This is a genomic window from Mesorhizobium sp. P3_A10 (assembly GCF_056403175.1).
The window spans coordinates 56,415-171,757 of the sequence record NZ_JBFUFZ010000005.1 but is presented as its reverse complement, the minus strand read 5'-3'; the positions used below and the strand labels follow the sequence as shown (position 1 = coordinate 171,757).

Sequence of the window (115,343 nt, the reverse complement as noted above, 5' to 3'; positions counted from 1 at the left end):
GGCCTTGAGGAATTCCTCTTCGGCATTGTCAAAGCCCAAGTCCGCAAACACGTTGCCGCTGCTCATTTCGGCGGTAATTTCTTCATTCATAGCTTTGGTCCTTGCCATTGTTCTCTCGGCCCTTCAATCCCGCCGTCACTAGTTTATGCACGAACACGCCGTGGGTCGCTTCGGCAAATGTCGGCACGGGGATAGGATAGGCCCGCCGAGCGCAGAGGGCCATTAGGACCGCGAAGGGCTTGGCGGCGAGACATGCCGGGGTTATCGCATGGTCACGTGAGGACAACCCCTCGCTTGGCGAATATGCGGAACCCACGACGCTCTTTGTGGGTGGCGACGTGTCAGACTTAGAGTGAGGCGGCCCCTGGCGAGCTTTCAAACCTTCGCCTTGCGCCAGCCTGCCCACCAAGCCTCCCACTGCGAGCAGAACCATCGCTCCCCACGAGCAGGGTTTATGCGGGTCGCCAAATAATACGCTTGGCCGGGCATATGGTAGATGTGCTCACCCCACTCGTTGATGTTGCCTTTGATATCGCAGCCCGGCTTGTGGAACGCGACTTGGCTGGAGGATGCACCGGGCGAGTGAACTGTTGGAAGGCGGGCCTGGCCACCAACTGTGAGGTAGGCGGCGGAAGCAGCCGCTAGCAGCGCCAGGGCTATGGGAAGGCGAGCCGCAAGAAGCAAGCGCCACAGTGGCCTTCGCCGCCTTGCCCAGTTGGGATGAACTGTTTTGCCCATCGCCTCTCCCCAGCGATAGAATGCGTCCGTTGTCACGGGGAGTCCAGAAGACGCCGGCATGCCTCTCGCGCTGGGGGTTGGTGTCTCGCCGCCGGAAGGATGAGGTTAGCGTCCGGCGGGTCGAGGAGGGTGGCATCCGCTAAGCTCAGACCACAGGGCGCTTGAGGTCGATGATGAAATTGTTACCCGCCTCTGCGCCATAGTTCATCGCGGCAACCCCCGTGACTGTGAAGATGATCCCAAGAGGGAACACCACTGCGAGTAGCACGAAGGCAATGCCGATCAGCAGCCAGCCGTGGCGCACCAGGTAGGGCATGAGGCCGATAGCTATCAGCAGCCGCATCTCTAGGTTCCAGACGGAGCCGAGGATACGCCCGACAATGGGCATCATCTCACTCAAGGAATCCTCGACCCGCTGATAATCGCTGCGCGGAGCCTCAGGCTGCTCAACGGTATCTTGGGTTGCCTCGACCTCAACCACCGCCGGGTCCACCACCAAGCTCGGCTCCGCTCCGGTGCCCAACCATCTCGTCGGCATCAACCACCCGATGACAAACCCGATGGGGCCGAAGACCACCGCTCCATTGACGCCGCCGCCCAATGCCACGACACCCGTGCTAATACCAATGAAGCAGCCGAGCCCACCGCAGAGCAAGCTGCGTGTGAGCCGACTTTGCAAGTATTGCGAAGGACCGTTCATCCGAATGAAAACGTGAAGGGTTTACCGCCTAGAGTGCCCGTGCCAGTTCCGCGCATGCCCGTCGAGACGAAGGTGAACGGCCCGCTTGAGCCGTCGCTGCACGTAAATGTCCCGCTTCCCTGGCGATTGTTCACGTAGACAAAGTCACCGTTGCACTTGCGCCCTTTGTTGCTGGTGATGGTGAGATTGCCGGCACCGTCCGCGTAGCCTGTGGCGCTACCAGTGAAGGTTTCGGCGCCATCGCCAGACTGTCCCCGCACGGGCAGCGTCATGGCGCACCCCCCAAGCATCAAGCACGCGGCGAGCACCGCAAGACTGTTCTTTTGCATTTCAAGACCCCCTTTGAGCTTCGCGGCCGCATACAGCCACAGTATCAGTCGGGCCTCAAGCGTCCTTTTTGACTGTCCACTGGACACGCTGGCTGTGGCCCATACTATGTGCCCGGCTTGGAGGACTCAGTATGATTTGGGACTTTTTGGTGGGCGTGTGGGAGACATTGCGAACGGACGCGCAAACGTGGTCCATGGTGGTCACAGCCGCCGCAACCATCGCTCTTGGATTTTTCACATGGGTGCTGGCGCGAGAGACGATGAGGCTCTCAAGGGCAACGGCACAGGCTCACGTGGTGGCAACCCTAGAGCCGAACCACTGGTCCCTCATGCACGTTGACCTAATCGTCACGAACACAGGGAACGCCGCCGCGCATGACGTGGCAGTGAGCTTTAGTCCGGAGTTTGGGAAGGAAGGCCATAAGGACCAGGGGCGGCCGTTGAGACACATCAGCGTGTTGAAGCCGGGCCAATCGTTGTCGAGCTACGTGGGCGACTACGAGCAATTTCACGAGAAGATTTTTGAAGTCGCGACCAGTTGGAAGCACCACCCAGAGGAGCGCAAGCGCCAGTCTCTTAGCTATGAGTTGGCCATGGGAGACTATGAGGGTTACGGCCACTTGGGTGCCCGCTCCCCGCTTATTCAAATGGCGGAGCAACTCAAAAAGCTGCGGGAGGACTGGGAGTGGGTTGCCCGGGGATCGCACAAAATCAAAACGGACAACTATTCCAGCGATGACCGTGAGAAGGAGCGGAGGCGAATAGAGGCGTTGCCCAAGAGCCGGACAAAGCCTGCCGCCAAACCCCGGACACCTAAAGGGGAGGGTGGGAACCAAGGCTGAATTTTGGGCACCGCTGGCCGCCCATTAGATATTGAAGATGTTGTGGTCAACTGTTATGGGACTAGATGCGCTAGTCCTGAAAAGCTCTTTGTTTTCAATGCTGGGGTGCTACCTCTGAGGGACTTCAATCCTCTCTCGCAGCACCATCCTATCCCATTGAAATCATTGAAGCCATTGACTTGTAAGGCATTGCGACCATTGTCTTGTTACAAAATTCGTAACAAAATGGTTTGCAAGCGTCATGGCCGGAGCCAATCGGTATCTCTTATTCCGCGACGGCCGCTACTACGCTCGGCTGGTCATTCCAAAGGACCTTCGCCCTGCCATGGGAGGAAAGACGGAACTTCGGACGCCACTTGGCGCTGACCGCCGCGCCGCTCTCAAAAGACTTGCCGGTGAAGTCGCTGCTATCCAGCACGCGCTAGCTGTTGCCGAACGCAATGTCGCCCAAGCGGCCGGCCATCGCGTTGAACTTGGCCGCTATCCGTTGTCGGCCCCTCAAATCGCCAGCCGGGACTACCAGATGCTGCTCGCTTTCGACGAAGAAATCCGAGCGACCCATCATCAATATGCAGGCTTCGAGGTGGACTACGATAAGGGTCGGCGCCTTCGTGATGGATTCTCCGGAAAGCTGTCAGACGATGCACTCGAACAGCTGGTTGGCGACCGGATCGAGCGCTTTGAATTTCTTGGCAATCACACGGCTGTCAAGGGGACATCAGAATGGCGTGCGATAGCGCGGGCTCTTTGCGTGTCCGCCTATGAAGCTATGTCTCGGCAACACGAACGAAACGACGGTGACTTCAAGGGCGCGCCCTCGCACCCGTTGCTAATAGCCACACAGCCGGTCGAGGATGACCGCCAGCCGGTTTCCCTCACGGGTCTGCTTGGTCACTACCTGGACGAGCGTGCCGCCGACGGCAAGGGCAGGGAGGCACGCAAACGCTGGACGCCTGTTTTCGCTAACCTGTCCACGTTCATCCGCCACAACGACGCCCGCAAGCTCACTAAGCAGAACCTTCTCGATTGGAAAGATGCGAGCCTGAAAACTCTCGCCAGCAAGACCGTCGCTGACGTGTATCTGGCCTCCGTGCGGACGGTCCTGAAATGGGCTGTGAACAATGATCGGCTCGAAACCAACGTCGCGGAAAACGTTCGTATCAAGGTTTCGAAAAAGCAGCACTCGCGGGAACAAGGCTTTACCCTTGACGAGGCAGTCGCCGTTTTGAAAGTAGCTCGCGACTATCAGCCGGAACATTCTGACAATCCCCAGACGCGTGAAGCACCGCAGACAACCGCCGCTAAGCGTTGGTCACCGATCTTGTGTGCCCACACCGGAGCGCGAATCGCTGAGATTACTCAGCTTCGGAAGCAGGACTTTCGCTACGTTAAGGATGTGCCGGTAGTTCGGATCGCGCCCGACGCTGGTTCCGTAAAGGCTGGCAACTATCGCGATGTTCCGTTGCATCAGCAACTAATTGACCTGGGGATAATGGATTTCGTGAACGGTTCTGTCGATGGCCCGCTCTTCTATCCAGCGTCGAAAAAGAAGGACGGGGCGCGTCCGGCGCGAACCGTAGGTGGCCGTGTAAGTGAGTGGTTGCAGGCAACGAAGGTAATCCCCGAAGGCGTGAGCCCTAGCCATGGTTGGCGCCACCGATTCAAGACGGTAGGTCGTGAGATGGAAATTGCAGATCGGACGCTTGATTCAATCCAAGGCCATGCCGGACGAACCGCCGGCGACGACTATGGGGATGTGACGATCGCAGCGAAGGCGTCCGCAATTGCTCGGTTGCCCCGGTATGAATTTTGACGATTGGAATAGTTCCGCACCTAGATGACCATCTCCAGAGGCGGAACTTCAGTTGCCGGATTGCTCCGACTGCCGGTGGCGTGCCGGTGCGATGGTCACTAAACACACGCTTCAATAAAATAAACTGCCCACCTTCCTACGATCCCTTCGACAGACCGCTATAGGCGTTTTTAGACGGCTCTGCCTGGGCCGTCAGACGCGCAGGTATTTCGCCTGTCTAGAAGGAGATCGATCTTGGACCCAATGAAGCTAGCGGAACGGCTGCAGGAGCTTGCCATCGCCAGGAGTTTGATCAAGCCGGAACTGCTGGCGCGCGAGCCCGAACTTCTCACCAAAAAGTGGTTCGATTATCGTTTCCTCTCTCCACTGCAAGCCACACTTGTATTCGGTGCTGCCTATCAAACGGGAATTCGACGATACGTTCACAAAAATCTCGATCGCGACCTCGCCGAACGCGTAGATGGGGTTAGCGTCAATTTGCCATCGGCACCTACCAGCATGTTTACCCAACTCTGGACCGCTAGGCAGCGAGCAGACGAGTTCTGTATCCCCTATGAGGAGTTCATGGAGTTCTCGTTTGATTTTGCGGCGCGGAGGCAAAGGCAGATGGGTCCCACGCCCATGCAGCTACATGCCAATCCAAGAGCCGCATATGCTTGGCATACTGAGTTTGAGAAGTTCAAAGCGAAACGAGCACCACCGGCTATGCAACCGGGGACTGATTTGCCTCAGTATCGCATGGAGCATGACCGCAGCCTGCCGGCGCAAACCGATTTTCGCGAATCCTTGACGTCAGCGGTATGCGCCAATCCACGTCGTTGGTCGGATGTCATCGGCCGCTACCATCTCGTCGAATCGCAGCTTTCAAAGACAACGGTGTCGGATCTTGTGCCTGAGGACATTCGTCAGCAGGAATTTGAGAAGGCTGAGTTCGACTGTGCCGCCGGGATGTTTGGGAGCAGCCCTGCCGTCGCCCTAGACGAAACTGATTTTTTCCAAAGCTGTTTCGGGATACAGGGCGCCCAGGCCGGAGCGGATGATCAATGCGCAATCTGTCCGCACCGGGAAGAATGCCAGTTTCATACGACAATGGTCGATGTCGTCACGAACCGGGACTATGGATCAATCTCACCCGTGATTGTGGCTCGCCGTGCAAGAGGTGCCGCTAGGGTGGCGAAACATCGTGCCAAGATGTCAGCAGTCTCACGGACCGGAGGGTGTATATAGCAAAATCAATCACTTAGCCGGAATACTCGGATGTAACGCCTGCCTAATTCTTTCTTTCTTTCTTCTCTTATTCTTCTTAGGGAAGCGTTACATTCCATCAGCCRCTTCTGATCTTGGTAACCTCCGGTCCGATGAATGGCAGTATCGATTTGCAACTGCTAAGCTCCGGCTTGGTAGGCGCGAGACCGGTGGAAGGCGAATGCCTCCACGACTTCTAGCGACCCAGAGCTTGTCCATCGTCACCTTGGTCGGACAAGCCCTTCTCCCCGATCTCAACTTCGGTGGCCCCGGAGCGAAGCCAAGCGCCAAGTCGATCTGCTGCGGCTTCAACTTGCTCCTGTTTCCGCAGGGCACACTCCCAGATCACGGCGATGCGCCAGTCTGATTCGGTGAGACCGACGCGCACGGCATGGTCTCTGACGACGTTAGCAGCGAATTTGGCCTGCCAAAACTCCGGCCGCGTGGAAGGAGTCGTGGTGAAGCGGCACTCGGAATGGCGATGCCAGAAGCAACCGTGCACGAAGATGACCGCTTTGAATCGAGGAAAAACAAGATCCGGCTTCCCCTGTAGCCCTTTACCGTGAAGCCGGTAGCGTAAACCACGAGTATGCAAGGCGCGGCGCAGCACCAACTCGGGCTTCGTGTCCTTGCCTCCGATCCCGGCCATCATTCGGGAACGAGTCTGCGTGTCGACGATGTCTATCATATGCCTCCTGGCCTTAGCGGCTGCAATCGGTATACATCTTCCCAATACAATTCGTCAGGAGCGAGATTTGCCTGCCACTTTCGGTGTCGTCGATCTGTTTGCCGGTCCGGGCGGGCTGGGCGAGGGATTTGCTTCTCTCGTCAATAATGCACATCGCCCTTTCCGTATCGGCATCTCGGTCGAGAAGGAGGCATCGGCGCATCGCACCCTGACCCTGCGCGCCTTCCTCAATGAATATCGCACTCGGCATGGCTTGTTGCCGCAACGGTTCATCGACTTTCATGCTGGTCTGACTACCGAACCTGACTGGGGGGAGGTGGACACGAAAGCCTGGCGGATGGCGACCGAAGAGGCTCGCTGTCTAGAACTCGGCACGGATGCAGCCAAAATTGCCATAGATGACGCGATCACTCGGCTGCGCCGTAATTTCGACGACACAATATTGATCGGCGGTCCGCCCTGTCAGGCATATTCCCTTGTTGGCCGGGCCAGGGCCAAAGGCAAGCGCAACTATGTGCCGGAGGAAGATGCTCGGCACTACCTGTTTCGCGAATACATCAGTGTGTTGGACCGGCTGCGTCCAGCCGCTTTCGTGATGGAGAACGTCAAGGGCATGCTCTCGTCGACAATCGAGAGCCGCCTTGTGTTCGAGATGTTGATGGAGGACCTGTCATCGCTCGGGACCGGGCGCGGCCATCTATATGAACTGCACGCGATCCGGGTCGGGAACGGCAAGGCCACCCTCAGCGAAGTGAGGCAGCCATCGGATTTTGTTGTGCGGGCCGAGCAATTCGGCGTCCCGCAGCGGCGGCATCGGGTAATCATCGTCGGTATCCGGTCGGATCTTGGAACTCGGGCATCTGGTGCATTCATCAACGTTCCCGGCGTAGCTCGGACTGTAGAGGATGTAATCGGGAAACTTCCCCCACTGCGCAGTGGTCTCAGTCATGGCAATGATCACGCTGAGGCATGGCGCGACACCGTGATCGATGCCGCCTTGGTGCTGAGCAGGATAGATCGAAGCGAGGAGGTTGGCACAATCGGGGACTCGTTCCTCGAGATCGCCCGACGCTTAGCGAGCGAGGCTCCGCGCCAGCGCAATTCAGCAATCCTGCCAGACGTCTACGGCACGGCGAACGACAGTCTCCTCAGCTGGCTCGAACGCCCGGAGCTTGGCGCGATTGCTCAGCACGAGACACGCGGACACATGGCCTCGGACCTCGGGCGTTACCTTTTCGCGGCAGTGTTCGGAAAAGTTCATGGATACAGCCCGAAAGCATCAGACTTCCCACTCATGCTCAGCCCTGACCACCGAAACTGGCACAGCGGCGTGTTCGCCGATCGCTTTCGGGTGCAACTCGCGCGTGAGCCCTCGACCACCGTCACCAGCCATATCTCAAAGGATGGCCACTACTTCATCCACCCTGATCCGGCGCAGTGCCGCAGCCTTACCGTCCGCGAGGCTGCACGCCTTCAGACCTTTCCCGATGACTATCTGTTCCTTGGAAACAGGACCCAGCAGTATGTCCAAGTGGGAAACGCGGTGCCGCCCTACCTTGCGCGCCAGATCGCCCACCTGCTCCTGTGCGGCCTTGGATCATCAGCCGCGTCGACGGTGCCCAATCGCTCCGAAATTGCTGTTCTGACCTGATCAATTTCACCGCTAAGAACCGATGAGCCCGAAATACGCGTGAGGAGGTATTCCAGCGCTTTGTGCTCTTTTGTCTGCAGCTCTGGGGATCCTCGCTTCAAGTCGGCGAGAGCCGCGCGCGATTTCGGAGAGAGCCAACCCCGCAGTTCGGCCTCAATACTGATCCTGTCTACCGCCTTTCCGAGCGAAATGGCGCTATCGCCGGACTGAACCACGCGGATGCCAACCTGCTCGCTTTCCAGGTCGCGACTCTTTCGAGCCGCTTGCGCTGAATTCGATAGAGCGGCCGAAGTCTCTAAAGCCTCAGATCCGAAAACAGGAGTTCCAAACGCCTGATCGAGCAGCCGAACCAGATCGACGGCCGGAAGTTCCGCAAGTGATCTGATCTCGTTTCTAATACGGATCCGAAGCACCGCCCGCCGCATCACAGGCTCCATGGCGGACTTCCCGTGATGCCTTGCCGCCCTTAACCATGCCTCGCCAATGGCGAGGGCTAGGATTGGATCGCCGCCAATGCTCGGACGTTCGGTGATTTGGACGAGCGCGTCTTCGGTCAGTTCATCGAGCAGCTGCCAGCGCTGCGGATGATCCGCCCCGCGATCGAGTGCCCTGTGACGCATCAAGAGCCGCTGGAACGTGTTCCTGACACCCCCAAGATATCGCTCCAGTGCAGAACCAAACCGCCAGTGCACTATGTCCGGGGCAAGAACAGCGCCGACGAAGTTCCACACGTCGTCCCGTAACGCCTCGCCACTACCGAAGACATCTTCCTGCGCAAGCCACGCGGCGGCTTCGGCGTCAAAGTTAGCGAGCACACTACGTCCCGATGATTCGGTGCCAGAACGATGCATCGTTGAAAGTGACGCGAGCCCGTCACGCACTCTTTGCAGTTGATGCTCCGTGATGCGGTTTCCTCCTGTCGCCGCAAAGCGAACGGCCGCAGGCAATTCGCGTGCATCGAAGCCGGGCCAGTTTTCGGGACCCGCGTTCAGAAACCGCAGCACGATAGCTTCGGCGGCAGGCCCTGGAAGTCGGGGCAACAGGACAACCATCTTATGCCTCCCCCAGTTCTGACAGTGCTAAAATAGCCGAACGGAAGAGGCCTGGGCGGCTTTCAAGAACAGATTTGATGAAGACGGCATCTTTGCCTGGCCACGTCTTTCGGAGCCAGGTGGCTGCTTGTGCACCGAGTGAGCCGGGCTCCACATTTTTCATCATTTCGGCGGCTTCGGGATCCAGAATGAAGCGTTCGCAGATTTGACCCATGACGTCTGCAAGTAGAGTTTGGAGAGTCGGTCGATCCTCGTTCTCTACCCGTTGAAGAAATTCAGTCGTCCTGTTGTTCAAATAGAGACGCACAGCGCCATGAAAATCGCGATCCCACTGTGACGCCGACCAGTGAAGGTGCCATGGCGCGGATGCAGCCATGGTGTCCCCAAGGAGCATAGCAAAATCCGCCGTCTCAATCGGAAAGCGCGGTTCCTCGCCCTCGAGGCGCGCCCGTGTGCTCTCCGACCATAGGCGATCCCCGCCAGACTTCGGACTTAGCGGCGTAGGAGAAATCGGAGGAACCGCAAGCGTGATTTCGGTCAGCAGATCCAGCACGACGGAAAGACTTCGACCGGAAAGCTCAACATCGAAATGCCAATCCCAAGAGTGTCGGCCGAGCACATTTCGATGTCGATCAATGATAATCCTCGGTAACCGTCCCTGTCCGGTTCCGATCCTGATGCCCATTGCGAGCTGGAGCTGATCCTGCGGAATAAATAGATCCACCGCGGCTACTTCCGGTTCAATGCGGATCGTCCTCCGGAGCCGCAATTTGCTGGAAGGATCCCAGTCAGGAATATGTTCGCCCATAGGCGACCAGTCAGCCCCATCGAGAGTAACCTCCCACGGCGTTCTGGCCACCGCAGAATCAGAAAGAGTCAAGAACGGAAACGCTACGCGATCGTTCATTCACCTGGCTCCGACAGGATCTCGGCATCAACGGTCACCGCGCAGTCATCGGGGACGAAAACCCGCAATTCGAAACTTCCTTCGTGCCCGTGAAGGGGAATCCTTGCGCCCTCAGCAGCCGCATGGCCGTCGGCTGCCACTATTGATACAACAACTGGTTGTTCGATGTCCTCGTCGATGCGCCCAGCAGCAGTGCCGTCGATTGCGATGGAAACGGAGGCAGAAAGCGTCGTTCCGCTACGCTGCTTGTCCTGCGTCACCTCGGTCTTGAAGACCGCGATACGACCGGCATCGCCAAGCTCTAGCCGATCGAAGATAGGTCGCGACGCGCGTGCTCGCCCCGATCTCGAACCTCCACCGCCATTGCCTTTTGGACGGCGACTTCCTGCACCATCTCCGCCGACATCTTCGAGAATTGCTCCCAGTCGCCCAGCGAGGCGAGCAAGTGGTGGTCCCGAGGAGGACCCGATTGGCCTTCCGGGCGCAACAATCCCCATTTCTGAGGCGATGCTACGCAACCGCTTCATCGCGAATTTCACGTAGCGCCTGGCATACCCCGCAGGGAGGTTATCGGGGATCCAGTCGTCATGCGCCGGAGGCTCGGAATCTGCGAAGGCGCGTTCGACTTCACCCTCGCCGCTGGTAAGGAATACCCCCGCCCATTCCAGCTTCTCGTCGGGTAGGGGGGTCCCTTCGAGATACTTCACGACAAGCTCGACCGGGCGCATCAGAGCAATGTGGTGAACCACCGCAGGCACTTCCGTTCCATCTCCAACCAGCGGTCGTCGTGGGGATCTCAAGCCTCTTTCGATGGCAAGGGTGCCGAGCAGCTTCTGCCGCCATTGTGACTCGATAGGCCGGACGTCGTGCCCTGATCGACTGCGCGCGGCCCGCATCGCCTTGCAGAAGAGATCGAACGGCGCGATGTCCTCCGGTGCCGGCACGGGAACGTCTGCTCCCTCGACCTCGACCTTGCAGACAAATCTCCGATCGTCAGGAACATCGCGCATCAGGCGCGGCCAGAAGTTCCATAGCAGCGCTTCCACGATCCGGTTTCCGCTTGCATGAAGGTCTTCATCTTCGGTCTCAAAGTCTATGATCATGATCGATGTGCCAGTTCTGCCGTCACCTCGATCTGGAAAGCCCAAGGCTGCCGCCAATTCGGTTGCCTGATCTCCCGTCACGGGATCAACTACCCCATCCTGAGCATCTGCGACCCCCCACCAGTGCCGGCCAGTATATTTCCGGAGCATCCCGTTCTCCGGGATTCCGAACGAATGGCCGACATGACAGCCAATCAGCCGCCTGTCTTTCGAGCCTGTTGCATGAGGGAGCGTGTCGACAAGAATGGTGGCGCAACGGCTGGCGCGATAAAGAGCCACTTTGCCGAAACCATAGGTTCCGCCACCGTGTTCGGTATCTCTAGGCGTGCCAATGTTGCGAAGGAAATCGATGAAGTCGGTCCGTTCTGTTCCAATAGGGATGCGATCCGAACGGGTGGGACCTCCAAGGCCGGTCGTTCGGAAATCGCAGATTTCCAAAACTGTCAGATTGTTCCGGGAAACCGCCAGCTTCAACAGGTCACACGATTTCTGTTCGCGCGGCTCTTCGCGCAAGATGACTTCCCCGAGAATTTCCATTTGTTCGCGAGAAAGCGTCCTGAGCCTTATCAATATTTCCGGGCCGTGCCCGAGTTTGGCGGCGTCCGCAATGTTTTGCACCGCCTCACGGATCAAGGTCTGCAATGGACCTAGCGCCGGCGCACCCAGCAAACGGCGGAAGTTTTCTCCGATGTTGCCTGTCGAGCCATACGGTTCGGAATACAGATCCAGCTTGTTCATGATGATCGGGCAAGAGTCCGGAGAAGGGTCTCGATTTCGTCAGTTCGGCACCTGCAGGTAGAAGCAAGTGTCAGGTCGATCCGATATGTCACTTCGTCGACACCAGCAGGCGATTGGCCGCCCTCAAACGCTGAGGAAACAATACGTGGGAACTTGGTTTCAACTCGGTAGAGGCTTTCCGATTCGATCCTGAAGGCGTCCCGGTTCCATGCATCGGCATCGACGGCGGGACACCCTACGCCGACAAGGAGATCGCGAAGACCAGATGGATCGTCTGCTTTGGCCAAGGCTCGCGCTCCGAGGCTTGCGATCGTCAGCAAGCCGCCCGAGACAGGCTCGAGTGCGAAATGAGCGAGATGCAGCGTGCCCCCGGTGGGTGGCGCCAACTGCTCGAGGCCGTTGATCGTGATTCTCGTAGAACCGGCACGGAGCGATGCCTTGACCTCAAGCGAAGTATCGGCGCGGCGGAAGTCGTGCCGATCACCCGCTGGTCCCCTCCAAGCTCGCCATGCAGAAGGCGCCAGGTCGAGTAGTCGATTCAGAATGACCAGTTCCGCAACAAGACCGGCCACGCGAGTGCGGTCAACCAAGTCTGGTGGGCTTTCGGCCAGCAGGCTGCGGAAATCGTAAAGCGTAGTGCGGGCGGCTTCCAAGCAGCCAAGGCCTTTTCCAACTCGAGTTACGATCTCGTCGACAACTTCACCGAAGACCGGTTCCAATTCGAGCGAAAGGCACATGAGATCGAGGAACCTATACGCCCGCCCTCCCTGCATGAACGAGGATGCGGTTACGGCAAGCGCGCCAGCGGCCTCGACTCCGACAAGTTTCTCATGGACCGCAAGCGGGAGAAGCAGTCTCGCTTCGCCATTTGGACCGATAGCAAGGCGAATCGGGCCGGTAGGGGTCCCGACACCCAGTGGCATGGAAGGTATCTCGAGTCCTCCCGTGTTCCGCGAATCTGTGCGCAGAACCGCCCATTGACCCGCAACCGATGCAGAGCTCAAGCTAGCGGACACCAGCCGCCTCCGCCTGTGCTGCCTCTTCTGCCTCGATCTCTGCGATATCTTCAGCGGAAATTGGTCGCAACTCGACTGAAATGAAGTTGCCCCCTTCAGTCACCGAACCGGGGAAGATAAGACCGATGCCCAAGACATCGTAAGCCGCGTCCAAAGCTTCGCGCACAGCAACTCGTCCCGGCCTGGGAGGTTCTGGTGTCGATTGCCGTTCGATGGGATAGAGCAAAAGCAGGGGCAACGGTCCAACGCTACCACTCCGAATTGACTTCAGCTGTTCCCAGTCACCGTCAATCTTGGCGCCGTCGTAGTCGAAAAGCAGATCGCCTTTTGACATCAGGGCCTTGATGTCCGCCACAGCTCCGCCGTCCTTCAGTTTCGCGCGACGGACCATCTTGACGAGCCCGGCCGCACCAAATGCTTCTTCTGAGAGCTTGCCGCGTCCGGATTCGACAATGCCGACGTTCCAATTTTCGAGACGCGGATCGCCGCCTTCGAGGAACGGGATCAGCATATTGGGGAGCAGATCCGTATGGGTTCGCTCTATCCGGTAGCTCTCGAGAAACCGGCGAATCGATGACTTTGGAACGCCACGCCAGAGCTTGCGGTGCACAGCCTCGGTATCTCGCAGCCCTAGTGCTTCGGCGCGGCTGACAAGCTCGGCACCTGCGGCCCAGTTGCGTTCGAGAAGCGCGCCATCTCTGTGCGCAAAGCGGAAGGTCTGGCGATGTGTGCCCCAGTAGCTGACGGCGGATTGCCGAGCTGAACGCATCTTGTTGGCGGCCGTTATAGCCATGCCTGGGATCGCGCGGATGCGAACGGCGATGTCCATGGGGGTCAAGTCTCTAAGGCGATACTGGTCGATGTCGTCGCGGATCTCCTGTTCGATAGCTGCAAGAGCACGGAAGCGAAGCTTCAGTTCCTCGGGCATCCATATGCGAGGGAGATCTTCATAGCGCGGACGATATCCGAACCAGCGCCCCATCTGCAGCAGCGTGTCATACTGGTTCGCTGTCCGCAGGAAATAGCTGACCATCAATCCTTCGAGCGTCAGGCCCCGTGCGAGGATCGAACCGCCCACCACGATATAGGTGCGAGGAGGCCCCGAATAGTCGATCCTGTCTTCGCTGGCGCCGTTCTCCACCGGGAATTCGAGCCGCGTCAGGACACCCGGAAGATGATTGAACAACTCGTCGATGGAGACGCGTGGAGCATCTGTAATCTCGGGTGGCAACCTATTCGACTCGTCCTTCCAGATTTCTGCAATCCTGCGCCCTAGAGCCGAGTTGCGCTCGACAAGATCTGCGCGGTTCACGTCCACCCAGCCTTGGATCAGGGCCGCCACCCTCTCATGAGCCGTCACGTAGGCAGACGTGTGGACCAGCATAGACATATGCTGTCCAGAGTCGCCGCGCGCACAACGTGCGGAACAGCACAAGAGAAAGTAGAGAATCGCCGACGCCAGGCTGGGTGTCACGCTGGGCTGGAATCCGTCCCGCTCTCGGCGACTTGCCGGCTGCAGCAGGGCCTCGTCTTCCGGCGGCACATCCCGGATCATGTCGAGGCCCTCTTCCTCGGGCTGGAGGTTCTCGGGATCTGCCGGCGTTCGTCCGAAAAGCTTCTCAGTTCCGAAGTAACGCTCAGGTTTCGGGAGCGCGGTGATGAAATCCCTGGGATAGAGATCGTCGAGGGACTGCCCGCCCGCTCGATAGGGGTTGATCAGCACGTTGGCAAAGGGGGTAGCAGTGTAGCCCACATAGGTAACGGCTGGCAGGATCGACAGGATCTCTCGGATCCTCTGATTGATGGCGGTCATGTCAAGTTCGCCTTGGGCGGCGTTCACGCTAGCTTGGTCACATTCGTCGTCAATCACTAGAATCCGGAGCCGCTCCAGGACGGCCGGGAGTGTCCGCTCGATCGCCAACTTCAGTTCGTGCAGGGGCGAAACGTTCTTCTTGATGACCGCAAGTTGTGCCTTGTCTGAATGGGAGAGAAAACCGCCCTGTGGTGGGGCACGGAAATCCCGATTCATCTCGTTGGGGGTCAGAACTTGCCAGTTCATGGGGTTCCTAACGACGAGGTCCTTGAACAGGCGGTCCTGCGTCTGCATTCGGAGCTTGTTCGTGAGGCCGGCGAGAATGATGACCGTATCGTAACCTGCATCCAGCGCCTTGGCGATCACCGCCGTCATGTTCGCTGTTTTGCCCGATTGCACATATCCGACGACAAGTCCGCGGCAAGAAAATTGGGACCTGTCCGGATCGGCCGGGTTCTCGAGCAGGGAAACGACCTCGTTCGAGGCGGCGTCTATTCCGTCGATGTCGTCCTTCGGCCATTTCTTCTCATTGAGAAGAAAACCACGCACTGCCGGCCAGTGCAGGTCGGTCGGCACAGGGCCAAAATACCACTGGACCTTTCTGCGAATGACCGAATGGGTGTGAAGAATTTCGATTTTTTCGAACTGCCGAGCGACAATCTCACGTGCCTCAGTGATTTCGGCGTCAAGCTGGTTTGAAAGTCCCGCGACGAGAACGTCAAGCCCGTTCCGGACATTGTCGACCGCTGCATCCAAGCTTCCGACCCGTGGTAGGGCCTGGAGTATTCGTTCAACCAAAGAATCTACTTGCGGTCCCGGCACGAAAGTTCCCCCCAAAGAATGCAAAAGGCGAATAGCGCCTAGCGAATCCGACGCTGCTCAAGCAATCACGCTATCATTCAAGTATCAAGTCCGAGTTGAACATCCTGAACGCAGTGGCCGCTCGCAAGGATCGTGAAGAGATGATGGCGATTGTAGGCCTAGACTCTCAGTGAGTCATAGGTCGCCTGTGTATATATTCGGTAAAATTTGCTATTTAGAGCGACAAAGGAAGAGTAATCGGATTGTAAGTTGAATTAATAAGGGAAGTTATCTTGCAGAAATTTCTGGGAAGTTACGATCCCTATCGATTTCTGATATATATAAAGCAAGATGATATACTTATAGAAAGAGAACGAGCATGAGAGACGATAGCAGGGATGCATCCCGCAAATCCGAGATTGCGAAATTCTTGGACAAGCGCATCTATGAGCTGAGTCACCGAAAGAGCCAGAGGGACATAGCCAGAGAGATCGGTTTTGTGAACGACAACGTCATAGCGATGCTAAAGAGCGGGAGAACCAAGGTGCCGCTTGATCGCGTTATGAGCATCGCTAAGGCGCTAGAAACCGATCCTCGTGAGCTATTCGTTCTGGCGCTCACGCAGACCGGCAATGAAAAAGACCGTGCGGCTTTTCAGCAAATAGTGGGTGAGTTCTCGGAAAACGAGCAGGAGATCATCGGCGTGATCCGCAAGTTCTCAAACGGAGCGGATCCGAAGCTATCGGTCGTGTTTAAAAAGATACTACGCGCCCTGTTTGGTGGCGCAGGCGCCAAAAAGAAGGAGGGCGAATGACGCTGAATAACGACAGGGTCGAAACCCGATCGCTGCGGAAGTAGGTCAATTCCCGCCAATAGCAGCAATTCAGGTAGTTTGAATCGCTAGGCGCGCTAACTGTCCAGCATTCGAAAAAAAACTGGGCATGCCCGGTTGCACCCTTCCACAGCTTACCGGGAATTCGCTGAATCGGCACGGCCGTTAATAAATCTCACGAATAAGCTCAGCGACTCGGCCCATTTTTGCGTAACTATGCGCTTTAGAAGTTAGCGCGGGCTTCTCCTCGCGCAACCGCATCCTTCGCCCTTGCCGGCCAGGCTTCGTAGGCTGCATGCCAAACACGACGAAAGGATAACGCTTGATGAGCGAAATGATATGGAGCTTCGAAACCAGGGACTTCAAGGTCGTCTGCGAAGCGTCAGAGCCCAGCTTCATCGATCCTTTGGTGCACAGCCAAGAAGTCATCGACGCGATCAATCGCGACGACGCTATGCTTACGCACCTAAATGCACGCGTCTATTGGCGCGGCGAGGAAGTTGGGCGCGCTCGTAAGACCGACTGCATCCATTGGAGCGCTCCCCTCCCGGATGATTCCGAGTATCGACATGCATTTGATAGCACCATCGTCATAGACCATGAGCATCGCCACAAAGTGGCGCGATGGGCGATCAGCGACGCGCGAAAGTGTCTAGAGGAGGTTCGGAGCGGTCTGCCCGACTTGTATCTTCGGAAAACCACTTGACCACTGCCTTGCGACAAGCGGCACCCGCCGGCGACGGTGTCAGCGGCGCTACAGGTTACTGGCATCCCGGTCGGTTGCGCTGCGGCTTGCCTGCTTCTGCTGCGCCTGCGCCAGCCGTCGCCCCTGGCTGCGCCCCGTCATTGACGGGCTTGAAGCCGATAGGAAATCCGCATCCGACCTGGCGCGCCGTGTGGGATTCGAACGTCTGTGTCGAATGGTGAGTCCCGCTAGTCCAGCGGGATTGGCGATGTAACGGGGCGTCAGCGCGTGCACTCGCTTCGCCAATCGGATGCCGGTTCTGGATGCCATGAGAGAAAGCACATGAGGTGCACCTGGGTTCCTAGGAACCAATCGACTTCATTCGCTTGAGGGGATGCCCCATAGAGCGAAGTCCTAGGATTGCCTTGGACAGCGGTGGGGATGCCTCCTGTTGCGGCGGACAAAATTCCGACCATGCTCCACTTTCAGTGGGAGGGCAGTCCGTGAGGTCGGGTGCTAAACCGCATTTCCTGGCGATGATCGTTGAGGTCCAGTCTCTCTTTTAGGTGACGGTTCTGAAGGAGCGGGAGGTTGACAATGTCAACTTGGCGACTCGATATCGACGGTTCGGGACCTAATTCTGTCACCAGAATGTAATGCGTTCTCTTAAGCCGTAAGAGCGCGCTTGACGCTAAGTTTACACTAAGTTGACAACTAGACCGCAAAACCCACTTTTCGAGCTTTTGGTTGACAAACGCAACCTGAGACAGCTGCCAAGGCTCGAACACCAAAAACAGACAGGGAAGCTCACTAGGCACGACAGCACCGTCAGCGGAGCGATGAGCGAGATACATCACGGAAGCTATCTGGCGCCCACCCCCGGTCGAACAGACATACGAACGGCAACAGCTTGACCAGCATCAGATTAATAGCATCGGCGCAGAGAGCGAATTGGCTAAAGAGACCGGCGACGGACGTAGAGACCACGAAGCTGCCGAGACGTAGATTGTAGGAGCGTGAATGCAGAGGCGTGGTGTGATGGCGAGTGTTGAGATTTCTGGCTTTTCGCTTTCAACGATCGTTTATTCGCGGCCGACCTTCTCTGAGAGACCGCGGAGAGAAATCCAACTATCCGATGTCTTTGGAATTGGCGAATTTGGAAGAGGCCTATTTTCTCGCCTGTGTCGTGCCCGACGTAGGCTTCAAGCGCACACGGGGGTGGCCTGTCTCTGACTGGCTCACATCCAATGTCTCAATCTTGCGGACAAGATCACTGAGCTTTTTGGAACCGTAAGTTCGTGGGTCAAAATCAGGAGCGAGATTGGCGAGTAGGTTTCCAAGCCGTCCGAGGCCGATCCACCCGTCCTCTCCTTCATTCTCGGACATGATCCGCTTAAGGATGCGCGAAGCATGTGCCAGCGTCTCCAAGGGCTTCGTGGCCCCAGCCCTGGCGCCCGCAGGGGTCGTCTCCGGAAGGAGGTTCTCTGTATAGATGAACCGCCGGCAAGCCTGCCGGAAACTCTCTGGTGTTTTCTGTTCGCCGAATCCGAAGACGTCCACGCCATGTTCGCGAATTCGTGCTGCGAGGCGCGTGAAGTCGCTGTCGGACGACACCAGGCAGAAGCCATCAAACCGGCCACTATGCAGCAGATCCATCGCGTCGATGACGAGCGTGATGTCCGACGCATTCTTCCCGGTCGTGTATGCGAACTGCTGCTGAGGGATGATGGCATGCTTGGATAGTATGTCGGCCCACGCTTTGGAGCGCGGACTCGAGAAGTCGCCGTATATCCGCCGGACGCTCGCCTCGCCGATCTCCTCAAACAGTCCATCGGCGATTTTTGCCGAAGCATTGTCTGCATCGATCAAGACAGCCAGCCGAGCGGAGCGCTGTTCTGTCGGCATAGGGGCCTCCAATCCAGATGTTGCCAATGACGTCCCCCGAGGGGCGGGCTAGCGCCCATGATGATCGGGAAATAGACACGACTAGGCAACCTGCGTGAGCCGCGCTCGTAGAATGGCAAGGGCCCAGGAAGCTGGACAATCCTGAGCCCTTTAAAGTCCGTAGTCCTGAAGGTGAAGCTATGTGGTTGTCACGGATGGATATTAGAATGTTTCAACCACTAGTCAATTGCAGAATTGAGCGAATCCATTCAAAAATAGCAACGTTGCTAATAGGAGAGTGCGACGATCGATGATGAACCTGATAGAGTTAGCGAGTCAACGGTAGCCGATATGAGTTTCAAGATGGAGAAGGCATGGCACCGCGATTTTAAGCTTAGAGCTCTTGAAGAGAGAATTTCAATGACAAAGTTACTAAAGAAATCAGTGGCCTACTACATAAAAAATAACCCGCTAAAGGGCTGATATCACATAGAAACGTCATGCCTAGCGACTCGCACGGCGCTAGATGAATTATAAGTAACCTATTACTTATTTTCTATCTTTGTAAAACGTGTAGCCTGTTCTTGGCGAAAATTCCTAACCCGATCGTCGACGGTTCGCTGCGAGGCATTAGTCAGGTCACTCGCCCCCGGCTTTCGATCGGAGAGATCTGCAAATCTATCGCGCGCCCCCAAGCCGTCGGCGCCCCTCCTGGAAAACTTCATTCGAGGCTGATGATCGACGCAGGGGCAAAACTCGTCATCTGAGGCGTCTATCCCGCTCCGGTCAGGGCGCACGCAATCTTGGTCGCTTTACGCGTTTTATCTTCCACCTGCTGTGTGTGGCAAACCCGTCGGCGTTGGATCGCTCCGGAACACAAAATGAATCGGGCGCTTCGGAAAAGTCCAGGGCAAGGAAAAGTGGAGCTCCACCGTTGCCATTCCCAAAAGTTGGCCACTCCAAATCGTCCAGCTTCTCCGGCTTGTTGGGTGACGCGAAGACCACAATGATGCGCAATGGATCGGGGGATCTGGTTTTGTCGGTCTGGAGCCGTTGTGAATGGTGATGCCATTCACAGAGCCTCTTGTGCTTACTTTTTACCTGGGCATTTCCCCAACTTGTCACACCCTTCGCTTCAATCAGAATGATTGTCCGATCGAACGCAATGATCAGGTCGAAGTCCTCATGAGTTCCGCGAATAAGACGAAGGGTCGGCTCGCCCGTATCGGAGACGATCGGATTCTCTAGCGGAGCAGTCCAATCAATGTCAGCCGTGCTGTCCAACACCAGCGCACCAAACAGCCAGTCGATATGATAGTCGATCGCCCACCAAGCAGATGGGGGGACATCTAAGCCTATGGCATCACTAAGCCGTTGCCGAAAGAAGCCCGAGAGCACGAGTTCCTCGCCGCTTTGGCCAAGCGCGTTCCGAATGAGCCAATAACGTTCTTTCCGATTAAAAAGCTTGAGGCATTCCACTAAAGTTCGCGACACGAAAATCCCCCGGTTGGCCGGTTTGGCGAGTCCACAAGGCCCCCTGGCTTTTTTGCGAATTGGTTTCGGCCATACCCTCAGAAAAAGCGATTATGAGACAACAGGCCAGTCGAGCTTGTCGAGTTCGTCCTGCGGAACCTTGCCGTGCCGGTCGAATGCGGCTTGCAACCGCTCGCTTAGCCAAGACATCCCCTCGACCGACAGCTCGACCGCAGCTTGTTGTCGATAGGCCTTTCGGGGGTCAGTGTTCTTCCCGTCGCCATCTTCCGCGTTGCGCATTGTCGGTGCGAAAGAGCTGGCACCAAGGGCTGTCATCAGCTCGTTGAGCGAGACTCCATTCGTCAACGTTCCCGCGACGAACTCCGGGTGGTGAACGCGTATATAGCGGGGCCATTTCGCTTTCCATTCGCGGTGCGCAATTTCCTGCATCGTAGCGTCGTCGCGCCCGGCAACATATCGCATGCCAATCGCCCGGCCGAATACGCGTATATCATTTGGTTCATTCGTCAGCCGACCGATGAAAATCAGAGCGTCATCTCTAACTGCTCTCGGCCGCTTCTTCGTCGGATATGCGACAGCCCAGTGGCAACCGGTTCGGTCGATCTCTTGAACTGTTGGAAATGATAGTGGGACGCGATATTTTCCTTCGCCGAGGAACTTAACGAAGGCTTGAGTAGCATCAGCAACCCTTGTCGGAACCAGGCTTGGCGGCGATGCAACGATACCGGCGTCAGCTCCGAAATCTCCAAGGCTTGGGCGCTGAATAGGCCTTCCTCCGTTCACTTGATGGCGCATCACAATTTCGTCCCACTCATTGAGCTGCCCCACCGTTAATTCGACACCGCTTCGGGCCCACAGGTGATCAAAGTAGTGGCGGCATGCAGATACGATGGCCGTGTCCTGGGAGATCATGCCGAACTCGTGGTTCCGCGCTAGAGCGGCCTCGGTCAGATTGGCGGACGTCACAATCGCCCTACTAGACCCGAATAGATACATCTTGGCATGAAGGTTTTTCAGGCCGCGGACTTTGGCGCCGTCCGCCAACAGGCGGCGCAAAGCAGAGATATCGCTGACGCCGTCGGCGAAATCCGACAGATTGAAACGGGTAATGACCCGGATTGATTTCGGGCCCATGGAAAGGAAACGTTGCAATGCGCCCCTCTTGATGAATGGAGAAATAATCGCCAATTCGCTTGCATCAGCGCGAACTGCTTTTGCAATTTCCAGTGCCCAACCGGAATCGACGAACCTAGTGGTCATTGGTCAGCTCCAAGCGTGTGCCACTTTCATCATCGAAGCCGAGCCGGTCTGTGCCCGAAGGATTGCGTCAGCGCGGAGCTAAGGGCTCAATTGCCGACGCGACGGGGGAGCGTGCTAACCCCCGAGCCCGCACGAGTGTGGGACGTTGACCGGAATCGATCCTAGGCGTTTGCCATCGTAGCCCTTCGCGACGGTCGCTATCACCGCCGGGTTCCAGCCGTAACCGCAGTGGGCGGTGTCCGGGCGCTCCAACAGCCCGAAATATGTCTGATCGTTTGAGACAATCACGTTGGTAATCTTCATGTCCTCCGGCAGATACGCTTTGGGGAACAGCCGATAGCTCAACAGGTCATTCGGATCCGTGAAAGCGACAAAGCGGATCGGGCCGGAGGGCTCGGCGACAAGGGTCCTGATCTTCGGAGCTCTGGCGCTGGCGAAGACCTCAAGGAGGGACCCGTTAGCCACCTCTGTAGATTTGTCGGCTGCAATCTTGGCTGTGCCTTGAGAGTATGTTGCGGCATTCAAGAGAGGTATCTGGTTTGCTAGCAGGAAAACCATCTGAACATCGCCAAGGCGCTGGGCAATCCGCGACTGTTGCGATGCAGGCGCGGTTTGCCATATCGAGACGATCGCATCTGAAAGCATCTTGCTTCCCAAGCTTTCGGCGACTAGGACGGTCTTCCGACGCGGCTTGCTATCATCGATTAGACAGCGACTCGCGCCTGAGATATTGCCGCCCAGAGCGTCACAAACTTCGGAACGTATCCAGGACCTAGTCGGGTCGCCAGCCATGCCCGTGTAAATCACCGCGTCGGAAAAGCAGTCGTCGATCAGGCCTTCCTTGAGGGTCTTGTTCAGGCTGGCACGCTTCAGTTCATCGTTGTGGTCGAGCTGAATGGCTTTCTTTGCATCGGCGGCGAGCGGTGACCAGACGAGGAAACGGAGTTCGAGGGAATGTCCGTTCACACTGTGGTCAAAAGTGACACGCGCGGCGCGCTTCGGCCCATACACGACGTTGTGGCTAGACGACCCAATTGCGATCGCCTGTTGGAGAAGGGCATGACGATTATCTGCCCAGTCTTCCTTGTGAGTGCACATGCCGTGCACCCAGACGACCCGTAGGTCTTCTTGCGTGGCAAAGCTCATGATGCCACCAAAGCTGGACGCGTTGTCCTGGCCTGGCTCTTGGATGTCCGGAGGAATGTAAGGGGTAGCACACCCCGCAATCAACAATGCAGCGCCGAAGACTAGTGTGGAAAATAGGCTGCACAAAGAGCGCTGTATTATTGTTGCCATCACTCTTCCCTCAAGTCCTCTTCAGTGAAGCTGAGAAAGGGAGAAAAAGCGAGTCGTTTCGGGTGGCCCGAGAACTATCTTATGGACGACACGCTGAGGCCGCTCTCATGATGGCAGAATGCGCAACCCTAAGATCCATTAAAGCGCTATGTCTGGTGTCACATTTATGTTTCATGGTGGCTCCCGGCGATCTTTGCCTGAACCTTCGCAGGAATCCGAGCCCGTCAAAAATTCCGCGTGTCGCGCTACCACAACGCTCCGCTAGGGGGGTGGGCTCCATAGTTCTTTATTTGCCGATTGAGCAAGTTGAGGACAGCCGTAGCGACTATTTGTTCGTCGCGGGCTTGTGGCATCCTCCTCCAATAGCCGGGGTGACGGGTCGTAATGGCGCTTGTGCCATTCGCTGAACGAAAAATTGTGGTGTGGCCGTCGCCTAACGTTCGGGACTTCAAAAAGCCGTGCTCAGCCAGGAGGTTTTTGATCTCTGCACGGAATCTCGAGGTTGCAAACAGGATCAGCGCTGGGGCTAGGCAATGTATTTCTTCGGAGAGGGCCTGTAGGCATGGACCCGCTATCACGGGCCATTGTTTCGGAGAGGGCGGGCCGGCGTCACCGTTGCTGACCTCAAGCCGGTCCATCTTGCTCACATTCGTCCAGGCGATATCCATACGATCCGGGGAAATTCGCTCAATGAATTGCCAGAACGGGGAACGTCGATTTTCCCTCCTAATCATCCAGTCTCGAGACGCCTTTGAGCTATCCAACTGCGTTAGGCCCGAGCCAACGGATTCTGCTTTTGGACCGGCGCTCATTCCAACATAAAGGACGCTTGCGGGTGCCCCAGGTCGATATCGCCGACCTATGCCGGTAGCGAATACTCCGGGTTGAGCCCACCCTGCAGCAACGGCTTCCTAATTGGCCTTCACCAAAGCGTTCCACGTTAGACGGGTGATCGGCAGCGACATTTGTTCCCCCTCGTCAGGTGTTTGTGGTCGGCAACGCGTCAAGAGACGCGAACCGAATTTCCGGTTGCCGGGATGGGGCTCATGGGCCGCTCACTTTCCGAATGCCATTTGCGATGTCCCCCGCGAAGGACGTGACCGCATTCCAGAGCGGCTCGGACATGAGCTCATCTAGCTTCACCGAAGGCCAGCCAGTGAGCTTGTCGGTGACTTTCAACGTCGATGATGGCCATTCTCGGATCGCGGACAGCAGTGCCTTCCTGGTATCGTCCGGAGCGTAAGCTGGCGTTGAGCCGAGATTGGCGAGGGACGTTTCCAATCGGCCCGATGTCTTACGCATGAAGAACACATAGGTGCGCTTTCCGTCCGGGCGCAGAAGCCCAGCTGCGAGCGCGTCCTGGCTGTTCGTCACCACGACGTCATAGCCGGTCGATCGCAGCCAGTCCGCAGCCCGCTCAGCGCCAGCACGGGACTTCGCGCCATGCAGACTTGCGAGGTTTTCCAGCCATTCCGTTTCGGACAGGCGCTCAGCAACTTCGGTCACGGCCTTGGTCGTCTGTGCCCGTTCTGTCTGCCCAACCAGTCGCGGGACCAGCGTGCGAATGCCATTGGCGCTGGTGAACTGTTCGACCTCTATCGCCAGAACTTCGGCCGGGCGCATCTGTTCGTTCAGGAACTCAACAATGCGCGCCAGTTCCTTGGGGATGCGATCAGCGACGAAAAGCATGCGGACTCGGCCGGACCTCAGATTGGCTTCCACAGCCCTCCAGAACGATTCTGCATCGGCGTTGTCTAGGAAGCTGGCGAGGTGAGTGTCCGGCTCCAGTCCTGCGCCCGTTGCCGTATCGCGGTATGCCTGCACAATCCGATCGATAGGCCAATAGGCGACGCCGTTCGCGGCATAGTCCAGCATCTGGGCCACGACCTCCCGGCGAGCCCTTGTGTCGGATGCCTGCTTCACCTCGACAAGCACGGGCACACCTTGGCGATCTAGAAATAGATGATCAAGGGACCAACGATCAGAGCCGTTCACGGCGTCGGGAACGGGTTGTTCGCGTCGAATGAGAAGCAGCTTGCCTTCGGGTCCCCCTGCTAGCCTCAGCATGGCGGGATGATCGCCTAGCAGCCGCTGAAACAGGTCTTCGGATTCGTAGTCTGTCCGGTTCAGTTCGGTCAGCTGGTTATCTTGTCCGACAAGGAAAATGCTGCTCATGTTCGCCCCGCTTGTTTGATGATTTCTTACGAGCTGCTGCGCGTGTCAGCAGAACATGGGTCTACGTCTCAACGACCGGGTAGAATGGCCGTCCCCAGTCCTCGGTTGAGTTGTCCATCATGATGTCGATCATGATGGGGATGAGAAACCCGATGACATCGGCCCCGTCACGAAGTTGGTTGCGGTTAGTGCTCGAGTTCCAAGTTGCGCCGCCGTGAACAAGTTGGTTACGGAGCACATAGAGGCGGTCGAATAGCATCGACAAGATGTTGGCGGTATCGCGAGTCATCAGCGCGCCGTGGAAGGCACGCCTGGCGGCATTGAATCGTTGCTCCCAGTCGTCGTAACCATCGATCCCATTTTGGTGGGACCAAAAAGGACCAAAGACGAAGCGATTCTCCAGAAAGAGCCGGATGGGGCCGGGAAAGCGTGTCCAGACCGCGTCATAGATGCGGCTGTTCTTGTCGAGGTCTCGCAGCATTCCGAAGAACCATGCGAATGCTTCACGCTCACCTCGCACGTCGCGCTCGTCCGCATAGGCCGCGTTAAACGCGATCCAGAGGAAGAGGAACGCTGCAGCGGGATCGTTGGCTTCTGCTTCAGCCCGTCCGATCCAACTGATCGACCGATGGACGCGAAGGCCGAAATTCTCGGGGAAACCCGCCCGAAGTTGACGCTGCTTTTCCTTGAGCGCCTCAAACCTAAGCCGAGCTGCCGCGTTGTCCTTCATCGGTTCATTCCGTCCGTTCATCCTATCCCGTAGGCATGTCGGGAAGTGCGCAGAGCGTGTTCACGAGACGAATTTGCTCGACCGTCGAGCACCCCGCCTGCAGCAGTCGAGGCGAAAAAAATACGAGGCTCAGGGCCTTGCCGCGACTAACGGCGACATTGAGCCGCTCACGGGAAAAAAGGAACTCGATGCCCCGTGATGTCTCTTCCGCTGAAGACGCAGTCATTGAGACAATGGCAACTGGAGCTTCCTGTCCCTGAAATTTATCGACGGTTCCTACTCTGAAGTCGGGCAAAGCTTCGACCAGAGCGTTCACCTGCGCGTTGTAAGGAGCGACAACGATGATATCGTCCTTCTGTAGCGGGCGCACCAAGCCGTCACTGTTGGTCCATTTTCCGGCAAGCAGAAGGTCAATCTTCTCAAGGATTGCAATGACCTCTTCAGGACACTCCTGCGCGCGCCCTTGGTGGGTTACCGGAATCCGCCATGCGCCGGCAATGGGCAGTCCCGGTGAGTGGATTGCTTGCCGCGACGTCGTTTCGTGTGGATGCAGCCGTCCTTCGTAGAACTGTGATGAAATGAAGCTGCAGACTTCGGGATGCATGCGACGCGTGACGGGAAGAAAAATTCCCCGGTCCGGCGCAACGTTCTGCCCTTGGCCGAGAACCCAGTCGAGGCAAGAGAGGTTTGCCGGATCAGGGTGCGCTCCCTGAATTACCTGGGGGAGTTGGCGGGGGTCGCCAACAAGGACAAGATTCTTCGCCGCATTCGACATTCCGATCGCATTTGCGAGAGAAACCTGCCCAGCCTCATCGACGAAAAGGTATTCGAACGCGCCCTCGAGTTGATCTCTCGAAAACAGCCACGCTGTCCCGCCAACTACCTGGGCCGTTTCAAGTGCAGCATCGTCATTGTTCCGCACACTCGCGATGGCCTCGTAGCCGATCGGGGCCTCGCCGGTGTCGGATCCAATCTTGTGCGCGAGCTGGACCTCCGCAAGGGTCAGTCCGACGTCGGCGTCATCGCGAAGCGCATCTACACAGGCCATCAGGACGTTGCGGATGGCTTCGTGGCTATTGGATGAAACAGCGACGCGGTGGCCGTCTTTGACGAGTGCCAGGATGGCGCGCGCGGCGACATACGTTTTGCCCGTGCCGGGCGGGCCCTGGACTGGCAGGACTGTCGCATCCATCGCCCGAATGGCCGCTATAGTTCCTCCGAGGGGATCTGCCGCCTCATCCAGGGGAAGCGGTGAAGCACCTCTGAAGCATGGCGGATTGCGTGAGAGGAGATCCTCTGCCGCCTTGTTCTCGCGGTCCCCACACTGGTCCTTGATAACTTTGTGGACAGCGGAGGGAATGGGTTTGGCATCTATTGCGAAGGTAGGGATAAGATCGAGCCGGTCCGGGAGCGTATCGCCGGAGCCCGGCCCCATTTTCAGCGTTACCCGCCGAGCACTGCGGTCGAGCGCTGTGATGTCGACCTGTCCGAAACCGCCCTCGACAGCAAACTGCGAGGATTTGCCCGCCCTTAGCTTAGTCTCTTGCGGCGGATATCGGTAATCTCGCTCGTTCGACCTCTTCACCGGCCGTTTCGGCCCGTCAGCGACCAGGCCGCCAAGGCATTCCATATCATCGCAGAGCTCTTCGAAATCCTTCGCAGCGGCGTCGAAGACAGCCCACGCAGCAGGTTTGCGCTCGCGCCAATGGAAAACGCCGAGGTCATACAAGAGGCGTCGACGATCTTCGGGTAGGCTGGATTCGAGTAGCAACTTGGCGAGATCATCGACCTCGGCTTCGGCCTTCATGGACTTCGCGGTGTAGCCCTCGCCGAGTTCCAGCCAGCGCCCGTCCGGCCGGATTTCGAGTAGCCAATCGCGCAGCCGTTCCGTAGAGACGCAGTCGATGCGATTGTAGTCTTCGATCTCTTCCAAGATGGCGGCGTCACGGCTTTCACGCCACTTCTCGTAAGCGACAACGGATCCGCCTGCAGTGGTCACCTCGCCTGTGCGCGAAAGATCGTAGAAAGCCTCCATATCCTTGATCGAATAGGATGGCTCCGATGCGTAGACGCCTCCTCGAACAACCGAATAGAGGTCGATGAAACGGCGCTCCCTCAGCCACCGGTCGAGTTGCGCTTCGCCGACGCCGTGCCGAGTGGTGAGCTTGCGAAGCGCGCTGATTTCGTATGATGCGTAGTGGTAGATATGAGCTTGCGGGTTCTGCATTATGCTCTGCTCGAAGAGTGCAAAAAGGGCGACTATCGCCTCCTTCTCCTCCGCAAAGTCATGAGCCCAGAACGCTTTGAAAGCCTTCCCATCCCAGACCCCGTGTAGGTATTCGAGGCCTTCGGTGCTGGTTTCAGCATAGAACGGGTCACCTTCGATGTCATAGTAGAGATCGCCAGGATGGGGTCGGGGCATCAGGTCGAAGCCCTTGCCGGGAAGGGGAGGGCGCAGCGCATAGGACGGTTCGCCACTCTTCCGCTCTTGCTGTAGCGCTGCCTGGGTCCTGAGCTTTTCGAGTGTCGCCTCGGCCATCCTGGGCACACGGCCGCGTTGTTGTGCGAGAGTGGCCATCGTTGAGATGCCAGTTGCTTCAAGCTTTTCCACCTGGACTCTCGTCATGCCGGCAACGCGGAAAAGGCTGTCCTCTTGCTCCCATTCTCCAGCGCAATGTTCGCGCCAGCGGCAGAGACTACAAGTTGCGCAAGGCATGGGCCGAGTTTTCGTTGGTTCGACAACGAAAGACTCGAGCCTCTCTCGCGCTGCGCGAGCATACGCCGCATATTCCGCGAGACGGAAACTGAAACGCCTGCCGTCACCAAGCTCCACGTGTGCCCGCTCTGGACTACGGCCCTGGGTAGTTGCTAGCAGGTCGGAATAGAGGACGAGTTGCAAGACATGAGCCGGGGCAGGTTTGCGCTTCAGCTTGGTATCTGTAACCTCGTAAGAAAATCCGCCGAGTTTCGAGGGCAAATCAACCCGCTCGAGGAAATCGGAGTATCCGCCCCACATGTCTCCTTCGAGCGCTCCCTGGAAAACAATATCCGGGCCACTTCGAAGGGCCTCGAGGGTCGCTTTGACAGCCACGTCGAAGGCGATCCCATCCTTTTCAATCTTGGAGATACGCTTTCCGCTTGTCTCGAGCCGCGCCAGATGGGCCGCTTCGTGCGCATCGCCATATCTTTGAAGTAGGGCCGCGTCTTCACTGTCATCCGCCGGCTTCGGCCCCACTCCTGCAAGATGTGCGAGGTCCAAGCGTGCTGCGTGCGAGCAGGCCATGAATCGCATCAAGTCCGAGGCCGACAGGCGAAGCCCATTGCCGTCGCGTCTCATCACGCGGCATCCAATACAGGTTCCTGGCCGATAATTGCGAGGCTCCGACCTCCAAGATCTCGGAAGGCTCTCTGTCGGCATGAAAATACAATGATCTGCAGATCTTGTGCCTGTCGCGTCAAGGCGTCGAAGATACGCTCGATGCGGTCGTCGTCGGTGTAAACGATCGCATCGTCGAGAATCACTGGCGCGGGGTTACCTGCCTTCGCCAGCATTCGAGCAAAGGCTAGCCGCACGAGAAGTGCGATCTGTTCCTTGGTGCCGCCCGACAGGATGTCAAAGTCTTCCTCCGTCCCGGCTCGAACCAGAGCCGTTGGCAGGACCTTCTCAGCATCGAAGCGAAGCTCAGCCTCGGGCCAGAGCAGCCGGATGAGTGGGGTAAGCTCCCTCAGGACGGGCTCAACGTAGCGGTCACGTGCGGCAGTTCGGGCGGATTCAAGTGCGTCGTCCACTGTCTGTAGGACTGAGACCTCGAACATGATCTCTTCAAGTCTCAGCCTCGCTGCTTTCAGTCGGATCTCGACGTCGGCCAGCTCTTCCTCGACGGCCTCCGCAGCATGCATTTCGATCGCCGTATCCAACTTTCCGAGATCAACGCAAATGCGTTGGCGGTCCTGTTCGACGCGTGTGATGACCGATCGTGCACGTTGTAATACAGCCTTCGCCGCTTCAAGATCAGGCGCCACGGCCAAGATTGCTTGGCGCTGTCCAATCGCCTCGCCCAACGCGGCCCGATGCCCAACAAGCCCGTTCATAAGGCAAATCTTTTCGGCCTCGGCATCTTGGAAACTGCTGAGCGCGGAGAGTGCCCTGGAGACCCTCTCCGCTCCGCTTTCTGTGGCTGCTGAAGCACGGGCCGCAGCCGTCTGCGCTAGTTCGAACGCAGAACGGGCTTTCTCAAGTGTGCTGGTTGCGTCTGCAAGTGCATGTTTTGCTGCTACCTCTGCCTCCTGAGCCTCTCGTGCGCTCGGAAGTTCGGGTTCCGCTTCCAAGGGTTCAGGCAGGCGGGCGATACTTTCCCGCAGGGCTTCGATTCCATTCGGCGCCGCTCCGTTTAACTGTTGTTCGGCACTCCGGCATCGAGCTTCGGCCTCAAGCCGGAGATGCGCGGCTGCGCGAGCGGTCTCGATGGTCTCGTAGCCAGACGCTTCAAGTGCGTCGGCAAGAGCTTTCTCGGCTACCGCAAGTGTATCGGCGGCAGACTGTGCACCGGGATGGACCGCTAGGTATCCAATGCCGTCAATCTCCAGCGTGGCGCCGTCGGGTATTGCCACACGACTTCCATCGAGCATCGGCTTACCGTTGAGCGCGACACCATCTTTTCGTCCAACGGTATAAGTCATCGTGAGAGCAACAGCCGCGATCTCGCGTGCCTTTCGTAGAACCCGGAGCTCTCCAGCCCGGTCCTCCAACTGACGCAGCACCTTTTCTGTGAGGCCAACCTTGGCGTCCGCTACGGCTTTCTCGAGCTCGGTCCGCAAGCCTTCGGCTTGAGCCACTCGAACCGTAAGCTCCGCTCGCCGCTCTGCTGTAGCGGCGCATGTCTGAGCACGTAGGGCCCTTCGAAGGATTTCAGAGGCAGTTTCTGCCGATGAGGACGCCTTATCGAAACTCCTTCTCGCCTTGATGAATACACCCTCGGCTTGACAATGCCGCTCGTCCTTGATTGCGGCATCAGCCTTGGCCAACTCAAGGGCGGCCCCGGCACTCCTTTCTTCGGCAAGCGACGCCTCGATTGTCGCAAGCCTCTCTTGGGCTCGTTCCATCTCAAGGCGTTTCGATCTTTCTGCTTCGATTGCTCGCTCAAGCGCTTCTGCATGACGGGATGCCTCGTCATGGGCGGCCTGAGCCTCTGCAAGACGCGTCATCCTTTCCGAATCTTGCTCGCCGTCTTCAAGACTGGCGAGTTCGCGCCTTAGAGTGCGCCGGCTATCAAGTTCCGCCCATAGAGACGCCGCCTTGGCTGCAAGCCCATCGCGTCGGAGACCGAGAGCCGAGACCTCGTCTTCCGTGGACTTTAGTGGGCCGCCAACTTTCGCTTTTCCGCTGCTGGTCAAGTAGCGGTCAAGTTCCCTCCGACAACGGTCCCGCGTCGCGTCCATGCGACGCCCGCCGGTCATTGCTTCGACCTCGCCGGTGACTGAAGAGAGTAAGTCGCGCCGTGCTGAGTGGGCGGATTCGCCTTCGTCGAGACTGGTCAAACCCTGTCGCACCCAGAGGAGACCGGCCGGCCCCCCTTCCTTGGGCGCTTTGAGCACCTCAGCGAGCCATGTCTCGGCATCGTCCGCCTGCTTGATTAGGTGCCCGCCGCGGAAGACCTTGGCCTCGCCCTTGCGCGTCTTGCTCCAACGCTTCTCGACTTTGAAGCGGTTTTCGTTGATTTCAATTTCGACCGCCACTTGAGGATCGCCGCCGGAATGCGGCGCAAGACTCGCGACCTCTTTGTCCCAAGACCTGTAGCCTTTGAAAAAGAGCGCGTGGAGCGCATCAACGATGGTCGACTTGCCGCTCTCATTCGGGGCCGAGAGGACGTTCAGCCCGGTGCCGATACCCGTGATCTCAACGGGGTCAGTGAACCGTCGGACATTATCGAGGCGTATCGCGAGGAGCTTCATTGCGTCTCTCCCTGCACATAGTTGTAAAGGCGTCTAAGTGCCGCCGCGGCGATCGCCCGATCCGTGGGGAGCGTTGAAGCGTCTTCAGACCTCTGATGGAGGCCTTCAGCTGCCAACCGAAGTGCGCCGCTCAACGCTATTCCATCGAGATCTTCCAGGCTGCAGTCGGTGGCGAGATCTGCATCGTCGAATTCGAAATGCCAGAACTCGGGCTCTGCAAGCTCTGCTGCACGCGTCAGAGCCATGCGCGCTGGCAGGCCCAGCCTACCGGTGGCTCGAATTTTGAGAAGCATGTCGCGCCCCCCTTGCCTTCGACCGGCAACAGCATCTCTAGCGCAGCTACAGCGTCTTGTGCAGGTATGAGTGGAAGTGGTGCTTCCCGCCAGTCGAACTGACCGGTCTTAATGGTGTTGACCTCGGGCACCGCGCCCGGAGCCAGGAGAGTGACAGCGAGGCAAGTGCCGGGGCCGCTGTGCTTGAATCGGTCGCGCTCGGGGGTGCCACAGTAGAAAGTGCGATCGCCGAACTGCTTCAGTCCGTGCCAATCACCAAGCGCAAGATAGTCGAGCCGAGCGGACTTGGCGCGATCGGGCGGTATGATGTCGGCACCGCCGTCCTCGGACCCAAATGTAAGGACCCCGCCATGTGCAAGCCCAATCCGGAAGTGGTCCGCAGGAGTAGCGCAAAGGGGCATCCACTCTGTCAGGTCGCGGCCAGGAAAGCGGCGAGGCACCGGAGCGGGCAGGAGAACCACCCGCGGCGCGATCTCGACTGGTTCCGGCGCATCAAGAAGATGAACGTTCGCTGGAGCGTGGGCTCGGAGGCGAGCCCAAAGTGCCTCAGCCGCCAGGCTGTCGTGATTTCCGGGGAGAATCCACCATTGAAGGCCTTGCGCTGAGCTCATCGCAGCCAAGGCGTGACGCCAAACGGCGTCGGAAGGCGTTTCCGTGTCAAAAACGTCTCCAGCAAGGAGCACGTGGCTTGCGCCGTGATCTTGTGCGGAAGCGGCCAGACGTCCGATCGCCGCGTGCCGCGCCTCCACCAGGCGACCGCGCGCGTCTTCCGGAAGGTTGCCGAACCTGCGACCGAGGTGCAGATCGGACGAATGAATGAAACAAAACATGTGAAGATCACCAGAGCCAGATTGAGGCGGACCCAAATGTGCGATCCGTATTCACATGAGCTATCACGTGAGGGTGTCAGAAGCTGTCATGGAGAGGAATGGTCGCGAACGTCGAAGGTTGAATTTTCGAACAAAGTGTGAACATCAATCAGGGAAGCGCATCAAAATCTGCTCTTCGTGCCGCGTGAACGATAGCTGCAAGCTCTTTGGGTTTGATGACCTGGACATTATCCCCCCATTGGTAAAGGTGCCAGGCCATCTCGAGCCACCCAGAAGCCTTGAACCGCACTTCAAGTGCGCCATCTTCAGTTGCACGCACTCGTTGATTGGGATGAAAGCGCCATTCCGAAGCGCGATCGGCCGCTTCTGGAGCGAAGCGCCACACGACCTCACCGAACTGGCTGTCGTCTTGGAATGATCCGAACGCTCGCGCCGCATGCGCTGCAAGATCAAAATCGAGGTCTCGCGCAAACCACTCGTCCGTCACTTCGACCCCACTAATTCGGTCAAAGCGGAAATGCCGAAGCTTCAGACCTTTGTCGGGCTGCCTACCGACGAGGTAGCGCCGCGCTCCGAGAAGAACGCCGTAAGGTTCGACAAGACGTAGACTGTCATTGTAACTGAAGCGAAGCCTATATGGTCCGCGAAGCGCTGCGGTCACTGCGTCGGTTACGGCCGGTGCCACGGCAACGAATGGCCCAGGCCTTGCTGCAACTCCATGAACTTCAAGCATCGCTTCCGCATCAGCTTCCGCGCGCCGTGCTTCTTTGACCGGCAGCGCGGCCAGAAGACGGTCACGAAGGCTCGCCAAAGCGCGGGCCTGCCTTGAATCGCCGCTTTCGCGAAGGCGAGAAATCGCGAATTCGAGCCCTTCAAGCTCCTCATCCCCGGAGAGCCGCAATCTAGCAAGTGGGACCTCGCGAACAATCCAGCGCCGTTCCCTGGTTTGATCTTCGGCGATCTCTACAGCGTGTGGAAATGCCTCGGAGAGCGCTGAGGTCATGCGCTGCGCAGTTCGATGGCTTACCTCGAAATGCTCACAAATATCCGCGAGCGTGACGCCCCGGAATCGTGAGCAGGCGAAATCAGCCAGTCTGAGAAGTTCTTTTGCCTTGGAATAGGACATGGTGTTTCCGGTAACGGGCACAATGGGAGAGACAGGAATAGCCGCCGCTCTACAAATATACAGGCTACTCAAATCTCAAAGAGAAGTGCTTCGCGCGTTTGGATAATATCCGAGATTGGCGGACAAGACCGCCGGATCGAGCTTGCACATATCCCAAGTTTACGAGCCAGTTTCATGGCCGTGGGTTTTCACCGTCGTAAGCACCGCTTACGACCCAAATAAAGCTTTGGATGTCGATGTTGTCGCGGGGATTTAGATCTGCGATCTCCGCTCCAGTCTTAGCTGCAAGATTTAGCAGGCTGACATAGACAGAGAAATCGAGGGCAGGGTCGTAGATTTCCTTGAACGCTTGGCCAGTGCGCTCCGCAAAATCCTTGGTTGCCTCAGGCTTGAGGAACATATGCCTGTCGGGACGCCAGAAAAAAGGAAGATAGGTTACGATCGTCCATTTGGCCGCTTCATGTTTGTGAAGCGCGCGGTCCATGTCTCTCAAAGCCTGGCGCGGATTGTCATCGAGCGTGAAGCGCGCGGCCGCCTGGATGAACGGGTCAGAATTTGATCCCCGGAGCACATCCTGCGCGCGTGATTTCTCGATCGGGTGGAGTAGATCTGTGTCACGGAACGCGGACAGGACGGACTCTCCGAAGCCCGTGCCAACGGCCGCATCTTCGACAGGCACCGCCTGCCTGAGCTTCGAACTGGCTCTTGCCTTGTAACCACGTTCGCTGAAGCTGTCCGTGTGGAAGCCGTTGGGATAGTAATGAAGGAAGAGTTTTTTCGCGCCATCGAAGCCAACATATCGTGGTGCAGAGGGACCTCTGCCATCCAACAGGAGGCGCCACACTTCGTCAGGCTCATCGCCTTCGACTTCAATCTTACCGTCGATGAGCCCGTAGAAACGATCACCTTTTTGCGCGAGACGAAGCTCCATTCTGCCAACAACTAACGTCCGCATCGTCACAGCCTTACTGGATCGTCCGGCCACCTCAGTCATCTTGCTCTTCCTCAACGTTGCCAAAATGCGCAAAGCGACCAACAAGCATGCTATCGCTCAGAAGGCTGTGGACTTCCGTCTAACCCGACCGCCCCGATCGCTACTGGTGCAGAATAACGCCTCTCGTGAGCTGAAAGTGCACCCCTTTCATATCGCTAACCAGCGTCGCCGATAGCCGGCGTTATTTTGCAGGCCTGAATCATATCCGACACTAGCACGTCTGTTTAAATTAACCTCAACATCGCCGATTGCATGGGACCCGTGGTAGTGGATAAAGTCATGTAGCAGTAGAAACTCGACGGCGAATGTTGGAGTTTCGCTGGCTGGGGCGGTAAATGCTGGAGGCGCCTCCAGCGGAGGGGCAAAATAGCAGGTATGTTTAGTTCAGTTCTTGGGCTGGGGACCTTGGTAAAGGACCTGGTTCTTTCCGCTGCGTCATTCCTGACCGGTGACGCTGCGCCGGGCATCGTGGTGATCGTGCTGCTGATTGCGCTCGCGGTCATTCTAGCGTCTGCGTGGCTCACCTTCCAGAAGCGGATCAGCTCGATCAAACGGTTGCGTCGCGAACTCGGCAGTGGCGACTCCCCGCTGCTTCAAGGCCGCGAGAAAATCAGTGCGTGGTTTAACGGCCAGAAGTTGGGCAAGGAGCAGGACGCCCTCCATGAAGCGTGGGATGAGTTCGACGAGACGCTGTTCATCGACGAATCGAGCGGCCAACCGGTGCTTCGCAATTCCGCGCGTCCGTCGGTGTTCTTCAACATCGATGACCTGCATTTCGGTATGGGTTTCTATCGGATCTGGCCAGGGCTGTTCGTCTCGATCGGGCTCGCGCTCACCTTTCTGGGCCTCATCGCGGCGCTGAACGCACTATCTGGAGAGCGGATCGACGAGACGGCCATGGCCAATCTGCTCCGAATCGCGTCGGCCAAATTCATCATGTCTTTGACGGGCCTGGTATGTTCGATCGTGCTAACGATTGGGCTTCGAGTCTTAGTCGGCAGCCTTGATGAACAGTTGCATCGGCTTTGCAGGACGGTTGAAGGCCGGATTAACTTCGCCAGCCTGGAGCAAATTGCTGTCGATCAGCTCCGAGCCACGATCGAAAGTCGCGAGCACCAGCGACAACTCACTTTGCAGATGATCGCGGAGATCGGCGGGCCTTTAAAAACCGAGCTTCCGCAGGCTATTTCGTCCTCGATCACGACAGCCATGCAGCCGCTCCTGGACAAGGTGAGCCAACAGGGGACGGAGAGCATTTCGACCATGGCGACGGACCTGTCGCAGCAGGTGACGCAAGGGGTCGCCGGTGCTCTTGGGCAGGCAAGTGAACACCTGGCGCGCGCCGGCGATAAGATCAGCCAGTTGGCCGAACGCATGGACCAGTCCTCCGGCCGCATGGGAAGCGAGATGGAGACAGTGGTTGCCCGCGTCGCTCAGGCCGTGGACGAGTTGCGCGGTGCGATGTCGGCTTCCGCGGAATCCGCATCCGGCGTGTTCAGCCAGGGCGCCGAGCAACTCCTTGGTGTTATGAACCGGACGCTGGAAAGCATTCGCGACAACACCGGCGAGGGTGCGCGTGCGATTTCGGCCGCGGCGGCAGATATGCGTGATGCTGCTGGCACCATGCGCAGCGAAATGGAGACAGCAGCGCGCAATGGTGCCGATGCGGCGAAGGCTCGCCTGGAGCTTGCGGGCGAAGATGCGGGCAAGGCGATTGGTGCAGCTGGGCAGTCAATGCTGGAGGCATTCAGCAAGGCGGGTGCCGAAATAACTGGAATGACCCAAGCGCTTTCCTCGAGGGCGGGCGATGATCTGATAGCTCCGATCGGGGCAATCGCGCGCCAACTCGACGGCATGGTGGGTTCGCTCACCGGCGGTGTTGACCAGATGCGAAGGCTTGCGGATGCCGTGCGCGACGGCGCGTCAGCCAGCGCTGAAGCCGCGGGCACCTTCCGTGGGGCATCCCAGGAACTCGTCGCAGCTGCGGCGCCGGTGCGAGCGACCTCTGAGCGCATCGAGGGCACGCTGCGCCAGTTTGCGGACGGCACGCGCGATGCCGTTGCAACCGTCAGAGAAAGCTCACGCGCCACCGCGGAGGCGGCCGCCCAGACATTGGAGGCAGCGCGCGCGACGATTGCCGCGGAGCGCCAAGGTGTCGAAAGTTCGCTCGCTGCGGTGACGACGATGCTTGAGCGGTTGCGCGGTCAAGGTGATCGCCTTGATACGATCGACGAGAAGCTTGGCCATGCGTTCGACCTCTACGCCAGCCAGACCGAACAGGCGATGCAGGCCGTTCGCAGCCATGTTCAGTCTATGGCGGGTCAGTTGAACACGGCGTTGTCGACACTTCAAACGATCCTCGATGGACTGCAAGAGTTCCAGCCCCAGCAAGGGCGTAGCTGATGCGTGCTGCCTCCATGCGTCGTCGGCGGCACGAGGAGGAAGAAGAGTCCGCGTTTGTGTCCATGACGGACATGACGGTGGGTTTTCTCTTCATAGTCATCCTGCTGCTCGCTTTTTTTGCGAGTCAATACAATCCGTCAGAGATGGTGCCTCGTCCCGAATACGAGAAAGTCTTGACAGAACGCGACGCACTGGCTGAAGAGGTCAAAGGCTTGGAGCAACGCATCGCGCAATTGCTAAAGGAGCGTGACGCGGCCATCGCAGCCCGTGAGCGGGCGGACAAAGAAATCGTCGAGCTGAAGTCCCGGATAGCGAAGCTCGAGGCTGAACTTGAAAGGCTAAGAAAGCCAAATCCTCTCGAAGCCTACATCAACAGCAGCATGGAGGCTCGGCGGCGCATCCTTCAGCAGTTGCGCGACCGTATCGCGCTCGATTTTCCGGGTATCCAGTTGATGCTGAGTGAAGAGTCGCTTCGCTTCCAGGGCGAAGGGCTTTTCAAGCGCGGGGAGTATACGCTCCTTCCCGACAGGCTGCGCCTTGTGCAGGTTTTGGCAAATCGCCTGCACGAAATATTGCCTTGCTACACACTGGGTGGTGACGCCAGATTCGACGCGAATTGCAATTCAGGTTTCGCTCTTATCGAAGCCGTTCAGATCGAAGGCCACACAGACTCCGACGGCGACGATATGGCAAATCTCGTGCTATCCACCAATCGTGCTACGACCACGTTCCGTGCGATGACCACGCACCAAGAGAGACTGCTGAATTTCCTCAACTTCCAGCGGCAACCGGTCTTATCTGTGGCTGGGTATGGTCGGATGCGTCCAATCGCTTCCAATGACACTGTCGAAGACAAAGCAACGAACCGGCGCATTGATCTGCGAATCATCATGTATGTCCCCCATGACACCGATGAGGTCGACAAGGTCCGCGATGCGCTGCTCATCGGATCTCGAATGAGTAGCCCGTGACCATCGACGCACACCAACCGACCCTGTCCAGCCGACTTGGCGTTCTAGCACCGCTCGCGACACCGTCCCCGCCGTCGTTTGAGTTGATCGAGCGGAACATTCGTCGGGTTCTCGACAGATATGACGCACCCGAAAAGCTTCCAGAGCGGGATGCTGAACGGCTCTTCGCCGAGATGCAGCGCAGAATAAGAGAAAGCGATTGGCACAAGGTGCCAATGAGTTTCGTGACGCGCATAGCTTCTCTCGTCTACGCCGCAGGACACCGGTTTCGTGATGATCTGGCCGAAATTCGCCGCTTCCTTTGTGCTGAGATTCGCGCAACGACAAGGCATGGTTTTCTCAATCCCATGGTGCGGATCTATATCGAGAGCTTCGAGACAGGCAGGGCTCATTCGGTGCAGTTGGCTGAAGCGCTCCAACACTCTCGCTCCAGCATCGGAGCTCGCTGGCAGCCCCTCCTAGAGAACGTCCCGGAATTGCTCGACGCGCAGAGTGCACCCTCAGCGCTTGCCGCCATCATGGAACGCATGCCGGATCCTTGGCATGGCCTTCGGGCGTTGGGGCTGCATCAGCCACATGCGCCGGGTCTAATGGACGCGGCTCACCTAGAGTTTCTCAACACCATCGGACCGAAACTCACAACTCTCAATGAAATTGAGCGATTGCTGGGCTGGCTTAAACCGGATGATCGTGCGCTGAGACAGGTTGGAGCGGGTGCGGCCATCGAAGTTCTGCTGGGGCATTGGCGAACACGTAACCCTTCGGCGGAGATTCAGAGCCTGCTGGTCGATCGATTGACACAGCTCTACAGTCATCCTCGTGTTAATCCTCATCCTGCATGGAGTGAGGTGGATCCAGCTTTGGTTCAGGTATTCCTGCGCTGGCTGATGGGTGCGGATATCCGGTTCTTGTTCCGGGTTCTAACCGAGGTTGAACGCGGTCACATGTGGGCCGACCGGGAAAAGTTCTGGTGGACACTCCATGAGCAGGGACGCATCGATGAAGTCTGGATCGCTTTCAATGATGAAGGCCATCGCGCGGCTCTGTCGAAGTTGCCGGCGGATATCCGTCAAAGCGGACGGCGCTTCGGCCGCCAAGTGGGCGATCGCGACAAGTCACTCCTCGTCATGCGAATCCGCAACAAAGTCGTCATTGAAGGAACGTTCAACTTTAGAGTCCATTTCTTCAAGGCCGATCAGCCACGCACCCCTGAGCTTTATAGACCGCGTTACGACGTGGCAGATATCCGCAACCTCTCGAACCTCGATGCCATCGCTCATCAGGGCGACTGGCAATCCCGTGTTCTGATGGCCTTGTCCCGATGACATTTGATCTCAGCTACGACGCTTCCAAAATCACACTACGCCTCCTGCCCGACCGCTCTGGCCTGCTGGGGCGTTTTATGCCCGGCAGAAAGATTGATCTTGAAACTCTTTCAGGCGCCGATCGTCGGCTGGTCTTGGCTCTTGCAGATCTCAAATCCACGGCCGACCTACTCGACGAATCTACTCAGATTTCGTCCGATCGCATCACACTCGGACATCCCTTGGCCGCAGCACTTGACAACTCCACCGCTGTTGAGCTGGGCTTACCTGCGCTCACGGACCTGACCTTGCGCACTGATGCAGAGGGGGTGCTCGGGACCGAAGGTTTTCGACTTAAAGTCCAATGGCTGCGGTCGGGTCAACAACGAACTCCGAAGAGAACTGGAGCCATACTCGAAACGGACCGAGGCTTGCAGCGACTGCCCATATGGATGCTAGAGGCGATTCAGATTGCAGAAGGGCTTCGCAAGTCCAAGGACGACGCCGAGCACTGGGAGGCCTTGGCGCGCTTTCGAAAGACACTTGAGCCAGGGGTCGATATGTCCGCAGATAGTGCCATGGCGCGGCTTTCGATGACGGATTTCCTCTCCGGACTTGAGGTCTCGCTGGCGGACGGATTCTCAATCAGCCCGACACACGATGGTGACGACTTCGAGGTGTTACCCTTCGCTAATGAGAGGCTCGATCCTGAAGCCGTCACAAGTGAGGCGATGGCCGAGCTGGGCGGTGCCGATCTCGTCCAATTTCAGCGACGATTGCGTGAGCGCGGTGCGCTCAATGCATTTCGACTTGCACCGGGGAAGTTCCTAGTCGTTGATCGCAGCGCGAGGGCAGCGCTCAAAGTCATGGCCGACATGCAGCGCGCGACCCCCGAGGAGCGTAGATCATTCGTGCGTAACCCTCGTGCACGAATAGCCGAGGCGGTTGAAGCGCATCTACGACAGCAGAGTGGTTTCCAGGAATTGTCTTCGGCAGCTCAGGAGGAAGCTGTCGAGACTGCGGCTGGACCACTGTTAATCGAGACGGAGGAATATTCCCGGTTCTCAGATCGCGTGACTGGCATCGAAGTCTACGCCGGCAACCCGGTGACCGAATTCGCATCAAGTGGCACGACTTGGTTGCCCGAGGCGTTCGCGGAGGCGGTGCTCAAGCGCCTAGACAACCTCTCAACCTCCAAACTTGAGGACCTGCGTGATCGCGTCCGAATGGCTATTGATCGTGAGGAGGCAGCTCTGCCATTCGATGACATTGAACTTCCTGCGAACAACCAGACGCTGCAAATTCTCGAGGGACGGCTCCAATCGCGGAAAGCTGCAGAAGAGGAACCGGATGACGTTGAGGTGGCGCGGAACGGCCCCGTAGTCCTGAAGACCGAGGTCAACTTCGAAGACGTTACTTGGCGACCGACCCGGGGACCCCGACAGTCAAATCACAGCGGCGGTGTTCCTCACGCGATCAAGACCAGGCTCAAAGACCACCAGGTCGAGAGCTTGGTCCGGCAGATTGAGTCCTGGAAGGCTGGAATGCCAGGGGTCCTCAATGCCGATGAACAAGGCTTGGGTAAAACGCTACAGACAATCGCATTCCTGACGTGGCTCAACGAGCACATGAAGCGTGACGAAACGGCGGGCCGCGGTCCAGTGTTGATTGTGGCTCCGACCTCATTGCTCGAGAACTGGGAATTGGAGGTCACTCAACACGTCGAGTCGCCAGGGCTCGGTCATCTCATACGACTCTATGGATCCGCTACGGGGGCGAGGAAGCTTGCAGGGGCGAATGGGCGCGATATCGAGAACGGCGAATCTCGGTTGGACTTCTCTGATATCCGTGGTGCGCTCAGCGCTGGGGCGGGGCACCTTACCTGGATCCTCACCACCTACACGACGCTCACAAACTATCAGCATTCGCTTGGCAAGATTCCCTTCGCGGCCGCCGTCTTCGATGAGATCCAGAATATCAAGAACCCTGGCACCCTCGCAGCAAACGCAGCCAGGGCAATGAATGCCGATTTCCGTATAGGTCTCACAGGAACGCCGATCGAGAATTCGACAGTCGATCTTTGGGCTATCATGGATCAGCTCGCTCCCGGCGCGCTAGGGTCTTTGCGGGAATTCCGCGATCGATACGGAACTCCGGACGAAGCCAACATGTTGGAACTTAACTCCCGCGTGTTCCAGATGCAGAATGGCTTGCCAGCACTGGCCTTTAGACGCTTGAAGGAAACTGTCGCTCGCGACCTCCCGACAAAGTCACGTTTCATGCATCCTCGTGCCATGCCACCACTTCAGGCAGACCGCTATGAGGAAGCTCGTGTCAAGCTCGCCAGTGGCGGGCCTGGCGCTGCGCTGAAGATGCTGCATCATATTCGCTCCGTTTCGGTGCATCCAGCAATTGACGCGCAAGATGACGCGCAGGAGTTTATTGATGCGTCAGGACGACTGGCAGCAACTTTCGACATATTACGGCGCATTAGATCGGCGCGCGAGCGAGCGCTGGTCTTTATTGAGAGCCGACAGATGCAGTTCCGCTTCATGGAACTGGTGCGTGCCGAATTCGGCTTAGCGCGACTTGATCTCATCAATGGCGACACGCCCATCCAGAAGCGTCAGGCGATCGTGAATCGCTTCCAAGAGCATCTCACCAACGATGGCGGTTTTGACCTGCTGGTTCTCGGTCCAAAAGCAGCGGGAACCGGTCTTACCCTAACGGCCGCCACCCATGTGATCCACTTGTCTCGCTGGTGGAATCCAGCCGTTGAGGAACAGTGCAACGACCGCGTCCATCGCCTTGGTCAAACCAGGCCGGTATCAGTTCACGTGCCGATGGCAGTCCATCCAGGATACCGTGAACACTCTTTCGACTTGCTGCTTCAAAGTCTGATGCAAAGGAAACGCAAGCTTGCCAGCTCCGCGCTTTGGCCGATGGGTGATTCTGCGGACGACGCAGCACATCTGCAGCATATGTTGCAGGAGGAAGGCGAACCCACATCCGGTCACACAATCGACGATGCCATGGCGGCGATGATGAGACGCGATGGTATTAGTTCGGCCGGACCGAACGCCGCGGGTGCTTGGGAGTTTAAATGATGTCGGAAGGGCTATCTGACAGCGGCAATTTCGTCACCCCAAGAAGTCCAAAATTGTAGGTAACTAGCAAAATCGATCGATGATCCTTCAATACCAACGCCGGGACGAATTCCGGAGGCATTTCTCCGACCATGCAAGAATTTTGTTCATTTTTCCGGTCGTCACAATGTTACAAAATGTCCAGTAAGTTATTGATTTCATTCAAGTAGCCAAGAGTTCAATCCTCTCTCGCAGCACCAGCCTATCCCCTTGAGATAACGATGCCGCCTCACCGACCAAGCGGCTGTCGTGACAAGGCGAGAAGTTCGGCCTCGTCGGTGATTCCGGCCATATAGTTGGCGATGATACGGGAGGCCAGCGCTTCCCGGCTAGCTTCAGAATCACCTTCGCGCTTTGCCTGCTCGAAGACGCGTCCAAGAAGACCCACCTCGGACGGCGTGAAGTTGCTCGCCTCTGTGATCTTTCGACGGATGGGCATGCCCGCCTCCTTTGCAGGAAAGTATACCCCCATATCGTGCAAAAAGTGATGGGTGACGGAATGAGCTCAATTTCCGTCTCTTTGAATTGCGAGAAGCGTATCCCTGTCCGCCCTACGCCACCGACCACCCGCCATCGACCAGTATGTTGGCGCCCGTAATCATCGACGCCGCCGGCGAGGGCAGGAACACCACGGTTCCCGCGACATCGATCGGGTCGCCGATGCGGCCAAGCGGAATGTGGCCCAGCACATGCGCGTGAAAGTCTGGATCGGCGAGCGAGGGCCGGGTGCCGTCGGTCCAGATGAAGGTCGGCGCCACGCTGTTGACGGTGATATTGTGCTGCGCCCATTCGGCCGCCAGGCAGCGCGTCAAATGGTTGATCGCCGCCTTGGACATGCAGTAGATCGCTTCGCCCCTCAGCGTCACCGTGCCGGCCTGCGAACTGATGTTGATGATGCGCCCGGACTTTTGCGCGATCATCAGCTTCGCCACCGCCTGGGTGGTGAAGAACGTGCCTTTGAGGTTGACGTTGACGGTGAGGTCGAAATCCGCCTCGGTCACGTTTTCCGCCAGGTTTTCCGGCCCGAGCCCGACATTGTTGACCAGAACGTCGATACGGCCGAAGGCGGCGTGCGCCTCGGCGACAGCCTCTCGCACGGTCGCCAGATCGGTGAGGTCCATCTGCACGGCAAGCGCCCGCCGGCCGATGCGTTCGATCTCGGCGGTCAGTTCCGCGCCGTCGGCCTTGCTGCGCACGCCGACGATCATGTCGGCGCCGGAGCCGGCGCAGGCGAGTGCGCAGGCGCGGCCGATGCCGCGCGTGGCGCCGGTGACCAGCACCACCTTGCCGGCCAGATCGAATTTCGGCGTGAAGTCCGTTGTCATTGAAACCTCCCTCAAAGCCCTCGCCGGGCCGCAACGGTCGCGACAAGGTCGAGCCAAACACTAACCGGTCTCGGCGTGAAAGCCAGCCGCGCGCCGGCCCGACAAGGCTCCATCATAGGAACACCGCTTGCGCGAAGACTTGCCACGCGCCGGCCATCATGATGCCAGGACGCGCTCGTCATCTTCCGGGATCGCAACATGGACGACCTCGCCGCCGGCTCGGAAAAGAACCTTGCCGAGGCGCAGGCTTTGCTGGCCGCGTTGCAGTAAGCCGCGAGAAATTGCCGCCGTCGGCCGGTTTCGTTGGCAAACGGGGGCGGTTCCCTGCTATTCCCGCTTCAAACCAAAAAGCAGTGGACGTTTGCGCATGACCAATGTCGCCCTGACCGGGCTTGCCCGCGATCTCGCCAAGCGCGCCGCCGAAGGCCGCCCTGTGCGCATCGGCGTCATCGGCTCGGGCGAAATGGGCACCGATCTGGTGACGCAAGGCATGCTGATGCCGGGCATTGCTGTGTGCGCCGTCTCGACACGGCGTCCGCATACCGCGCGCGACGCCATCCGCATCGCCTATGGCGACGAGGCGATGGCGGTGGAGGCCGACAGCGCGGCGAAAGTCACCGGCGCGATCGAGAGCGGCAAGATCGCCATCACCTCGAACGAGATGCTGGTCACCAACCCGCTGATCGACGTCGTCATCGACGCCACCGGAAAACCCGGCGTCGCCGCCGATTTCGACTTGAAGGCGATGGAGCATGGCAAACACTTGGTGATGATGAATGTCGAGGCCGACGTCACCATCGGCTGCTATCTGAAGCAGCAGGCCGACCGGCTCGGCGTCGTCTATTCGGTCGGCGCCGGCGACGAGCCATCGAGCTGCATGGAGCTGATCGAGTTCGCTTCGGCGCTCGGCTACACCATCGTCTCGGCCGGCAAGGGCAAGAACAACCCGCTCAACCACGATGCCGTTCCCGACGACTATCGCGCGGAAGCGCTCCGCCGCAACATGAACCCGCGCATGCTGGTCGAGTTCGTCGACGGTTCCAAGACCATGGTCGAGATGTGCGCCATCGCCAACGCCACCGGGCTGGTGCCGGATGTTCCCGGCATGCACGGCCCCAAGGCCGACCGTGATGACCTGGCCAAGGTGCTGATCCCGCGCGCCGATGGCGGCATCCTGTCGAAGAAGGGCGTCGTCGACTACACGATCGGCAAGGGCGTGGCGCCCGGCGTTTTCGTCATCGTCGAGGCGACGCATCCGCGCATCATCGAGCGCATGGACGATTTGCATATCGGCCACGGCCCCTATTACAGCTTCTTCCGGCCCTATCATTTGACCTCGCTGGAAGTGCCGCTGACCGCCGCCCGCATTGTGCTTTACGGAAGGCCCGACATGGTGCCGTTGCCGCGGCCGGTCGCCGAAGTCTGCGCCGTCGCCAAGCGCGATCTCGCCGCCGGTGAAACCTTCGATGCCATCGGCGAGACCTGCTACCGCTCCTGGACCATGACCGTCGACGACGCCCGCACCAACCAAGCCGTGCCGGTCGGCCTGCTCGAAGGCGGCAAGGTGCTGAAGCCGGTCAGGAAGGGCGAATTGCTGACCACCGGCAACGCCGCACCCGACCAGACGACCAGGCTGTACGCCTTGCGCAAGCTGCAAGATGAGATGCTGTACGGAGCAGGCTGAGCGCCTACTTTCCCAATTCTACCGACCGCAATCGCGCAGCTTCCACCGCTTCGGTCAACAGATGCGCCAGCCGGTCCTCGCCCATCAGCACGGCCAAAGCGGCGGCCGTGGTGCCGTTGGGGCTGGTCACTTGCTGGCGCAGCACGCCCGGCTCCTCGCCACTTTCGGCGGCGAGCGACGCCGCGCCATAGACGGTCTGCATGGCCAGCAGTTTGGCAGTCGTCGTCGGCAGGCCGGCCTTTTCGGCGGCCACGGTCAGCGCTTCGATGAAGTGGAAGATATAGGCCGGCCCCGACCCGGACACTGCCGTCACCGCGTCCATCAGGCCTTCGTCGTCGATGGTTGCGACCTCGCCGCTCGCCGAAAGCAGATCGGCGATGAAACGCTTGCTGTCGTCGGACACCAGCCGGTTGGAAAACACCACCATCATGCCCTTGCCGATGGCCGCCGGCGTGTTGGGCATGCAGCGCGCGATCGGTGCGCGATTTCCCAGGATGGCCTCGAAGGTAGCAACCGGTGTTCCCGCGGCGATGCTGACGAAGGTGGTGCGGCCGTCGCCGAAGCGCTTGTAGGCTGAGGTCACGTCGCGGATCACCTGCGGCTTGACGGCGATAACAACAAGGGCCGGCACGGCTTCAGCCGGAATGCCGCCCGCATCCGCCGCCACACCGCAGCCCAGCGCTTCGGCGCGCTGGCGCAAATCGGCATTGGGCTCGACCACGAAAACCGTCGCCGGGGCGAGCTTGCCGGATTTCAGCCAGCCCGAGAGCATGGCGTAACCCATATTGCCGCAGCCGGCGAGAACAAGCCTGATCGTCATCGAGAGCCCTCCGAAGGATGCTCTCCTGTAGACGCTAGCGGCGCAACGGGAAAGCCCTGTCAGGGCCGATGGCGATCGCGCACCGCGATCGGCCGCAGCGACACTTGCCTGAGGCCAAGCACGCCCAATACGAAAAACATCCAGACCGGATCGGCACGGTGGAAGAAGAAGCTTTCGAGAAAAGCGTTCAACCCGGTGAACAGCACCACCATCATGAAGAAATCGCCGAGATAGATGTTTTCCTTGCGCGCCGGTATGCGCATGTAGTCGCGCAATGGCGCAATGAGGAAGGTGTAGACCGCCACGCACAGCGCCGGAATGCCCATCAGCACGGCAATGTCGAGATAGCCGTCATGGCCATGCACGATGGTTCTGATGTCCCAGGCCCGGTCAAAGGGCTGATCCTGGTTGAGCAGCAGCGGCGTGCCCCAGAAGCTCTCATAGCCGTAACCGGTCCATGGTCGTTTCGCCAGCATGCTGCCGGAGAACTCCCACAGTGTGGTGCGCCCGGTATAGGTCATATCGGGGAAATAGATCGCCGCCAGGTGCTTTACCGGCGGCAGGAAGACGATGCCCAGCGTGCCGACCGCGGTCGCCATGATCGCCAGCGCAAACAGGATCGGCGTGCCGAGCCGCATGCCGATCAGGCTTGGCAAAACCACGATCAGGATCGAAAACGGCACCAGCCCGGCGGTGGTTTTCGAACCGGTGTGGAACATGAAGATCATCGCCGCGCAGAAGATGCCGGCGCCCCACAGCCGCTGCCCGCGCCGGTAGAGATAGAGGCCGGCGAAGCTGAAGCAGGCCATGATCGGGCCGGCGATGTTCTTGTGGGTGAAGACGCCGCGCCACAGGCCGGCATGTTCCGGCTCCTGCGAGTCTGCCGTGTGCAGGGCCTCATGCGGAAAGACGATCAGTCCGATATAGGAAAGGGCCATGACGACAACGATGGTGAAGATGATGACCTTTGCGAATGCGTCGGCGTCGCGCGGCAGTGCCAGGATCGTCGCCATCGTCAAAATGCCGATCAGCGTGAACGAGGCGGCGCGCGCCGCCGACGGCGGGTCGCTCGCCATCACCACCGACAGCATGAAGAAACCCAGCATCAGCAGCCAGGACGGGCTCAGCAGCGAGCGCACCACTTTGGGATTGGCGAAAGCCATCAGCGAGAAGATCGAGATGGCGCCGAGCGAGCCGAAGCCGAGCTGGTTGACGATGTCGCCGCCATCGCCGATCACTTCGGCGCCGGCCGGCTGGAACGGCCGGAAAGATATCAGGATGGCGGTGAACAGCAGCGCCGCAATGGCGGTCGCAACCCCGTCGCGCGTGAACGCGGCGCTGAGCGGCGCCTGCTCAGTTCTTCTCAGGCTGTCGATACTGCTCATTGGCATATCCGAATTCGGCAAGCACGCGGCCGAGGGCGACGTGGATGGGATACAAGGCGGTTGCCGATGATCCTGTTTGCGCCAGCCTGATTGCACCGCGAAACGGCGAGGCGGCAAGCAACGCCAGGCTTTTCAGGAAGACCTTAGCGCCGGCAAAGGGTGTTCCGGCGCGCTTTTTCTTTTCGACCAGCGTCGAGATGACGCCGTTGCGCAGGCTGCGGGCGCGGATCCAGTCGGCCTCGATGCGGCGGGCCGGAACCGTTTCATGGACTTGTCCCTCGGCACACCAGCCGAGCACAAAGCCCCGCTGCGCCGATCGGCTGAGAAAGTCGGAATCGCCGCCGCCCATGAAGTTGAATTTGAGATCGAGGAAGGGCGGACCCATGGTGGTCAGCACGTTTCGTCCCACCAGCAGATTGCCGGACGAGTAGAGCGCCGGCACGCGCCCGGTTTCGCGGTAGGGCGGCGCAAAGACCGGGTGTTGCGCCCATTTCGCATGCGCCGGATCGGCAAAGACCGGCACTTGCGGGCCGCCGACAATGTCGGCGCCGAGCGTTTCGGCCGCTTTGCACATGCGCTCGAGCCAATCCGGGTCGGCGATCTCGTCATCGTCGATGACCAGCAGATGTCTAAAGTTGGGGAAATGCAGGATCGCCGTTTGCCAGCCGGCATTGTAGGCGCTGCAATTGCCGCGCTCATGGGCGACGATGACCATGCCTGATATCTCGCCGCGCTCGAACAGGGGCAGCGCCGCTTTGGCGCCGGCGCGCGCCTCGGCCTCGTTTTCCATGACGATGACGGCGAAGCGTCTGCCGGTCTTCTGCGCCTTGAGCGATGCCAGCGTTTCCAGCACCTGTTCAGGTCGTTTGAAGGTCGGCAGTGTGACGACCGCCTCGACGGTCTCGGCGGCAAGTCCTGCCGACCGTCCCGCGATCGATACCGAACCGTCCGATGGCAAAGGGATCATCCGTGTCCAGCCGCAGGGTGAGTTTGACTTCTCGGATAGCACCGCGGTGATAACGTTTCGTTAATCACCTTTCGCGGACAAACCCCTCGATGCACGGCTTTCAACCGCCGATTGCCGCCACTTAATCAAGGGTTCACCCCGCTTTGCTATCCGGTTGGCCACAGGGATAGGTGAGATGCATCTGCTGTTCGCCACATCGATCGTGCCCGACGGCGCTCTCGCTTCGGGCTACGAGATTGCCAACGCGGCCGTCATCGACGCCTTGCGGCGCGCTGGCGCGCGCGTCACCGTGGCCGGCTTCATCTGGCCCGGCAAGGCGGCCAGCGACCCTGAAAACACCATCGTGCTTGGCGCCATCGATGTGCGCACGGAAAATGCCTCGCCGCTGCGCAAACTTGCCTGGGTCGCCAAGGCGATGCTGTCCGGCCTTACCTTCGCCTCGGTCAAACTGCGCGTGCTTTCCGACAGCGACGTCCGCGCCGCCATCGAACGCGCCGGCCCCTTCGACGGCTATGTCCTGAACTCGGTGCAGTTCGCCGGCGCCTTCGAAAGGCTCTTCGACGATCGGCCATCGATCTTCGTCGCTCACAATGTCGAGCATCGCTCGGCGCAGGAAAACGCCGCCGCTGCCGGCGGCCTCTTCCAGCGTCTGTTGTTTGCCCGCGAGGCCAGGCTGCTCAAGACCATGGAAGAGCGGCTCTGCCGCCGGGCACGCTTCGTCTTCACGCTCGCCGAGGAAGACCGCGCAGCGCTCGGCGTTGCCTCCAACGACCGCTCGGCGGTGCTGCCATTGGTGACCCGCACCTCAGCCCCGACGACCAAGAGCCCGCGCCGCATCGATTGCGACGCAGCACTGATCGGCACCTGGACCTGGCAGCCGAACCGCATCGGCCTCGACTGGTTCCTGGAAAAAGTCGTGCCGCATCTCAGGCGGAATTTTCGCATCAGGATCGCCGGCAGCATGCCGTCGGGCGTCACCTCGACGCATCCGGGCGTCGAATTCGTCGGCCGCGTGCCGGACGCGCAGGCCTTCGTGCGCGGCGGCGCCGTCATCCCGCTGATCAGCACTGCCGGCAGCGGCGTGCAGCTGAAAACCATCGAAACCTTCGAACTAGGCCTTCCCTCGGTTGCCACGAGCCGATCGCTGCGCGGCATCGACCATCGCCCGGCCAACTGTGTGGTGACTGACGATGCGGCCGAATTCGCCGGCGCGCTCGAGGCGGCGGCGGCCGACGTCAGGGACGTCGATGGTAGCGCCTTCCACCGCCGGCAGGTCAAGGCGCTCGATGCTGCGATCCGGCTTGGCCTGGAAAGGCTCGGCCCGGTCAGGCAGGATGTGGCTGCATGAACATGCATTCCGCCCGTGCCGCATTCGGTCTCGACACGTTGAAGATGATCCTCGGCATTTCGGTGCTGGCCATCGGCTGGGACGATGCGATCGCCCTTCTGGCCCGGCTGGTTGCCGAGCGCCGCTTCACCAAGGTCAGCTTCCTCAACGCCCACAATGCCAACATCGCCTATTCGGACCCGGTCTTCGCCAAGGCGCTCGACGATTTTCTCGTCCTGCCGGATGGGGTCGGTGTCGATGTCGCGGCGAAACTGCTCTATGGCGCGCCGTTCCCCGACAATCTCAACGGCACCGATTTCGTCCCTGCCTTCCTGCAGGCATCGACCCGGCCGCTGACCGTGGGGCTGCTGGGAGCGACGCGCGTCAACGCCGAAGCCGCGTCGGTCAAACTGGCGGCATTGGCCGTCCAGCACAGTTTCGTCGTCATCCATGACGGCTATTTCTCGGTCGCCGAGGAACAGGGCATCGTCGACCGCATCGAAAAGCTGCGACCCGATGTGCTGCTTGTCGCCATGGGCGTGCCGCGCCAGGAACTTTGGATTGCGCGCCATATCGATGCGCGCCACTGCACGCTGCCCATCGCGGTTGGCGCGCTGCTCGATTTCCTCAGCGGTACGGTGCCGCGGGCGCCTGTGTGGATGCGCCAGTTGCGGCTCGAATGGCTGTTTCGCCTGTGGGTGGAACCCGGCCGCCTCTGGCGCCGCTACGTCGTCGGCAACCCGCTGTTCCTGCTGCGTGTCATCAGGCAGAAACTGTCGCACAAGCCTCAACCTAGCGGAGAGATCCGGTGAACAACCGGTTCGTACCGAGCCCCGCTTCCGAGCCCACCGCCCTTCGGCAGACGCCGACGGCAGCGATTGTGACCGCAAGCTATGCACCGGATTTCGAGCGCTGCCGCCTGTTGTGCGAAACCCTTGATCGCCACGTCTCCGGTGTGGCGCATCACTACATCCTCGTCGAGCATCGCGATATCGGGCTGTTTCGCCAGCTGGAAAACAGCCGCCGCAGCGTCGTCGACGAACGCGATCTGCTGCCGCGCTGGCTGCATGTGTTTGACGATCCGGCGAGCCTGTTTCGCCGCCGCATCTGGCTCAGCCTGAAGACCATGCCGTTGCGCGGCTGGCATGTGCAGCAGCTGCGCCGCATCGCCATATCGGCGCATGCGCAAGAGGACGTGCTGATCTTTTGCGATTCCGATGTCGCCTTCCTCAAGCCGTTCAACGCAAACGCTTTTTGGCGCGACGGCAAGGTGCGGCTGTTCCGGCGTGACGGCGTGCTCGCCAATGACGGTCATGACGAGCATCGCATCTGGTCGCGCAATGCGGGCTCGGCGCTTGGCATCGATGCATCCAGGGTCTCGACCCACGACTATATTTCGACACTGATTGGCTGGCGCCGCCAAACCGTGACGGCGATGTGCGCCGAGATCGAGAAGGTGCATGGCCGCAACTGGGTTCAGGTCATCGGCTCGGCGCGCAAATTCTCCGAGTGCATGATCTATGGCCGCTATGTCGACGACGTGCTGGAGGGTGCCGGCCATTTCCACGGTGGGGAAGAATTTTGCCGCGTCCACTGGACCGGCGAAGCGCTGTCGGACGACGAGTTCCGCAGCTTCGTTGCCGCCATGGCGCCCGAGCAGGTGGCGATCGGCATGCAGTCCTTCATCGGCACGGATATCGGCCGCATTCGCCGCCTGATTGGCCTGGACGCTTAGAGCAATTCCAGGAAAAGTGCGAAGCGGTTTTCCGTCCGGAATTGCGTTGAATCAAAGAGATAGAGCGGTTTGCCATTTCCGTGAAATGGTGAAACGCTCTAGAGGCTCTAGAGGCTCTAGAGGCTCTAGACCGGCTTTGCCGGTTGGCGCATTGCCGAATAGGTGAGCAGCGCCGAGGCGAGGTACAGCAGCAGGAAGACGACGTTGAGCGACAGCACCAGATTGGGCGTGTCGCTGATGGTGGTCAGCACATAGGTCAGCAGCACCGCCTTCAGCCCGGCCAGCAGGCCGAGATTGAGCGCCCGCACCAGCGTCTGGCCGCGCGCGAACAGAAGCTCGGCCTGGTACTCGACCAGATTGCGCAGTCCCGGCACGCAGATCGCCAGCGCCACCAAAGGGGCGGCCTCGGCGACATTCTTGCCCAGCGCGTTGGGGAAGAAATGCAGCACGACGCCAAGCGTCGCCAGTGCCAGTGTCGAGACCAGGAAGACGCCGCCCTCGATGCCGCTCTTGACCACCAGGCGCGACAGGAGTTCCGGCGCCCGCATCATCCGCTGCACCAGCATCATCGAGAAGGTGCGGATCGGGATCGCCGTCAGGTCGACCAGCCGCATGATGATGGCGTAGATACCGGCCAGATGCGGCCCGCCGATCGCCAGCACCAAGAGCTTGTCGAATTCCGACTGCAGATAGAACAGCACTTCGGCGCCGGCGACATAGATCGAATCGGCGAGGCGCCTGAGATAGAGTTCGGTGCGCAGCCTGAGCCGCTGGCGTGGATAGTAGAAGCCGAAGGCAAGCAGCAGCGAGGCGGCGTTGGCGCCGATGTAGAACCACGACCAGACCGAGACGCTGTGCTGTCCTGAAAGCATGAACAGCACCGCGCCGAGTGCGCGGAAGGCCGTGGTCACGATTGCCAGCACGGCGGCGCGGCCGAATTTGCCGAGCCCATTGTTGACGATCAGCACCACCTCGACCGGCCGCCACAAGAGTGTTTCGGCAAAGACGATCGCGGCGAAGACCGCCAGCGGCACATTGCTGGCAAAGAAGATCAGGTAGACGCCGTAGGAGGCAGCGGCCAGCAGCGGCAAGGACACAACGCCAAGCAGCAGGAAGCCGGCGGTGAAGGTGCCGATCAAATTGGGGCGGATGGTGGCCGTGCGATAAAGTGCTGAGATGAAGCCAAAAGCGAGGATGCGCGACAGCATGACACCGGCCGCCGACGCGGTGGCGAACATGCCGAACTCGGCGATGGACAGCGTGTTGGCCAGCGCGATGAAATAGGCGAGCGAAAACACCAGTCGCCCGCCGGCGCCGCTGATCGCCGAGAGATAGTCGCGAACCAGCCCCCGTCGTTCGGCCAGAAAGGTGCCGATCCGGGCGAGGGGCCGCCTTTGCGGTATGTGATTGGCCTGCGTCATATCTCGCGTAATGCCTAGCGCGGAAAGCTTAACGTGCGGTTTTGAGCCCCTTTATTAGCCTCCGCAAACATACAACCAAAGAGAGAAACTGCGTCCTCAAATCGCCGAAATTAACCTTTTGTTTCCTATGCCTGTTTAGCGTGGCTTAACGATTGGCTGACTGCCGCTTCCAAGCCGCCAGAGAGTAAGCTCCAAGACAATGGTCGACAGGCAAAACCGTGAAGACTGGAAGCGTGAGCGCTCCTTGCTTGCACTTGGCCAGGCTGTGCGCGGCGAGGAAGAGGCCGACGCTTCGCTGGTTTCGCTCGGCGACCGCGCCGACTCGTCATGGCGCGAGGATGCCGCCACGCGCCATCGCGTCGCCCGCTCGCAACGCGAGGCGCGCGCGACTCCATCGCCTGCTGTGGCCCCCGAGACATCCCAATTTCAGGCTGGTTCGGAGGCTGAGGTACGGCTGGAAGCGGACAGGGTTCGAGGCGGCTACCCGCAAGCCAGGCTGCGCGACCAGCCTGCCGGCGTCTCCGAGGGCTACCGTCCCAGCGCTGCCGCCTATGAGCCCCGATACGCCGGTAGCGAGCACCGGTCTTCCCGCGACGATGCCGACAGCCAGGAATGGAAACCGCTGATCGATCCGATGAAGGTGATCGGCGGCATTGCCAGGTCGAAGATGCTGATCGTCACCACGACGATACTGGGCGCGGCACTCGGCGTTGCGATCGCTTTGTCGACGCCGAAGAAATACGAGTCCTCCACCGAAATTGTCGTCGATCCGCGCGACCTCAAGCTCACCGAGCGCGATCTCACCCAGTCGGTCGTTGCCTCCGATGCCACGCTGGCACTCATCGAAAACAAGGCGCGTCTGCTGACTTCCGGCAACGTTCTGAGCAAGGTCGTCGACGACCCCAAACTCGATCTGGTCAACGATCCCGAATTCAATGGCCAGGGCTCGGGCGGGCTCTCGATCCGCTCGCTGATCCACTCTTTGTTCTCGCACGACAAGAACGGCGCGGTCGACCTGGCGCGCCGCAAGTCGCTCGCCATCAGCAATCTGGCCGAAAGCCTGTCTGTCGAGCGTGGCGGCAAGACCTTTGTCTTGACCGTTGGCGCGATCACACAGAGTCCCCAGAAGTCCGCCGATATCGTAACCACGGTAACGAGGGTCTTCATCGAGGCTTCCCGCGCCATGCAGTCCGAAACTGCCGGCCGCGCAACCAACGAATTGACAGCCAGGCTCGATGAATTGCGCAAGGGCGTCGAGACGTCCGAACGCAAGGTCGAGGATTTCAGGGCAACGCATGACCTCGTCGACGCGCAGGGCCATTTGATCAGCGACGACGAGATGCTCAAGCTCAACGAACAGCTCGCCATCGCCCGCGCCCGCACGCTGGAACTCAACGCCCGGGCTGCGTCGGCGCGCTCGCTCGATGTCAATTCGGTTCTCAACGGCACTTTGCCGGAAGAGATCAACTCCAACACGATGAGCGAATTGCGCTCGCAATATGCGGCGCTGAAGCAGGAGGCCGACCGCGCCGCGGTGCGGCTCGGGCCGCGTCACCCCGAACTGCAGGCGCTCGGTGCCCAGCTTGCCGGTTCGCGCCAGCGCATCGCCGGCGAGCTCGCCCGCATTGCCTCGTCGCTGCAGGTCGACCTGAAGCGCGCGGTCCAGCTCGAACAGAGCCTTGCTTCCCGGTTGGCGCAGCTGAAGGTGCGCAGCGGCGATGTCAACGACGACCTCGTCACCTTGCGCGAACTGGAGCGCGAGGCCACCGCCAAGCGTTCCGTCTACGAACAATATCTTCTGCGCGCCAAGGAGACCGCCGAGCAGAAGGACATCGACACCGCCAACATCAGCGTTATGTCGCCGGCCTACATACCGCTTGAGGCGAAAGGCCCTTCGCGTGCTGTTACCGCGCTTGCCGGGCTGCTGCTGGGCATGGCCGCGGGCATTGGCCTCGGCGCCATGCGCGGCGCCTATCAGAGCCTGCGCGAGACCGCCAATTCCCGCTCGCGCCGCAGCCCGGACGAGCGGCGCATAGCTGTCGAAGACAAGGCATATCAGGCACCGCAGCCGCCTGCCCCTCCGGTCGAGAGCGTTCGCGCTGAACGTTCTGGTCTGTTCGGGTTGTTCTCGGCTGTGGGCAAGATCATGCCTGGCAAGGCATCGACACAAAAGTCCTCCGATACCCGCGCCGCTGAACCCGTCTCACCCGCGACGGTCGAAAGTGGCTATCCGAGGCAGGGGGCTGCTTTCTATCCGGCGCCCGATTTCCGGCAAGACGCCTATGCTGCCCACCCGCAACAGCCGCCATTGCCCGCTCACATGATGCCACAGCCGCCGATGTATCCGGCCCCGCATGACCAGGCCTACCCCTATGGGACGCAGCCTGGCTACCCGCCGGTGCAAGCCTTGCAGATGCAGCCACCGACCGGCACCCCCTATCCGCAGCCGATGCCGCCCTATGCGGGACAGACACACTATCGGCAGCCCCCGGCTGCCGCGGCACCACCGGTCGCCAATCCCGCCGAGCAGACCCAGGTCGAGGAAATCCGCAACAGCCTGCGCGAATTCCGCGAAGCGGTCCGCGAACTCACCGAAAACCGCTCGCGCCGCCGCTATTTCTAAAACGTCCAGCAGCGAATAAAACATGCCGGTTTCGGGTTTACGGCATCTGACGGCGCTCTGACGGGATTGCCCGGTCGAATTTTCGTGAAAATGCCGCACAAATTGCATGTCGCCCAAAAGTGCCGAGCGTTTTTGGGGCAACGGCATGCGTGAACAAGTGCCAAAGCGCCCAGTACTGCGCTTTGGGTGGAACGGTGTCGAAGGATAGTTCATGGCCGAGTTGATTGACGGAAAAAGCGTCGCCGAAGACGTGGTGCGCACGGTCAAGGCGTACACCGCCGAATTGACGGCCAAGGGCGCCAGGCAACCCGGTCTTGCCGTGGTCATCGTCGGCGAAGACCCCGCGAGCCAGGTCTACGTCGCCTCCAAATCCCGCACCGCCAAGGAATGCGGGTTCCATTCGGTCCAGCACACATTGTCGGCGCAGACCTCCGAACAGGAACTGCTCGGCATCATCGGCGCCCTCAACGCCGATCCGGCCATCAACGGCATCCTGGTACAGCTTCCGCTTCCGGCCCATATCGACGCCGGCAAGGTCATCCAGACCATCGCGCCGGAGAAGGATGTCGACGGCTTCCATTTCATCAATGTCGGCAAGCTCGGCACCGGCGAGCTCGAAACCGCCTTCGTTCCCTGCACGCCTGCCGGTTCGATGCTTTTGATCGAACGCGTGCGCGGCAAGGACCTGTCCGGTCTCAATGCCGTTGTCGTCGGCCGCTCCAACATTGTCGGCAAGCCGATGGCCAACCTTCTGCTCGCTGCCAACTGCACCGTCACCATCGCCCACAGCCGCACCAAGGATCTGCCGGCGCTCGCCCGCACTGCCGACATCCTGGTCGCCGCCGTCGGCCGACCTGAAATGGTCAAGGGCGATTGGGTGAAGCCAGGCGCCACCGTCATCGACGTCGGCATCAATCGCATTGCCGCGCCCGAGAAGGGCGAAGGCAAGACCCGTCTCGTCGGCGACGTCGCCTATGCCGAGGCGGCGAAGGCGGCCGGTGCCATTACCCCGGTGCCGGGCGGCGTCGGGCCGATGACCATTGCCATGCTGATGGCCAACACAGTAGCCTCCGCCTATCTTGCGGCCGGATTGAAACGGCCGTCCTTCTGACCAGAAAGCCGCCAGCCTTGCCGAACCTCACTATTCCCCCGGAACGGCCGGTCATAACTGATCCCGTTCAAGGCGGTGGCCGGCAGTTCGCGTTCCTGCTGGTCGACAAGTTTTCGATGTTTTCGCTGGCGGCGGCAATCGATACGTTCCGCTCGGCGAACCGGTTGCTCGGCCGCGATTTCTATGGCTGGACGACGGTATCGGCCGACGGCGATTCCGTCATGGCCTCCAACGGCCTGCCGCTCAAGATCGACTACGCCGTTGCCGATCTGCCGCCGGTCGACATCCTGTTCGTCTCGGTCGGGCTGACCACCGAATTCCCCGGCAAGAGCAAGGTGCTGGCGGCGCTGCGCAGCTGGGGCCGGCGTGGCAACGCGCTCGGCGCGCTGTCGGTCGGTTCCTATCTGCTCGCTGAAGCCGGCCAGCTCGACGGCTATCGCTGCACCATCCACTGGGAAAACCGCGCCGGCTTCGTCGAGCGCTTTCCCGACATCAACTGCACTGGCAACGTCTTCGAGATCGACCGCAAGCGCTACACCTGCGCCGGCGGCACCACCTCGATCGACCTGATGCTGGAGATCGTGCGCGGCGATTTCGGCTCCAACCTCGCCAACGGCGTCGCCAACCAGTTCCAGCACGAACGCATCCGCTCCGCCGGCGATCGCCAGCGTGTCGGACCGGAACGCGACTTGACCGGCAAATCGGAAAAGCTGCGGCGCATCGTCGAATTGATGGCCGACCACCTCGACGAGCCGCTGTCGGCGGTACAGCTGGCGAAGTCGGCGGGGCTGTCGGTGCGCCAGGTCGAGCGCCTGTTCTTGCGCCACCTCACTGTCACTCCCGGCCGCTACTATATGCGGCTGCGGCTCGAGCGGGCGCGCGAATTGTTGCGCCAGACCAATATGCCGATCCTCGACGTGGCGATCGCCACCGGCTTTACCTCGCACTCCTATTTTGCCCAGAGCTACCGGCTGCAGTTCGGCCGGCCGCCTTCGGAAGAGCGGCGCACGACCTACTGAGCGGATTCGCTTGCTCGAAAGTTCGGCATTCGGCCCCGTAGCAGCCGCGTTCGGGCTTGTGTCCTGACGCCGCGTCAAATAGCTTTCCGGCCCGGATCAGGGCGGACTTGAGGAGACTTTCATGGCGGGACTTGCACGGAGCGTCGCTGCGGCGATTCTCCTTTTGTCGATGACGACGTTCGGCTTCGCGGCAAACAAGGTCATCATCATTCTCGACGCCTCCGGTTCCATGTGGGCGCAGATCGACGGCAAGCCCAAGCTCGAAATCGCCCGCGAATCGCTCAGGACCGTGCTGCAGTCGGTTCCCGCCGACGATGAGATCGGCTTCATGGCCTATGGCCATCGCGAGAAGGGCAGTTGCGACGACATCGAGCTGATCGTGCCTCCGCAGGCCGGTTCCGCCAGCGCGATCTCGGCCGCCGCCGACAGTCTGAAATTCCTCGGCAAGACGCCGCTGACATCAGCCGTCAAGCAGGCGGCCGAGGCACTGAAATACACCGAGGACAAGGCCACCGTCGTTCTCATCACCGACGGACTTGAAACCTGCGGCGGCGACCCTTGCGCGCTCGGCAAGGAACTGGAAGCGTCTGGCATCGACTTTACCGCCGATGTCGTCGGCTTTGGCCTGACCGCCGACGAAGGCAAGCAGATCGCCTGTCTCGCTGAAAACACCGGCGGCAAATACATCCAGGCGTCTGACGAGAAAGCGCTGCAGGAAGCGCTGGTCGAAACCGTCGCGGCACCCGCGCCTGCGCCCGAACCGGCGCCGGCTCCGGCACCCGCGCCCGAGCCAGAAAAGCCGGAATTCAATCTGCTGCCGACCTTGGTGCTTGCCGAAGGCGGCGATCCGGTCACCGACGGCAATGCCTGGGAAATCTACAAGGCAAAGTCCGATGGCACGCGCGGCGACAACGTCACCACCGAATACGGCGCCTACAAGGGCAATCTGGAGCCGGGCGACTACATCATCGTCGCGCGCGACGGCGAGGCCAGGACCGAACAGAAGCTCAAGATCGAGGCAGGCCAGGTCTACAAGCCGTTGTTCACCCTGAATGCCGGCACGCTCATCATTCATCCGCGGCCAAGCGCGGGGGCGGATGTCGTCGATGGGGCGGCAGTCGTGATCGACTATCCGGGCGCCGACAATCCCGCGACCTACTATGGCACCACCAAGACCGTGTTGCCGGCCGGCGACGAGAAGGTGACTGTCACGATCGGCCAGGGCGTGGCCACGGAGACGATCCCGCTCGCTGCCGGCAAGACGGTCGAAAAGGACATCATCGTCGGCGTCGGCCATGTCGTTGCCAACGCCTACTATACCGCCGGCGGCGACAAGGCCGACGGTTCGGGCATCGGCTTCAAGGTGTTCAAGGCGAAAAAGAAGATCGACGGCACCAGGGAAGAGGTGACTTATGCCTATGGTCCCGACAGCAAGTTCGATCTGCCGCCGGACGATTATGTATTGATCGCGACCGTCGATCTCGCCGTCGTCGAACAGCCATTCACCGTCAAGACCGGTGAATTCCAGGATGTGAAAGTCGCCATGAACGCTGGTGTTCTGGCAATCACCGCGCCCGGCGCCTCGAAGATCGAGATTTTCGAAGCGAAGAAGGACATCAACGGCAATCGCAAGTCGCTTGGCTACGCCTACGACCAGAAGTATCAGGCGGCGATAATGGCCGGTGACTATGTGGTCGTCTCGGAGAAGTCGGACAACAGCTCGAAGGAAGGCGCCGTAACGGTCAAGGCCGGCGAGCGGGCCGAGCTAACGGTGCAATAGCACCGTATGATCCAACGCAAGAAGGGCGGCCATGAGCCGCCCTTTTTCATGAACGGGACAGCAATCCGCTCAGGCCGTTCCGAAGGCGCTGGCGCCATGGTCGGCGCGGCCCACCAATTGCCTGAAGCCGGCAAACAGTTCGCGGCCGAAACCGAACTCATTGCCGATCAGGTCGGCGTCCGCCGTCCGGCGTAGGGCAAAATCTCCGGCCGGCACCAGCACTTCCAGCGTGCCGGCGTCGGCGTCGAGCCTGATGATGTCGCCCTCGTGGATCCTGGCGATCGGCCCGTCCTCGACCGCTTCCGGCGTCACATGGATCGCCGCCGGCACCTTGCCGGATGCGCCCGACATGCGCCCGTCGGTCACCAGCGCCACATGCTGGCCGCGATCCTGCAGGATGCCGAGCACGGTGGTCAGCTTGTGCAGTTCCGGCATGCCGTTGGCCTTCGGCCCCTGGAAGCGGATGACGGCGATAAAGTCGCCGGTCAGTGTGCCTGCCTTGAACGCCTCGTTCAGCCCCTGCTGGCTGTCGAAAACCTTGGCCGGCGCTTCGACAATGCGCCGCTCCGGCTTCACCGCCGAGGTCTTGATGACGGCGTGGCCGAGATTGCCTGACAGCACTTTCAACCCGCCGGTCGGCTGGAACGCCTTGCTGAACGGCGCCAGCACCTTTTCGTCGCCACTCACGCTGGGCGAAGCTTCGCGCACCACGGCGCCATCGGCGCCGAGCTTGGCCTCGACCGCGTAGGGCCGCAGGCCTTCGCCCCACACCGTCTGCACGTCCTCATGCAGGATGCCCTCGTCAAGCAGTTCGCGGATCAGGAAGCCGAGCCCGCCGGCGGCGTTGAAATGGTTCACGTCGGCAAGGCCGTTCGGATAGACCCGCGCCAGCAGCGGCACGGCTTCCGACAGGTCTGAAATATCCTGCCAGGTGATGGCGATGCCGGCCGCGGCCGCCATGGCGATCAGGTGGATGGTGTGGTTGGTCGAGCCGCCGGTGGCATGCAGGCCGACGACGCCGTTGACGATCGAGCGTTCGTCGATCATCCGGCCGGCCGGCGTGTAGGCGTTGCCGAGCGCGGTGATCGCCAGCGCCCGCTTCGTCGCCTCCCGGGTCAGCGCTTCGCGCAGCGGCGTGCCGGGGTTGACGAAGGAGCCACCCGGCGTGTGCAGGCCCATGATCTCCATCAGCATCTGGTTGGAGTTCGCTGTGCCGTAGAAGGTGCAGGTGCCCGGCCCGTGATAGGACTTGGACTCGGCCTCGAGCAGTTCCACCCGTCCCGCCTTGCCCTCGGCATAGAGCTGGCGGACCTTGGCCTTCTCGTCATTGGGCAGGCCTGTCGTCATCGGCCCGGCCGGGATGAACACCGCCGGCAGGTGGCCGAAGGTCAGTGCTGCGATCACCAGCCCCGGCACGATCTTGTCGCAGACGCCGAGATAGACGGCGGCGTCGAACATGTTGTGCGACAGGCCGATCGCGGCCGCCATGGCGATGACGTCGCGCGAAAACAGCGACAGCTCCATGCCGGGCTGGCCTTGCGTGACGCCGTCGCACATTGCCGGCACGCCGCCGGCCACCTGGGCGATGCCGCCGGCCTCACGCGCCGCCTCCTTGATCAGCGCCGGATAAGTCTCGAACGGCTGATGCGCCGACAGCATGTCATTGTAGGAGGTGATGATGCCGAGGTTCGGCACCCGGTCGCCGCCGAGTGCAACCTTCTCCGACGGGCTGCAGACGGCAAAACCATGGGCGAGGTTACCGCAGGACAGCACGGCCCGGTTGGCGGTGCGGTTAGATGCCTCGGCGATGCGGCTCAGATAGCGCTCGCGGCCCGGTTTGGAGCGCTGGCGGATGCGCTCGGTGATGGCTTCGATGTCGCGTCTGGCGGTCATGTTACAGGTCCTTTCAGGCGAGGTCCCGGAAACACCCTCCGGCTATTCGCCGGGACCCTCAGCAAGTTGAAATCAGGGTGCCCAGAAGACCTCTACGGGCCTTTCAGCTGCGTCGAGCACGGCGCGAATGGGTTTTTGCGTTCCCGGTCCCATCGCGCTCTCGAATGCGGTACGCTTGTCCTCGCTTTCGATGTGCAGTGCGATGAAGCCGGCACTGACGATCCGCGCCAGCGACAATGTCAGCCGCGGTTCGCCGGCACTCCTTGCGTGAACCGGCAGCACGATCCTTTCCGAAGACGGGTCGAGCAGCTTTTCCAGCTCGTCGGCGTCGGGAAAGAACGAAGCGGTGTGGCCATCGGCTCCCATGCCGAGCACGACGGCATCGAGCGGCCAGGGCAGCGCGCGCAACACCCTTGTGTCGGACACCGCCGCATCCTCGATGCTTGCGGCCTCGTGATAGAGCGGCACGAAACGTGCGGCGGCAGCCGCGTTCTGCAACAGATTGGCGGCAACCAGTCCGGCGTTCGAGCGCGGCGAGGAGGCCGGCACGAAACGCTCGTCGACCAGCGTCACCGTGACCTTGCTCCAGGCGATCGGGATGTTCGAAAGTGCTGCGAAAAACTTCGCCGGTGTCGTGCCGCCGGAAACGGCAAGCAGCGCCGTGCCGCGCTCTTCGATAGCCTCGCTCAGGCGGCCTGCAACGCGGCCGGCAAGGGCTGCCGCCAGGTCCGGGCGTGCCGAAAAGGCGTGCCAGTTGTAGGGCGCGCCGTTTAGTTGCTCTCGTGCCATGTCCGCCCGTCGCGTTCGATTAGCGCAATGGAAGCCGAAGGGCCCCATGTGCCGGCGGTATAGCCTTGCGCCTCCTGCCTGGCGCTCTCCCAGGCGTTCTGGATCGGATCGATCCATTTCCATGCCGCCTCGACCTCGTCGCGGCGCATGAACAGCGTCTGGTTGCCACGGATGACATCCATGATCAGCCGCTCATAGGCATCGGGCGCGCGGCCGTCGAAGGATTGCGCGAAGCTCATGTCGAGCGGAATCTGGCGCAGCCGCATGCCGCCCGGTCCCGGATCCTTGATCATGATGAACTGCTTGACGCCCTCGTCGGGCTGCAGCCGGATGACCAGCTGGTTGGCGAAAATAGGCCCGGCGCTGTCGCCGAAGATCGAATGCGGGATCGGCCTGAACTCGATGACGATTTCCGACACGCGGGTCGCCAGTCGCTTGCCGGTCCTTAGGTAGAACGGCACGCCCGACCAGCGCCAGTTGCCGATCTCGGCCTTGATGGCGACGAAAGTCTCGGTGCTGCTCTCCTTGCCGAGTTCCTCGACATAGCCTTTCACTGGTCCGCCGGCCGAGGCTCCGGCGCGGTATTGGCCACGCACCGTTTGCTTCGGCGCCTCGTTGCCGTTGATACGCTTCAGCGCCCTCAGCACCTTCAGCTTTTCGTCGCGAACGGCATCGGCGTCCATCGACGACGGTGCCTCCATGGCGACCAGGCACAGGAGCTGCAGCATGTGGTTCTGCACCATGTCGCGCAGTGCGCCAGCCTTGTCGTAGTAGGTGACGCGATCTTCGAGGCCGACAGTCTCGGCCACGGTGATCTGCACATGGTCGACATTGGCGGAGTTCCACAGCGGCTCGTAGAGCGCGTTGGCAAAGCGCAGCGCCATCAGGTTCTGCACTGTCTCCTTGCCGAGATAGTGGTCGATGCGGAAGATCTGGCTTTCATGGAAATCATCGCCGACCAGATCGTTGAGCGCGCGTGCCGAGGCAAGGTCGCGCCCGATCGGCTTCTCCAGCACGATGCGCGAGTTCGGCGTGATCAGCTTGTGCTCTTTGAGCTTGTGCGAGATGTCGCCGAACAGCGCCGGCGCCACCGCCAGGTAGAAGGCGCGGATGCGGTCGCTGTCGCCGATCGCCTTTTTCAGTTTGTCGAAACCGGCCCCTGTGGTGGCGTCGGCCGAGACATAGGAAAGCCGGGCCAGGAACGTCTTCAATTCCTTTGGGTCGATATCGGCCGGTTTGACATGGTCGGAAATCGCCTGTTTGGCGAAAGCCTGGAATTCCTCGTCGGTCATTTTCGAGCGCGACGTGCCGATGATCCGCGTCGGCTCGGAAAACTGGTGGTCGCGCTGGCGATGGTAGAGCGATGGCAGGAGCTTGCGTTCCGACAGATCGCCGGTGCCGCCGAAAATGATGAAGTCGAAAGGATCGACGGGGATGATCTGGCTGGTCATGGTCTGTCCGCTTTGACGCCGGTCACGAGTACGCGGCTGATATAATCTAATCGATTTAAATTTTCCAGTGCCACGGTGTCACATCTAAGTGTCGGAACCTGACCCTTGACACTGGCACAACCCGGAGGCTTGTCGGCGGGCGATGGTTCCGGGAAGCCTTCGCAGATGCAGCATAGAGCGGGATCGACGCGAAAGCCAAAGGAGAAATCGAGGATGGATGCACATCTTTCGACGGTCGTGGCCTGTTTGATACGCCGGCTTGCGGGACAATGATCCTCAATCATGGGTGAGAAAAGCATGCGCCTGGAAAACAAGGTGGCCATCATCACCGGCGCGGCGTCCGGATTTGGCGAAGGCATGGCCAGGCGTTTTGCCGAGGAGGGCGCCAGGGTCGTGGTCGCCGACCTCAACGCCAAGGGCGCCGAACGGGTCGCCAATGAGATCGGCGAGGCGGCGATCTGGACCCAGACGGACGTCTCGTTGCGCTCCGAATTCGACGAGATGGTCTATGCCGCCAAGAGCGCCTTCGGCCGCATCGACATCATGGTCAACAATGCCGGCTACACCCATCGCAACGGCGACATGCTCGATGTCAGCGAGGAGACCTTCGACCTGATCACCGCCGTCAACATGAAGGCGATCTACCATGCCGCGCGCGCCGTGGTGCCGATCATGGAGCGGCAAGGCGGCGGCGTCATCCTGACCACGGCTTCCACGGCCGGCCTTCGGCCGCGGCCCGGCCTCACCTGGTACAATGCCTCGAAAGGCTGGGCGATCACCGCGACCAAGTCGATGGCGGTGGAATTGGCGCCGAAGAACATCCGCGTCAACTGCCTCTGCCCGGTCGCTGGCGAGACCGGCATGCTGGAGAAATTCATGGGCGCCGATACGCCCGAAATCCGCGACAAGTTCCGCGCCTCGATCCCGCTTGGCCGACTGTCGACACCGCTGGATATCGCCAACGCAGCGCTCTGGCTTGCTTCCGACGAGGCCGCCTTCATCACCGGCGTGGCGCTTGAGGTCGACGGCGGGCGCTGCATCTGAGATGGGACCCATCCCAGATACATGGCGATGAATAGCCTCTAAGCGCCGGTCTTGATGTAGCTCTTGTAGATCCAGCCGCGTTTGCCGTTGTAGACGACCTCGCACCATTGCTTGCAGCCCATCACCTGCACCGATGTCTTGGCGGGCACGGTGCCGATGGCGGCTGCATTCTTCTTCGGGCCGCTTCGCATGGTAACCGCCCTCAGCGTGCGTCCGTTGCCGGCGGCAGCAACCTTCTGGGGTTTCGCGTTGGCCTGGGCGGGCTGCGGCAGGTCCGGTTTCGGGGTGGGAATGGCGGCGGTTTGCGCGCCGTCTGGACCGGCGTTCATCGCCGGATCGCCGGGAGCGGCGACCTTGGCAAGCTCTGTCGTGGCGTCGGTTTGCGCTGCCGATTCGGCGAATGCCGAAGATGGCTTCTCGTCTTGCGTCGGCTGGCTCGCCGCCTGATCGGGCGGCGTTGCTTCCGGGCCGGATACGGCCTTCGAGTCGGGCGCGGTCCAGCGCGGATCGTTGGGCGCCAGCGCCGATACCGCCGCCTCATTGGCAGCCACCGTCCGTGAAACCGCGTCGCCCTTGCGCGCCGCCGCTGGCGGCACGACCGCGGCGACCTTGGCGGCCGCGGGAACGATTTTCGTTGTCTTCACAGGAATGGCCGGAACGGTCTGCTGTTGGCTCGCGCTCGCTTGCCTGTCATTCGCCGGCAAAGCCAGCCACAGCGCCACCGCCGCCACGCCGAGCAGCGCTGCGGTGCCGACCGCGGCAATCACCAGATGCGAGTTCGACCGGACTTCCTGCCAGAAAGAGGGCCGCATATCGTAACCGAACTGCATGGCAAAGCGCCGTCGTTCCGGCGCGCCGAAACTGAAGGGCTCATTCACGTTCGCCACCTCCAATATGCGGGCCGATGTTCTTTCGATCAGTGCCGGAAGGCCGGCATTCGATCGGCATCGGTCCCAAAAACAAAGCGGGCAAGCCCGCAAAAGTCCCCGTTCAATCGCCCAGAACCGGCACCTTTTACCCGCGATTGTGGCATCAGTGCGCCCTAACCCAGGATTCTGCACCCTTGTTAAGGATTCTGCAATGTGTCGCTAAACACCGAATATTTCAGACGGAATCGTTTGTTGTTGCTCTAGATTCTGTCGCGCAGTGCAAACCAGTTGAGCGCCAGGAACAGCAGCGGCGTGCGAAAGCGCCGGCCGCCGGGGAAGGCAGGGATGTTCAAATCCTCGATCAGCTTGAGCCGATCGCGGTTGCCGGCAACGGTCTCGGCATAAAGCTTGCCGAAAAAGTTCGACAGCATGACGCCGTGACCGGAATAGCCGCCGGCCGAGATCACATTGGGCATCACCTCGCGCACAAACGGTTTTCGCGGCACCGTGATGCCGACATAGCCGCCCCAGCCATGGGTGATCTCGACATCCTTCAACTCGGGATAAAGCTCGGAGATCTGCCGGCGGATATGGATGTGGATGTCTTTGGGATCGTTGACACCGTAGATCTCACGCCCGCCGAACAGCAGGCGCCCGTCTTTCGACTTGCGAAAATAGCGCACCACGAAGCGGGAATCGTCGACCGCCTCACCGCCCGGCAGCACTTTGGACTCGGCGCCCAGCGGAACTGTCGCGCCGATGAAGGAGCCGATCGGCATGATATGCGCGGCACTCACCGGCTCGAGTGTGCCGCCATAGGCGTTGACGCCGATCAGGCATTTTTCGGCAGTAATGACGCCTTTCGGCGTGGTCACCCGGACCTTGCCGCCACTGGAGGTGATGCAGGTCGACGGCGTTTGCTCGAACAGTTGCGCGCCCGCCTGCGCTGCCACTTTCGCCGTGCCGATGACCAGCTTCATCGGCTGGATATGGCCGGTGCCGGTGTCGCGGGTGCCGCCGAAATAGTGCGTCGAGCCCAACCGCTCCGCCGTCTCCCTGGCGTCCATGAAGGAGATGTGCTGATAGCCGAACCGGCTCGTCATGATCTCGGCATGCGCCTTGTAGTCGTCGACATAGCGCTGCTTGTGCGCCACCGACATCTGGCCGGGCATATAGTCGATGTCGATATTGTTGACGGCGGCGAATTCGAGCAAATGTGCCTTGGCCTCTTCGGCCAGGTCAAACAGCGCCTTGGCGCGGGAGAAGCCATATTCGGCCTCCAGCTCTTCGGCCCAGGCGCGCTGGCCGGTGCCGAGCTGGCCGCCATTGCGGCCCGACGCGCCATCGCCAAAGCGATGCGCTTCGATCAAGACGACGTTTGCACCGGCCTTCGCCAGATGCGCCGCCGCCGACAGGCCGGTGAAGCCGCCGCCAACGATGACGACGTCGCATTGTCGGTCGCCGTCGAGCGAAGGATATTCGGGTCGCGGTCCGGCAGTATCCTCGTACCAGGAACGGCCGGGGGAAATAGGGGATTGGTAGGGCATGGGAAGGCCTTGAATGGTGAATAGCGCGAATGGTGAATGGCTGCGAGAGACGAGTCGCCCGCGCTCATCCGTCCAATATGAAACTACTCACCATTCTCTGTTCACCATTCACGCGACGAAGTCGCCGCTCACACATTGAGCAGCAGATATTCCCGCTCCCACGGGCTGATCACTTCCATGAAGGTCTCGAATTCCGCCCGCTTGATTGCCGCGTAGGTCGCGGCAAACGACTTGCCGAGCAGCGCGCAGAGCTCCTCGTCGCCCTCGAACAGGTCGACGGCTTCGAGCAGGCCGCGCGGCAGGTCGATCTCGTCGGCGTTGGCTGTGGTCAGCACAGGAGGCTCGGCCTTGATCTTGTTGGTCATGCCGATCAGCCCGCAGGCCAGCGACGCGGCCAGTGCCAGATAGGGGTTGGCATCGGAGGACGGGATGCGGTTTTCGACGCGCCGTGCCGCCGGATCCGAGCGTGGCACCCGGAACGCCGTGGTGCGGTTGTCATAGCCCCATTTGTTGTTGACCGGCGCCGAGGCCGCCTGTGTCAGCCGGCGGTAGGAATTGACATAGGGCGCAAACATCACCAGCGCGTTCGGCACATGCGTCTGCATGCCGCCGATGAAGTGGAAGAATTCGTCGGTTTCCGAGCCGTCCTCGGCCGAAAAGATATTCCGCCCGGTCTTCTTGTCGATGATCGACTGATGGATGTGCATCGCCGAGCCCGGCTGGCCCTGGATCGGCTTGGCCATGAAGGTGGCGTAGATCTCGTGCTTCAGCGCCGCCTCGCGAATGGTGCGCTTGAACATGAACACCTGGTCGGCGAGTTCGATCGGGTCGCCATGGCGCAGATTGATCTCGAGCTGGCCGGCGCCCTCCTCGTGGATCAGCGTGTCGATCTCCAGGCCCTGGCTCTCGGAGAAGTGGTAGATGTCGTCGATCAGTTCGTCGAACTCGTTGACGCCGGCGATCGAATAACCGGCGCCGCCGCCTATGGCGCGCCCCGAACGCCCGACCGGCGGGGTCAGCGGATAGTCCGGATCGGGATTCTTGCGCACGAGGTAGAATTCGATCTCGGGCGCCACCACCGGCTTCAGCCCGCGCTTGTCGTAAGCCGCAACCACGCGCTTGAGCACATTGCGCGGCGTGAATTCGACCGAGCGGCCGTCCTGGTGGACGAGATCGCAGATGACGGCTGCCGTCGGATCTTCTTCCCACGGCACCACGGTCAGGGTCGAAAGGTCCGGCATCAGCTTGAGATCGCCATCGTCCTCAGGGTAGTGGAAGCCGTTGCCGTCCTCCGGATAACCGCCGGAGATCGTCGTCATGAACACCGCCGAAGGCAGCGCCAGCGAGGTGTTGGAGGTGAATTTCTTCGACGGCATCATCTTGCCGCGCGCAACGCCCGCCTGGTCCGGCGTGATGCATTCGATATCCTCGATGCCGCGCCATTCCAGCCAGGCGCTGACTTCCTTCCAGTTTTTCACGCCACGTTGATTTTTCACGAAAGCGGGCGTGCGGACGCGTCCTCCGCGGGTCGACGGACGGACTTCCTTTTTTGCAGGCGGCATCATTCACCAGATTGGGTTGCGGATTTTGGAGTATAGCCGTGCGCGGTGATGGAAGGGAAGGGCAAGCCGGCTGGCTTCGCCGCCACGGTTGAAATTCGCTCCAGCCAGCTTAGGTTCAGATTTCCACAAACGCAGTCACCGGATTGAAGGCGTCGCATGCAAGACAGCCGCAAATTGACGACCATCGGCTTCGACGCCGATGACACGCTCTGGCAGAACGAGCAGTTTTTTCGCATGACCGAGAAGCGCTTTGCAGCACTCCTCACCGATCATGCCGAGGAGGAACACATTTCAGCGCGACTGCTCGAGGCCGAGAAGCGCAACCTCGCAATCTATGGTTTCGGCATAAAGGGATTCACCCTGTCGATGATCGAGACGGCGATCGAGGTCACCGAAGGCCGCGTGCCGGCTTCAGCCATCGCTGAAATCCTTGCCGCCGGCCGCGACATGCTTGCCCATCCGATCGAGGCGTTGCCGCATGCACGGCAAACCGTGGAAAAGCTCGCCAGCGACTATCGCCTGCTGCTGATCACCAAAGGCGACCTCTTCGACCAGGAGCGCAAGCTGGCCGGGTCCGGTCTGGGCGACCTGTTCGATGCCGTCGAGATCGTCAGCGACAAGAGCGCCGCCACCTACAACAGGATCTTCAGCCGCCATGGCGACGGGCCGGAGAAAAGCATGATGGTCGGCAATTCGCTGAAGTCCGACGTGGTGCCGGCCATCGAGGCCGGCAGCTGGGGCGTCCATGTGCCGCACGAACTGACCTGGGTGCTGGAACATGTCGAGCCGCCGGTCGCAGCCCCACGTTTCCGTGAGATCGCTGATCTTGGCGAACTGCCCGCGCTGATCGAAAGCATCGGCAAAATCGGTTGAGCGCGTCCCGGCCTTGAACCGCTCGACCCGGACTACGAACAGCCGCGCCCAAGTCGGATCAGCCGATCGATAACCGGTTGCAGCCTTTCGGTGGTGATCGGCTTGGTGACCACCACGTCGACGATGCTCGACAGGCCGAGGCTCTCCGGTGTGCCAATCCTGGTTGAAAGCAGGATGACCGAGGGCAGCGATCTGCCGGACGCCCGCCGCATAGCATCGATGCCGGACATCAGCGCGTCGCAGTCCTTGTTGTCGGCTCCGCCATCGAGGACAACCGCGCCGGGAACAAGGGTTCTCAGCGTCTTCGCCGCCATTTCAGGCGTCTCCGAGATCGGCTTCAGTCCGGATTTTTCGACGATCTTCGACACCACAACCCGATTGATTGGCGATTTCCCGACAACGAGCACCTGGGAGAGATCCATGATCATCTCGGCGTTCGCCTTCCGGCCCATCAAACTCGGGAGAATTGTGGTCTCTGTCTCGCGATCTAGTGGACACATGGGCAGGGGCTGGCCGCTCGTCTCTGTTTCAATGCAGGGTTGAAATCTGAGAGCCAAATGGCGTGAGATCGCCACCCATGTCAAGCTGAAATGGCAGTCATCTGCAATATAGCCGGAAGCATTACAATTTAAGGCAAGTTTTGTTCTTCACAGTAGTGAATTGGTCGTGCAAAAGCAAAGTCACCCGCGCGCAATCCGCGCGGGTGACATCGAATTCGGCCGGGGCATGGACCTCGAGTGCGGTCAGCCGTGGCTCTGTTGGGTGACGATCACCGGGATCAGCAGGTCGCCCCAATTGCCGTCGCCGCCATGGTGGCGTGCCGAGCGCACGAGCTCCACCGAGACGCCCGCCTCGACCGCCTTCATCACCGACTGGTTGAGCCTGTGCAGATCGTTGGCCAGCATGCGGATGGTCGCCTGCTGGTCGACGCTCATCGTGGTGGACTGCTCTTCGGCCCGTTCCTTGACGCGGCTTATCGAAGCCATTGGTCTTCTCCCTTTTATGCCCTTTGGGCGTTTCCTCTGGTCGTGTTGCTGCTATTCGGCCGCCGGCTTGAACTGGGCGTGCTCGGTCGATTCATGCATGGCGGTGGTCGAAGACCGGCCGCCGGTGATGGCCATCGACACCGCATCGAAATAGCCGGTGCCGACTTCGCGCTGGTGTTTGGTCGCGGTGTAGCCGTGCGCTTCCGCCGCGAACTCGGCTTCCTGCAATTCGGAATAGGCCGTCATCTGCCGCGCCTTGTAGCCGCGGGCGAGTTCGAACATGCCGAAATTGAGCTGGTGGAAACCGGCCAGCGTGATGAACTGGAACTTGTAACCCATGGCGCCAAGCTCCCTCTGGAACTTTGCGATCGTCGCGTCGTCGAGGTTCTTCTTCCAGTTGAACGACGGCGAGCAATTGTAAGCGAGCAGCTTGCCCGGATGATGCTTGCGCACGCCCTCGGCGAATTTCTTGGCCTGCGCCAAATCGGGCTTCGAGGTCTCGCACCAGATCAGGTCGGCGTATGGCGCATAGGCGATGGCGCGAGCGATGCAGGGCTCGATGCCATTCCTGACCTGATAGAAGCCTTCCACCGTGCGGCCGGCATCATAGTCGACGAAGGGCTGGTCGCGCTCGTCAATGTCGGAGGTCAAAAGCTTTGCCGCTTCCGCGTCGGTACGCGCCACGACCAAAGTCGGCGTGCCCATCACGTCGGCCGCCAGGCGTGCCGCGTTGAGGTTGCGGATATGCGCCGCGGTCGGGATCAGCACCTTGCCGCCGAGATGGCCGCACTTCTTCTCCGATGCCAGCTGGTCCTCATAGTGAACGCCGGCCGCACCGGCCTCGATGAACGCCTTCATGATCTCGAAGGCGTTGAGCGGCCCGCCGAAGCCGGCCTCGGCATCGGCGACGATCGGCGCGAACCATGTGTCGACCGAGAGGCCGTTGCCCTCGGACGTCTCGATCTGGTCGGCGCGCTGCAAGGTGCGGTTGATCCGCTTGACCAGCTCGGGCGCCGCATTGGCGGGGTAGAGCGACTGGTCCGGATACATGGCCGACGCGGTGTTGGCGTCCGCCGCGACCTGCCATCCCGACAAATAGATCGCCTTCAGTCCGGCGCGGACCTGCTGCATGGCCTGGTTGCCCGACATGGCGCCGAGCGCGTTGACGAAATCCTCCTCGTGGATCAGCTGCCACAGCCGGTTCGCGCCCATTTCGGCCAGGCTCTGCCGGATCTGGACCGAGCCGCGCAGCCGCTTCACGTCCGCCGGCGAATAGGGCCGTTCGATGCCGTCGAAGCGGCCTTCGGGCGCCGAGGGAACGAGGTTGTAAAAATCGGTCATTGGTCACTCCAGAAAATTCGATGCCGGGTTCAAAGCGCTGCTTCCAGGAGGGTTTCGCGCCGCTTATGTGTGACATCATTTACATTGCAACGCGGAATAGGCGAGGGAAACCATGAGATTGGCCGGAAAATAAGAGAAAACCTGTGTTGTGTTTGACTGCCGAGCGCTGTAAATTTGTCACGATTGTAAAGACCGATGGTGCGCCGCTGCACCGAGATCGTGTAAATTTCTGTCAAGGATAGTCGATTGGCCGATCAGAAGATCTTCGCCGGACCGCGCATCCGCCGCATCCGCAACGCCAAGGGCCTGACCCAGACGGCGATGGCCGAAGGGCTTGGCATCTCGCCGTCCTATCTCAATCTCATCGAGCGCAACCAGCGGCCGCTGACGGTGCAGCTGATCCTGAAGCTGGCGTCCGTCTACAAGGTCGACCCGCATGAGCTGCAGGGCGAGGCAAAGGGGTCTATATCAGCCTTGAAGGAAGTGTTTGCCGATCCGCTGCTGGTCAGCGAATTGCCGGGCGACCAGGAGCTGATCGAGCTTGCCGAGGCCGCGCCGAACGCGTCGGCCGCGATGATAAAACTGTTTCGTGCCTATCGCGAGCAGGCCGAACGGCTGTCCGATCTCAACGAGCTTCTGGCGCGCGAAGGCAAGGGCACGGCACTCGCCGGTGCACGGCTGCCGATCGATGAGGTGCACGAGATTCTCGAGCGCCGGCCGAACCATTTTGCCGGGCTCGAGGAGGAGGCCGAGGCGTTCACCTCCGTGCTCGATCCTGGCGACGATCTGTTCGCCGCGCTGAAAGCCTGGCTGAAGCGCGAATACGGCATCGTCGTCAAGGTTCTGCCGGTGGCCACCATGCCGAACTGGCGCCGCCGCTATGACCGCCACTCGCAGCGTCTGTTTTTATCCGAACGCCTGTCGCCATTCGACCAGTTGCGCGAAGTGGCGATGGAAGCCTGCCTGATCCGGATGACGGTTGCGGTGGCCGGCGAGATTCAAGCGCTGAAGCTGACCACCGACGAAGCCCGCCGGCTGGCGCGCTTCGAACTCGGCCGCTATGCGGCGCACGCGCTGATGATGCCCTACCAGGCCTTTCACGCTGCCGCCATTCGCGCCCATTACGACATCGACGTGCTGCGTTCACGCTTCAACGTCTCTTTCGAGCAGGCAGCGAACCGGCTGACCATGTTGCAGCGGCCTGGCATGTTGGGCGTGCCGTTCTTCATGCTTGAGGTCGACAATGCCGGCAACCGTTTCCGCAAGGCGGGCAGCCTGGGCTTTCCGCACAGCCGCTTCGGCGGCGGCTGCCCGAAGCTGCCTGTCCATGCCGCCTTCACCCAGCCCGGTCAGATTTTTGTCGAGGCGGTGGAGATGCCCGATGGCGCCGAGTTCCTCTGTGTCGCCCGCACGCTCGAAGGCCCGCAAGGTTCGTTTTCGGAGCGCCCGCGCCGCACGGCGCTGCTGCTGGGCTGCGACATCGGCTTTCGCGACGAGATCGTCTATGGCGCGGCGCTGCCAGGGGCGACCGCAAAAGCTGGGCACGGTGCCGCTCCGGCCACGCCGGTCGGCCCCGCCTGCCGACTGTGCGAGCGCGTCGGCTGCCTGGCGCGTGCCGAACCGCCGGTGACGCGCCCGCTCGGCCTCGATGAGATGGTAACGGGCTTGAGCGCGTTCGACTTTCAGTAGAGCCAAACGCGATCCTACTTTGCCTCGATCGGCAGCACATCCAGAGCCACTTCGCCGAAAACCGGTTCGGCTTCCCGATTGACGCCCTGTTCGTCCTTTTCGACGCCGCTGACCGGGTTCAATATCACGGCCAGCAGGGTATCGCCTTTGCCTCTGACCTGCTTGAGGAGCACATCGGTCACGTCGATGCTGGTCGACACGCCCATCTCGTGGTCCTTCTTTTCCTGCATCTTCGGCGATTGCATCATCGATGCCTGCGACTCCGCATCGGCGCCGAAAGTATTGATGTTGCCGATAAAGACTGGCTTGCTGGCGGCAAACGTCTCCTTCGGTCCGACGGTCAGATAGGCTTCGAAGTAACCGTTCATCGGTACGCGCAGCCGCAAGCCGCCGAACCGGAGCATGATCCGGTTCGATTTGGCGATGTCGCGCAGTTTGCCCGCGCGCAGGAACGCCGTCACTTCGCCGCGTTGGTCGCTTTCCGACAGGTCGAGCCGGGTGGCCTTGCCTGCCAGGTCGATCTTCCAGTCCTTGCGCAAGATGTACTTCAATTTGGCCTTGATGCTTATGCGGCGAATGAGATCGCTCAGATGGGCATTGGCGACCAGCAGCGGGATGCATTCGCGCGGGTCCTCATACTGGTACTTGAGCTGCGCGGCAGTATCCAGAATATCCGAATTCACCATGGTGACGAAATTGCCGTTCTCGTCCACGAATTCGGCCGTTTCAGCCATCCAGGCGGCATCGCCGATCGGGTTGGCGTGGCCATTGCCGAGTGACAGCCATTTCTCCCACAGGCGATCGATGTTGCAGTGATGCAGCCAGAAGATCGGATCCCGGCCGGCGGTGCTGAAAGCCCCCATATTGCCGCCGATGGCGACGTGGACTGCGCCATGCGGCGTGCCTTCGAGCGACGACTGGAATTGTCCGCCGCCAAGCAGGCTCGCCTTCGACAGGGCGGTTGCGATGTTGACCGTCCCGGCCGCCAGCGGATTGCCGGCGTTGACCGAATTCGCTCGCGTGCCGTTGTAAAGTGCATTTCCGGCGCCCGTGGGGCTGCGGAAGGGAAGCGGCAGGGCGGCCTGTCCCGCCTTCGAATAGTTCCAATAGGGAAGGGCGAAGTTATTGTTGCCCGAATGCTTGCGCACGATCTTTTCGAAAAAATACAGATAGATGCGGTGCCAGGACAAGAAATAGTCGCTGCCGTGTTCGCAGGTTGCGAACGGCGCGCCCGCCGGCCATTGGGCGAACGGCAGGCTCGTGCCGTGAATGTTGGCCTGATACGCCCAGGACGTGGGATTGCTGTCGGGCAGCGCCTTCATCGCCGCGACACCTGAGCGGTACGACGCGATGATCGGATGATTGGGGTCATGGTTCATCAGCGTGTAGATGTCGCTGCGCAGGTGCACCGACGGCCGGCAGAACCGAAAGCGGATATAATCCTTCAAATTCAGCAGCTTCGTCTGAGCTGTCGCCGGGTGGGTGATGGCGACGGTGCCGGCTGCCAGAATACCCCTCAGGAAATCCCTGCGTTGCATGGCGATTACTCCGCTCAAAGGGTTTCGGAAGTTCAGGTTTGGAGATAATCCGGAAATGTCTGAGCGTATATGAAATAGTTCACACATGATTGTCGACATATTTAGTAAATTTTGTAGAATAGATAATATTCATTCGCATTGTTGTGTTGTACGCATATATACAATTGAAATTTGTGCAGTAATATGTGACATCTATTACATAACCACTCGGTGGTTGCTGGTATCGATGCTGGCCTGCGGATGAATTTTCCAATCCCGCAGCCAAGCCAAGAGGAGGCCACAGCCATGAAGTCGCCTGAAAAGCCGGCCGCACAGACGGCCGAATACGCCCCTGACAAGCGCATCATCACCGGGATCCAGGCCGAACGCTTAGCGTCGCTGGCCAAGATCGACGCCAAGGAACTGATCGGCCACAGCGTTGCCGACCTTGCCGAAAGACTGAAGTGGCGTATCGATCCCGAACTGTTCTTCTTTCGGCGTATCTGCGGACGCGTCGTCAAGAAGGATCCGGTCACCGGGGTCGAATATCCCGTTCCGTTCGCCACCGTCGAGGTCCAGGACACCGATTGCAGTTTTGTCAGCTATTTCCCCACCAACTGGCGCTGGGGATGGTTCTATCCCTTCCATTGCCGGCGCGAGGTCATCGCCACCGTCAAGACCGACGAATGCGGCCGCTTCTGCGTCTACGTCCCGCGCTTCGATATCGACTGGATCCTGCGCTGGCGCCATCGCCGGATCTGCTTTCCGTATATTTTCATCAGGCCTTCGATCAAGGATCTGGTGGCGATTCCGGAACTGGATCTGCCGGTGCCGCCGCGTCCAGGTCCGGTGGAGGAATTGCCCGGGCTGAAGCGCCATCTCGAGGCCGCACTTGGCGCCTTGTCTCATGCAGCAAGCCTGAGCCGAGAAGTGAGTTCGCCGAGCGGGCGGGAAACGCTGTCCGCCGAGCTTGAGGGAGCACGTGCTTTCCCGATGGAAATGCAGGCGCCTATTCCTCCGGAATTCCAGAAGCTGCTGAGCGGCGATGACGACATCGTCGGCAAGAAACCGGCCGACCCAGGCGAGGCCATCCGCGCCGCGGTCGCCAGGCAACTGGGCGTGCATCACGCGGAAATCGACGGCTTCGACCTCAACCGCTACATCGGCCCGTTCCACCGCTGCTTCGATATTTATCTGCCGCAGTGGCAGCGCATTGTGGATGTGCCCGATATCACCTTCCGGGTCACCCAGGACACCAATGGCGACGGCATCGAGGAAGTCATCTATTCCGAAGGCTATTTCGACGTCCGCTGGAATGCCGGCGTCATTCCTCCGGTCACGCTCGTCGCTTCCAGCCAGGCGCGTGAATCGCGTGTCTGCGAAACGCCCGTCGTGCCCTGCAAGGACGTGCCGGAAATCCTGTTCGCCGGCCTGATGCCGCTCAACAATGCGTCCTACTTCAATGCCGTCACCGGCTATGCCGTGCGTCCGAACCGTCCGGTTCCGCCCATAGGGCCTCGCCCGCTGGCGCGGACACCGTTCCACGGTACGCTGCAGCTCTACGGCTGCGTCAACGTGCCGAAGGCGCAATTCTACCGGGTGCTCGCCAGCACCGACAATGGCGTGACGTTCAACGCCATCACCGGGCTGTCCTGGAACATCTATCCGATACCATCGGGATCGCCGCACCTTGTCACGCCGGACGCCGATGGCTGGTATCCGGTGCTGCCCAATCCGACGGCGTTCCACCCGGACAACCTCGTGCTCGAATGGCCAACGCCGACACTGCAGAGAACACTGCTCAAGGTCGAGGTCGGAGGGGCGGCGAAGAACCACCTGCAATATTCCGGCGTCGTCGCCATCCAGACGGACAACACTGCGCCAACGGTGCATTTCGACACGCTGGCCTGGAAGTTCGCGTCGGAATCCGACAGCGCGTTCGCTCTGCCCGGGCGCAACCTGCTGGTGCCATGCCCGACCATCCGGCGTGGCGTCGTGCCGCAAGACATCGACGTGCGCATCGTCGTCTCGGTCAGCGCGCATCATCTGCGTAGTGCCGTGCTGACGTCGCATGGCTGCGGCAGCGGATCCTTCTCGCTGCAGACATCGCCGGCCGATACCTCTCACTGGCATGAGACGACCAGCGACAACTCATGCCTTCTGTCCGGCACTTATCGCCTGGTCGCGGCGACTTCGCTCGAGGGCTCCTACGGGCTCGGCTGCAGTGCGTTCAGCCGTGCAATGAACCCTGCCGGCGCTGACAATGGGCATCTGTTGGACTGGAACTATGACCCAATCGACATCCGGGTGGATCCCGATGTGGATATCGCCGTCATCAACGGATGAACCCTGTCTCCCGCGCGGCGGCATCTTTTCCGCCGCGCGGGAATTTCCGATGGATATCATGTCGAGCGAACTTGCTTTCGTCCTCATCAGCCTCGCCACCTGGCGGATCGCGCATTTCGTCGCCGCCGAGGACGGACCCTTCAACATCGTCGTCAAGGTCAGGGCCAGGGCCGGCGATCATGTGCTGGGGCATCTGATGGACTGTTTCTATTGCCTGAGCCTGTGGCCGTCGGCCTTGTTCGCACCGCTCGTCAGCCACGGCTGGATTGAGTTCGTGCTGGTCTGGCTCGGGGCCTCGGGTGCTGCTTGCCTGTTCGAGCAGGCGACCGGGTCGAAGACGACATAACAACAGGAGACGATGATGGGATGCTGTGGTCAAAATCGCCAGGTGTGGCAGTCGCCGCCACGCCGAACCCGGATGTCCGGGACACCGCAGCCGCCGGCGCTGACCGGCGCTGTCGCGATCGAGTATCGCGGCGACACTTCGATCGTGGTCGCCGCGCCGGCATCGGGCTTTACCTATGTCTTCCCGAAAGCCGGGGAACATCTCGACGTCGATGGCCGCGACGTCGCCTGGCTTCTTTCCCTGGGCGACTTTGTCATTGCCAGTGCACGCCCGATCTAGCGCCAACGCTTGATGCGCCGCGCCAGGCCAAAGCAAGGTGCCCTAAGCGGAACATTGCGCTGGACCACGCCCGGCCATCAACTTTGCGCTACGCGAATGAAGCACGTTTCTGTCGTCCACTGCGCATCGTGCCGCCCGGAAATCGCCGACAGTCGCACCCATGACCGATATCGCATCACCAAGTGTCGTCTCGCCGCGCGAGGAGCGCGTCGGCTACCTCCTGATATTCCTGTCGGCGCTGGTTTGGAGCTTTGGCGGCACCATCGCCCGTTTTATCGATACCGGTGACAACTGGGCGGTGATCTTCTGGCGCTCGCTCTGGGCTGTGGCCTTTCTGCTTTGCTTCATGGTCTGGCGCGACGGCTGGCGCGGCACGCTGAAATTGTTTCGTGACATGGGCTTGCCCGGCCTTGCCGTGGCCATTTGCTTTGCCACAGCCTCGACCTCGTTCGTCGTCGCGCTCTCCTACACCACCGTCGCCAACATCCTCTTGATGCAGGCCGGCGTGCCTTTGCTGGCGGCGCTGCTTGCCTGGGCGTTGTTTCGCGAACGGGTGACTGTCGCGACCTGGATGGCTATCGCTGCGGTCATCGCCGGCGTTGCCATCATGGTCTCGGAATCGCTCGATGGCGCCGTCTCTCCCATCGGCGACGGCCTGGCGCTGCTGATTGCCGTCATGTTCTCGATCGCAACTGTCGTCACCCGGCGCTTCGCTCATGTACGCATGACGCCGGCCACTTGCCTTGGCGCGATGCTCGCTGCCACATTCGCGGCGTCCCAGGCATCGGAGCTCGCCGTCACCAGTCACGACATGGGTTTTCTCTTCGTCTTCGGCGTGGTCAATCTGGGCCTCGGCCTGGCCTTCTTCACCACCGGCGCCCGGCTTGTCCCGGCGGCGGTCGCGGCGTTGATTGGCACTTTTGAACCGATCCTCGGGCCCGTCTGGGTCTGGCTCGTCCATTCCGAGGTGCCGTCGCTGCGCACCATCGTTGGCGGCGCGGTGGTGGTCACGGCGCTGCTTGTCCATATCGGGCTTGAATTCAAGCGCCAGGCCCGGCCGGCGCGACCGGGCGTCGCCGGCGTGCCGTCCCCTAATTGATGCAGTGCACGGGTTTGCCATTGACAACGTCGCTACCGGGCGGGCAGGCTGGGGCTACGGCAACAACAAGACAGGCGTATCTTGCCAAGTCTCCCCGCCGGTCCAATCGAGACCGGACCAAATCGTCGTATCCCTGCCCGCGCCATGGCGAGAGCCGCTGACGGCGCAGCAGTGCCATCCAGGCCACACCACGGTTACCAAGCTCCCGACATCAGCACATCGAACCACTCACACGGTGTCGGCAGTTCGTGCTTGTCGCATCCTGGAAAGCTCAATAGTCTGAAGCAAATGCCCGGCCGCGCTACGCCGCGACGAGCCGGCGACGGAACACTCATCAAAGGAGAATAGCATGATCCGCAAAGCGCTCTGGCTTTCGGCGACCTCAGCATTTCTGACGCTTTTCACCGTCGGCGGGCATGCCGAGGATCGCGTCGTCAACGTCTTCAACTGGTCGGACTATATCGACGCTTCGATCATCGACGACTTCACCAAGGAAACCGGCATCAAGGTCGTCTACGACACCTTTGATTCCAACGAAATCCTGGAAACCAAACTGCTTGCCGGCGGCAGCGGCTACGACGTTGTCGTGCCCAGCGGCAACTTCCTTGCACGCCAGATCCAGGCCGGTGTGTTCCAGAAGCTCGACAAATCGAAACTACCCAACATTTCCAACATGTGGGACACGGTTTCGGAGCGAACCGCCAAATACGACCCCGGCAACGAATATTCGATCAACTACATGTGGGGCACGGTCGGTATCGGCTACAACATCAAGAAGGTGCAGGCAGCACTTGGCACCGACAAGATCGACAGCTGGGACGTGTTCTTCAATCCCGACAGCCTGGCCAAGTTGAAGGACTGCGGCGTTTATGTGCTGGATTCGCCGGCCGATATCATCCCGGCGGCACTGAAATATCTCGGTCTCGACCCGAACAGCACGTCGCCAGACGATATCGCCAAGGCCGAGGAGACTCTGCTGAAGGTCCGGCCCTTTATCCGCAAGTTCCACTCTTCCGAATACATCAACGCCCTCGCCAATGGCGATATCTGCCTGGCCGTCGGCTGGTCGGGTGACGTGTTCCAGGCCCGCAACCGCGCGGTCGAGGCCAAGCAAGGCGTTGAAATCGGCTATTCGGTGCCCAAGGAAGGCGCCCAGATGTGGTTCGATCAGATGGCGATCCCAGCCGATGCGCCGCATGTCGCCGAGGCGCACGAATTCCTCAACTACATGATGAAGCCGGAAGTGATCGCCAAATCGTCGAACTACGTGCTCTACGCCAATGGCAACAAGGCTTCGCAGCAGTTCGTCGACAAGGCATTGCTGGAAGATCCTTCAGTCTATCCCGATGCCGAGACCATAAAGAAGCTCTACACAGTCGCCCCGTACGATCCCAAGACCCAGCGCGTCATCACGCGCACCTGGACCAAGATCGTCACCGGCCAATAAGCAATCTGGGACGATCCCGGCAGCAATCTGCCGGGGTCGTTTTTCTTTAGCGCAATTGCAGGAAAAGTGTGGGCGGTTTTCCCAGGGGAAGCACATAGCGCTTTCCCTGGGAATTGCGTCAAACAAAGAGATGGAGCGGTTCTGCGTTTCCGTGAAACGATGAACCGGTCCAGGGGCAAAAAAAGCAAGACGGAGTGGGACATGAAATCGCTTGGCAGCATCCGCAGGGATTTCGCGCCATGGAATGATCCGAACGCCAAGCCATATATTCAATTCGACAATGTCACCAAGAAGTTTGGCGACTTTACCGCCGTCAACAATCTGTCGCTGACCATCTTCGAGCGCGAGTTTTTCGCACTGCTCGGCGCCTCGGGTTGCGGCAAGTCGACCTTGCTGCGAATGCTGGCCGGCTTCGAGGAGCCGACCGCCGGTCGCATCTTGCTCGACGGCCAGGATCTGCGTGGCATCCCGCCCTACCGGCGGCCCGTCAACATGATGTTCCAGTCCTATGCGTTGTTCCCGCATATGACGGTCGAGAACAACATCGCCTTCGGCCTCAAGCAGGAAGGCATGCCGGCTGCCGACATCGCAAAGCGCGTCGCAGAGATGCTGAAGCTGGTCAAGCTCGAGCAGTTCGCCAAGCGCAAGCCGCACCAATTGTCCGGCGGCCAGCGCCAGCGCGTCGCGCTTGCCCGCTCGGTCGCCAAGCGGCCGAAGGTGCTGCTGCTCGACGAGCCGCTTGGCGCGCTCGACAAGAAGCTGCGCGAGGAAACCCAGTTCGAGCTGATGGACCTGCAGCAGAATCTCGGCCTCACCTTCGTCGTCGTCACCCACGACCAGGAAGAGGCGATGACCATGGCCGACCGCATCGCCATCATCGACAAGGGCGAGGTGATGCAGGTGGCGACGCCGGCCGAGGTCTATGAATCACCAAGCTCGCGCTTTGTCGCCCACTTCGTCGGCAACGTGAATATGTTCGAGGGCAAGGTTGCCGAGCAGACGGCCAAGACGGCCCGCATCGCGGGCGCTACCGGAGCCCAGATCGTCGTTGACAATGCCGTCAATACCACCGCGGGCGCCAACATCGTCTTCGCCATCCGGCCGGAGAAGATCAGGATTTCGTCGAAGAAGCCCGCCGATGCGGTCAACGCGCTTGAAGGCGAAGTCTACGACATCGCCTATCTCGGCGACATGACCGTTTATCATGTCAGGCTGGACGACGGGCAGATGGTGCGGGCCAGCACGATGAACGCGGCACGCATCACAGAGGACCCGCTGAGCTGGAACGATCGGGCCTGGGTTTCTTTCCGGCCCGACGCCGGCGTTGTGCTGACGCGGTAGGGGGCGGTCATGTCGAATGCCGCTGCTACCGTCGCAACACCCGCTTCAGACACCGCCAGCAAATCCTTCCTGGCCCGACTGGGCGCCGCCTTCGTTGGCCGCCTGGTCATCATCATCCCCTATGTCTGGCTGCTGTTTTTCTTCCTCATTCCGTTCGTCATCGTCTTCAAGATCTCGCTGTCGCAGACGGCGATCGCCATTCCGCCCTATACGCCGGCACTGGATTTCAGCGGCGGCATTTCCGGGTTTTTTGGCCAGCTGAAACAGCTCAGCGTCGACAACTACACCTGGCTGACGCAGGACGCGCTCTACTTCAACGCCTATGTGACCAGCGTCATCATCGCCGCAATCTCGACGGTCCTGACATTGGTCGTCGGCTATCCGATCGCCTATGGCATGGCGCGTGCCCCGGCAACGATCCGCCCAACCTTGCTGATGCTGGTGATCCTGCCGTTCTGGACTTCGTTCCTGATCCGCGTCTACGCTTGGATCGGCATCCTGAAGCCGGAAGGGCTGCTCAATCAGCTGCTGCTCGCTACCGGTGTCATCCACCAGCCGCTGATCATTCTCAACACCTACACGGCGATCTTCATCGGCATCGTCTATTCCTATTTGCCGTTCATGGTGCTGCCGCTCTATTCGGCGCTTGAGAAGATGGACTATTCGCTGATCGAGGCGGCAAAGGATCTCGGCTGTCCGCCGACATCAGCCTTCTGGAAAATTACCTTCCCGCTGTCGCTGCCCGGCGTTATCGCCGGTTGCCTGCTGGTGTTCATTCCCGCTGTCGGCGAGTTCGTCATTCCCGACCTGCTCGGCGGCTCGCAGACGCTGATGATCGGCAAGACGCTGTGGAACGAGTTCTTCGCCAACCGCGACTGGCCGGTGTCGTCCGCCGTCGCCGTCATTCTGCTCTTGCTGCTGATCGTGCCGATCATGCTCTTCCAGCGAGCGCAGGCGCGCGCTCAGGAAATGGATCGGTGACATCATGAACACCACCTGGAGCCGCTTCAACATCACCTCGATCGTGCTCGGTTTTGCCTTTCTTTACCTGCCGATCGTCCTGCTCATCGTCTTCTCTTTCAACGAGTCCAAACTGGTCACCGTCTGGGGTGGCTTCTCGACCAAATGGTACGTCTCGCTGTTCCACAACCAGGGCCTCATGGACGCGACCTGGGTTACGGCGCGCGTTGGCCTGATCTCGGCCACCGTGGCAACCGTGCTCGGCACGCTGGCGGCACTTACCCTGACGCGCTACACGCGCTTCAGGGGCAGGGTGCTGTTTTCCGGCATGGTGTTTGCGCCGCTGGTCATGCCGGAAGTCATCACCGGCCTGTCGCTGCTTTTGCTCTTCGTCGCCGTCGGTCTCGACCGCGGCTTCCTCACCGTGACGCTTGCCCACATCACGCTGACCATGTGCTTCGTTGCCGTTGTCGTGCAGTCGCGCCTGATCACCTTCGACCGCTCGCTGGAAGAAGCGGCGATGGATCTGGGCGCAACGCCGGTGAAGACTTTCTTCCAGATCACGCTGCCGGTCATCATGCCGGCGATCGTGTCAGGCTGGATGCTGGCCTTCACTCTGTCGCTCGACGATCTGGTCATCGCCAGCTTCACCTCCGGGCCTGGCGCCACCACCTTGCCAATGAAGATCTACAGCCAGGTCCGTCTCGGCGTGACGCCGGAGATCAACGCCGCCTGCACCATTCTGATTGCTGTTGTTGCCATTGGCGTCATCATCGCCTCGCTCGCCAACAAGCGCCGTGAGGTTCAGCGCCAGCTCGACGAGCAGGCCGCACAGCGTGGCTGATGGGCAAATCTTGAGGGGCCTACTCGCCTGAAACGCCGCGGCTGATCGGCGAGATGAACGGCGTGCTCCAGGTGCCCCCGACGAAGAACGAGGACTGGTTGGGGCCTTGTGCATTTGTCGGCGTCGCGGCCTTGTCGGCCTGGGTGATGCCGCCGGAGAGCGCCAGTCCGCGGCCGGCATAGGAGGCGATGCCGGAAAGCCAGATCTTGTACTTCGCCGAATTGGCCTCGGCCTTGTCGAGCCTGGCAACGCCCTTGGAGATGCTGGCTTTGAGCTCGGCGCCGTCGATCGGCAGCGTTCCGTCGGCGACATCGTCGAGCGCGAAGAACCCGCCTTGCTCCGAGTGTTTGAGAAAAGCCTGAAGGTTGAGGCCGCTGAGGGCACCCGGACCGAACGTCGCCGAGACCGAGCCGTCGGCGTTTTCGAAGATGGAGCTCCAGGATTTGCCCGGCCCCTTGAGAATGACCGAGACGGTTCCGGTGCTGGCCGGCACCAGCCGTGTCATCCCCGCCGCGGTGCCGAAAGCGCCGCCATCGATATCCGAAGCCAAAAGCCGGATTTCGACCTGTGTTCCCTCAGGCTTGCGGTCGAAACGAAGGCTGCTCTGGATGTTGCCGCCAAAAGCCGACGCATCGGAGATGTCGAAGACGGCAAGGCCGTTCTTGACCTGGGCGGTGGCGGCGACGTCGGCAAGCTGGATGGAACCCGCGGTGGCGTGCGCCGCAGACAGTCTGAGATCGAGATTGATCCGGTCGGCAAAGCTGCTGTCGATTTCGCCAGGACCGGTTTCGCCGGCTGGTGCCAGCGGCGTGAAGGCGGAGAGAAACGACCTGAGGTCGAGCGTGTCGAAGGCGAGCGTACCGGAGATCACCGGCAGCGCTTCACCGAACGAGAAATCCAGCGCGCCCATGCCTGGATTGTTGTCCAGCGCCACCGCGGTGTTTTCGAATTTGATGCGGCCGGCCGTCGCCGTCACCTTGCTCGAGACCGAGACGGAGCCGATAGCGGCACCCGGCGCGATGCCGGCCTGCGACCATTCCAGCACGCGCCTGAGCGACGGGGCTGAAAATTTGGCCTGGCCGTCGAAATAGGCATTTTCGGACATGCTGGCGACGCCATCGAACGAAAAGCTGACAGGTGCAGCCTTGAAGGAAAGCGTGATCGGCGCAGCGCCCCCGGCAAACAGCACCAGCGGCTTGGGTGAGGCGACATCGACGGCGACGCTTTCGCCGCGCCAGATTCCGGTTGCCGTCAGCGTCGCATTGCTGTTCATCGCCGCCCAGCTCGCCTGGCCGGTCAGGCTGCTCAGGATTTCATCGTCCTTGCCGCCAACGGAGGCGACCATGCGGCCGTCCCTGAACTCCACGATGCCGAACGGATCGGTCGGCAGCTTGCTCAGATCCGGCGTCGCCGGATCGGCGTTGACCACGCCGCGAGCGGTGTCGATTGAGCGCGTGATACGCCCGCCGGACGGTATGGCAGGCAGGAAGAACCCGTTTGCCATGCGCTGAACCCTGATCGTCGGCCGCACCAGCCGCGCCGTTGAAAACACCACGTCGCCGCGCAGTGCCGCCATGGCGGAAAGGTCGACTTCGACCCGCTCGGCCTCGATCACCGGCGGCGCGTCGGTCTCCGTCCATTGCGACAGCGTCACGTCGGTCAGGATGGCGCGGAATTTCGGCCACACTTCGATGCGCGGCGCGCCATCGATGGTGACCCTGAACCCGCTCCACGCGCTCATCTCCCAGGCGATGCGGTCGCGCACGATACGGGTCGAGGCAATGAGCGGCAGGGCGGCGACGACCAGCGCGATGACGAGCACGGCAACGCCGATCGCCCATACCCCGCGCCGGATCAAAGGTGTTGGCATATCGCCCCGTATGCTTCCATTCCGACAAAAATCGCCCGACGGGTGTAACCCACGGCTGACGCATTTCAAGTCTTTATGGCCCGGCGATGGCATTTGCGCACTTCCAGTACAGCCAACTGAACAAAATCTTGCTCTGCTGCACCGCAATATGCATAAGCGATACGAGCCTTGTGCCTATCGAAAGTCTTCATCCCAGACCTGATACGAGGGTGCGCGACGGTTTTGGGACAGCGATTTGCATGCGGCAGAGTTTAAAGCGCGTGGCATAAATCCCTTCAAACGCGACGTGCTTTAAGGAGGAACGATCATGGCTGCCGACGCCCCCCTCTGGGTCCCTACGCAAGACCGGATTGATGCGGCGCCGTTAACCGCCTTCATGAAGTCAGCGGCGACCAGGTCAGGCGCGGATTTCGCTTCCTACGCCGACCTCCACCGCTGGTCGGTCGAGGACCGCGAGAGTTTCTGGAGCCTGGTCTGGGATTTTTGCGGCATTGTTGGCGACAAGGGCGAGACCGTACTCGTCGACGGCGACAAGATGCCCGGCGCTTCGTTCTTTCCCGACGCCACGCTGAACTTCGCCGAGAACCTTCTGAAGAAGACCGGCTCGGGAGACGCAATCGTCTTTCATGGCGAGGACAAGGTCGAGCGCCGGCTGTCCTGGAACGAACTGCATGCACTGACGTCGCGCCTGCAGCAGCTTTTCCTGTCGCTCGGCGTCAAAAAAGGCGATCGCATCGCCGCCATGATACCCAACATGCCGGAAGCCGTCGCCGCCATGCTGGCGACAGCCTCGATCGGCGCGGTGTGGTCGTCATGCTCTCCCGATTTCGGCGAGCAGGGTGTTCTCGACCGTTTTGGCCAGATCGAGCCGGTCGTCTTCATCGCGCCGGACGGCTACTGGTACAACGGCAAAGCCATCGAAATGGCAGACAAGATCGCTGCTGTCGCGACGAAGCTCCCCACCGTCCGCAAGCTCCTGATCGTCGACTATCTCGGCACCTCTGCCGATGTGGCAGTCACCGTCGACAAGGCTGCGGCGCTCGAAGACGCGCTGTCACCTTTTGCGGCCAAGCCCGTCACCTTCGAACGATTGCCGTTTGCGCACCCGCTCTACATCCTGTTTTCGTCAGGCACGACCGGCATTCCCAAATGCATCGTTCATTCGGCCGGCGGCACGCTGATCCAGCACGTCAAGGAACACCGGCTGCACGCCGGTCTCACCGACGGCGATCGCTTCTTCTACTTCACCACTTGCGGCTGGATGATGTGGAACTGGCTGGTGTCTGGGCTGGCTTCAGGCGCGACACTGCTGCTCTATGACGGCTCGCCGTTTTACCCCGACGGCAACGTGCTGTTCGACTTCGCCGATGCTGAGAAGATGAATTTCTTCGGCACCTCGGCCAAGTTCATCGATTCCGTGCGCAAGGCCGGTCTCAAGCCGATCCGCACCCATGATCTGTCCACCGTGCGGGCGATTTCCTCCACCGGGTCACCCTTGTCGCCCGAGGATTTCCGTTTCGTCTATGACGGCATCAAGAAGGATGTCCACCTGGCCTCGGTCTCCGGCGGCACCGATATCGTCTCCTGTTTCGTGCTCGGCGTGCCGATTGAACCGGTGTGGACCGGCGAGATCCAGGGACCGGGTCTCGGCCTTGCCGTCGATGTCTGGGACGATGACGGCAAGCCGGTCAGGCAAGAGAAGGGCGAGCTGGTCTGCGCAAAGGCGTTTCCCGCGATGCCGATCGGCTTCTGGAACGACCCCGAAGGCAAGAAGTACAGCGCGGCCTATTTCGAGCGCTTCGACAATGTCTGGTGTCATGGCGACTTCGCCGAATGGACCGCCCATGGCGGCATGATCATCCATGGCCGCTCCGACGCCACGCTCAATCCGGGCGGCGTGCGCATCGGCACGGCGGAGATCTACAACCAGGTCGAGCAGATGCCCGAGATTCTGGAGGCGCTTTGCATCGGCCAGGATTTCGACAATGACGTCCGGGTCGTGCTGTTCGTGCGGCTGGCCGCCGGCGTGCAGCTGGATGCCGAACTGGAAAAACGCATCCGCGCGAAAATCCGCACCGGAGCGAGCCCCCGTCACGTGCCGGCAAAGATCGTCACTGTGTCAGACATTCCACGCACCAAATCGGGTAAGATCACCGAGCTTGCGGTGCGCGACGTCGTGCATGGCCGCGCCATCAAGAACAAAGAGGCGCTCGCCAATCCCGAAGCGCTGGAGCTGTTCAAGAACCTGCCGCAGCTTGCCGACTGAGAAGGCATCCCGAGCCGAAGTTTCTTATTTGCCCCGATCTTTCCCGACCCGAAGATCAGCGCAGCCAGGACCGGATACCGCGTTTTGCTGCCCTTACCTTCGGTTCTGGATGATGGCCAAAACCCAAGCGCGCCGACATGCCCTGGTCGGCGACGAGTTCGGCTCCACTGAACGCCGCACTTTGATCCGACAGCAGGAAAACAGCAGTCGCCGCGACCTGCGGCACGGTGTTGTATGTCCCTGTCGCTTGCCCCGCGTTGAAATGGCGTTCGGCCGCGGGATCCTTCGCCGATATCTCGGCGATGGCTTCAGTCCGGGTCAGGCCGGGACAGAGCGCATTGACGCGGATCTGGTGCGTACCAAGGCTCCAGGCCATGGCTCTCGTCATCGAAACAACGGCGCCTTTGGTAGCCGCATACATCTCATAGCCGGCAAGCGTGGCGCCTGCGTGGTTCGAGGCGATGTTGACAATCGAGCCGCCGCGCCGGGCCTTGATCATCAGCCGGGCGACGTGCTGCGAGACAAGGAAGACAGAGCGCTGGTTGACCTGCCAGAGCCGGTCCAGGTCGCCAAGCGGCATATCGAGAAACGGCGTCTGTATGGTGACGCCGGCATTGTTCACCACCCCATCCGGAGAACCGTATCGCTGCGCGATCACATCCGCCATCGCGGCGATGCTCTCCGGCGATGCGACATCGACCTGCAGGAATTCGGCGCCGGCGCGTTCGACGGCATCGCGGTGCTCGGCGAGCAGGGTCGCTCCGACCACTGTGGCGCCGGCTTCGACACAGGCCCGTGCGATGCCGAGACCGATACCGGCTCCAGCGCCGGTAACGACGATGATCTTGCTGGAAAGTGATTGCGTGGACACTTCACAGCTCCTCCGGTGATGCCATCTTTCGCTGAAACAGCAGGACCAGCACTGGCGGCGGCGGCAGGCCGAGTACAGCACGGGCATGGTTAACAAAATATGTCGGTGGAATTTACCTAGATTTCACGAGTGGTACACTTTCGTAAACTTTCCATCGCGCTGGTAAGGAGTTGTTAAGGGCCGGCGTCGATAGTCGCACGTAACTTGAGGGAGAAATCCCGTTCCTCAAAATCCCCTGAGGATCTGAATTCGCTCAAGCCCCCGTTGTGACAGCAATCCAATTACTTAAGGCGTCCACTTGGACGCCTTTTCTTTTGCCGGACCGGGCCGCGCAAGCGCAGGGCTCTAGTCCGCGAGCACGCGGGTCGAGGGAAAGCCGACTTCGACCAGGGTTCCTTCGCCAGGCGTTGAGGTGATGGTGAAGCGGGCCCGGTTCGCCTCGACCATCGCCTTGGTCAGCGGCAGTCCGAGACCCGTGCCGTCGCCGCGTCCACGCTTGAGCGCGTTGATCTGCTTGAACGGCTTCAGCGCCTGCTCGATCTCGGCCTGGCTCATGCCGATGCCGGTGTCGCGCACGCGCATGACGACATCGCCGGAGGTTTCATAGGCGGTCGAGACGATCACCTGGCCTCCGGCTTGCGTGTAGCGGATGGCGTTCGACAGGATGTTGAGGGCGATCTGGCGCACGCTGCGCAGATCGGCCACCACCTCCGGCAAGCGCGACGCGAAGCTGGAGCGGATGATGACACGCTCGCGGTTGGCCTGCGGCTGCATCATCGCCACCGTTTCGCCCAGCGTGTCGTTGAGCGACACCGCCTCGTAGTCCATCTCCTGCTGGCCGGCCTCGATCTTCGAGATGTCGAGCAGGTCGTTGACCAGGTCGAGCACATGGTTGCCCGACCGGTTGATGTCGCGCAGATAGTCGCGGTAGCGATCATTGGCCACCGGCCCGAATTTCTCGTCCACCATCAGTTCGGAAAAGCCGATGATGGCGTTGAGCGGCGTGCGAATCTCGTGGCTGATGCGCGCCAGAAAATCAGTCTTCTGCGACGAGGCGCGCTCGGCCACCGCGCGCGCCTGGGTCAAATCCTCTTCGGCTCGCTTCCACTGCGTGATGTCGCGCACCACGGCGCAGAAGCCGCTGTCGTTGGGCAGCCTGCCGATGGTCATGAACAGGGGAATGAAGCGCCCCTGCGCCTCGCGTCCGATCACCTCGCGGCCGTCATTCATGACGCTCGCCACGCCGGGCTCAGAAAGCCCGCTGAGATAGTCGCGCGCCGCGCGCTGGCTTTCGATGGCAAACAGCGAGGCGAAGGGCTTGCCGGTCACCTCGTCGCTGTCGAAGCCGAACAGCGCTTCCGCCGGGCGGCTGATCGAGCGGATCGTTCCGTCGCGGCCGATCAGCACGACGCCGTCGGTGGCGGTGTCGATAATGGTGCGCATTTCGGCAATGCGCGACTTCAGCTCCGAAATGTCGGGCTGTGTCGGCTCGTCGGTAACACCATGCGCAACCGCCGCATCGTCATCGCCGGAGCGGCGCACGACCAGCATCAGCGCCTTGCCGCCGCGCCACGGAACCGAGCGCAGGATGGCCTCGATCGGAAACTCCTGCCCGTCGCGCGTCTTCAGCCGCAGCGCGTGATCACTTCCCTCGGAAGCGCTGTCGTCGGTATAGGGATCGGCAAACAATGCGCCAAGGCCACCGGCATCGCTGAGATCCTCGAGCGTGTCGTAGTCGGTCAGGCTGAGGAATTCCTCATTCGCATAATGCAGCTCGTCGCCGGAATGGATGAGCAAGGGGACGGGCAGCTTGCCGAGGATCGACGTATCCGGGGCCTTGGTCTCGTCCCCCGCCGAAAACGCCGAGGGCATGAACCCTTCAAGCCTGAGCGGCGGCACTTTGAGGCGCGGCCGCTCGACGGGAGCAGTTTCCATAGTCCCAGCCGCAGTGCCTGAAGCGACTTCGTTGTCGGGTTGCGCCCAATCCTCGTCATCTTCGGCGTCGCGGAAGTCGGCTGAAGTCATGCTGTCGTCGTCTTCGGCAGCGCCGGCTGTTTTGCCCGCATCGGTTGTCGAGGATGTCTCCGCTGTGGGCTGCGCGTCCGCCGCGACGGGGTCGGCACTCGCTTGCGTCACCGCCGCCTGGTCGCCATCCTTGGTTGCTTCGTCTGTCCGGTCGGCGTAGTTGAGCAGGGAGCCCGAGGCCGCAGGCACAACAAGTTGCTTGGCAGGGCTCTCTTGAACAGGCTCGTCCGGCTGCTCGCCATCGAGCCGCGCCAGATCCTTCTCGTCTTCGGCATCGGTTTCAGGCGGCTCGGCTGCGGCTACTTCGCTTTCAGGGCCGGTTGCCGGCCTTTTACCGGTATCGACCTTGGCGGTGTGTTTCAACGTCGGCTCGTCGGCCTTGGCAGCCGCAGAGGCCACATCTTCGACAGCTGCTTCGGCCGGCCTTCCGGCATCGGGCTTCTCGGCAGCTGGCTGTTCAGCCACAGGCTGCTCGGCCTCGGCTGAGCTGTCTTTCTTGAGCCGCTCACCGATCTCGCGGAACGCGCTGCGCTCCAGCGTCGACAGGCCCCTCTCACTTACCGGCTGCTTGTCATTGGCCGGTTGCCGATGCTCGGCCAACCGGATCACCTTGTCGGCGAAGCGGCGTTCCTGCTTGGGCACGATGGTCAGCGCCGGCACCTCGCCCTTGAACGGGTCGGCTGGCTGGGACGCCTCAGCCACGGTCTCTTCGACCGCAGGCTCCGTCGCTGCTTTTTTCTCGCCATTGGGGACCAGCGCCATGCCGATCGCTTCCGGATCGATCACCGCGTCACTGGCGCGGGCGACGCCGAAACCGCGAAAGCCTTCAAAGGCGCGGCTGCGGCCGTAGACGGGCAGTGCCGCCAGATCGACCGGTATCTTCAGATCGCTGCCGGCAACCGGCCACAACACCGAGCGCCCGGACCAGGTGTCGCGCCGTTCGAGCAGGCCGGCGATCTCGCCGGAGGCATCGAGGCCGAAGGTCGCCGCCACATCCTTGAAGCGGCGGCCGATCACGTCGGCGGCGGGCTTGCCGACGATGTCGGCGAATTCAGGCGACAGCGTGCTGAACTTGCCTTCGGCATCGGTGCGCCAGACGAAGCGCAGCGGCGGCGCCGAACGGTCGATCGACCGGGCGGGACGTTCCGCCGGGGCGGCGGCCTGAGGGGCGTCCTGTTTCGCGCCTTCCGGCGCAACCACAGTTTCAAGAGGTCGGCTCGGTTGCTTCGCGTCGTCCTCGCCGGAGTTGAAATACCAATGATCATGTTGCGCCGGGCTGGCCACCGGGTCACTTGCCGCCGCTTGCGGTCCGGTCGAATCGGCGGTTTCCGACGATGCCGGGATCAGTTCGGCGACTTCAGGGGCAGCCTCTGTTGCCACCTCCGCCGTCGGGGCTGTCGGCTCATTGTCCTGAGCTGTTTCCGGTTGACCAACGACATCGTCTGCCACCCCACCGGTGATGGCTTCCGCCTCACTGGCAGGCTCGACAGCGCTTTCGTCATCAAGCTGGTCTTCGTCGATCACCACCAGCAGGTGCCGCGTATCGGTCAGCTTGGCGAAGCCGGCCGGATAGGAAGCAGCGCCGCCTGGAACCAGGCGCTTGACGATGCGGCCGTTCTCAGCGGTCACGTCGGCGACAAGCGCGGCCAGCGTCTGCGGCAGGATCCCGAGCGCCGCAAAACCATCCGAAGCCGCCTCGACGGCGCCCGAAGCATCGACAAAGGCGATGAAGTGTCCGTGTTCAGTAAAGCCGTTGATGGCGCGCGCGGCTGTCTCGGCCGCACTGCGTGAGCCGGTCTGCACCGCCGGCACCACCAGCATGATCGCGTTTTCGCCATCCGGCATCGTCACCGCACTGGCGAGGAAGCCGACGGCGTTGCTGGTCATGCCGGTCGCCAGCCGGACTGTGATCGAACGATCGTGGCCAATCTCCGGAAAACCGCTGGTCGCCATGATCTGGCGCCGGGCAATCAGCGGCAGCCGCGCCGAGGCGCCGATGATGGCCTCGATGTCGGGATAGCCGAACACCGCAGCGCCCGGCCCATTGGCCCAGATCACCTGTTCGAGGTCTGCCGACAATATGGCGATCGCGTCGCCGGCGGCAAAGCGCTGACGCACCGCGTCGAGCACCGCGACGTCGAGGAAAGAGTAGTTTTCGGACGGCATGCGCTTGGCGGACCCTTACAGAGCGGGCAATTTGCAGTTAACGCTTTGTTAATAAAAGCCGGCGGGGCGAAGGTCCACAAGCCATAACGTGCAGCGCTCGGAATCTGGGCGTTTGGTTAACGCCCTGAAGAATTTTATGGTGCACTGCAACAAAGATATTGCAACGCACAAAAAAACCTATATATTGCCATCATACATGAACGAGACGGCTTTCTGTCAAAGCCGCCGCTGCCGAAAGGATGGAAAATGTCCAGGACCAAGACTGCCGACACGATCGAAAACGTTGAATTCCCGAGCTTTGACGCTTCCAAGGCCACCGACCAGATGCGCGCTTTCGCCGAAAAGGGCGTCGAGCAGTCGAAGGAAGCCTACGCCAAGCTGAAGACCGGCGCCGAGGAGACCCAGAAGGCTCTGGAGTCCACCTTCGAAACCGCCAAGTCCGTTTCCAGCGACCTGTCGCTCAAGACCATTGCCGCTTTCCGCGCCAACGCCGAAGCCGGCTTCTCGCATCTCGAAGCCCTGATCGGCGCCAAGTCGCTGTCGGAAGTCGTCGAGCTGCAGACTGCCTTCCTGCGCAAGCGCGTCGAGACGACCGTCGAGCAGGCCAAGGAATTCCAGGCCGTTGCTTCCAAGGCCGCCGAGGAAGTCTCCAAGCCGGTCAAGACCGCCTTCGAGAAGGCGCTGAAGGAAATCAAGGCCGCCTAATAATTGCGCATGGTCTGATGATGCAACAAAAGGTCGCATTTCGTCAGACAAATAGATGTGCAATTAATTTGGTCAGTGAATACCCGGCGAGTGGAACCTCCTCCCTCTGCTCCCCGGGGTGACCAGCCAGCACCTCCTCCCGCTGGCTCGTAACAGGAAAAGGCCGGCACCTCCTCCCGCCGGCCTTTTTCTTTGCCTGCTGAAAAGTGGTTGATGAAAATCGCCGCCTGTCCGCAGAACCAGCTTTGCCTAATCAAAGGCCTTGAATTAGACTCTGATAGACCGTATTGGACGCATCGCCGAACGACAGAGCGGATCTCGGAGAATGAATTTTTCACCACGATCTGGCTCAGGCAAATGTGCCGTTGTAGCTCAGATGGTTAGAGCGCCGGATTGTGGATCCGGAGGTCGCTGGTTCGATCCCAGCCAACGGTACCACTATATCAAACAAACAGAACGTGCTCCTTGAACCCTTCCTTTCCTTCGGCTCTGCGGACCTCGGACAAGATCAGCTTGCCGGGCGAAGCCGACTCGGTTGGAATGGGAGCATGCATCCTTTACCGGGTGCGGACGTTTACGATTACCAACCGGCATAGCCGCCAGGGAAATGCAGTATGAGTGAACATGCGATCGAGTTCTTGCGCGGGTGGATCGGCGAAAAGGTCCAGTGCCAGCACTCGCCGGTAAAGATCGAAAAGCAGGCCGAGACCCTTGCCCGGGAGTGCGCCGCCAAGGCGGCTGAGGTTGGCATACCCCTGGAAGACATCCAGGAAGAAGTCGGCGACATTCAGGAACTGATTGCGTCGCGGCTCGAAGAGGCGGCCGAGGCCGACCAGAGCCAAGCGAATTCGGGCAAGCCTGCCGAGTGACGGATCGAGCCCGGCAAGAGGGCCGGGCGCTGCATCTCTATCCAAATCTATCTTTAAGCCATGCCTTCGGCAGTGCCGGCACAAAATTGCCGTCGCGCCCGGTCATGTCGTCATTGGCGACCAGCGCGTTGAGGATCGCTTCCTCTGTGGCCTGCACCACGGCATCGAAGAACGGGTTGATGTCGGCATCCGGAATGTAGCTGGCATTGACCATCTTGCCCGGCGCGCCCCTGGCGGCGTCGGGATTGGCGGTGCTAAAGGCCAGGAAGATATCGCCCGAGGTCGTGTATCCATAGCCGCCGGTCAGCGCCACGCCGAGCGGCACGCGCTTGGCCAGCCGCTTCATCTGATGCGCCATGAACGGCGCATCGGTGGCAATGACCGCGATGATCGAGCTCTTTTCGGCGCGCGGCGTGTTGTCCCGGATCGCTGGTTCGACAAGCTCGGCTCCGGCCCTGATGCCACGCACGACAAGGTTTCGCCGCGCCCCGAAATTCGACTGGACGAAGCAACCGACCGTGAAACGCTCACCGTTCCATTCGACACTGCGCGAAGACGAGCCGGACCCCGCCTTGAAGCCGAAGGTGATCATGCCGGTGCCGCCGCCAACGCTGCCTTCCTCGATCGGCCCGCCTTGAGCCGCGTCGAGCGCGGAAAAGACATGCTCGAAATCCAGATGATGGCCGTTAATGTCGTTGAGGAAGCCGTCATAGGTCTCGCCCGCCACCGGCAGCGCCCAGGCGCTATCGAGCGATTGCGGCAGCCTCTTCTGCATCCAGCGCAACGTTGCGTCGCGGCTGACGCCGCAGGAGTGGGTGTTGGTGATGGTGACCGGAAAATTGAACGCGCCGAGTTCGTCGATCAGATGCGAGCCGGTCAGTTCGCCATCGCCTTTGCCGCTGAACATGCCGGCGAACACCGGGATTACCAATTCGCTTCTCGGCCGCGGCAGGATTGTCGTCACGCCAGTGCGCACCGGACCCTTGCCGACAATGAGCGGCCCGTCGCCGAAGATCAGCGTCGTATAGCCGACCGCCACGCCGGGCACATCGGTGATGGCATTGAAGGCGCCCGGCGTGCCATCGAACGGGATCGCGAAAGCGCGAGCGCGCGGCTTGCCCGATGGCGTCTGTAGATGCGGGTCATATCCGGTCATGCCGTCTCTATCTCTTTGTTTTGACGCAATTCCGGACGGAAAACCGCTTCACACTTTTTCTGGAATTGCTCTAGAAAAGCGACCCTTGGCTGCCCGGCGCCTTGGCTTTGGCCGCTGGTTTGGCGGCCGGCTTTGGCCGTTCCGTGCCGCTCGTGGCAACCGCATCCGCTGTGCCGTCGGCGAACTCCAGCAAGAGTGCTGCTCCGGACATGACGTCCTCCGCTCGCTTGATCACCGCGCCGTCGGCGTCCTTGACCAACGCAAAGCCGCGCGCCAGCACCGCCTTGTGCGACAGTGTCGCCAGCAGGCGGTCGCCCTGGGTCAGGCTTCCGCGCAAGCGATCCAGCCGTCTCGAAATCGCCTGGTCCTGCCGCCGCGACAGCCCTGCCACGGCGTCTGCCTGCAATTTCTGCCGCCTCGCGATCGGCGCCGGCGACAATCGTGCTGCCGTGCGTGAAGATCGCGCCCGTCGTTCGCGCACGATGCCGAAAAAGGCTGCTTGCGCCCGGGCGAGGTCGCGGCCGGTCAGCGTACGGGCCTCGTTGATGCGGCGCGACAGTGTGGCCGGTGTCAGCCGCTGCCCGGCAAGCCTGGCCCGCTTGCGATCGATGCTGACGCTCAGCGCCCGGCCGAGCCGGCTCGTCGCTTCGTCCAGCCGCCGGCGCGGCAGCGCCAGCAACTGATCGGGCGAGGGCAGCGCACGGGCGGCCGCGCGCACCGCTTGCCGCTTGCGTTCGAAACCGCGCGAGACGGCGGCCTTGAGCCTTGCAGCGAGACTGGCAAGCGTCGCTTCAAGGTCCGCTTTCACCGGCACGGCAATTTCGGCGGCACCGGTCGGGGTCGGTGCCCGCACATCCGCCACCAGGTCGATCAGCGTCCAGTCTGTCTCGTGGCCGACGGCGGAAATCACCGGAATGCGCGAGGCGGCGACGGTGCGCGCCAGCGCCTCGTCGTTGAAGCCCCACAGATCCTCGAGGCTGCCGCCGCCGCGCGCCACGATCAACAGGTCTGGGTGCGGGATGGCGCCGTCCCATGCCAGCGCGTTGAAGCCGTTGACGGCGGCAGTGACTTCCGCGCCGGCCGTCTCGCCTTGCACCCGCACCGGCCAGACCAGCACATGCAGCGGAAAGCGGTCCTTGATGCGGTGGATGATGTCGCGAATGACCGACCCTGTCGGCGAGGTGACGACGCCGATGACGCGCGGCATGTAGGGCAACAGCTGCTTGCGGCCGGTATCGAACAGGCCTTCGGCCTGCAGCCGCCGCTTGCGTTCTTCCAAAAGCGCCATCAGCGCCCCGGCGCCGGCGGGCTCGAGATTGTCGATGACGATCTGGTAGTTGGACTTTCCGGGATAGGTGGTGAGCTTGCCGGTGGCGATCACCTCCATCCCTTCCTCGGGGCGGAATTTCAGCCGGCTCATCGTGCCTTTCCAGACCACGGCATCGAGCCGCGCCCGGTCGTCCTTCAGCGCGAAATAGGCATGACCGGAGGAGTGCGGTCCGCGATAGCCTGAAATCTCGCCGCGCACCCGCACATTGCCGAACACATCCTCGACGGTGCGCTTCAGCGCGCCGGAAATCTCGCTCACCGTGTATTCGGCGGCGTTGGTGCGTGATTCGGAAGTTGCTTCGCTCATGGAGCGATTGGTGGACGGTTGTGCGCCCGCGTCAAGGCGGCTGAAGCCCATCGCCGATTTCATAACGCGATCTTAAGCCAGATTTGATTGACTCTGCGGCATGGGAGCTAGCCAAAGACGCATGAGCACACGCGCAAACCGCAGTCCATTGACATTCCAGGTCACCCTGACGGTGCTGGCGCTTGCCGTTTTCGCGCTGGCCATGGTCGTCGGCTTCGGCCTGTACGCCACCATGCAGGCGGACCACGTCTCCCTCGAACGGCAGAAGATATTCTTCGCCAATGGCCTTCAGGATCAGATCGCCGCGGTAGAGCGCGAGCAGGAAAGTATCGCCGTCTGGGACGATGCCGTCATCAACGCTAAGGCCGGCAACGCGGACTGGATGGTCGAGAACATCAGCGTCTGGATGTATTCCTACTACGGCCACAACCGGGTCTACGTGCTGGATGCCGCCAACCGCCCGATTCATGCGATGCGTGAAGGACAGGTGGTGGCGCCGGCCAGCTATGGCGAGGACGAACCGGCCATCCTGCCCAGCGTCGAAAAGCTGCGCCTGCTGATGCGTCAGCCAGCAAATGAAAACCAGACCGGCGGTCAGGCCAAGATGGTCGCCGAAGATCTGGTATCGCTTGGCGGCAAGCCTGCCATCCTCAGCGTCATGCCGCTGGTGCCGAGTTCAGACCGCGTCACCCAGGCGCCGGGCACCGAGTATCTCCATGTCTCCGTGGAGTTCATCAATGACGTCGTTATCGGCAAGATCGCCGAAAAGTATCTGCTGGCCGGCGCGCACCTGCTGCCATTGTCGCAGCCGACAGGCTCGGCCGCTATTCCGCTGGTCGATTCGCGCGGCATCATCCTGGGCTATATCGGCTGGGATCAGGAGCGTCCCGGCCTGACCCTGGTGCGCAAGGCCGGCCCGGCCCTGATCGGCGGTCTGCTGCTTGCCGCCAGCGTCCTGGCATTCCTGTTGCGGCGCCTGCGTCGGGCTTCGTCGGCGCTGCAAGCCAGCCAGGACCAGGCGCAATATCTCGCTTTCCACGACACGCTGACGGGTCTTCCCAACCGGGCGCTGTTCGAGGACCGGCTGCGGCGCGCTTTGCTCACCGCCAGTCACGACACGGCCAGGGTGGCGCTGCTTTACCTCGACATCGACCGCTTCAAGCACGTCAACGATACGCTCGGTCATCCGGCCGGCGACGAACTTGTGCGCCAGACCGCGCGCCGGCTGCAGCAGACCATTCGTGAAGTCGATACGGTGGCGCGGCTCGGCGGTGATGAATTCGCCCTGATCGTGATCGATATCCGCGATATCAGAGCCACCGAGGATATTGCTGACAGGATCCTGCAAACACTGCAGGAGCCTTTCAAGCTGATCGACGACCAGGTCTTTGTCAGCGCCAGCATTGGCATTGCCTTGTCGACAGGCTCCGATGCCAACGCCGACGATCTGCTGCGCAAGGCCGACATCGCGCTCTACGAAGCCAAGAAGACCGGCCGCGGCCGTTATCAGGTCTTCGCCGGCGATATGGATGACCTGCTGCTGCGCAAGCGCAAGGTCGAGAGCGAGCTTCGCAAGGCCTTGAACGGCGGAACCGGCATCAAGCTGGCCTATCAGCCGATCTTCGCGGCGGACGGCAAGACGATGCTTGGCGCCGAAGCACTGATCCGCTGGGCGCACGAGGTCCACGGCGCATTGCCGCCGGCACAATTCATCGCCATCGCCGAAGAACGTGGCATGATCGGCCAACTTGGCGAATGGGTGCTGCTTGAAGCTTGCCGCTTTGCCATTGGCACCGAATTGCCTTGGGTGGCCGTCAATGTATCGCCGCTGCAATTGCGCGACGCCGGTTTCGCCGACCAGGTTGCGTCGATCCTTGCCGAGACCGGGCTGGCGCCGAGGCGGCTGCAGCTTGAAATCACCGAAAACGTGCTTTTGGAAAACAACGATACGGTGAGAACGGTTCTGGCTGCCTTGCGCCAGTCGGGCATCGGCATCGTGCTCGATGACTTCGGCACCGGCTATTCGTCGCTGAGCTATCTGCGCCGCTACGCCATCGACAAGCTCAAGATCGACCGCTCATTTGTCCGCCTTGTTGACGGCGACGGCAATTCGGCGCCGATCGTCAAGGCGCTGATAGATCTCGCCAGCGCCCTCAATGTCGCTGTCACCGCCGAAGGTGTCGAGACCGAGGGGCAGATGGCTCAGCTCGTCGGCATGGGCTGTCAGCAGTTGCAGGGTTATCTTCTGTCGCCACCGCTGGAGCCGGCCCAATTGCTGGGCCTTCCGGGCCTGTCGTCCGCCGCCGATGTCGGCGAACAGGCGGCCGCTCGCGCCTAAACCAACATATGCGATCTGTCCTACCAGCCCGGCAGGATCTGGTTCGGCTTGGTCCGCTTCATCTTGGAGAAGGCGAGCGCGGCGAAGTCGAAAGTTCCGGTTTCTTCGCCGAGCGGCACGGAAATGTTGTCGAGGCTTTCGGAGATATGGCGGGCCAGCGCGTCGACGATCTCCGGCCGTGAGGTCTGGCCGCGCATGATGCCGATGCGGCAATCGGGCAGGGCGCCGAAGCCGTCGGCTTCGCCCAGCACCCGCATACCGGGCCTGAGCGCGCATTCCGGCAGCACCGAGATCGCCAGGCCGGACAGCACGGCGGCGGTGATGACGGTTGCAGAGAAGCTGGTGAACAGGATGCGATAGTCGCGGTTCTGCCGGTCGAGCACATCAACGGCGGCGCGGCGCCAGATGCAGTTCGGCCGGCCAAAGGCCATTGGCAGGGTTTCCTGCTCATGCGTCGCGTGATTGGCCGAGGTGACCCACAGCAGCGGCTCGCGCCGCACCACTTCCGACTGGCCGCGCGCATCATTGTGCGTCACCAGCGCCAGATCGAGGTTACCGCGCTTGATGTGCTCGACCAGCCCCGGCGTCGGCTCGCAGATGACGGTCAGTTCGACACGCGGGTTGGAGCGCGCGAACCGCGCCATGATTTCGGGCAGGAAGCGGTCGGCATAGTCGTCCGGCGTGCCGATGCGGATCGTGCCTTCGAGCCGCCGGTCGTCAAAGGCAGCCAGCGTTTCGCGGTTGAGGTAGAGCAGCCGCCTTGCATAGGAAAGCAGCTTGTCGCCTTCCTCGGTCAGCCTGTTGGTGCGCCCATCCTTCTCGAACAGCGGCTTGCCGATTCGCTCCTCCAGCCGGCGCATCTGCATGGACACCGCCGACTGGGTCCGGTGCACCTCTTCGGCGGCGCGGGTGAAGCTGCCGGTGTCGGCAATCGAGATGAAGGTCTGCAACTGATCGAGATCGAGCGGTGCTTTCATCGACATGATCCATCACTAGCGTTGATGCTAAAGATTAGAAACATTCGTTGGATTAATCAATCGGCTGATGGCAAATTGGCATTGTCCACATGAAGGCATGTGAATCGAAGCCGGAACGGTCGCTGTCGCCAGCGCCGATCGTCGGGTTTTGTCCGTTCGAGTCTGAAGGAGACCGACATGACCACGTTTGATTTCGCCACCGAGACCTCGCGCATCACCTCGCGTCCGGCCGTTGCGACGCGCGTGGCCAATGCCGTCGCCAATGTCTATCGCGCCTGGAAAAATCGCCGCGCCTTCTATCGCCTTGGCGAGATGTCGGACGCCGAACTCGCCGATATCGGTCTGACGCGCGCCGACCTGCACGTCGCCATCGCTGTGCCATTCGGCCGCGATCCGACAGCCAAGTTGCGCTCGATCGCCAGCGATCGCGCCGAGACGATCGAAGACTTTGCCCGCAAGGTTGCCTGATCGCGTTGGATGGGTGCCGTTTCGGTTTGCGTTGAACCTTTTTGAGGCGTGACGCGACCTAGAGATATCGCAGGCTCCCCACTCCCTGCCGGTTCCCCGCCGGCTCGCCTGCACACTGCCCGGTCCTCTCAAGGACCGGGCTTTTCTTTTTGGGGCGCCGGGCGCTACCGGCGGTCCATACCCTTCTTGAACTGGTCGAAGATCGATTCCATGCCCTTCTGGTAGTCGTCGCGCTGCTGGGCGCCGGTCTCGAACATCTTGCCGAACAGATCGTCGAACGGGTTCTTTGGCCGGCCGCTCGGATTGGTCTGCGATTGCGGCGCCTGGCGTGGCTGCGGCGCCTGAGGCTGCGGCGCCGGCTGTCCGCCGGGCAGGGCGCCGCCGAACATGTCCTGCAGCACCTTGCCGAGCGGGTTGTCGCCATAGGGACTTTGCGTCTGCTGCGGCCGGCCCTGCGGCTGTTGTGCGCCGCCGCCGAACATGTCCTGCAGCACCTTGCCGAGCGGATTGTCGCCATAGGGATTGGGTGCCGGCTGCGGCTGGCTTTGCGGCTGTTGTGCTGCGCCACCGAACATATCCTGCAGCACTTTGCCGAGCGGATTGTCCATCGGGCTCAGGGGCTGTGGTGCCGGCGCGCCGCCGCCCGCCTGGCGCATCATTTGCTCGATGATCTCGCCGAGCGGATTGCCGCCACCGCCGAAGCCGCCTGCCGCCTGCATCTGGTTTGTGGTCTGCTTGAACAGCCCGCCCATCATCATCGAGGCCATGGCCGGCAGCATCTGCTGCAGAATCTGCTGGCTGACGCCGCTCGCTTGCGCAGCCTGGCTGGCAACGGCGCGCGAGAGATCCTTCGAACCGAACAAATGCCCCAGAATGCCATTGCCTTCGTCGATGCCTTGCGGCGAGAAGGCTCGTGTTGCGTCCTCGAAATATTTGGCGTGCTGGCCGCTCGCCATCGCCGTCATGAAGGCGCCAAGTCCGTAGGGGTCTGCGGTGTTGCGCTGCAGCCCTTGCGAAAAGGCCGGCAGCAGTGCTGCGACCGCAGCTTGCGTCTGCTGCATCGAAAGCCCGTATTGCTGGGCAAGCGCCTGCATGCCGTTGCCGTTCTGCGCCTGGGCCAGCATGTCGAACAAGGTAGGCATCGGCTTCTCCTCCGGGAAATCCTCTTGGGAGAAACCTAGTTCGTTTCCATCAGCGATTGAAGCGGCTTTTGCCGGACTGTCGATCGGACCGGTTAATAGGCATACTCCATGAACGCCGGCTCGATCGAGCCGCCCCAGCGCGTGTGGTAGGCCGAGAGCATCTCTTCGGCGCTGGTGGTGCCGCGGGCGACAACTTCGTCGAGCGTGTTGAGGAACGAGGTCTCGTCATAGCCTTCGCGGTTCTTGCGGCCGCGGTTCTTCAGCCCCATGCGCGAGATGGTGAGCACGTCGCGGGCGATATCGCGCAGCGTCGTGTTGCGGAATGGCGCCGAAATGCCCAGTTCCGGAACAGTGTTGCGCATCGCCAGTACTTCCTCGTAGGTCCAGCTCGCGGTCAATGCCTCGGCGGCGTCGAGCGCTGCCTCATCATAGAGCAACCCGACCCAGAAGGCCGGCAGCGCGCAGATGCGCCGCCACGGCCCGCCATCGGCGCCGCGCATTTCCAGGAAACGCTTCAGCCGCACGTCGGGGAACAATGTCGACAGGTGGTTCGCCCAGTCGCCCATCGTCGGCAGCCCGTCCGGAATCTCGTTTCGGGCGGCGCCCGCCATGAACTGGCGGAAGGTGACGTGCGTCATGTCGTGATAGTGGCCGTCGCGAATGACGAAATACATCGGCACGTCGAGCGCCCATTCGACATAGTCGGCGAAACCGAACTCAGGCGAGAAGCAGAATTCGAGCAGGCCCGAGCGTTGGTTGTCGGTGTCGCGCCAGATGTCGCCGCGCCAGCTCTGCAGCCCATTGGGCTGGCCCTCGGTAAAGGGCGAATTGGCAAACAGCGCCGTCGACAGCGGCTGCAGCTTCAGTGACACCTGCATCTTGCGGCGCATGTCGGCTTCGCTCTCGAAGTCGAGATTCACCTGGATGGTGCAGGTGCGATACATCATGTCGAGGCCCTTCGACCCGACCTTGGGCATGTAGCGCGTCATGATCTCGTAGCGCGACTTCGGCATTTTCGGCGTCTCTGCCAGCGACCATTTCGGGCTGCCGCCGAGGCCGAGAAACCGGATGCCCATCGGCTCGGCGATCTCGCGCACTTGCGAAAGATGCGCATTGCCCTCGCGGCAGGTCTGGTGGATCGTTTCCAGCGGCGCGCCGGACAGTTCGAACTGGCCGCCCGGCTCCAGCGAGATCGCGCCCTGGCCGGTCGGCTCGACCAGGCCGATGATGCGGCCGTCATCGATGATCGGATCCCAGCCGAGCTTTTGCTGCATGCCTTCGAGAATGGCGCGTATGCCGCGCTCGCCGCCATAGGGCACCGGCGCATTGCCATCGACATAGAACGGAAACTTCTCGTGCTCGGTGCCGATGCGCCATTTGTCGCGCGGTTTGTTGCCTTCGGCCAGATGCTCGACGAGCTCGTCGATGCCTTCGATGGGCCGGAAATCGGTTGTATCGCGCGCCATGAAAGGCCCCTCCGAAAGCGGCGGAACAACCGCCGGCGCTAAATGGACGAAATGTCAGCAGCCGATCAAGCGAAAAATCCTGAGCCACGGGTCAAGAGGAATTGATCACCAGTCTCCAACTGTCGCCTGCATCACCGCCAGTGCCGCCACCGCCGCCGTGTCGGCGCGCAGGATGCGCGGCCCGAGCGGAATGGCGGTGACGAAGGGCAGCGCCCGCAGCGTCCTGCGCTCGTCGTCGGAAAAGCCGCCTTCCGGCCCGACCAGCAGTCCGAACTTCCGTTCCCTTAATTCCTGCAGCGCGGGCAGGGGATTGTTGGTCGAGGCATCCTCGTCGCAGAAGATCAGTCGCCGCTCTTTGTCCCAGTTGCCGAGTAGGCGTTCAAATTTTTCCGCTTCGCGCACTTCCGGCACCGCCAGTATGCCGCATTGCTCGGCCGCCTCGACGACATTGGCGCGCAGGCGATCGATGCCGGGTTTTGCCACTTGCGTGTGCTGGGTGATGACTGGTTGCAGGATGCCGGCGCCCATTTCGACCGCCTTCTGCATCAGATAGTCGAGGCGCCCCTGCTTCAGCGGCGCAAAGCAATAGACGAGATCCGGCAGCGGCGGCTGCGGCCGTTGCAGCGTCAGCAGCTTCAGCCGCACCGCTTTCTTCGATTTCGCGGCGATGGCTGCCGACCACTCGCCGTCGCGGCCGTTGAACACCAGGATTTCAGCGCCTTCGCCGAGCCGCAGCACATGCATGAGATAGTGGCTCTGCTGTTGGTCGGCATCGAACTCGATGTCTGGCCCGAGAGCGTCCGGCACGAACAGTCGCTGCATCTTGTAATTGGCGCGCATTGCCGACGAATGGTCGAGCCGGGCGCTGGCGTCAAGCCTTGGCTGTCGAGGACCATACGGGTTGGTAGCCTTGGCCGAGCACGGACAAGGTGGTCGCTGGCGTAAGCACGCGGAGCGGACGGCCGGCAAGGCCATCGAACCCTGCCGGATCGCCATAGCCTTCAAACGACCAGCGCAGGGCCTTGCCGTTGCGCAAGGCATAGACGCTGCCGCCGTCGGCGACCATCGTCCCGTCCGGCAGTCCGGCCAACTCGTCCGCGGCCACGATCGGCGGCCGGCCACCCGACGCCAGCCGCTCCTTGTGCAACCGCTTGTCGACCTGCGGCGCGCGCGGTTCGGCGATGCCGAAAGCTTGGCCGAAGCGGCCGACGAAATCCTTGGCCCGCTCGCGCTGGCAAAAGAAGCAGGGCCGATGCCCGGCGGCGAGCGCCGTGACCTCGTCGAGGAAAAACAGTTCGGTCCAGCCGGGTTTGCCACCCGGTCGGTTGCGGCCCATCGGCACGCGCCGCACATTGCGGAACTTGCAGACGCAAATGATCCAGGCTGGCAAGGCCCAGCGCTTCTTCAACAGCGTCTTGGTTTCAGGATCGTGGATGATGCCGCGATTGCCGGTGAACAGCCCGCGCTCCGATACAGCGTGGATGGCGCCGAACGGATCGACCCGGTTCTGCAGTGGCATAGCTTTCTCCTGGAATGCGCATCTTGGCTGCAAGGCTGGCGTCATGATATCGCTCGCTGCATCATTTTCATGTCAGCAGGTTTTCGATGCGGGTGTTGGTCGTCCAGAACTTCGACAATGAGGGCCTTGGCCAGATTGGTGCGGCACTGGTCGAGGCGGGCGCCGACATCGATCTGCGCCGTCCCTATAAAGGCGACACACTACCGCAAGACAGCGCCGCGCATGACGCCATGGTGATGCTCGGCGGCGCCCAGAACGCACTGGACGATGAACTGTGCCCGTATTTTCCTGAACTGCTCGACCTGACGCGCGATTTCGCCGGCAACGATCGCTCGGTGCTCGGCATCTGCCTCGGCAGCCAGCTGCTGGCCCGCGCCTTTGGCGGTCAGAACCAGATCGGCGGCGCCACCGAATTCGGCTGGCACCAGGTTTCGTTGACGCCGGCGGCAAAGACCGATCCAGTGCTCGCTACGCTGCCTGAAAACTTCCCCATTTTCGAATGGCACGACGACACCTTTGCGCTGCCCGAAAATGCGGTACGGCTGGCCGGCAGCGCTGTCGCCGAGAACCAGGCGTTCCGCATCGGCCGCGCCATCTACGGCTTCCAGTTCCATTTCGAGGCAGACAGCCCGATGGTGCAGGACTGGAGCACGTCCTTCGCACCGCTCATTGCCGAGCGCCACCCCGACTGGAACGATCGGCTTGATGGCGAAATCGCCCGCAATGGACCGGATGCCGATGCCGCCGGCCTCGCCATCGCTCGCGCCTGGGTAGCAACGATCTGACGGCTCGCCCCCCGAACAAATCCCGACTTTCGGGGTTGCGTGGCATTTTTGGCACGCGGCGGTAAATCCGCCGGGGAAAACGCATTTCATCCTTGGATTGTGCTCGCCCGCTGCCCTAGAAGGCACGCGCTTTGCATCGGCAATGCAACCGCGATGAACCTTTTATGTGACCCGCGCGACACACCGCCGATACAGAATCTGCCTACAAGCCTGAAATCTTCGAAACTTTGAGACGAATTCTCCGTTTCAACCCATTGGTAACCGCCTCGTGCACAGATGCAGAAAGCTCAACAAGAGATGACCTCCGTGAAAGCAGCGCTTCTGTCCTTTGTCATGCTGTCCGCCATCGTGCTGTGCGGCCTCGGCATCTATTCCGCCGACGCTGCCAACAACCATCAGGCCGTCGACGGCTACGGCGTCACCGCCGCCCTCCACTAGACCCTTCACCCGTCACCGTCAGGATACGCTTCTCGGCGTCGTCAACGACGAGCGCGGTGAGGTTTCCCGACTGCCAGGCGAGCGTGTCGACATTGACGCGGTTGGCCGTCACTTCGGCCTCCGGCACAAACGTGTGGCCATGCACCACGATCTTCGGATAGAGGCCGGCATGGTTGTGGAAGACATCGCGGATCCAGATCAGGTCCTGCGGGTTCTGCTGCTCTAGCGGGATGCCCGGCCTGATGCCGGCATGGCAAAAGAAGAAATCTCCGAAAACCAGGGAAAACGGCAGCGAGCGCAGGAAGTCGACATGGCTGTGCGGTACCGCCTCGACCAGCGCCGCGTGTCCTCGCGTCACTGTCTCCGCCTTACCGAACCAACTGGCGTCGGCGGTCATTGACACACCATAGGACAATGCCGTTTGGACGCCGCCATAGCGCATGAAAAGCCCGTCTGGATCCGGGCTTCCCAGGAAATCGAGAAAACCGAGGTCGTGGTTGCCGGCCAGCATCAGATGGCGCGGATCGCGTTTCTGCGCGTCGATCAGGAAATCGATGACCCCCTTGGTATCAGGCCCGCGGTCGACATAGTCGCCGAGGTGGATGACGCGCCAGTCTGCCGGCTGGTCCCGTTCGATCTCGCTCTCGATGCGCCTGTGCAGGGCGGCCAGCAGGTCAAGCCGGCCGTGCACATCACCGATCGCGTAAAGCCGCACGCCTTCCGGTCCGCGCGCGTCGAGAAAATGGATGCCGGGCTCCGTCAATGCCTGCGTCGTCTCCGTGGCCGGACCGTCACCGGATCTAGCGGCGAAGCTGATCCTTGCCCATGTCGGTCACCAGACGTTTTCCGCACAGCGCCAGCGTGATGTCCATCTCCTTGCGGATGATTTCCAAGGCTTTGGTAACTCCTTCCTTGCCGAGCGCGCCAAGGCCGTAAAGGAAAGGCCGGCCGATATAGGTGCCCTTGGCGCCGAGGCACAGCGCCTTCAGCACATCCTGGCCTGAGCGGATGCCGCCATCCATATGCACCTCGATCGTGTCGCCCACCGCATCGGCGATCTCTTCCAGCACGCCGATCGACGACGATGCGCCGTCGAGCTGGCGCCCGCCATGGTTGGAAACGATGATCGCGTCGGCGCCGGTCTTGGCCGCCATCAGCGCGTCTTCCTTGTCGAGAATGCCCTTCAGGATCAGCTTGCCGCCCCAGCGTTCCTTGATCCAGGCAACATCTTTCCACGACAGTTGCGGATCGAACTGCTCTGTCGTCCAGGACGACAGCGAAGAGACATCGCCGACACCTTTGGCGTGGCCGACGATGTTGCGGAAGGTGCGGCGCTTGGTGCCGGCTATACCCAGGCACCAGCGCGGCTTGCTGGCCAGGTCGATGATGTTGGCCAGCGTCATCTTGGGGGGCGCCGAAAGCCCGTTGCGGACATCCTTATGCCGTTGGCCGAGGATCTGCAGGTCGAGCGTCAGCACCAGCGCCGAGCACTTTGCCGCCTTCGCCCTGTCGATCAGGTCGAGCACGAAATCCTTGTCGCGCAGCACATAGAGCTGGAACCAGAATGGCTTCTTCGTCACCGAGGCGACATCCTCGATCGAACAGATGCTCATCGTCGACAGGGTGAACGGCACGCCGAATTCCTCGGCCGCCTGCGCCGCCAGCATCTCGCCGTCGGCGTGCTGCATGCCGGTCAGGCCCGTCGGCGCCAGCGCTACCGGCATCGACACCTTCTGGCCGATCATGGTCGTTTCCAGCGAGCGGTTGCTCATATCGACCAGCACGCGCTGGCGGAACTTGATCTTCTGGAAGTCTTCCTCGTTGGCCCGGTAGGTGCTCTCGGTCCAAGCGCCTGAATCGGCATAGTCGAAGAACATCTTCGGCACGCGCCGGCGCGCGAGGTCCTTGAGGTCGGCGATGGTAAGGATGTCGCTCATGATCTTTCCCGCGGGTTCGCTAATTCATTGCCTATGCGCCGTCGCCGGCTTCGGAACGCTGCCTCAGCCTCAACCGTGATACGCGCTGCCAGTCGCCGCTGCGCTCGGCCTCGAGCATCGAGCGCTCGACATAGGAGATGTGGTCCATCGCCGCTTGCCGGGCGGCGGCCGGATCGCCGGCCTTGATCGCGGCGTGGATCGCCCGGTGTTGCGCAAGCAGCGCGTCGCGCGCGCCGGGCACGGTGAACACCAGAAGCCGGTTCTGGAACACGCCTTCCGACAACAGCCGATAGCAGGAGCGCAGCGTATGCAGCAGGATGATGTTGTGCGCGCATTCGCAGATGGCGTGATGAAACTCGACGTCGATCTCCGCCTCATCGTCGAAGTCGCCGGTGCGGTGCGCCGCGTCCATGCGCGCCATGATGCGGTCGAGCAGCGCCAAATCGTCCGCTGTGGCGCGCCGCGCCGCATATTCGGACGCTATCGCCTCGATCTCGCGGCGGTATTCCAGATAGTCGGTTACCGCCTTGCGATGCATCGAGATCAGGTCCGTCACCGGCTTGGTGAACAGCTGGCCGATGACGTCGGCGACATGAGTGCCGCCGCCGGGCCGTGTCGTCAAAAGGCCGCGCCCTTCCAGCGCCTTCAGCGCGTCGCGCAGGATCGGCCGCGACACCTCGAACTGGCGCGCCAGTTCACGCTCGCCGGGCAACCGGTCGCCGGTGCGCAAGACGCCTTCGAGGATCAGGCTCTCGATCTGCTGCACCACCTCGTCGGCAGTGCGGGAATGCTCGATCCTGGAGAAAATATCGCTCAAAACGTGGCGCCCGGAATTTGAATTGGTGCCGCGCAGGATAAAGCCAGCGCGGCCAACTGGTCAAATTATTTATCCAATTTGTCCGATCTGGTCGGCTTCGTCGCCGCCGCCCTATATCGTGTTCGGCTAAACTTGCAGTTTGCGTCCTCCGGCGATTGCCTCTAGAGGGACGCCATTGCACGAAGGGTTCAAAGAGCCCGGGGGACCAGCCGTGTCAGACGACCCGTCCAATCTCGAATTCCAGCCGCGCACCAAGGGCAGCGTGATGGGTTTTCCGGCGCATGAGGGGCGACCCGGTGCGCTTGGCGAAGTGCATGCCCGGCCGCACCCGCTGATCGAAAAGCCGCGCGTGCTGGTGCAACTCGCCTTCATGACCGAAGGCGGCTCCGGCGTCGACCAGGCTGTGCTTTCCGAACTGTCGCGACGTCTCGGCATTGCCGCGCCCGACCGTCAGGCTCGCCACCACGCCATGAAATGGGGCAAGGGTTCGCTGCGCTGGGAGCGGCACACCGAATTCTCGACCTATCTGTGGGAAGGCCCGCTGTCGGAAAGCGGCAGGACGCCGGAGGACTCGCCTTTCGGCAACGGGTTTTCGCCGCCGGGAACGGTGATCTCCGGCATCCGGCTCGAAATCCGCCGATGGACGCAGGCGAGCGAAAAGCTCATCGCCGGCTTCGACCCGACCAGCCTGTGCTATTCGCTGGTCGAGCGCGGCAATGCCGCAATCGTCACCGATTTTCGCCAGGACGGCGACGGCCTGACCCGCATGCTGGTGCTCGATCGCGGCCTGACGCCGGCGCGTACCGGCGCGCTGTCGCAGCGGCTGATCGACATCGAAACCTACCGCACGCTGGCCATGCTTGGCCTGCCGCTGGCGCTGACCCTGTCCGGGCGCGCCCGCCGCATCGAGGACAGGCTTGCCCAGACGACGCTGGAAATGAAGGTCGCCGAGACCCGTGACAGCCAGACTTTGCTGGCCGACCTGACCGAGCTTGCCGCGGAACTGGAGGCCGACGCCGCCTCCAGTCTCTACCGTTTCGGCGCCAGCCGCGCCTATGACGGCATCGTCGTCGAGCGGCTGGAAGCGCTCGAGGAAGAGGCCGTGCCCGGCTACGACACCTGGGGCGGCTTCCTGCAGCGCCGCGTCGCGCCGGCCATGCGCACCTGCCGTTCGGTAGAGGAGCGCCAGGCCAATCTGTCGCGCAAGCTCACCCGCGCCACCACGCTGCTGCGCACTTGGGTCGATGTCGAGGTCGAGAAGCAGAACCGCGACCTGCTGGCCTCGATGAACAACCGCGCCCGCCTGCAATTGCGCCTGCAGCAGACCGTGGAAGGCCTTTCGGTGGCTGCCGTCTCCTACTATGTCGTCGGCCTGATCAGCTATGTCGCCAAGGGCGCCTCGATCTTCGGCCATGCCTTTGCGCCGGAAGTCGTCACCGCCGCCTCGGTGCCGCTCGCCCTGTTGCTCGTCTGGTGGGCCGTGCGCCGCGTCCGCCGCATGCACTCCGAGCCCGGCAAGCAGCCGGGCGAGTAAAGCCTCTAAAGAGAACCTTGGCCGCACGGTGTTCGCGGCAGATTGCCGCTGCGGAAGGCCGCCTGGGCTCCGGTTCGCGACTTTTGACCAAAGCAGGGTTTGCAACAGACGTCTCTCGCTGGTAAAGGATTTTTACCAGTCGAGCGAAGGAGGCTGTTGATGTCCGGCCTTGCCATGCCCAAGCCAGACGATGCCACGACGCGCCGGCGCGACGAGATCGTCGCCGATATGCGCATCATCGTGCCGGGCGAAGGCGTCGTCGACGCGACCAATGAAATGCGCGCCTTCGAGAGCGACGGCCTCACCGCCTATCGGCAATTGCCGCTGGTCGTGGTGCTGCCGCAAACCGTGGCGCAGGTCTCACGCGTGCTGAAATATTGTAACGACCGCAACATCCGCGTCGTGCCACGCGGCTCCGGCACCTCTTTGTCCGGCGGCGCGCTGCCGCTTGAAGACGCCGTGCTCATCGTCATGAGCCGCTTCAACCGCATCCTCGCGATCGATTTTCCCAACCGCATCGTCGTCGCCCAGCCGGGCGTCACCAATCTCGGCATCACCACCGCCGTCGAGCAGGAGGGCTTTTACTACGCCCCCGATCCATCCTCCCAGATCGCCTGCTCGATCGGCGGCAACGTCGCGGAAAACTCCGGCGGCGTGCACTGCCTGAAATACGGCCTCACCGCCAACAATGTGCTCGGCATTGAGATGGTGCTGATGAACGGTGAGGTGATCCGCCTCGGCGGTAGTCATCTGGACTCGGAAGGCTACGACCTGCTCGGTGTCATGACCGGCTCTGAAGGCCTGCTCGGCGTCGTCACCGAAGTCACCGTGCGCATCCTGAAGAAGCCGGAGACGGCCCGCGCGCTGCTGATCGGCTTTCCCACCAGCGAGCAGGGCGGCCAGTGCGTCGCCGACATCATCGGCGCCGGCATCATTCCAGGCGGCATGGAGATGATGGACCGGCCGGCGATCCACGCCGCCGAGGATTTCGTCCATGCCGGCTATCCCCTCGATGTCGAGGCGCTGCTGATCGTCGAGCTGGATGGACCGGGCGTCGAGGTCGACCACCTGATCGGCCTCGTCGAGGCGATCGCCTATCGCAACGGCTCGACCACCTGCCGCATCTCGCAGTCGGAACAGGAGCGGCTGAGCTTCTGGGCTGGCCGCAAGGCGGCTTTCCCGGCGGTCGGCCGCATATCGCCCGACTATTACTGTATGGACGGCACCATCCCGCGCAAGGAACTGCCGCGCGTGCTCGCCGGCATGCGCGAACTCTCGGAAAAATACGGGCTCGGCGTCGCCAATGTCTTCCACGCCGGCGACGGCAATCTGCACCCGCTGATCCTCTACGATGCCAACGTGCCCGGCGAACTCGACAAGGCGGAAAGTTTCGGCGCGGACATTCTGCGGCTCTGCGTCAAGGTTGGCGGCGTACTGACTGGCGAGCACGGCGTCGGCGTCGAAAAGCGCGACCTGATGCCGGAAATGTTCAACCAGATCGACCTCGACCAACAAATGCGCGTCAAATGCGCCTTCGACCCCAACCATCTGCTCAACCCGGGCAAGGTCTTCCCGCAATTGCGTCGTTGCGCCGAACTTGGACGGATGCATGTGCACCGGGGGCAAGTGGCGTTTCCTGACATTCCGAGGTTTTGATGGGGATGACAAAGAAGCCAGCCGCGCCAGCTTTCCCATTGTCCAAGATCATTAGTGATCGCCTTGCCGATACGCGGCTGGCTGGCAATTGGAGATACGGACCTGATCCAAAGCCGATTGTCTCTCCACCGTCTTTGCGCCGCATGGGTGCTTTGCTGTGGGTATTGACGGAGCGTTACAGTGAAGTGGGGATGGTGGTCGGAAGCTCTCGCTGTCCGCCATATACGCCTGACCTGCAATCCTTGGTGCACCTCGGCTTGCTGACGTTGAAGCGTGAGTTTCCTGGGAGAAACGTGCTCAGAATCTCGGCGTCGGGTCGAACTAGATTGGGCCAATTAAAGGTGTCGGAGGCGGACAAACTTTGGGTTCTGCGTGCCATCGGCGAAGGCGCGCTACGATGAAAGCGCAGGAACAGTACGTCGCTTCGAGGTTTTGAGCAGAGATGTTGGCGCTTGAACACCCCCCTCTGTCCTGCCGGACATCTCCCCCTCAAGGGGGGAGATCGGATGTTGCCTCGGCTTTCGCCAATCTCCAGCGCTGCCAGAAAGGCGAGGCGCTGAAGCTGCCAATCTCCCCCCTCGAGGGGGAGATGTCCGGCAGGACAGAGGGGGGCGCGGAGGAACGCTGCGTTTCCGCATTTGCAAATGGCGCGTCCGCCCCATGACCACCTTCACCCCCACAACCTCAGCCGAGGTCCTCTCCACCGTCGCCTGGGCGGCGGCGGAAGAATCGCCGCTTGAAATCCTCGGCCACGGCTCCAAGCGCGGCATCGGCCGCCCGCAGCAGAGCGAACACGCGCTCGACCTGTCGAAGCTCACCGGCGTCACGCTTTACGAACCCGCCGAACTGGTGCTGTCGGCAAAAGCCGGCACGCCATTGGCCGAGATCGAAAGCCTGCTGGCGCAGAACGGCCAGCAACTCGCCTTCGAGCCGATGGATTACGGCCCGCTGCTCGGCGGTATCAAGGGAAAAGGCACCATCGGCGGCGCCCTGGCCACCAACCTGTCCGGCCCGCGCCGGCTGAAGGCGGGAGCCGCGCGGGACCATATCCTTGGCATCAATGCCGTCTCCGGCCGCGGCGAGGACTTCAAGTCCGGCGGCCGCGTCGTCAAGAACGTCACCGGCTACGATTTGTCGAAACTGATGGCCAACAGCTGGGGCACGCTGGCCGTGTTCACCGACGTCACTTTCAAGGTGCTGCCGGCAGCGGAGACCGAAGTCACGCTCGCCATCCGCGGCCTGCTCGATGATGCTGCAGCCGCCGCCATGGCCCTGGCGCTCGGCTCCAGTGCCGAAGTGTCGAGCGCCGCCCACCTGCCGGAACGTGTCGCCGCCCGGGTTGCCGGCGGCGGCCTCGGCAGCGATGCCGCGACACTGCTGCGCGTCGAGGGTTTTGGTCCGTCGGTCGCCTACCGCATCGCCGCGCTAAAGACCCTGCTGAAAAACGCCGGCCCGTTGCAGGAGATTGCGGGCGAAGCCTCGTATGCACTCTGGCGCGATATCAGGGATTGCGCACCGTTCGCCGACGGCAGCGAAAAGCCGGTCTGGCGCGTCTCCATGGCGCCGTCGCAGGCACACCAGATGGTGTTGACGCTGCGCATGCAGATTGGCGTCAGCGCCTTCTACGACTGGCAGGGCGGGTTGGTTTGGCTGCGCATGGAAGAAGGCGATCCCGAGGCGAGCCTGCTGCGCGGGTTGATCAGAAAGCATGGTGGCGGCCATGCGACGCTGGTGCGCGCCGCCCCTTCGCATCGCGCCGCCGTGCCGGTGTTCGAGCCGCAGGCGCCGCATCTGGCGGCCCTGTCGGCGCGGCTCAAGGCCGAATTCGACCCCAAGCACATCCTCAATCCCGGGCGCATGGGCTCAGGCTCTGCTACTCTCACGCCGACAACGGAGGGAAGAGCACCATGAGCAATCCAGGCCCGAATACACCGACACCGCGCCAGACCGATCGCTGGCTGGAGCCGGGCTCGACCAACGCGCTGGTCATCTACATCCTCTATCTTGCCAGCCTCGTCATCGGCGTCACCGGCATAGTCGGCCTCGTGCTGGCCTACATCAACCGCGGCAAGGCGGGCGGCATCGTCGAGAGCCACTACACATTCCTGATCCGCACCTTCTGGATCGGCCTGCTCTACGCGCTGATCGCGGTGGTGCTGATCTTCCTGGTGATCGGCTTCCTGCTGATGTTCGCGGTCGCCGTCTGGTTCATCGCCCGCTGCATCCTCGGCATCCAGGCGCTGCAGCGCGGCGAGCCGATCAAGAAACCGCAAAGCTGGCTACTCGGTTCATAAGGGGATGGGTATGTGGGAGGCAATAGCAAGTTTAGCGTGGCCGTTGCTTGCGGCCATTGTGATATACAAGCTCTGGCCAATAATAAACGATATATTGAGAAAAGACGGAACAACGATCAAAGTTGGTAGTCTTGAAATATCGGTATCAGACGCAACTCGCGCAATCGGCAAAGATGT

Annotated in this window: 92 protein-coding genes and 1 tRNA gene (2 of these 93 cut by a window edge); 42 read left to right on the top strand and 51 right to left on the bottom strand. The window is 61.1% G+C overall.

Going from position 1 to position 115,343, the window contains the following annotated elements; translation table 11 throughout:
* From AC1DXU_RS20200 to AC1DXU_RS20185, 4 genes are all read right to left on the bottom strand, one after another.
* Positions 1 to 90, bottom strand: the 5' end (the start) of a protein-coding gene (locus tag AC1DXU_RS20200) for a helix-turn-helix domain-containing protein (protein WP_477371838.1). Its footprint begins 216 nt before the window's first position; only the first 90 of its 306 coding nucleotides appear in the window; it begins with the start codon at positions 88 to 90; its stop codon lies beyond the left edge, outside the window.
* 285 nt (positions 91 to 375) lie between these two features.
* Positions 376 to 738 (bottom strand): sunset domain-containing protein, encoded by a 363-nt coding sequence (locus tag AC1DXU_RS20195; protein ID WP_477371836.1) that lies wholly within the window; start codon positions 736 to 738, stop codon positions 376 to 378.
* A gap of 145 nt (positions 739 to 883) precedes the next feature.
* Positions 884 to 1,345, bottom strand: coding sequence for a hypothetical protein (locus AC1DXU_RS20190; RefSeq protein ID WP_477371834.1), 462 nt, complete (start codon positions 1,343 to 1,345; stop codon positions 884 to 886).
* Positions 1,346 to 1,434: 89 nt separating this feature from the next.
* Complete coding sequence (locus tag AC1DXU_RS20185) at positions 1,435 to 1,767, bottom strand: hypothetical protein (protein ID WP_477371832.1); 333 nt, start codon at positions 1,765 to 1,767, stop codon at positions 1,435 to 1,437.
* A gap of 131 nt (positions 1,768 to 1,898) precedes the next feature.
* On the opposite strand from AC1DXU_RS20185, the gene AC1DXU_RS20180 reads away from it, so the two are divergent.
* The 3 genes from AC1DXU_RS20180 to AC1DXU_RS20170 all read left to right on the top strand — a co-directional run bounded on the left by AC1DXU_RS20180 (position 1,899) and on the right by AC1DXU_RS20170 (position 5,649).
* Complete coding sequence (locus tag AC1DXU_RS20180) at positions 1,899 to 2,609, top strand: hypothetical protein (protein ID WP_477371830.1); 711 nt, start codon at positions 1,899 to 1,901, stop codon at positions 2,607 to 2,609.
* A 241-nt stretch (positions 2,610 to 2,850) separates the two neighbouring features.
* Positions 2,851 to 4,422, top strand: a complete 1,572-nt coding sequence (locus AC1DXU_RS20175) for a DUF6538 domain-containing protein (RefSeq protein ID WP_477371829.1) — start codon at positions 2,851 to 2,853, stop codon at positions 4,420 to 4,422.
* Positions 4,423 to 4,656: 234 nt separating this feature from the next.
* Complete coding sequence (locus tag AC1DXU_RS20170; RefSeq protein WP_477371827.1) at positions 4,657 to 5,649, top strand: hypothetical protein; 993 nt, start codon at positions 4,657 to 4,659, stop codon at positions 5,647 to 5,649.
* Between the two features lie 214 nt (positions 5,650 to 5,863).
* On the opposite strand, the gene AC1DXU_RS20165 is transcribed toward AC1DXU_RS20170, so the two are convergent.
* The gene (locus AC1DXU_RS20165; protein WP_477371825.1) at positions 5,864 to 6,355 is read right to left on the bottom strand and encodes a very short patch repair endonuclease; all 492 of its coding nucleotides are present in this window, start codon (positions 6,353 to 6,355) and stop codon (positions 5,864 to 5,866) included.
* A 67-nt stretch (positions 6,356 to 6,422) separates the two neighbouring features.
* Between AC1DXU_RS20165 and AC1DXU_RS20160 the strand changes: the two genes are divergently transcribed.
* Positions 6,423 to 8,006, top strand: a complete 1,584-nt coding sequence (locus AC1DXU_RS20160; protein ID WP_477371823.1) for a DNA cytosine methyltransferase — start codon at positions 6,423 to 6,425, stop codon at positions 8,004 to 8,006.
* Here the strand turns inward: AC1DXU_RS20160 and AC1DXU_RS20155 are convergent.
* From AC1DXU_RS20155 to AC1DXU_RS20135, 5 genes are all read right to left on the bottom strand, one after another.
* A complete protein-coding gene (locus AC1DXU_RS20155) occupies positions 7,907 to 9,058 on the bottom strand; it encodes a DUF6339 family protein (protein ID WP_477371822.1) in 1,152 nt (383 codons plus the stop codon). The two genes, AC1DXU_RS20160 and AC1DXU_RS20155, sit on opposite strands and share 100 nt — an antisense overlap.
* A 1-nt stretch (position 9,059) precedes the next feature.
* The gene (locus tag AC1DXU_RS20150) at positions 9,060 to 9,965 is read right to left on the bottom strand and encodes a hypothetical protein (protein WP_477371820.1); all 906 of its coding nucleotides are present in this window, start codon (positions 9,963 to 9,965) and stop codon (positions 9,060 to 9,062) included.
* On the bottom strand, positions 9,962 to 11,806 hold the full coding sequence (locus AC1DXU_RS20145) for a hypothetical protein (protein ID WP_477371818.1): 1,845 nt from the start codon (positions 11,804 to 11,806) through the stop codon (positions 9,962 to 9,964). The genes AC1DXU_RS20150 and AC1DXU_RS20145 overlap by 4 nt, the downstream gene beginning before the upstream one ends.
* Positions 11,803 to 12,729: a PD-(D/E)XK motif protein gene (locus AC1DXU_RS20140; protein WP_477371817.1), complete on the bottom strand. Its 927-nt coding sequence runs from the start codon at positions 12,727 to 12,729 to the stop codon at positions 11,803 to 11,805. The genes AC1DXU_RS20145 and AC1DXU_RS20140 overlap by 4 nt, the downstream gene beginning before the upstream one ends.
* Before the next feature lie 82 nt (positions 12,730 to 12,811).
* A complete protein-coding gene (locus AC1DXU_RS20135) occupies positions 12,812 to 15,391 on the bottom strand; it encodes a Z1 domain-containing protein (protein WP_477371815.1) in 2,580 nt (859 codons plus the stop codon).
* Between the two features lie 424 nt (positions 15,392 to 15,815).
* On the opposite strand from AC1DXU_RS20135, the gene AC1DXU_RS20130 reads away from it, so the two are divergent.
* Positions 15,816 to 16,250, top strand: a complete 435-nt coding sequence (locus AC1DXU_RS20130) for a helix-turn-helix domain-containing protein (protein ID WP_477371813.1) — start codon at positions 15,816 to 15,818, stop codon at positions 16,248 to 16,250.
* A gap of 343 nt (positions 16,251 to 16,593) precedes the next feature.
* Positions 16,594 to 16,974 (top strand): hypothetical protein, encoded by a 381-nt coding sequence (locus AC1DXU_RS20125; protein ID WP_477371812.1) that lies wholly within the window; start codon positions 16,594 to 16,596, stop codon positions 16,972 to 16,974.
* A 1,146-nt stretch (positions 16,975 to 18,120) separates the two neighbouring features.
* Here the strand turns inward: AC1DXU_RS20125 and AC1DXU_RS20120 are convergent.
* The 12 genes from AC1DXU_RS20120 to AC1DXU_RS20065 form a co-directional block, all read right to left on the bottom strand.
* Positions 18,121 to 18,858, bottom strand: a complete 738-nt coding sequence (locus AC1DXU_RS20120) for an NYN domain-containing protein (RefSeq protein ID WP_477371810.1) — start codon at positions 18,856 to 18,858, stop codon at positions 18,121 to 18,123.
* 765 nt (positions 18,859 to 19,623) lie between these two features.
* Positions 19,624 to 20,331 (bottom strand): hypothetical protein, encoded by a 708-nt coding sequence (locus AC1DXU_RS20115; protein ID WP_477371809.1) that lies wholly within the window; start codon positions 20,329 to 20,331, stop codon positions 19,624 to 19,626.
* A gap of 90 nt (positions 20,332 to 20,421) precedes the next feature.
* Positions 20,422 to 21,591: a phospholipase D family protein gene (locus AC1DXU_RS20110; RefSeq protein ID WP_477371808.1), complete on the bottom strand. Its 1,170-nt coding sequence runs from the start codon at positions 21,589 to 21,591 to the stop codon at positions 20,422 to 20,424.
* 114 nt (positions 21,592 to 21,705) lie between these two features.
* A complete protein-coding gene (locus AC1DXU_RS20105) occupies positions 21,706 to 22,737 on the bottom strand; it encodes a hypothetical protein (RefSeq protein ID WP_477371807.1) in 1,032 nt (343 codons plus the stop codon).
* A 1,194-nt stretch (positions 22,738 to 23,931) separates the two neighbouring features.
* Entirely contained in the window at positions 23,932 to 25,062 is a 1,131-nt protein-coding gene (locus tag AC1DXU_RS20100; RefSeq protein ID WP_477371805.1) for a hypothetical protein, read from the bottom strand.
* Between the two features lie 61 nt (positions 25,063 to 25,123).
* Positions 25,124 to 25,792, bottom strand: a complete 669-nt coding sequence (locus AC1DXU_RS20095; protein ID WP_477371803.1) for a hypothetical protein — start codon at positions 25,790 to 25,792, stop codon at positions 25,124 to 25,126.
* Positions 25,793 to 25,814: 22 nt separating this feature from the next.
* A complete protein-coding gene (locus AC1DXU_RS20090) occupies positions 25,815 to 29,129 on the bottom strand; it encodes a TM0106 family RecB-like putative nuclease (RefSeq protein ID WP_477371802.1) in 3,315 nt (1,104 codons plus the stop codon).
* A complete protein-coding gene (locus AC1DXU_RS20085) occupies positions 29,129 to 31,744 on the bottom strand; it encodes an AAA family ATPase (RefSeq protein WP_477371800.1) in 2,616 nt (871 codons plus the stop codon). The genes AC1DXU_RS20090 and AC1DXU_RS20085 overlap by 1 nt, the downstream gene beginning before the upstream one ends.
* Entirely contained in the window at positions 31,741 to 32,037 is a 297-nt protein-coding gene (locus AC1DXU_RS20080) for a hypothetical protein (RefSeq protein WP_477372270.1), read from the bottom strand. Before AC1DXU_RS20080 ends, AC1DXU_RS20085 begins: the two co-directional genes overlap by 4 nt.
* Positions 31,980 to 32,867, bottom strand: coding sequence for a metallophosphoesterase family protein (locus tag AC1DXU_RS20075; RefSeq protein WP_477371798.1), 888 nt, complete (start codon positions 32,865 to 32,867; stop codon positions 31,980 to 31,982). The genes AC1DXU_RS20080 and AC1DXU_RS20075 overlap by 58 nt, the downstream gene beginning before the upstream one ends.
* 148 nt (positions 32,868 to 33,015) lie before the next feature.
* Positions 33,016 to 33,993: a helix-turn-helix transcriptional regulator gene (locus tag AC1DXU_RS20070; RefSeq protein ID WP_477371797.1), complete on the bottom strand. Its 978-nt coding sequence runs from the start codon at positions 33,991 to 33,993 to the stop codon at positions 33,016 to 33,018.
* 172 nt (positions 33,994 to 34,165) lie between these two features.
* Positions 34,166 to 34,987, bottom strand: a complete 822-nt coding sequence (locus tag AC1DXU_RS20065; protein WP_477371795.1) for a hypothetical protein — start codon at positions 34,985 to 34,987, stop codon at positions 34,166 to 34,168.
* A 405-nt stretch (positions 34,988 to 35,392) separates the two neighbouring features.
* Between AC1DXU_RS20065 and AC1DXU_RS20060 the strand changes: the two genes are divergently transcribed.
* Genes AC1DXU_RS20060 through AC1DXU_RS20045 form a run of 4 tightly spaced genes read left to right on the top strand, consistent with a single transcriptional unit; the run spans position 35,393 to position 42,772 of the window.
* A complete protein-coding gene (locus tag AC1DXU_RS20060) occupies positions 35,393 to 37,390 on the top strand; it encodes a hypothetical protein (protein ID WP_477371793.1) in 1,998 nt (665 codons plus the stop codon).
* Complete coding sequence (locus tag AC1DXU_RS20055) at positions 37,390 to 38,361, top strand: OmpA family protein (RefSeq protein WP_477371791.1); 972 nt, start codon at positions 37,390 to 37,392, stop codon at positions 38,359 to 38,361. Before AC1DXU_RS20060 ends, AC1DXU_RS20055 begins: the two co-directional genes overlap by 1 nt.
* On the top strand, positions 38,358 to 39,686 hold the full coding sequence (locus AC1DXU_RS20050; RefSeq protein WP_477371790.1) for an EH signature domain-containing protein: 1,329 nt from the start codon (positions 38,358 to 38,360) through the stop codon (positions 39,684 to 39,686). Before AC1DXU_RS20055 ends, AC1DXU_RS20050 begins: the two co-directional genes overlap by 4 nt.
* Entirely contained in the window at positions 39,683 to 42,772 is a 3,090-nt protein-coding gene (locus AC1DXU_RS20045; protein WP_477371788.1) for a DEAD/DEAH box helicase, read from the top strand. The genes AC1DXU_RS20050 and AC1DXU_RS20045 overlap by 4 nt, the downstream gene beginning before the upstream one ends.
* 268 nt (positions 42,773 to 43,040) lie before the next feature.
* Here the strand turns inward: AC1DXU_RS20045 and AC1DXU_RS20040 are convergent, their stop codons facing one another.
* Positions 43,041 to 43,250: a hypothetical protein gene (locus AC1DXU_RS20040; protein WP_477371786.1), complete on the bottom strand. Its 210-nt coding sequence runs from the start codon at positions 43,248 to 43,250 to the stop codon at positions 43,041 to 43,043.
* A gap of 112 nt (positions 43,251 to 43,362) precedes the next feature.
* A complete protein-coding gene (locus AC1DXU_RS20035) occupies positions 43,363 to 44,136 on the bottom strand; it encodes an SDR family NAD(P)-dependent oxidoreductase (protein WP_477371784.1) in 774 nt (257 codons plus the stop codon).
* Positions 44,137 to 44,503: 367 nt separating this feature from the next.
* Between AC1DXU_RS20035 and AC1DXU_RS20030 the strand changes: the two genes are divergently transcribed.
* Positions 44,504 to 45,820, top strand: coding sequence for an NAD(P)H-dependent oxidoreductase (locus tag AC1DXU_RS20030; protein WP_477371782.1), 1,317 nt, complete (start codon positions 44,504 to 44,506; stop codon positions 45,818 to 45,820).
* A 4-nt stretch (positions 45,821 to 45,824) separates the two neighbouring features.
* Here AC1DXU_RS20030 and proC read toward each other — a convergent pair whose 3' ends face one another.
* The 3 genes from proC to AC1DXU_RS20015 are packed head-to-tail and all read right to left on the bottom strand — an operon-like array spanning position 45,825 to position 48,992.
* Positions 45,825 to 46,640: a pyrroline-5-carboxylate reductase gene (proC, locus tag AC1DXU_RS20025; protein WP_477371780.1), complete on the bottom strand. Its 816-nt coding sequence runs from the start codon at positions 46,638 to 46,640 to the stop codon at positions 45,825 to 45,827.
* Positions 46,641 to 46,699: 59 nt separating this feature from the next.
* Positions 46,700 to 48,025, bottom strand: a complete 1,326-nt coding sequence (locus tag AC1DXU_RS20020; RefSeq protein ID WP_477371778.1) for an O-antigen ligase family protein — start codon at positions 48,023 to 48,025, stop codon at positions 46,700 to 46,702.
* Positions 47,994 to 48,992 (bottom strand): glycosyltransferase family 2 protein, encoded by a 999-nt coding sequence (locus AC1DXU_RS20015; RefSeq protein ID WP_477371776.1) that lies wholly within the window; start codon positions 48,990 to 48,992, stop codon positions 47,994 to 47,996. Before AC1DXU_RS20015 ends, AC1DXU_RS20020 begins: the two co-directional genes overlap by 32 nt.
* Positions 48,993 to 49,167: 175 nt before the next feature.
* On the opposite strand from AC1DXU_RS20015, the gene AC1DXU_RS20010 reads away from it, so the two are divergent.
* The 3 genes from AC1DXU_RS20010 to AC1DXU_RS20000 are packed head-to-tail and all read left to right on the top strand — an operon-like array spanning position 49,168 to position 52,054.
* A complete protein-coding gene (locus AC1DXU_RS20010) occupies positions 49,168 to 50,340 on the top strand; it encodes a glycosyltransferase (RefSeq protein ID WP_477371774.1) in 1,173 nt (390 codons plus the stop codon).
* Complete coding sequence (locus tag AC1DXU_RS20005) at positions 50,337 to 51,131, top strand: WecB/TagA/CpsF family glycosyltransferase (RefSeq protein ID WP_477371772.1); 795 nt, start codon at positions 50,337 to 50,339, stop codon at positions 51,129 to 51,131. Before AC1DXU_RS20010 ends, AC1DXU_RS20005 begins: the two co-directional genes overlap by 4 nt.
* The gene (locus AC1DXU_RS20000) at positions 51,128 to 52,054 is read left to right on the top strand and encodes a DUF6492 family protein (protein WP_477371770.1); all 927 of its coding nucleotides are present in this window, start codon (positions 51,128 to 51,130) and stop codon (positions 52,052 to 52,054) included. The genes AC1DXU_RS20005 and AC1DXU_RS20000 overlap by 4 nt, the downstream gene beginning before the upstream one ends.
* A gap of 125 nt (positions 52,055 to 52,179) precedes the next feature.
* Here the strand turns inward: AC1DXU_RS20000 and AC1DXU_RS19995 are convergent, their stop codons facing one another.
* Entirely contained in the window at positions 52,180 to 53,475 is a 1,296-nt protein-coding gene (locus tag AC1DXU_RS19995) for a lipopolysaccharide biosynthesis protein (protein WP_477371768.1), read from the bottom strand.
* Between the two features lie 199 nt (positions 53,476 to 53,674).
* Between AC1DXU_RS19995 and AC1DXU_RS19990 the strand changes: the two genes are divergently transcribed.
* The 4 genes from AC1DXU_RS19990 to AC1DXU_RS19975 all read left to right on the top strand — a co-directional run bounded on the left by AC1DXU_RS19990 (position 53,675) and on the right by AC1DXU_RS19975 (position 60,008).
* Positions 53,675 to 56,098, top strand: a complete 2,424-nt coding sequence (locus AC1DXU_RS19990; RefSeq protein WP_477371766.1) for a GumC family protein — start codon at positions 53,675 to 53,677, stop codon at positions 56,096 to 56,098.
* A gap of 211 nt (positions 56,099 to 56,309) precedes the next feature.
* Positions 56,310 to 57,209, top strand: a complete 900-nt coding sequence (gene folD, locus AC1DXU_RS19985; protein WP_477371764.1) for a bifunctional methylenetetrahydrofolate dehydrogenase/methenyltetrahydrofolate cyclohydrolase FolD — start codon at positions 56,310 to 56,312, stop codon at positions 57,207 to 57,209.
* A gap of 17 nt (positions 57,210 to 57,226) precedes the next feature.
* Positions 57,227 to 58,228, top strand: a complete 1,002-nt coding sequence (locus AC1DXU_RS19980) for a GlxA family transcriptional regulator (protein WP_477311739.1) — start codon at positions 57,227 to 57,229, stop codon at positions 58,226 to 58,228.
* Between the two features lie 121 nt (positions 58,229 to 58,349).
* Positions 58,350 to 60,008 (top strand): vWA domain-containing protein, encoded by a 1,659-nt coding sequence (locus AC1DXU_RS19975; RefSeq protein WP_477371762.1) that lies wholly within the window; start codon positions 58,350 to 58,352, stop codon positions 60,006 to 60,008.
* A 69-nt stretch (positions 60,009 to 60,077) separates the two neighbouring features.
* Here AC1DXU_RS19975 and edd read toward each other — a convergent pair whose 3' ends face one another.
* From edd to zwf, 3 genes are all read right to left on the bottom strand, one after another.
* A complete protein-coding gene (gene edd / locus AC1DXU_RS19970; protein WP_477371761.1) occupies positions 60,078 to 61,901 on the bottom strand; it encodes a phosphogluconate dehydratase in 1,824 nt (607 codons plus the stop codon).
* A 72-nt stretch (positions 61,902 to 61,973) separates the two neighbouring features.
* Positions 61,974 to 62,690, bottom strand: coding sequence for a 6-phosphogluconolactonase (pgl, locus tag AC1DXU_RS19965; RefSeq protein WP_477371760.1), 717 nt, complete (start codon positions 62,688 to 62,690; stop codon positions 61,974 to 61,976).
* Entirely contained in the window at positions 62,672 to 64,141 is a 1,470-nt protein-coding gene (zwf, locus tag AC1DXU_RS19960) for a glucose-6-phosphate dehydrogenase (protein ID WP_477311743.1), read from the bottom strand. Before zwf ends, pgl begins: the two co-directional genes overlap by 19 nt.
* A 297-nt stretch (positions 64,142 to 64,438) precedes the next feature.
* Here zwf and AC1DXU_RS19955 point away from each other — a divergent pair, with 297 nt between their 5' ends.
* On the top strand, positions 64,439 to 65,185 hold the full coding sequence (locus AC1DXU_RS19955; RefSeq protein ID WP_477372244.1) for an SDR family oxidoreductase: 747 nt from the start codon (positions 64,439 to 64,441) through the stop codon (positions 65,183 to 65,185).
* A gap of 38 nt (positions 65,186 to 65,223) precedes the next feature.
* Here AC1DXU_RS19955 and AC1DXU_RS19950 read toward each other — a convergent pair whose 3' ends face one another.
* The 3 genes from AC1DXU_RS19950 to AC1DXU_RS19940 all read right to left on the bottom strand — a co-directional run bounded on the left by AC1DXU_RS19950 (position 65,224) and on the right by AC1DXU_RS19940 (position 69,166).
* Positions 65,224 to 66,063: an SH3 domain-containing protein gene (locus AC1DXU_RS19950; protein WP_477371758.1), complete on the bottom strand. Its 840-nt coding sequence runs from the start codon at positions 66,061 to 66,063 to the stop codon at positions 65,224 to 65,226.
* A 251-nt stretch (positions 66,064 to 66,314) separates the two neighbouring features.
* Positions 66,315 to 67,601, bottom strand: coding sequence for an NAD(P)/FAD-dependent oxidoreductase (locus AC1DXU_RS19945; RefSeq protein WP_477371757.1), 1,287 nt, complete (start codon positions 67,599 to 67,601; stop codon positions 66,315 to 66,317).
* Between the two features lie 128 nt (positions 67,602 to 67,729).
* Positions 67,730 to 69,166 (bottom strand): glutamine synthetase family protein, encoded by a 1,437-nt coding sequence (locus AC1DXU_RS19940; protein ID WP_477274678.1) that lies wholly within the window; start codon positions 69,164 to 69,166, stop codon positions 67,730 to 67,732.
* Between the two features lie 153 nt (positions 69,167 to 69,319).
* Between AC1DXU_RS19940 and AC1DXU_RS19935 the strand changes: the two genes are divergently transcribed.
* Positions 69,320 to 70,036: an HAD family hydrolase gene (locus AC1DXU_RS19935; RefSeq protein ID WP_477311746.1), complete on the top strand. Its 717-nt coding sequence runs from the start codon at positions 69,320 to 69,322 to the stop codon at positions 70,034 to 70,036.
* Between the two features lie 32 nt (positions 70,037 to 70,068).
* Here the strand turns inward: AC1DXU_RS19935 and AC1DXU_RS19930 are convergent, their stop codons facing one another.
* The 3 genes from AC1DXU_RS19930 to aceA form a co-directional block, all read right to left on the bottom strand.
* Positions 70,069 to 70,458, bottom strand: coding sequence for a PleD family two-component system response regulator (locus tag AC1DXU_RS19930; RefSeq protein WP_477371755.1), 390 nt, complete (start codon positions 70,456 to 70,458; stop codon positions 70,069 to 70,071).
* 321 nt (positions 70,459 to 70,779) lie between these two features.
* Positions 70,780 to 71,022 carry an SMc00767 family acetate metabolism repressor gene (locus tag AC1DXU_RS19925; RefSeq protein ID WP_006202762.1) on the bottom strand — a complete coding sequence of 81 codons (243 nt, stop codon included), beginning with the start codon at positions 71,020 to 71,022 and terminating at the stop codon, positions 70,780 to 70,782.
* A 51-nt stretch (positions 71,023 to 71,073) separates the two neighbouring features.
* Positions 71,074 to 72,363, bottom strand: coding sequence for an isocitrate lyase (gene aceA / locus AC1DXU_RS19920; protein WP_477311748.1), 1,290 nt, complete (start codon positions 72,361 to 72,363; stop codon positions 71,074 to 71,076).
* 246 nt (positions 72,364 to 72,609) lie between these two features.
* On the opposite strand from aceA, the gene AC1DXU_RS19915 reads away from it, so the two are divergent.
* Positions 72,610 to 74,052, top strand: a complete 1,443-nt coding sequence (locus AC1DXU_RS19915; protein WP_477371754.1) for a helix-turn-helix domain-containing protein — start codon at positions 72,610 to 72,612, stop codon at positions 74,050 to 74,052.
* Between the two features lie 14 nt (positions 74,053 to 74,066).
* Here AC1DXU_RS19915 and AC1DXU_RS19910 read toward each other — a convergent pair whose 3' ends face one another.
* Complete coding sequence (locus AC1DXU_RS19910; RefSeq protein ID WP_477371752.1) at positions 74,067 to 75,590, bottom strand: tyrosinase family protein; 1,524 nt, start codon at positions 75,588 to 75,590, stop codon at positions 74,067 to 74,069.
* 285 nt (positions 75,591 to 75,875) lie between these two features.
* Here AC1DXU_RS19910 and AC1DXU_RS19905 point away from each other — a divergent pair, with 285 nt between their 5' ends.
* From AC1DXU_RS19905 to AC1DXU_RS19870, 8 genes are all read left to right on the top strand, one after another.
* Positions 75,876 to 77,915: a hypothetical protein gene (locus tag AC1DXU_RS19905; protein WP_477371751.1), complete on the top strand. Its 2,040-nt coding sequence runs from the start codon at positions 75,876 to 75,878 to the stop codon at positions 77,913 to 77,915.
* 49 nt (positions 77,916 to 77,964) lie between these two features.
* Positions 77,965 to 78,261 (top strand): DUF1360 domain-containing protein, encoded by a 297-nt coding sequence (locus tag AC1DXU_RS19900; RefSeq protein WP_477371749.1) that lies wholly within the window; start codon positions 77,965 to 77,967, stop codon positions 78,259 to 78,261.
* Positions 78,262 to 78,333: 72 nt separating this feature from the next.
* On the top strand, positions 78,334 to 78,540 hold the full coding sequence (locus AC1DXU_RS19895; protein WP_477311754.1) for a hypothetical protein: 207 nt from the start codon (positions 78,334 to 78,336) through the stop codon (positions 78,538 to 78,540).
* A gap of 160 nt (positions 78,541 to 78,700) precedes the next feature.
* Positions 78,701 to 79,639 (top strand): DMT family transporter, encoded by a 939-nt coding sequence (locus tag AC1DXU_RS19890; protein ID WP_477371747.1) that lies wholly within the window; start codon positions 78,701 to 78,703, stop codon positions 79,637 to 79,639.
* Between the two features lie 349 nt (positions 79,640 to 79,988).
* Positions 79,989 to 81,086, top strand: a complete 1,098-nt coding sequence (locus AC1DXU_RS19885) for a polyamine ABC transporter substrate-binding protein (RefSeq protein WP_477371745.1) — start codon at positions 79,989 to 79,991, stop codon at positions 81,084 to 81,086.
* 201 nt (positions 81,087 to 81,287) lie between these two features.
* Positions 81,288 to 82,427, top strand: coding sequence for an ABC transporter ATP-binding protein (locus AC1DXU_RS19880; protein WP_477371743.1), 1,140 nt, complete (start codon positions 81,288 to 81,290; stop codon positions 82,425 to 82,427).
* A 9-nt stretch (positions 82,428 to 82,436) separates the two neighbouring features.
* Positions 82,437 to 83,408 (top strand): ABC transporter permease subunit, encoded by a 972-nt coding sequence (locus AC1DXU_RS19875; protein ID WP_477371741.1) that lies wholly within the window; start codon positions 82,437 to 82,439, stop codon positions 83,406 to 83,408.
* A gap of 4 nt (positions 83,409 to 83,412) precedes the next feature.
* Positions 83,413 to 84,231: an ABC transporter permease gene (locus AC1DXU_RS19870; protein WP_056583301.1), complete on the top strand. Its 819-nt coding sequence runs from the start codon at positions 83,413 to 83,415 to the stop codon at positions 84,229 to 84,231.
* A gap of 19 nt (positions 84,232 to 84,250) precedes the next feature.
* Here AC1DXU_RS19870 and AC1DXU_RS19865 read toward each other — a convergent pair whose 3' ends face one another.
* A complete protein-coding gene (locus AC1DXU_RS19865; protein WP_477371739.1) occupies positions 84,251 to 86,101 on the bottom strand; it encodes an AsmA family protein in 1,851 nt (616 codons plus the stop codon).
* Between the two features lie 307 nt (positions 86,102 to 86,408).
* On the opposite strand from AC1DXU_RS19865, the gene AC1DXU_RS19860 reads away from it, so the two are divergent.
* On the top strand, positions 86,409 to 88,367 hold the full coding sequence (locus AC1DXU_RS19860; protein WP_477371737.1) for an acetoacetate--CoA ligase: 1,959 nt from the start codon (positions 86,409 to 86,411) through the stop codon (positions 88,365 to 88,367).
* Positions 88,368 to 88,422: 55 nt separating this feature from the next.
* On the opposite strand, the gene AC1DXU_RS19855 is transcribed toward AC1DXU_RS19860, so the two are convergent.
* Together AC1DXU_RS19855 and AC1DXU_RS19850 are read right to left on the bottom strand one after the other, a co-directional pair.
* Positions 88,423 to 89,238 (bottom strand): SDR family NAD(P)-dependent oxidoreductase, encoded by an 816-nt coding sequence (locus AC1DXU_RS19855; RefSeq protein WP_477371735.1) that lies wholly within the window; start codon positions 89,236 to 89,238, stop codon positions 88,423 to 88,425.
* Between the two features lie 345 nt (positions 89,239 to 89,583).
* Positions 89,584 to 93,429 carry a PAS domain S-box protein gene (locus tag AC1DXU_RS19850; protein WP_477371733.1) on the bottom strand — a complete coding sequence of 1,282 codons (3,846 nt, stop codon included), beginning with the start codon at positions 93,427 to 93,429 and terminating at the stop codon, positions 89,584 to 89,586.
* A 246-nt stretch (positions 93,430 to 93,675) separates the two neighbouring features.
* On the opposite strand from AC1DXU_RS19850, the gene AC1DXU_RS19845 reads away from it, so the two are divergent.
* From AC1DXU_RS19845 to AC1DXU_RS19835, 3 genes are all read left to right on the top strand, one after another.
* Positions 93,676 to 94,134 carry a phasin gene (locus AC1DXU_RS19845; RefSeq protein ID WP_477371731.1) on the top strand — a complete coding sequence of 153 codons (459 nt, stop codon included), beginning with the start codon at positions 93,676 to 93,678 and terminating at the stop codon, positions 94,132 to 94,134.
* Positions 94,135 to 94,495: 361 nt separating this feature from the next.
* Positions 94,496 to 94,572, top strand: a tRNA-His gene (locus AC1DXU_RS19840).
* A gap of 176 nt (positions 94,573 to 94,748) precedes the next feature.
* Positions 94,749 to 95,003, top strand: coding sequence for a hypothetical protein (locus AC1DXU_RS19835; RefSeq protein WP_477371729.1), 255 nt, complete (start codon positions 94,749 to 94,751; stop codon positions 95,001 to 95,003).
* A 37-nt stretch (positions 95,004 to 95,040) separates the two neighbouring features.
* Here AC1DXU_RS19835 and AC1DXU_RS19830 read toward each other — a convergent pair whose 3' ends face one another.
* Entirely contained in the window at positions 95,041 to 96,159 is a 1,119-nt protein-coding gene (locus tag AC1DXU_RS19830; protein ID WP_477371728.1) for a DmpA family aminopeptidase, read from the bottom strand.
* A gap of 70 nt (positions 96,160 to 96,229) precedes the next feature.
* Positions 96,230 to 97,795, bottom strand: coding sequence for an exodeoxyribonuclease VII large subunit (gene xseA, locus AC1DXU_RS19825; RefSeq protein ID WP_477371726.1), 1,566 nt, complete (start codon positions 97,793 to 97,795; stop codon positions 96,230 to 96,232).
* Positions 97,796 to 97,916: 121 nt separating this feature from the next.
* Here xseA and AC1DXU_RS19820 point away from each other — a divergent pair, with 121 nt between their 5' ends.
* Positions 97,917 to 100,133: a bifunctional diguanylate cyclase/phosphodiesterase gene (locus tag AC1DXU_RS19820; RefSeq protein ID WP_477371724.1), complete on the top strand. Its 2,217-nt coding sequence runs from the start codon at positions 97,917 to 97,919 to the stop codon at positions 100,131 to 100,133.
* 20 nt (positions 100,134 to 100,153) lie between these two features.
* On the opposite strand, the gene AC1DXU_RS19815 is transcribed toward AC1DXU_RS19820, so the two are convergent.
* Positions 100,154 to 101,110, bottom strand: coding sequence for a LysR substrate-binding domain-containing protein (locus AC1DXU_RS19815; RefSeq protein WP_477311825.1), 957 nt, complete (start codon positions 101,108 to 101,110; stop codon positions 100,154 to 100,156).
* 177 nt (positions 101,111 to 101,287) lie between these two features.
* On the opposite strand from AC1DXU_RS19815, the gene AC1DXU_RS19810 reads away from it, so the two are divergent.
* Positions 101,288 to 101,578 carry a DUF1127 domain-containing protein gene (locus AC1DXU_RS19810; protein WP_477371723.1) on the top strand — a complete coding sequence of 97 codons (291 nt, stop codon included), beginning with the start codon at positions 101,288 to 101,290 and terminating at the stop codon, positions 101,576 to 101,578.
* A gap of 164 nt (positions 101,579 to 101,742) precedes the next feature.
* On the opposite strand, the gene AC1DXU_RS19805 is transcribed toward AC1DXU_RS19810, so the two are convergent.
* From AC1DXU_RS19805 to AC1DXU_RS19790, 4 genes are all read right to left on the bottom strand, one after another.
* On the bottom strand, positions 101,743 to 102,720 hold the full coding sequence (locus tag AC1DXU_RS19805) for a DUF937 domain-containing protein (RefSeq protein ID WP_477371722.1): 978 nt from the start codon (positions 102,718 to 102,720) through the stop codon (positions 101,743 to 101,745).
* 92 nt (positions 102,721 to 102,812) lie between these two features.
* Positions 102,813 to 104,186, bottom strand: a complete 1,374-nt coding sequence (locus AC1DXU_RS19800) for a glutamate--cysteine ligase (protein WP_477371720.1) — start codon at positions 104,184 to 104,186, stop codon at positions 102,813 to 102,815.
* Between the two features lie 105 nt (positions 104,187 to 104,291).
* Positions 104,292 to 105,026, bottom strand: coding sequence for a 16S rRNA (uracil(1498)-N(3))-methyltransferase (locus AC1DXU_RS19795; protein WP_477371718.1), 735 nt, complete (start codon positions 105,024 to 105,026; stop codon positions 104,292 to 104,294).
* A 31-nt stretch (positions 105,027 to 105,057) separates the two neighbouring features.
* Complete coding sequence (locus tag AC1DXU_RS19790; RefSeq protein WP_477371716.1) at positions 105,058 to 105,705, bottom strand: hypothetical protein; 648 nt, start codon at positions 105,703 to 105,705, stop codon at positions 105,058 to 105,060.
* Between the two features lie 86 nt (positions 105,706 to 105,791).
* On the opposite strand from AC1DXU_RS19790, the gene AC1DXU_RS19785 reads away from it, so the two are divergent.
* The gene (locus tag AC1DXU_RS19785; protein WP_477371715.1) at positions 105,792 to 106,490 is read left to right on the top strand and encodes a type 1 glutamine amidotransferase; all 699 of its coding nucleotides are present in this window, start codon (positions 105,792 to 105,794) and stop codon (positions 106,488 to 106,490) included.
* Positions 106,491 to 106,796: 306 nt separating this feature from the next.
* Positions 106,797 to 106,928 carry a hypothetical protein gene (locus AC1DXU_RS19780; RefSeq protein ID WP_477311917.1) on the top strand — a complete coding sequence of 44 codons (132 nt, stop codon included), beginning with the start codon at positions 106,797 to 106,799 and terminating at the stop codon, positions 106,926 to 106,928.
* Here AC1DXU_RS19780 and AC1DXU_RS19775 read toward each other — a convergent pair.
* From AC1DXU_RS19775 to AC1DXU_RS19765, 3 genes are read right to left on the bottom strand one after another with little or no spacing between them, the layout of a single operon-like run.
* On the bottom strand, positions 106,909 to 107,691 hold the full coding sequence (locus AC1DXU_RS19775; protein WP_477371713.1) for a metallophosphoesterase: 783 nt from the start codon (positions 107,689 to 107,691) through the stop codon (positions 106,909 to 106,911). The genes AC1DXU_RS19780 and AC1DXU_RS19775 overlap by 20 nt on opposite strands.
* Positions 107,692 to 107,728: 37 nt before the next feature.
* The gene (locus tag AC1DXU_RS19770; RefSeq protein ID WP_477371711.1) at positions 107,729 to 108,865 is read right to left on the bottom strand and encodes an alpha-hydroxy acid oxidase; all 1,137 of its coding nucleotides are present in this window, start codon (positions 108,863 to 108,865) and stop codon (positions 107,729 to 107,731) included.
* A 31-nt stretch (positions 108,866 to 108,896) separates the two neighbouring features.
* Positions 108,897 to 109,682, bottom strand: coding sequence for an FCD domain-containing protein (locus AC1DXU_RS19765; protein WP_477371709.1), 786 nt, complete (start codon positions 109,680 to 109,682; stop codon positions 108,897 to 108,899).
* A 211-nt stretch (positions 109,683 to 109,893) separates the two neighbouring features.
* On the opposite strand from AC1DXU_RS19765, the gene AC1DXU_RS19760 reads away from it, so the two are divergent.
* The 5 genes from AC1DXU_RS19760 to AC1DXU_RS19740 all read left to right on the top strand — a co-directional run.
* The gene (locus AC1DXU_RS19760) at positions 109,894 to 111,216 is read left to right on the top strand and encodes a DUF3422 family protein (RefSeq protein WP_477371707.1); all 1,323 of its coding nucleotides are present in this window, start codon (positions 109,894 to 109,896) and stop codon (positions 111,214 to 111,216) included.
* 159 nt (positions 111,217 to 111,375) lie between these two features.
* Positions 111,376 to 112,872: an FAD-linked oxidase C-terminal domain-containing protein gene (locus AC1DXU_RS19755; RefSeq protein ID WP_477371706.1), complete on the top strand. Its 1,497-nt coding sequence runs from the start codon at positions 111,376 to 111,378 to the stop codon at positions 112,870 to 112,872.
* Between the two features lie 660 nt (positions 112,873 to 113,532).
* Complete coding sequence (locus AC1DXU_RS19750; protein ID WP_477371704.1) at positions 113,533 to 114,783, top strand: FAD-binding protein; 1,251 nt, start codon at positions 113,533 to 113,535, stop codon at positions 114,781 to 114,783.
* On the top strand, positions 114,780 to 115,166 hold the full coding sequence (locus AC1DXU_RS19745) for a DUF4870 family protein (protein WP_477371702.1): 387 nt from the start codon (positions 114,780 to 114,782) through the stop codon (positions 115,164 to 115,166). Before AC1DXU_RS19750 ends, AC1DXU_RS19745 begins: the two co-directional genes overlap by 4 nt.
* Positions 115,167 to 115,176: 10 nt before the next feature.
* Positions 115,177 to 115,343 carry the start of a response regulator gene (locus AC1DXU_RS19740; RefSeq protein WP_477371701.1) on the top strand. 463 nt of this gene lie beyond the right edge of the window, so the window shows 167 of its 630 coding nt (coding positions 1-167); the start codon lies at positions 115,177 to 115,179; the stop codon falls past the right edge of the window.

Coding starts and splice junctions, on each gene's coding strand:
- AC1DXU_RS20195 (WP_477371836.1), bottom strand. CDS start 738: ATGGGCAAAACAGTTCATCCCAACTGGGCAAGGCGGCGAAGGCCACTG.
- AC1DXU_RS20185 (WP_477371832.1), bottom strand. CDS start 1,767: ATGCAAAAGAACAGTCTTGCGGTGCTCGCCGCGTGCTTGATGCTTGGG.
- AC1DXU_RS20180 (WP_477371830.1), top strand. CDS start 1,899: ATGATTTGGGACTTTTTGGTGGGCGTGTGGGAGACATTGCGAACGGAC.
- AC1DXU_RS20175 (WP_477371829.1), top strand. CDS start 2,851: ATGGCCGGAGCCAATCGGTATCTCTTATTCCGCGACGGCCGCTACTAC.
- AC1DXU_RS20165 (WP_477371825.1), bottom strand. CDS start 6,355: ATGATAGACATCGTCGACACGCAGACTCGTTCCCGAATGATGGCCGGG.
- AC1DXU_RS20155 (WP_477371822.1), bottom strand. CDS start 9,058: ATGGTTGTCCTGTTGCCCCGACTTCCAGGGCCTGCCGCCGAAGCTATC.
- AC1DXU_RS20150 (WP_477371820.1), bottom strand. CDS start 9,965: ATGAACGATCGCGTAGCGTTTCCGTTCTTGACTCTTTCTGATTCTGCG.
- AC1DXU_RS20145 (WP_477371818.1), bottom strand. CDS start 11,806: ATGAACAAGCTGGATCTGTATTCCGAACCGTATGGCTCGACAGGCAAC.
- AC1DXU_RS20140 (WP_477371817.1), bottom strand. CDS start 12,729: ATGCCACTGGGTGTCGGGACCCCTACCGGCCCGATTCGCCTTGCTATC.
- AC1DXU_RS20130 (WP_477371813.1), top strand. CDS start 15,816: ATGAGAGACGATAGCAGGGATGCATCCCGCAAATCCGAGATTGCGAAA.
- AC1DXU_RS20125 (WP_477371812.1), top strand. CDS start 16,594: ATGAGCGAAATGATATGGAGCTTCGAAACCAGGGACTTCAAGGTCGTC.
- AC1DXU_RS20120 (WP_477371810.1), bottom strand. CDS start 18,858: ATGCCGACAGAACAGCGCTCCGCTCGGCTGGCTGTCTTGATCGATGCA.
- AC1DXU_RS20110 (WP_477371808.1), bottom strand. CDS start 21,591: ATGACCACTAGGTTCGTCGATTCCGGTTGGGCACTGGAAATTGCAAAA.
- AC1DXU_RS20105 (WP_477371807.1), bottom strand. CDS start 22,737: ATGAGCTTTGCCACGCAAGAAGACCTACGGGTCGTCTGGGTGCACGGC.
- AC1DXU_RS20100 (WP_477371805.1), bottom strand. CDS start 25,062: ATGAGCAGCATTTTCCTTGTCGGACAAGATAACCAGCTGACCGAACTG.
- AC1DXU_RS20095 (WP_477371803.1), bottom strand. CDS start 25,792: ATGAAGGACAACGCGGCAGCTCGGCTTAGGTTTGAGGCGCTCAAGGAA.
- AC1DXU_RS20090 (WP_477371802.1), bottom strand. CDS start 29,129: ATGAGACGCGACGGCAATGGGCTTCGCCTGTCGGCCTCGGACTTGATG.
- AC1DXU_RS20085 (WP_477371800.1), bottom strand. CDS start 31,744: ATGAAGCTCCTCGCGATACGCCTCGATAATGTCCGACGGTTCACTGAC.
- AC1DXU_RS20080 (WP_477372270.1), bottom strand. CDS start 32,037: ATGCTTCTCAAAATTCGAGCCACCGGTAGGCTGGGCCTGCCAGCGCGC.
- AC1DXU_RS20075 (WP_477371798.1), bottom strand. CDS start 32,867: ATGTTTTGTTTCATTCATTCGTCCGATCTGCACCTCGGTCGCAGGTTC.
- AC1DXU_RS20070 (WP_477371797.1), bottom strand. CDS start 33,993: ATGTCCTATTCCAAGGCAAAAGAACTTCTCAGACTGGCTGATTTCGCC.
- AC1DXU_RS20065 (WP_477371795.1), bottom strand. CDS start 34,987: ATGACTGAGGTGGCCGGACGATCCAGTAAGGCTGTGACGATGCGGACG.
- AC1DXU_RS20055 (WP_477371791.1), top strand. CDS start 37,390: ATGCGTGCTGCCTCCATGCGTCGTCGGCGGCACGAGGAGGAAGAAGAG.
- AC1DXU_RS20045 (WP_477371788.1), top strand. CDS start 39,683: ATGACATTTGATCTCAGCTACGACGCTTCCAAAATCACACTACGCCTC.
- AC1DXU_RS20040 (WP_477371786.1), bottom strand. CDS start 43,250: ATGCCCATCCGTCGAAAGATCACAGAGGCGAGCAACTTCACGCCGTCC.
- AC1DXU_RS20035 (WP_477371784.1), bottom strand. CDS start 44,136: ATGACAACGGACTTCACGCCGAAATTCGATCTGGCCGGCAAGGTGGTG.
- AC1DXU_RS20030 (WP_477371782.1), top strand. CDS start 44,504: ATGACCAATGTCGCCCTGACCGGGCTTGCCCGCGATCTCGCCAAGCGC.
- proC (WP_477371780.1), bottom strand. CDS start 46,640: ATGACGATCAGGCTTGTTCTCGCCGGCTGCGGCAATATGGGTTACGCC.
- AC1DXU_RS20020 (WP_477371778.1), bottom strand. CDS start 48,025: ATGAGCAGTATCGACAGCCTGAGAAGAACTGAGCAGGCGCCGCTCAGC.
- AC1DXU_RS20015 (WP_477371776.1), bottom strand. CDS start 48,992: ATGATCCCTTTGCCATCGGACGGTTCGGTATCGATCGCGGGACGGTCG.
- AC1DXU_RS20010 (WP_477371774.1), top strand. CDS start 49,168: ATGCATCTGCTGTTCGCCACATCGATCGTGCCCGACGGCGCTCTCGCT.
- AC1DXU_RS20005 (WP_477371772.1), top strand. CDS start 50,337: ATGAACATGCATTCCGCCCGTGCCGCATTCGGTCTCGACACGTTGAAG.
- AC1DXU_RS19995 (WP_477371768.1), bottom strand. CDS start 53,475: ATGACGCAGGCCAATCACATACCGCAAAGGCGGCCCCTCGCCCGGATC.
- AC1DXU_RS19990 (WP_477371766.1), top strand. CDS start 53,675: ATGGTCGACAGGCAAAACCGTGAAGACTGGAAGCGTGAGCGCTCCTTG.
- folD (WP_477371764.1), top strand. CDS start 56,310: ATGGCCGAGTTGATTGACGGAAAAAGCGTCGCCGAAGACGTGGTGCGC.
- AC1DXU_RS19975 (WP_477371762.1), top strand. CDS start 58,350: ATGGCGGGACTTGCACGGAGCGTCGCTGCGGCGATTCTCCTTTTGTCG.
- edd (WP_477371761.1), bottom strand. CDS start 61,901: ATGACCGCCAGACGCGACATCGAAGCCATCACCGAGCGCATCCGCCAG.
- pgl (WP_477371760.1), bottom strand. CDS start 62,690: ATGGCACGAGAGCAACTAAACGGCGCGCCCTACAACTGGCACGCCTTT.
- zwf (WP_477311743.1), bottom strand. CDS start 64,141: ATGACCAGCCAGATCATCCCCGTCGATCCTTTCGACTTCATCATTTTC.
- AC1DXU_RS19955 (WP_477372244.1), top strand. CDS start 64,439: ATGCGCCTGGAAAACAAGGTGGCCATCATCACCGGCGCGGCGTCCGGA.
- AC1DXU_RS19945 (WP_477371757.1), bottom strand. CDS start 67,601: ATGCCCTACCAATCCCCTATTTCCCCCGGCCGTTCCTGGTACGAGGAT.
- AC1DXU_RS19940 (WP_477274678.1), bottom strand. CDS start 69,166: ATGATGCCGCCTGCAAAAAAGGAAGTCCGTCCGTCGACCCGCGGAGGA.
- AC1DXU_RS19935 (WP_477311746.1), top strand. CDS start 69,320: ATGCAAGACAGCCGCAAATTGACGACCATCGGCTTCGACGCCGATGAC.
- AC1DXU_RS19930 (WP_477371755.1), bottom strand. CDS start 70,458: ATGGATCTCTCCCAGGTGCTCGTTGTCGGGAAATCGCCAATCAATCGG.
- AC1DXU_RS19925 (WP_006202762.1), bottom strand. CDS start 71,022: ATGGCTTCGATAAGCCGCGTCAAGGAACGGGCCGAAGAGCAGTCCACC.
- aceA (WP_477311748.1), bottom strand. CDS start 72,363: ATGACCGATTTTTACAACCTCGTTCCCTCGGCGCCCGAAGGCCGCTTC.
- AC1DXU_RS19910 (WP_477371752.1), bottom strand. CDS start 75,590: ATGCAACGCAGGGATTTCCTGAGGGGTATTCTGGCAGCCGGCACCGTC.
- AC1DXU_RS19905 (WP_477371751.1), top strand. CDS start 75,876: ATGAAGTCGCCTGAAAAGCCGGCCGCACAGACGGCCGAATACGCCCCT.
- AC1DXU_RS19900 (WP_477371749.1), top strand. CDS start 77,965: ATGGATATCATGTCGAGCGAACTTGCTTTCGTCCTCATCAGCCTCGCC.
- AC1DXU_RS19895 (WP_477311754.1), top strand. CDS start 78,334: ATGTCCGGGACACCGCAGCCGCCGGCGCTGACCGGCGCTGTCGCGATC.
- AC1DXU_RS19890 (WP_477371747.1), top strand. CDS start 78,701: ATGACCGATATCGCATCACCAAGTGTCGTCTCGCCGCGCGAGGAGCGC.
- AC1DXU_RS19885 (WP_477371745.1), top strand. CDS start 79,989: ATGATCCGCAAAGCGCTCTGGCTTTCGGCGACCTCAGCATTTCTGACG.
- AC1DXU_RS19880 (WP_477371743.1), top strand. CDS start 81,288: ATGAAATCGCTTGGCAGCATCCGCAGGGATTTCGCGCCATGGAATGAT.
- AC1DXU_RS19875 (WP_477371741.1), top strand. CDS start 82,437: ATGTCGAATGCCGCTGCTACCGTCGCAACACCCGCTTCAGACACCGCC.
- AC1DXU_RS19870 (WP_056583301.1), top strand. CDS start 83,413: ATGAACACCACCTGGAGCCGCTTCAACATCACCTCGATCGTGCTCGGT.
- AC1DXU_RS19865 (WP_477371739.1), bottom strand. CDS start 86,101: ATGCCAACACCTTTGATCCGGCGCGGGGTATGGGCGATCGGCGTTGCC.
- AC1DXU_RS19860 (WP_477371737.1), top strand. CDS start 86,409: ATGGCTGCCGACGCCCCCCTCTGGGTCCCTACGCAAGACCGGATTGAT.
- AC1DXU_RS19850 (WP_477371733.1), bottom strand. CDS start 93,429: ATGCCGTCCGAAAACTACTCTTTCCTCGACGTCGCGGTGCTCGACGCG.
- AC1DXU_RS19845 (WP_477371731.1), top strand. CDS start 93,676: ATGTCCAGGACCAAGACTGCCGACACGATCGAAAACGTTGAATTCCCG.
- AC1DXU_RS19835 (WP_477371729.1), top strand. CDS start 94,749: ATGAGTGAACATGCGATCGAGTTCTTGCGCGGGTGGATCGGCGAAAAG.
- AC1DXU_RS19830 (WP_477371728.1), bottom strand. CDS start 96,159: ATGACCGGATATGACCCGCATCTACAGACGCCATCGGGCAAGCCGCGC.
- xseA (WP_477371726.1), bottom strand. CDS start 97,795: ATGAGCGAAGCAACTTCCGAATCACGCACCAACGCCGCCGAATACACG.
- AC1DXU_RS19820 (WP_477371724.1), top strand. CDS start 97,917: ATGAGCACACGCGCAAACCGCAGTCCATTGACATTCCAGGTCACCCTG.
- AC1DXU_RS19815 (WP_477311825.1), bottom strand. CDS start 101,110: ATGAAAGCACCGCTCGATCTCGATCAGTTGCAGACCTTCATCTCGATT.
- AC1DXU_RS19810 (WP_477371723.1), top strand. CDS start 101,288: ATGACCACGTTTGATTTCGCCACCGAGACCTCGCGCATCACCTCGCGT.
- AC1DXU_RS19805 (WP_477371722.1), bottom strand. CDS start 102,720: ATGCCTACCTTGTTCGACATGCTGGCCCAGGCGCAGAACGGCAACGGC.
- AC1DXU_RS19800 (WP_477371720.1), bottom strand. CDS start 104,186: ATGGCGCGCGATACAACCGATTTCCGGCCCATCGAAGGCATCGACGAG.
- AC1DXU_RS19795 (WP_477371718.1), bottom strand. CDS start 105,026: ATGCGCGCCAATTACAAGATGCAGCGACTGTTCGTGCCGGACGCTCTC.
- AC1DXU_RS19790 (WP_477371716.1), bottom strand. CDS start 105,705: ATGCCACTGCAGAACCGGGTCGATCCGTTCGGCGCCATCCACGCTGTA.
- AC1DXU_RS19785 (WP_477371715.1), top strand. CDS start 105,792: ATGCGGGTGTTGGTCGTCCAGAACTTCGACAATGAGGGCCTTGGCCAG.
- AC1DXU_RS19770 (WP_477371711.1), bottom strand. CDS start 108,865: ATGAGCGACATCCTTACCATCGCCGACCTCAAGGACCTCGCGCGCCGG.
- AC1DXU_RS19755 (WP_477371706.1), top strand. CDS start 111,376: ATGTCCGGCCTTGCCATGCCCAAGCCAGACGATGCCACGACGCGCCGG.
- AC1DXU_RS19750 (WP_477371704.1), top strand. CDS start 113,533: ATGACCACCTTCACCCCCACAACCTCAGCCGAGGTCCTCTCCACCGTC.
- AC1DXU_RS19745 (WP_477371702.1), top strand. CDS start 114,780: ATGAGCAATCCAGGCCCGAATACACCGACACCGCGCCAGACCGATCGC.